We start from the raw sequence: 114,600 nt of genomic DNA, 5'->3' as shown, positions 1-114,600 counted from the left end.
AGCGTCACCACGTGACGCGCGACCTCGGCCAGCGCTTCCTCGGTGTAGTCGACGATGTGGATGCCGCGCAGGAAGGACTGCACGGACAGGCCGGAGGAGTGGCAGGCGCAGCCGCCGGTCGGCAGCACGTGGTTGGAGCCGGCCGCGTAGTCGCCCAGTGACACGGGCGCCCAGGGGCCGATGAAGATCGCGCCGGCGTTGCGCACCCGCTCGGCGACGGCGGCCGCGTCGGCCGTCTGGATCTCCAGGTGCTCGGCGCCGTAGGCGTCGACCACCCGCAGGCCCTCGTCCACGCCGTCGACGAGCACGATCGCGGACTGTCTGCCCTTGAGGGCCGGGACGATCCGGTCGTCGATGTGCTTGGTGGCGGCGACCTGCGGCTCCAGCTCCTTCTCCACCGCGTCCGCCAGCTCGACGGAGTCGGTGACGAGGACCGCGGCGGCCAGCGGGTCGTGCTCGGCCTGGCTGATCAGGTCGGCGGCGACGTGCACCGGGTCGGCCGTGGCGTCCGCGAGGATCGCGATCTCGGTCGGCCCGGCCTCGGCGTCGATGCCGATCCGGCCGGTGAAGTAGCGCTTGGCGGCGGCGACCCAGATGTTGCCGGGGCCGGTGACCATGACGGCGGGCGGGCAGGACTCGGTGCCGTAGGCGAACATCGCGACGGCGGTGGCGCCGCCGGCCGCGTACACCTCGTCGACGCCGAGCAGCGCGCAGGCGGCGAGGATCGTGGGGTGCGGCAGCCCGCCGAAGTCTGCCTGCGCCGGGGAGGCGAGCGCGATCGACTCGACGCCGGCCTCCTGGGCGGGCACGGCGTTCATGATCACGGAGGAGGGGTAGACGGACCGGCCGCCGGGGGCGTAGAGCCCGACGCGCTCGACCGGCACCCACTTCTCGGTCACCGCGCCACCAGGCACGACCTGGGTCGTGTGCGTCGTACGGCGCTGGGCGCGGTGCACGAGCCGGGCGCGCCGGATGGACTCCTCCAGGGCGGCGCGCACGGCCGGGTCGAGCCCCTCCAGCGCGTCGCGGAGGGCCTGGGCGGGGACCCGCACGGACTCCAGGCGTACCCCGTCGAACTTCTCGGCGAAGTCGATCAGCGCCGCGTCGCCCCGATGATGCACGGCCTCGCAGATCGGGCGCACCTTCTCCAGGGCGGCCGAGACGTCGAAGTCGGCTCGGGGCAGCAGGTCGCGCAGGGCGGGTCCCTCGGGGAGGGCGTCGCCGCGCAGATCGATTCGGGAGATCACGCCGTCAATTCTCTCAGACCGGGAATGCGCGCCGTCCGGGCGTATCAATGGCTGATACAGAACGGCGGCCCCGGACGATGGCGCATATCAGCGCAACCCGGAAGATCCCCTTCACGTCCTGCGTTCGGGACGTCACCCAGCGGGCATGAACGGCTGTGCGACGGGGCGAACCCGCGAGTAGCCGGGGAGGGGGTGAAGAACCGTGACCGACGGGGCCGGTGTGCGCGCCGGCGAGCTGCCGGACGATCTGACCGCCGCCGAGGCCGGCATGTGGCAGGCCTTCCGCAACGGCACGGTGTACGACCTGAGCAGCGGGGACACGGTCGTCGACGATCCGCACGGCGCGCATCCCTGGGGGCCCGAGCGGACCGTGCGGGCCCGCATCCTGGCCTGGCTGCTGCTGGACGGGCCGCCCGCGCTGGCCGGGCGGGTGGCGTCGCTGAAGCTGACCGGTGTGCGGATCAGCGGGGTGCTGGACCTGGCGGGCGGCACGGTGGTGCCGTACGTCGAGCTGAAGGGCTGCCGCTTCGAGCGGGAGGTGCTGCTGCCGGAGGCCCGCTTCACGACCGTGCGCCTGGTGGACTGCTCGGTACCGCGCCTGGAGGCGGCCCGGGTGCACACGGAGGGCGACCTGCATCTGCCGCGCTGCCGCTTCCACAACGGGGTGCGGCTGACCGACGCGCACATCGGCACCGACCTGCTGCTCAACCAGGCGATCGTCCACCGGGACCGCACCGGCCGCTCGATCGCCGCCGACGGCATGTCGGTCGGGCAGGATCTCCAGGCCGAGCTCCTGGAGTCGCACGGCGAACTGAGTCTGCGCGGCGCGACGGTGGGCGTCTCGCTGAGCCTGCGCGGGGCGCGGCTGGTCAACCCGTACACGCGGCTGGCCCTGAACGCGCCCCAGCTGACCGTGGGACGCACCCTGTATCTGACCCCGGCGGGCGTCGGCGCCCAGGTGCCGAGCGGCGCGACCCCGCCGCAGGGCACGCTCGTGCGGCGGTTCGAGTGCCGGGGCGGGGTGCGGCTGGACGACGGGCGGTTCGGGGACGCCGTCGACCTGGAGCGGGCCCGGTTCGTCCTCACCGAGGAGCAGTCGCTGTCGCTGCTGCGGGTGCAGACGCCGGAGCTGCGCTTTCTCGGGGAGCGGCCTCAGCGCGGCAAGGTGGTGCTGTCGGGGGCGCGGATCGTCAACCTGGTCGACCGGTCGGCCAGCTGGCCCGGTCCGGGCAGTCTGCACATGGGCGGGTTCGCGTACGAGAACCTCGTGCCGCACGGGCCGTTCCCGCTGACCGAGCGGCTGGGATGGGTGGCCGCGGCGACCGCCGAGTACAACCCGGAGCCGTACGAGCGGCTCGCGGCCGTACTGCGGGCCGGCGGCGAGGACGAGGACGCCCGTGAGGTGCTTCTCGCCAAGCAGCGCCACCGCCGGGAGACGCTGCCGCCCGCCGCCAAGTTCTGGGGGTACGCGCAGGACTGGACGGTCGCCTACGGGTACCGGCCGGGCAGGGCCGCGGTGTGGATGGCGGTGCTGTGGGCGGCGGGAACCCTCGCGTTCGCCCGGGCGGGCCGCCCGCCGGCCAACGGCGACGGGCACCCGGAGTGGGACCCGGCGCTGTTCGCCCTGGATCTGCTGCTGCCGGTCATCGACCTGGGGCAGGCCGGCCAGTGGCGGCTCGACGGAGGCCGGCAGTGGCTGGCCGCGGTGATGATCCTGCTCGGCTGGATCCTGGCGACGACGGTGGCGACGGGGGCCTCACGGATGCTGCGGCGGAGCTAGCGGGCCCACGCCCACGCCCGGCCTTGCGCGCGATGGCCTTACCCGCGGTAGGCGCACAGTCGTTCGACAGGTGAACCGTCATCACGCTTTACCTTTCCTTGACCACACGACGTACAACTTTCCGCAGGTTCCGTGGAGCCACTGGCGCGGCCCCGACCAGCGCGTTTTCAATGGTCGACACCATGGCTCTGCTGCCCCCCTTCATCCGTGCGTCGCGGACGAGATCAGCCGCCCCCCGACCCGCCGCCGCGCCCCACGCCGACGACGAGGTTCTCCTCGACGCGCCCGACGAACGGCTGGGACCCGCGCTGGTCGCCGCCGCGCGGGGCGAGTACGCGCCGGCCGCGCGGCTGCTCGCCGACACCCGTGCGCACGCCGAGTGGGAGGGCCGCGACCGCTACGTACGGCGGCTGGCGTCCTTCGCCCTCGCCCGCGGCGAGTGGTTCGAGAGCTGGCGTGCCGAGGCCCCGCGCGACCCGGACGTGCTGCTGGTCGGCGCCCAGCTGGCCGTGGACCGCTGCTGGGACTCCCCGGCGAGGGCCGAGCTGCTGCGGGCCGTCAGCCCGGCGATCACGGCCGCCGCGCGCAGCGACGACCGGGACCCGGTGCCCTGGCGGCTGGCGCTGGACCACGCGCGCGGCGCCCGCGCCGGGCACCGCTACTTCGAGGAGCTGTGGGAGGCGGCGGTGCGCCGCTCGCCGCACCACCACGGCTGCCATGTGGCGGCCCTGAAGTACCTCGCGGGCTCCTGGCACGGCTCCCACCGCGAGTGTTTCGACTTCGCCGAGCGAGCCGCCCAGGACGCGCCGCCCGGCTCGTTCGTCCAGGCACTGCCGCTGCGGGCGGCCTTCGCCTACCTGACCGACGGCTGCGGGCCCGAGGTGCCGCGCGAGCGGCTGGAGGCCGCCGCCGACCGCGCGCTCGCGCTGTCCGCCCGGCTCCCGGCGACCGACCCCTGGCCTGCGGAGATACGCAATCTCGCGGTCTACGTCCTGGTCCACCTCGAACGCTGGCCGCAGGCCGCGGAACAGCTGCGGCTGACCGGCCCGTACGCCACCTCCTTCCCCTGGGACCGGGTCTCCGACGACCCGCTCGGGCGGTTCCTGGAGGTACGCGACGAAGTCCGGCGGAACCTGGCCGGGGAGGCCGCGTGGCATCCACCAGGTGGGCAGGGCGACCGTGCCCGCTCCGGCGGCCATTAGGCTTCTGCGCCGTGACCACCGTCCGGCTTCCGCTCTTCCCCCTGAACTCGGTGTTGTTCCCCGGGCTCGTCCTGCCGCTCAACATCTTCGAGGAGCGCTATCGCGCCATGATGCGCGAGCTGTTGAAGACCCCCGAGGACGAACCACGCCGGTTCGCCGTCGTGACCATCCGCGACGGCCATGAGGTGGCGCTCAGCGCGCCCGGCATGCCCGATCCGACCGCCGTGCCCGAGCGCGGGGCGACCGCGGGCTTCGGCGCGGAGCCGTCGAAGGCGTTCCACACGGTCGGCTGCATCGCCGACGCGGCGACGATCCGGGAGCGCGCGGACGGCACCTTCGAGGTGCTGGCGACCGGCACGGCCCGGGTGCGGCTGGTGTCGGTGGACGCGTCGGGCCCGTTCCTGACGGCCGAAGTGGAGGAGCTCGAGGAGGAGCCGGGGGACGAGGCCGGGGCGCTGGCCGAGGGCGTGCTGCGGGCCTTCCGGCAGTACCAGAAGCGACTGGCGGGCGCCCGGGAGCGTTCCCTGGCGACGGGGGCGGAACTGCCCGACGAGCCGTCCGTGGTGTCGTACCTGGTGGCCGCCGCGATCATGCTCGACACGCCCACGAAGCAGCGGCTGCTCCAGGCCCCCGACACGGCGTCCCGGCTCCGGGACGAGCTGAAACTCCTTCGCTCCGAGACGGCCATCATCCGTAATCTGCCGTCGTTGCCCGCGTCGGAGCTGACGCGCGGCCCGACGAGTCTCAACTGACGCACGACCCCGAGGAACCGGCCCGCATGGCGAAGAAGGCGAAGAAGCAGCAGCCGGGCGGCACGCCCGCGACGGTGGCGCTGACCGCGGCGGGCGTGGACCACACCGTCCACGCCTACGACCACGACCCCTCCCACCCGTCCTACGGCGAGGAGGCCGCCCAGGCGATGGGCGTCTCCCCCGAGCGCGTCTTCAAGACGCTGGTGGCGGACGTGGACGGCGCGCTGGCCGTGGCGGTGGTCCCGGTGGCGGGCCGGCTCGACCTCAAGGCGCTGGCGACGGCGCTCGGCGGCAAGCGCGCGGCGATGGCGGACCCGGCCCTCGCGGAGCGCACCACGGGCTACGTCCTCGGCGGCATCTCCCCGCTCGGCCAGCGCAAGAAGCTCCGCACCGTCCTGGACGACTCGGCCACCGCCCACACCACGATCTGCGTGTCGGCGGGCCGCCGCGGCCTGGAGGTCGAACTCTCCCCCACCGACCTGACCACCCTGACGCACGCGGTCCTGGCCCCCATCGGCCGCCTGTGAGCCGGTCGGGCTCCACCGTCGCAGCCCGTCCGGCGTTCGAGGACGAGGACGTCCAGGCCTAAGCGGGAGTGCGGGGGCGGCAGCCCCCGGGGACGGGACGGGAAGGGGCGGCGGGGGCGCACACCACCCCGCCGCAGACCACAGCGCCCCGCCGCGGACCACGGCGCCCCGCCCGGCCGTAGGGTCCGCCCCTACGCCTTGGGACCGGGCGCCCCGTACGCGGGTGAATACAGATCCGGATCCCGCGGCCCGAACAGCGCCGTCAGCCCCATGTGCACCACGAGCCCCGCCAGCGGCCACGCCAGCAACGCCCCCTTCGCCCCCAGCTTCAGCGGCGCGGAGAACGTCACCCCCTTGCCCACGGCCTTGGCGTGCGCGATGACGTCCGACGCGGGCCCCAGCCACACCCCGAGCCGCCACGCCAGCAGCGCCCCCAGCAGACCGCCCACGCCCAGCGCCACCACCAGCGGCACACCGCCGCGCCGGCGCCACAGGAACACCCCGAGCGCGCTCACCGCCCCGAAGGCCAGCGCCAGCAGCGTGAACGTTCCGTCCACGCCGATCGCCTGCTCGCCCTCGGAGTCCTTGAGGTAGACGGTCCAGCCGACCTCGGACTCGTCGCCGACCAGCGGCACGTGCGGCGCCAGCCACCACCACAGCACGCCGAGCAGCGCCCCGGTGACCGCGACCACCAGGGTGACGACGACGGCCTCGATCACCTCGGCCCTCATCCCCGGCCCGTCCTGTCCGTACAGGCTCTCGTGCGGCGCGGGGGCCACGCCGGCGTACGCGCCGGGCGGAGGCTGCCACGCGTGCTGCGGGGGCTGTTCGTGCGGCGGCGGAGGGGGAGTCAGCGGTGCGGTCACCCTGACATCGTGCCAGGCCCGGCTGTGCGGCGCGTCACCGGACGGCCGCCCGGCGGTACGCCCAGGTGGCGACGGCCAGCGAAACGACGCCGACGAACGCGCACACGGCCAGGTCACCGAGGACGAAGGCCCAGTCGGGACGCGGCCCGAAGGTCCGCGCGTAGGCCTCCACGCCGTACGTCGACGGCAGCAGATCCCGTGCGAACCGCACGGCCTCCGGCATCCGGTCGGCCGGCAGCACGCCGAGCAGCAGCGCCGCCGACATGCCCAGCTGCCCCAGCACGGTCGCCAGCTCGGGCCGGGGCGCGAGCAGTCCGAGCGCGGCGCCGAGCCCGGCGAGGGCGGCCCCGGCGAGCGGGATCACCGCGGCGAGGATCCAGAGGTTGCCCATGGGCAGCCCGAAGAGCACACAGCCGAACACGGCCGTGACCACGGTCCCCGGCACGGTGAAGGACGCGTACGCGCCCGCCGCGCCGAGCACGACCGCGGCGGGCGGCACCGGAAGGGTCGCGTAGTGGTCGAGGCCGCCGTTGGACCGCAGCTGCCCGAAGTACTGGGCGAGCAGGTTCAGCGCGACGAAGGCGACGACGAGGACGGACGAGCCGGCCACCACCGACTCCGCCTCGCTGCCGCCGTCCACGACCCCGCGCATCATGATCAGGATGCCGATCGACTGGAAGGTCGCCACGAACAGCAGCGGGATCCGCGCCACCCGGGCCCGGGACAGCTGCGCCCGGTACACGGCCGCCAGCGCCGGCCACAGCCGCGCCCGCGGCCCGAGCTCGGCCGCCTCCCGGACGGTCTCCTCCACGGCCAGGACACTGCCCGGCAGAACCTCGGCGGGTACGACACTCACGTCGTGCTGCTCCCCTTCACTCTGGTTCGAGCCGGCGCCCTTCCCGGCGCTCCTCCTGTTGGGTACGGACGCGGCGGTGTGCGCGCTCAAGCCTTCACCAACCCCTGCCGGGCGGCGCCGCCGAGCGCCAGGTACACGTCCTCCAGGCTGGGCGTGGCGAGCGTGAAGTCGTCCAGGGCGGCGAAGGCGGCGCCGCCGGTGACGGTGGCGACGACCGCGCGCGCCTCCTCGGGGGCGAGCCGCAGCGTCCAGCGACGTCCGGACTCCGTGACCCGGTCGCGCAGCGCGGCCACCTCGGGCACGTCCAGCGGCGGACGTTCCCGCCACACCAGCTCGACCCGCACCTCGCCCGCGACCTGCTCCTTCAGCCCGGCCGGGCTGTCGCAGGCGATGACCCGGCCCCGGTCGAGGACGGCGACCCGGTCGAGGACGGTCTCGGCCTCGATGACGTTGTGGGTGACCAGCACGACGGTGGTGCCGCGTTCGGCGCGCCGGCGGTCGACGGCGCCCCACACGGCGCGCCGGGCGACGGGGTCCATGCCGGTGGTCGGCTCGTCGAGCACGAGCAGCGGCCGCTCCCCCACCAGCGCGGACGCGAAACAGGCGAGCCGCCGCTGCCCGCCGGACAGCTTCTTCAGCGGCCGGCCGGCGATCGGCGTGAGCCCCAGTTCGTCGAGTACGGCGTCCCGTTCGGCGCGCGCCCGGCGCACGTCGAGTCCGCGCAGCCGCCCGGTGGTCTCGGCGGCGAGCGACACGGTGAGTTCGTCGAGGGCGGTGGACTCCTGCCCGAGGTAGGCGAGGATCCGCGCGGCGCGCTCCGGGTGGCGCACGATGTCGTGCCCCAGGATCTCGACACTGCCCGTGTCGGGCCGCATCAGCCCGGTGAGCTGCCGTACCAGGGAGGTCTTCCCGGCCCCGTTCGGCCCGAGCAGCCCGAAGATCTCACCGCGCCGCACGTCCAGCCGTACGTCGTCGGTGGCCCGCACCTGCGGGGTCCCGGGGGTCCCGCGCCGGCCGCGTACCGCCGGATAGGTCTTGGTCAGTCCACGCACGGCGCACACGAGCTCACCCTTGTCCCGATATGCCGGTGCCGCGCGCGTACTCACAAGGGACGAGCCTACGGGGTCCGGGACGTCACCCGGCGCTCGGGGCCGCGGCACGACCCCCGTTCACTCCCCGGCCGGGGCGTGCTCCGCGGCCGTACGGACATCGATCTCGCGCCAGAAACCCGCCCGGATGGCGTACCGGTCGTGTTCGTCGATCTGGTCGTCCTTGTGGGCCAGCAGGCCGAACCGGGCCGCGTACCGCAGCAGCTCGCCGTCGATGCGGTGCGGGATCCGCGGATACATCCCCGACAGCTTCTGCCGGTGGCCGCCCTGGTCGCCGAGCCGCTCCATCCACCGGCGCGCGAAGACCTGCCCCACCTCGTAGGGGTCTCCGCCCACGGTGGTGATGTCCTCCTCGCGGTCGGCCCAGCGCTGCTCGGCCGTGGTCAGCTGCGCGAGCGTGGGCATCGAGGCGGCCTCGGGCGGCTCGGTGGCCCCGCCGGGGCGGTCGATCCAGCCCTTGTCGGAGGACCAGCGCAGGGTGGCGGTCGCGGGATGCTGGACGGTCTGGAGGCCGGGGGCCCGCAGCGCGGCCAGGTCCTTGGGGGTGGGTACGCCCTTGGGCGTGGGCACCCGCTCCTCGGCGCCGTTCTGCGCGCCGGCCACCGCGTGCTCCGGTTCCTCGGCGGCCGGCTCGGGCGCCGCCGTGAGTCCGGAGTCGGGCAGCGGCGCGGAGAGGATGGCGGCGATCTCCGGGCGCGGCACGGGCGGCGGCGCGCAGATCCCGCCGAGCTCCTTGGCGCGGACGGCCTTGGTGATCCAGGTCCGGTCCAGCACGCGGCGCTCGTCGGCCTCGGCGACCAGGTCCTCGGACTGGTTGTAGTCGCCGTCGGCGGCCTGCACGGCCCACAGGTGTACGGCGACGCCGTGTTCCTTGGCGGCCATCATGCCCGGCAGCAGGTCACCGTCGCCGGTGACCAGGACGACGTCGGAGCAGGCGCGGTTGCGGGCCAGTTCGGTGAGCTCGGCGTGCATCGCGGCGTCCACGCCCTTCTGAGCCCAGCGTCCGTCGCTGCGCGTCAGCGCGCCCAGCCGGACCGTGACCCGGGGCATCACGCGCAGTCTGCGGTGTTCGGGCTGGGGGACGCGGTCGGGGGCGCCGTCGAACCAGTAGATGCGCAGCAGCGGCCGTTCCGTGTCGGACTCGGCGCGCTCGCGCAGCCCCTGGATGAGGGCGGCGTGGTCGACGGTGATCCGGGATCGCGAGGGTTCCCCGGCGAGGAGACTGGCCGCGGCCCCCAGGAGATACCCGGCGTCCACCAGGACGATGCAGCGATCCACGCGACTCACCCTCTTCCCGGGAGGTTTGCTTCAGGCTTCCTTCGAGTCTGCCCGACCACGCGGAGGTTAACGGCCCGAACTCGATCTTCGGCGTGGCGTTTCGGGAGTTCGTTCGCCGGTGTCGCGCTCCGACCACCCTTGTCACACACGGTAATTATCCGAAATGCGTTCATTGTCAGCCTATGTGAATCTGGTCCCGGCTCTGGCCCTCAGATCCACCTCAGGAGGCAGATCACCATGGCCAAGAACAAGAACCGTGAGCGGAAGCAGCCGCAGGCCGAGCGCAGCCAGCAGGCGGCCCGCCAGTCCTCGATGGAGTCGCACGAGCAGCGCACCACGCAGGCGACCCCCGGTGACATCGCGCGCAAGGGCCGGACCAAGCGCTTCGGCCACAACTGACCTTCGCACAACGGGCCGTCGGGCCCCGCGGGCCGTCGAAGCCCGGGCACACCACGAGGGGCGCATCCGTGAACGGATGCGCCCCTCGTGTCCTTCGGTCGCTCAGCCGGCCAGGCACGCGGGGCCGAGCAGCACCTTCAGGTCGCCGAACAGCGCCGGGTCCGGCTTCACCCGGTGCCGGTCGAGGCGCAGCACCGTGGTCTTGGTCGGCCCCTGGAGCTTGATCCGGACCTCGCTGTCGCCCTTGTGATGGCTGAGGATCTCGCCGAGGCGGCTGATCATCGGCGGGGTGACCCGGGTCGCCGGGATGGTGAGGACGACGGGCGCGTTGGTGCCCGCGTTGGACAGGTCGGGGACCTGGAGCTCCATCGCGACCAGCCGCGGCACGTCCTCCCGCTTGTCGAGCCGGCCCTTGACGAACACGACCGCGTCCTCGACGAGTTGGGTCGAGATGAGCTGGTAGGTGGCCGGGAAGAACATGCACTCGATGGAACCGGCGAGGTCCTCGACCGTGGCGATCGCCCAGGCGTTGCCCTGCTTGGTCATCTTGCGCTGGAGGCCCGAGATGATGCCGCCGATGGTGACGACCGCGCCGTCCGCGTGCTCGCCTCCGGTGAGCTGGGCGATGCCCGCGTCTGCCTTGTCGGACAGCACGTGCTCCAGGCCGAACAGCGGATGGTCGGAGACGTACAGGCCGAGCATCTCCCGCTCCTGGGCGAGCAGATACGTCTTGTCCCACTCGTCGGTGGTGAACTCGACGTCCAGCCCGAAGCCCGGCTCGCTGGTGTCGTCCTCGCCCATCCCGCCGAAGAGGTCGAACTGCCCCTCGGCCTCCTTGCGCTTGACGGCGACCACGTTGTCGATCATCGGCTCGTACTGCGCGGTGAGGCCCTTGCGGGTGTGCCCCATGGTGTCGAACGCGCCCGCCTTGATCAGCGACTCGGTGGTCCGCTTGTTGCACGCGACCGCCTCGACCTTGTCGAGGTAGTCGGGGAAGGAGGCGTACTTCCCCTTCGCCTTGCGGCTCCTGATGATCGACTCGACCACGTTGGTGCCGACGTTGCGCACGGCCTCCAGGCCGAAGAGGATCACGTCGTCGCCCTGGGCGGCGAAGTTGTGCACCGACTCGTTGACGTTCGGCGGGAGCACCTTGATGCCCATACGACGGCACTCGTTGAGGTAGACGGCCGACTTGTCCTTGTCGTCCTTGACCGAGGTGAGCAGCCCGGCCATGTACTCCGCGGGGTGGTTCGCCTTCAGGTAGGCGGTCCAGTACGACACCAGGCCGTACGCGGCGGAGTGCGCCTTGTTGAAGGCGTAGCCGGCGAAGGGCACCAGCACGTCCCACAGGGCCTGGATCGCCTCGTCGCTGTAGCCGTTCTTCTTGGCGCCGGCCTGGAAGATGGTGAAGTTCTTCGCCAGCTCGTCGGGCTTCTTCTTGCCCATCACGCGGCGCAGGATGTCGGCCTCGCCGAGCGAGTACCCGGCGATGATCTGGGCGGCCTTCTGCACCTGCTCCTGGTAGACGATCAGGCCGTAGGTGACGGCCAGGACCTCTTCGAGGGGCTTCTCCAGCTCCTTGTGGATCGGGGTGATCTCCTGGAGCTTGTTCTTGCGCAGCGCGTAGTTGGTGTGCGAGTCCATGCCCATCGGGCCGGGACGGTAGAGCGCGGAGACGGCGGAGATGTCCTCGAAGTTGTCGGGCTTCATCAGGCGCAGCAGCGAGCGCATGGGGCCGCCGTCGAACTGGAAGACGCCGAGGGTCTCGCCGCGCTGGAGCAGTTCGAAGGTCTTCGGGTCGTCGAGCGGCAGGGCCAGCAGGTCGAGGTCGATGCCCTTGTTGGACTTCACCATCTTGACGGCGTCGTCCATGATCGTCAGGTTGCGCAGGCCGAGGAAGTCCATCTTCAGCAGGCCGAGCGACTCGCACTGCGGGTAGTCCCACTGCGTGATGGTCACGCCGTCCGTGTGCCGCACCCAGATCGGGGCGTGGTCGACGATGGGCTCGCTGGACATGATCACGCCGGCCGCGTGCACGCCCATCTGCCGGACCAGGCCCTCGACACCCTTGGCGGTGTCGATGACCTTCTTCACGTCCGGCTCGTTCTCGTACATCGCCCGGATCTCGCCCGCCTCGCTGTAGCGCGGGTGCGAGGGGTCGGTGATGCCGTTGAGGTCGATGCCCTTGCCGAGGACGTCGGCGGGCATCGCCTTGGTGAGGCGGTCGCCCATGGCGTACGGGTAGCCCAGCACGCGCGCGGAGTCCTTGATGGCGTTCTTCGCCTTGATCTTGCCGTAGGTGCCGATCATGGCGACCTTGTCGGAGCCGTACTTCTCGGTCACGTACCTGATCACCTCGACGCGCCTGCGCTCGTCGAAGTCGATGTCGACGTCGGGCATGGAGACGCGCTCGGGGTTGAGGAACCGCTCGAAGATCAGTCCGTGCGGGATCGGGTCGAGGTCGGTGATGCCCATGGCGTACGCGACGATCGAGCCGGCCGCGGAACCACGGCCCGGGCCCACCGCGATGCCCTGCTTCTTGGCCCACATGATGAAGTCCGCGACGACGAGGAAGTACCCCGGGAACCCCATCTGGATGATGACGTCCATCTCGTACTCGGCCTGCTTCTGGCGGTCGTCGGGGACGCCGCCGGGGAAGCGGCGCTCCATGCCGAGCCGGACCTCCTCCTGGAACCACGTGACCTCGGTGAAGCCCTCCGGGATGTCGAACTTCGGCATGAGGTTCTTCTCCGTGAACATGCCGGTCGTGTCGATCTGCTCGGCGACGAGGAGGGTGTTGCGGCATCCCTCCTGCCAGGCGTCCGAGGAGTCGACGGCGTACATCTCGTCCGTGGACTTCAGGTAGTAGCCGGTGCCGTCGAACCTGAAGCGGTCAGGGTCGGAGAGGTTCTTGCCGGTCTGGATGCACAGCAGGGCGTCGTGGGCGGTCGCCTCGTGCGCGTACGTGTAGTGCGAGTCGTTGGTGACCAGCGGCGGGATGGCGAGCTTCTTGCCGATGTCGAGGAGGCCCTCGCGGACCCGGTGCTCGATCTCGATGCCGTGGTCCATCAGCTCCAGGAAGTAGCGGTCCTTGCCGAAGATGTCCTGGTAGTCGGCGGCGGCCTTCAGTGCCTCGTCGAACTGGCCGAGGCGCAACCGGGTCTGGAGCTCGCCCGAGGGGCAGCCGGTGGACGCGATGAGACCCTCGGACCACTGCGAGATGGTCTCCTTGTCCATCCGCGGCCACTTCTGCAGCCAGCCCTCGGCGTAGGCGTCCGAGGAGAGACGGAAGAGGTTGTGCAGGCCGGTCGCGTTCGCCGCCCAGATCGTCTTGTGGGTGTAACCGCCCGAACCGGACACGTCGTCCCGCTTCTGGTGCGGCTGGCCCCACTGGATCTTGCGCTTGTTGCGCCGCGATTCGGGCGCGACGTACGCCTCGATGCCGATGATCGGTGTGACGCCCGCCTTCTTCGCCGTGTGGAAGAAGTCGTACGCCCCGTGCAGGTTGCCGTGGTCCGACATGGCGATGTGGGTCATGCCCATCTCGTTGCACGCGTCGAACATGTCCTTCAGCCGCGCGGCACCGTCCAGCAGCGAGTACTGGGTATGGACGTGCAGGTGCGTGAACGGCGGCTTTGACACGGCTGCGGCCTCCTGGGGAAACGGATGTCGACGAGGGTCCGACCGGCTGCGGACAGTCAGGCGGACAGCGTCGAAGTCTATGCCTCGGCACTGACACGCCGCGGGTTTCCACGCGTACCTTCATGCGGAGGACGCGGGCACTCCCGCGCACCCTCGCACGTTGGTGAGGTCGGACGATCCGTGCGCCACGTGCGATGAGATCCGCCCCACATGTCATGCATCACCTGCACCAGGAGGCACCCAGCGATGTCGGTCCCGCAGCTCAGCGCCGAGCAACGCGGCGAGGAGATCCTCGCCGTCTTCGACACCGCCTTCGGCCAGCTCCTGGCCGCCGACCCGGCCGCGTTCCGCGTGAAGTTCCGGAAGATGGCGGCCTCGGCCTTCGCGTTCTACCGCGGCACGGCGAGCCTCTTCTACCACGACCTGGAGGCCGAGAAGCGGGGCGGCCCGTTCCTGGACGAGCGCACCTCGCGCGTGTGGATCCACGGCGACCTGCACGCCGAGAACTTCGGCACGTACATGGACGCCACCGGCCGCCTGATCTTCAACGTCAACGACTTCGACGAGGCGTACGTCGGCCCCTTCACCTGGGACATCAAGCGTTTCGCCGCCTCCATGGCCCTGATCGGGTACGCGAAGGCGTTCAGCGACGACCAGATCACCGAGCTGGTGGAGGTGTACGCGGGCGCGTACCGCGAGCGCATCCACGCCCTGGCGACCGGCGCCAAGCGCGACGAGGTGCCGCCCTTCAGCCTGGACACCGCCCAGGGGCCGCTGCTGGACGCGCTGCGCGACGCCCGCTCGCTGACCCGCTTCGGGCTGCTGGACTCGATGACCGAGATCCGTGACTTCGAGCGCCGCTTCGCCCCCGGCGGCGGCTCCATCGAGCTGGACGCCGCCACCCGCTACAAGGTGCTCGCGGCCTTCGACGGCTATCTGGAGACGCTGCCGGAGACCTCGCTGGCCCGCCCGGACTCCTACCGGGTCAAGGATGTCGTCGGCCGCCGCGGGATCGGCATCGGCTCGGCCGGCCTGCCGTCGTACAACATCCTCCTGGAGGGCCACAGCGACGCCCTGGAGAACGATGTGGTGATCTACATCAAGCAGGCCCAGACCCCGGCCGTCTCCCGGCACATCACCGACCCGGCGATCCGGGACTACTTCCAGCACGAGGGCCACCGCACGGTGATCTCCCAGCGCGCCCTCCAGGCGCACGCCGACCCGTGGCTGGGCTGGACCGAGCTGGACGGCTCCGGCCAGCTGGTCGCCGAGGTCTCGCCGTACGCGGTCGACCTCGACTGGGGCGACATCGACGACCCGGACGAGATCGCCGCGGTCGTCGCCGACCTGGGCCGCGCGACGGCCACGATGCACGCGGCCGCCGACGACCAGTCCGGCGAGTCCCTGGTGCCGTTCTCCACGGAACGGGCCATCGACGCGGCGATCGCGGCCGACGAGGACGGCTTCGCCGACCTCCTGGTCGACTTCGCGCACGGCTACGGCGCCCGCGCCCGAGCCGACCACCAGATCTTCGTCGACCTCTTCCGCAACGGCCGGATCCCGGGTCTGTGACGGACCGGCCGCGCACAGGAACCCTTTAGGGGTCTTTTACCGGAGCACGTGACACACTCTCCTCCGCTATGGACATATCCGGGACCCACCTCAGAGCCGTACGCGCGGCGCTGTTCACGGCTGTCGTCGTGACGCTCAGCAGCGCGTCCCACGTGCTGCTGTCCCGGGCCCCGCTGCCGGTGAACACGGTGGCCGCCGTCGCGGTCGCCGTGTTCGCCGTCGCCTACGCGCTGGCGGGCCGCGAGCGCGGCTTCGGGCGGATCGCCGCCCTGCTGATCCCGCTGGAGCTGGCCGCCGACACCGTCTTCACCACCGGCCAGCACGTCTGCTACGGCCGCGCGGGCGGCCCCGTCGCCGGACCGCTGCGCTCGGTCGGCTTCGACGTGCTGTGCGGCGGCGCCGACGTCGGCCTCCCGCTGGCCCACGTGACCGGCGCCGGCACCGACCGGGCCGCCGTCCTGCTCGCCCACGCCGACCCGGCCACGGCCTGGCTGCTGCTCGGCACGCACCTCGCCGTCGGCCTTCTCGCGACCGCCTGGCTGCGCCGCGGCGAGCGGGCCCTGGCCCAGCTGCTGGGGGCGGTGACCGCGACCACGTTCCGGCCGCTGCTGCTCGCCTCCCGCGCGGTGACCGTGCGGCGCGCCCCGGCGGCCCGCCGCCCGCCGCGCCCGGTCCGCCGTACGACGGCCGCCCGCGGCCCGCTGCTCGCGCACTCCCTGGGACGGCGTGGACCCCCGTGCTCGGCCGCCTTCGCCTGAGCACATCCACGACCCCACACGTATCCCGCGTACGACACGTGCGCGTCCCACATGGAGATCAGCATGAGCAAGCGCAACAGCCAGGCGTCGAAGACGGCGGCCAGGGAGCGGCTGCGCGTAGAGCGCGAGCGCGAGGCCAAGAAGGCCAAGGCCAAGCGGCAGGTCATCGTCGCCTGCACGGTCGTCGGCGTGCTGGCCGCGGCGGGCGGCATAGGTTACGCCGTCGTCCAGGCCAACAAGCCCGGCCACTGGGAGGCCGTGCTGGACGAGAAGGTCGTCGCGCCGGCCAACACCACGGGCAAGGACGGCACGACCGTGGTCCTCGGCCAGAGCGCCGCCAAGAAGACGCTGAAGCTGTACGAGGACCCGCGCTGCCCGATCTGCGCCTCGTTCGAGCAGACGGTCGGCCCGACGCTCAAGAAGGACTACGACGACGGCAAGTTCAAGATCCAGTACGTCGGCGGCACCTTCCTCGACGGCGACACCGACGGCGACGGCAAGGTCAAGGTCGGCTCCCGCGGCGAGGGCTCCAAGAACGCGATGAGCGCTCTGGGCGCCGCGCTGAACGTGAGCCCCGAGGCCTTCCTGGAGTACAAGACGGCGCTCTACTCGGCGAAGTACCACCCCGAGGAGTCCGACGACAAGTTCAAGAGCGACGACTACCTGATCAAGGTGGCGGACACGGTCTCCGCGCTGAAGAACAACACGACGTTCCAGAACGCCGTGAAGAACGGCACGTACGACGCGTGGGCGCTGGCCATGTCGCAGACGTTCAACACCAACAAGGACGATGTCGACGGTACGCCGAGCCTGGTCATGGACGGCAAGAAGCTGACGGGGTCGGACGGCCAGAACGCGCCCATGACGGTGGCCGACTTCACCACGGCGATCGACGCGGCCCTCAAGGCCTGACCCACCGCACGGAACCGCCCCGCCGCGGGCCGGATTCTACGAGCACGCGAAGAGCGGGCGAACTTTTGCGAGTTCGCCCGCTCTCGTGCGTACCGCTCAGTAACCTGATCGCTCGTGACCAGTCGATACAGATCCTCCGAGAGCGTCAACTCCCTTACGCCCCGCCGCCGTACGGTCGTCAAGGCCGCGGCGGCCACCGCCGTTCTGGCCGGCCCGCTGGCCGCCGCGCTGCCCGCCCGCGCCGCCGCCGAGGCCCCCGCCTTCCTGCACGGCGTCGCCTCCGGCGACCCGCTGCCCGACGGCATCCTGCTGTGGACCCGCGTGACACCCGTCTCCGAGGCGATACCCGGCTCCGGACTCGGTCCGGACACCGAGGTGAGCTGGACCGTCGCCAAGGACAAGGCACTCACGAACGTCGTCGCCCGGGGCTCCCTGACCGCGACGGCCGCCACCGACCACACCGTCAAGGCCGACATCCGCGGCCTGGAACCGGCCACCGACTACTGGTTCCGGTTCTCGGCCGGCGGCACCGGCTCCCCGGTCGCCCGCACCCGCACCACGCCGGCCGCCGGCGCGACGGTCGCCGGCCTGCGCTTCGGCGTGGTCTCCTGCGCGAACTGGGAGGCCGGCTACTTCTCCGCGTACCGCCACCTCGCGGCCCGCGGCGACCTCGACGCCTGGCTGCACCTCGGCGACTACATCTACGAGTACGGCACCGGTGAGTACGGCACGCGCGGGACCGTCGTGCGGCAGACCTCGCCCGCGCACGAGATCCTCAGCCTCGCCGACTACCGCACCCGGCACGGCAAGTACAAGACCGACCCCGACCTCCAGAGCCTGCACCACAAGGCGCCGGTCATCGCGATCTGGGACGACCACGAGTTCGCCAACGACACCTGGTCCGGCGGCGCGGAGAACCACACCGAGGGCGCCGAGGGCAGCTGGACGGCCCGTCAGGCGGCCGCCAAGCAGGCCTACTTCGAGTGGATGCCGGTCCGGCCGGCGATCGCGGGCACGACCTACCGCCGGCTGCGCTTCGGCAAGCTCGCCGACCTCTCCCTGCTCGACCTGCGGTCCTTCCGCTCCCAGCAGGCGTCCACGGCCAGCGGTTCGGTGGACGACCCCGAGCGCACGCTCACCGGCCGCGCCCAGCTCGACTGGCTGAAGGCGGGCCTGAAGTCCTCCGACACCACCTGGCGGCTGGTCGGCAACTCGGTGATGATCTCGCCCTTCGTGGTCGGCTCGCTCGCCGCGGACCTGCTGAAGCCGCTGGCCAAGCTGCTCGGCCTGCCCCAGGAGGGCCTGGCCGTCAACACCGACCAGTGGGACGGCTACACCGACGACCGGCGCGAACTGCTGGCGCACCTGCGCTCGAACGCGATCGGCAACACGGTCTTCCTCACCGGCGACATCCACATGGCGTGGGCGAACGACGTGCCGGTGGACGCCGGCACGTACCCGCTGTCCGCCTCCGCCGCCACGGAGTTCGTCGTCACCTCGGTGACCTCCGACAACCTCGACGACATCGTGAAGGTCCCCGAGGGCACCGTCTCCGCGATCGCCTCGCCGGTCATCCGCGCCGCCAACCGCCACGTCCACTGGGTCGACACCGACCGCCACGGCTACGGCGTCCTGGACATCACCGCCGAGCGCGCGCAGATGGACTACTACGTCCTCTCCGACCGCACCAAGGCGAACGCGACCTCGTCCTGGAGCCGTTCGTACCGCACGCGCACCGGCACCCAGAAGGTCGAGCGCACGTACGACCCGGTCTAGGCCCGGCCGAGGTCGGTTTCGGGCCCGGTCCAGGTTCGGGCTCCGGACCCGGTCCAGGTCTCAAGCCCGGTCCAGGGGCCCGGTTCTAGGCCCGGTCCAGGTCCCGTCGGAGCGAGTCCAGGAAGCCGAGTGCCACCCGCCAGGTGGCCTCGGCGGCCTCCTCGTCGTAGTCCGGCAGACCGGGGTCGGTGTAGAGGTGCCCGGCCCCGGCGTACCGGTAGACCTCGACGTCGGCGCCGGTCCGGTTCATCTGGAGGTACCAGGCGCCGAGCCAGTCGTCCGTCTCGAACGGGTCCGGCTCGGCCACGTGCAGCTGGACCGGCAGCTCGTCCGCCCGGGCGTTGGGCGCGATGTCCGAGGTGCCGTGCAGCAGCAGCAGTCCGCGCGCCTTGTCGTCACCGAGAGCCAGCGTCTGCGCGACGGAGGCGCCGAGCGAGAACCCCGCGTACACGAGCCCGCGCCCGGAGTAGGGAGCGGCGGCCAGGACGGCCCGCCTGAGCAGTTCGTCCTTGCCGAGTTCCGCGCTGAAGGCCGTGCTCTCCTCGACCGCGTCGAACGTGCGTCCGTCGAAGAGATCCGGCGTCCACACCTCGTGCCCGGCCGTGCGCAGCCGGTCCGCCGCCGCACGCACCGCGGGACGCAGTCCGTAGGTCGAGTGAAAGAGCATGATGTTCATGAGGCCATGGTGCCAGCCGGGTACGCCGACACCCGCGCGCACGTACCCGGGAAGACACGGAACTCACATGTTCATGACCGCCCGGGCCCGGTTAGGTTCGAAGGCATGGAGAACATACTCCGCCCGCTGATCGTCATCGGTGGCTCGGTCATCCTCACGCTGGCCCTGGGCTGGGCCACGGACCGGCTGCTGCGCAAGGCCGACGCACGGCACAGCGAGACCCCGCTGTGGGATCTGCTGCGCCGTGCCCGCGTCCCCTACCAGCTCGTGCTCTGCGCCGCCCTGCTCAGAGGCTCGTACGACGCGGCGAAGGTGCTGGAGGAGCACCGGGTCGGGGTCGGCCGGACGCTGACCCTGGTGCTGATCGGGTCCGCCGCCTGGCTGGTGATCCGGATCGCGGCCGCGATCGTCGAGACGTCCTACAGCCGCTACGCCCGCGCCCACCGCGATCCGGCCCGGGTCCGCAGGGTCCGCACCCAGGTGTCGCTGATCGTGCGGGTGGTGTCGGCGATCGTCGGCGTGGTGGCCGCGGCCGCGATGCTGCTGACGTTCCCGGCGATGCGCGCGGCCGGTGCCTCCCTGCTGGCCTCGGCCGGCGTCCTCGGCATCGTCGCCGGTGTCGCCGCCCAGTCGACGCTCAGCAACCTGTTCGCGGGCCTTCAGATCGCCTTCGGCGACATGGTGCGGATCGGCGACACGGTCGTGGTGGACGGCGAGTGGGGCACGGTCGAGGAGATCACCCTGACCTTCCTGACCGTACGGACCTGGGACGAGCGCCGGATCACCATGCCGGTGTCGTACTTCACGTCCAAGCCGTTCGAGAACTGGTCGCGCGGCACCCCGCAGATGACCGGCATCGTCTACTGGCACCTCGACCACTCGGCGCCCGTCGAGGCGATGCGCGAGAAGCTCCGCGACATCCTCCGGGAGTGTCCGGCCTGGGACGGCCGGGACTACGGCGTCGCGGTCACCGACTCGACGCCCAACACCCTCCAGGTACGCGCCCTGGTGACGGCCAAGGACGCCGACGACATCTGGACGGTACGGGTCACCGTCCGCGAGCAGATGATCCGCTGGCTGTCAGCGGAGCACCCGTACGCGCTGCCCCGGGTCAACACGGCGGACGCGGTGCTGCCGCCGAGCCGCCGCTCCCCCGACGGGCCGGCCACCGGCCGCCCGGCCCGCGACGGGGAGTCCCGTGACGGGGCGCTGCCCCGCGTCCACGAGCCGCCGCGGACCGGCCGCGGCTGACCGTCACCGCCCGCGCTCGGCGCCGCCGTTGACCTGGACGACCTGCGAGGTGACATGGCCGGCGCCGGGGGACGCGAGCCAGTGCAGGGTGGCCGCGACGTCCCCGGGCGTGCCGGCCCGCCCGGTGGCGGTCTCCCCGATGAGCCGTTCCCGCCGGGCCGCCTCCATCGCGTCCCCGAAGAACTCGGTGTCCTCGACATAGCCGGGGGCGACGACGTTCACGGTGATCCCGCGCGGCCCGAGATCACGGGCCAGGTCGTGGGCGTACGGGTGCAGCGCGGCCTTGGCGCCGCCGTACGCCCCGCTGCCCGATCCCCGGTAGGCGGCGATGGAACTCACGAACAGCACCCGCCCGCCCGGCTCGGCGAGCCGGTCCCGCAGCGCCTCCGTGAGAAGGACAGCGGTCAGGGTGTTGATCCTGAAGTTGACGCTCCAGTGGTGCGCGACGACGTCGAGCGGATCGTCGCTGTCGCTCCCGGGCTCCAGTTGTCCGTTGCCCCCGGCGCTGTGGACGAGGACGTCCACGGTTCCCCACTCGCGCGCCACGAGGTCGGCGACCCGGCGCGCCTCGCGCGGTTCGCTGAGATCCGCCGCGCAGGTCGACGCCCCCGGCACCCCGGCCCTCGCCAGCACCTCGGGCCGCCGCCCGAGCAGCAGGACCTGGTCCCCGTCGGCGGCGAAGACGCGCGCCGCCGCGAGCCCGATCCCGGTACCGCCACCACTGATCACCACATTGCGAGCCATGATCCGATGGTAGGAGCGGACGGCCGCCGACGGTGGCGATCCCGGCCTCTTTCGGCCTGTCCACCGTGCCGCCGCGCACCGGGGAACGCACGAAAGAACCCCACGGAAGAAGCGCACGAAAGAAGCTCACGGAAGAAGCAGAGCTCAGCGAGCTCACCGAAGGCTGCGCACATCCAAGTGCCGCAGCACCCGGTCCACCACCTCCGGGTCGGCCCCCGGCTCGCTGCGCGCCGCCAGCACCTCGTGCCGCGCGGCGCTCAGCAGCTCCCCCTGGATCCGCCGCAGCCGCTTGACCCTGCGCGCCCGCTGCTCGTGCGCCTCCCGCCGCTCGTCCTCCGCCATGTCCGGGCTGATCCGCACCCCGATGTCGAAGGCCCGCCGCAGCATCTGCTCCAGCAGCTCCTCGGGCAGGTCCTCGACCTCCTCGATCTCCCGCAGCCGCCGCTTCGCCGCCTTCGCCGCCCGGATCGCCAGCTCCCGCTCGAACTCCTTGTCCCGGTCCGGGTCCGCGCGCACCCCGAGCCGCTTGACCAGCCACGGCAGCGTCAGCCCCTGGAGCACCAGCGTCGCCATGATCACCCCGAACGCGATGAACACGATCTCGTCCCGGTCCGGGAACGGCGACCCGTCGTCGGTCTTCAGCGGGACGGCCAGCGCCAGCGCGACCGAGGCCACCCCGCGCATCCCCGCCCACCACATGATGACGGTCTCCCGCCAGCTCACCGGGATCTCCTCGTCGTAGTCCCGCTTGGCGTGCAGCCGCTTGGTCAGCCAGGTGGCGGGCAGCAGCCACGCCAGCCGCACCAGCACCACCACGGCGACGATGATGCCCGCCCACCCGAGCAGCTCGCCCCAGCGCCCCGACGCCGTACGGATCGCGTTGTGCAGTTCGAGCCCGATCAGCCCGAACGCGACGCCCGTGACGAGTGTGTCGACGATGTCCCAGAACGTGTGGCCGGCCAGCCGCCTCGCCACGTCGTCGGCGTCGGTGGCGTACTCGGCGATGAAGAGCGCCGCGGTGAGCACGGCGAGCACCCCGGACCCGTGCAGCTCCTCCGCGAGGACGTACGCGGCGTACGGCACCAGCAGCGTCAGGCTGATCTGGAGGGTGGGGTCGTCCAGCCAGGCGATCAGCCGGTGGGTGCCCCAGCCGAGAGCGAGTCCGACGGCGACCGCGACGACGGCGGACAGCACCAGGTCGAGCCCTGCCTCCCACGGCGAGAACGCCCCGCTGACCACGGCGGCGATCGCCACGTGGTAGAGCACGATCGCCGTGACGTCGTTGAACAGGCCCTCGCCCTCCAGGATCGACACCAGCCGGCGCGGCAGTCCCAGCTGTCCGGCGACGGCGGTCGCGGCCACCGGGTCGGGCGGGGCGACCAGCGCGCCCAGTGCCACGGCGGCCGCGATCGGCAGTCCGGGCACGATCGCGCTCGCGACGGCCGCCACACTCAGCGTGGTCACGAACACCAGCGCCACGGCCAGCAGGAAGATGGGCCGCTTGTTGGCCGCGAACTGCCGCCACGAGGTCCGCCGCACCGCCGCGTACAGCAGCGGAGGCAGCAGCGCGGGCAGGATCAGATCAGGCGGAATATCGACATTCGGCACGAAGTCCGGCACCGCGAGGGCGATACCGAGCAGCGTCATCAGCACCGGCGCCGGCAGTCCGACCCGGTCCCCGACCGGGACACTCACCACGGCCCCGAGCAACAGCACGAACAGCAGGGCCAACTGATCCACGGTCAGCGCTCCGGGAGTCGACGTTCACACAGCAGGCCTCAAGCCTGCCACGCGGCTCCCGCCACCGGCCGTTCGCCGCCCCCGGCTACACAGCGCGCCGCATCGCCCGGTGCGGGATCCCCGCGTCGGGGAACTCCGGGCCGTACGCCACATATCCCAGCCGCTCGTAGAACCCCAGTGCGTGCGTCTGCGCGTGCAGGTCCACCGCCGCCAGTCCACGCGCGCGGGCCGCCTCCTCGATGCCCCGCACCAGCGCGGCCCCGACGCCCAGCCCGCGGGCCGCCCGCGCCACGGCCAGCCGCCCCAGCGACCCGACCGACAGGTCACCGCCGGTCTTCGCCGCGGCCTCCTCGCCGAACAGCAGCCGTCCGGTGCCCAGCGGCACCCCGTCGTCACCGATCGCCAGCACATGCAGCGCCACGGCGTCGTAGGCGTCGTACTCGATGTCCTCGGGCACGCCCTGCTCGACGACGAAGACCTCCTTGCGGACCGTGAAGCAGGCCTCGCGGTCGGCGGACTCCTCCGCGACCCGCACGTCGTACGAGACGACCGACAGCGTCATGCGTAGGTCTCCTCTCGCACCTGGTCCAGGGCCTGGCGAAGGTCCTCGGGGTAGTCGCACTCGAACTCGACCCACTCCCCGTCCCCGGGGTGCTCGAAGCCGAGCCGCACGGCGTGCAGCCACTGGCGGGTCAGCCGCAGCCGCTTGGCGAGCGTCGGGTCGGCGCCGTACGTCAGGTCGCCCACGCAAGGGTGCCGGTGGGCGGCCATGTGGACGCGGATCTGGTGGGTGCGCCCGGTCTCCAGCTTCACGTCGAGCAGGGAGGCCGCGCGGAAGGCCTCGATCAGGTCGTAGTGCGTGACGGACGGCTTGCCCTCGGCCGTCACCGCCCACTTGTAGTCGTGGTTGGGGTGCCGGCCGATGGGCGCGTCGATGGTGCCGCTGGTCGGGTCCGGGTGCCCCTGCACCAGCGCGTGGTAGCGCTTGTCGACCGTGCGCTCCTTGAACTGGCGCTTGAGCGAGGTGTACGCGCGCTCGGACTTGGCGACCGCCATCAGACCGGACGTGCCGACGTCGAGGCGGTGCACGATGCCCTGGCGCTCGGCGGCGCCGGAGGTCGAGATGCGGTACCCGGCGGCCGCGAGGCCGCCGATGACCGTCGGGCCGGTCCAGCCGGGGCTGGGGTGCGCGGCGACACCGACCGGCTTGACGATGACGACCACGTCCTCGTCGTCGTAGACGATCTCCATGCCCTCGACCGGCTCGGCGACGATCTGCACGGGCGCGGGCGCCTGCGGCATCTCCACCTCGAGCCAGGCGCCCCCGTGCACCCGCTCGGACTTCCCGACCACCGAGCCGTCGACCGTGACCTTTCCCGCCGCCGCGAGCTCGGCGGCCTTGGTACGGGAGAAGCCGAACATGCGGGAGATGGCGGCGTCGACACGCTCGCCCTCCAGGCCGTCGGGCACGGGCAGGTTTCGGATCTCGGGAATCGTGCTCACCCGTCGAGTATGCCGGACAGGTCCGACAGTCCCGAACGTGTGCTCAGTCCTTGTGGACGGTTCCGTCCGGATCCAGGCCCCTGAAGGACAGCAGCACGATCAGGATGCCGCCGCACACGATCGCCGAGTCGGCGAGGTTGAAGACGGCGAAGTGCTTGGGCGCGATGAAGTCGACGACCGCCCCCTCGAACACCCCCGGCGAGCGGAAGATCCGGTCGGTGAGGTTGCCGAGCGCGCCGCCGAGCAGCAGGCCGAGCGCGATCGCCCAGGGCAGGCTGTAGAGCTTGCGCGCGAGCCGGGCGATCACCACGATCACCGCCGCCGCGATCACCGTGAAGATGATCGTGAAGGCCTCGCCGAACCCGAAGGCGGCGCCCGCGTTGCGGATGGCCTCGAACTTCAGCCAGTCGCCGACGATCTCGATCGGCGCGTGGTGCTCCAGCTTGGCCACCACGATCATCTTGCTGACCAGGTCGAGGGCGTACGCGAACGCGGCGACCGCGAACAGCACGGCGATCCGCCGCTTCCCCCTGGACGGCTCGGCAGGGGCCTGCGAGGCCCCCGGTCCGGCCGTCGTCCCGTCGGTGCCGGGCCCGCCGGCCGGGGCCGTGGCCCCCTCGGAACCGGAGCGCTCGCCCGACGCCGCGTCGTCGCCGGGCTGTTCCTGCCCGGCCCGTACCGCGTCCGGAGTGCCCGGCGTACCGATGATCCGCTCCGCCTCTGCCACGTGAGTCCCTCAACCTAGGTGCCTGACTGAGCACGAGGGTACGGCACGCCTCCGCCGCGCACCGATCAGGAGCGGCGCTCCTGCTTCTGCTTGCACTCGACGCACAGGGTGGCCCGCGGGAAGGCCTGCATACGGGCCTTCCCGATGGGGTCGCCGCAGTTCTCGCACAGGCCGTATGTGCCCGTGTCCAGCTGCTGCAGGGCGCGCTCCGTCTGGGTGAGCATCTCGCGCGCGTTGGCGGCCAGCGACATCTCGTGCTCCCGCGTGATGTTCTTGGTGCCGGTGTCCGCCTGGTCGTCGCCCGCGCCGTCCCCGGAGTCCCGCATCAGGCCCACGAGCGACTCCTCGGACGAGGTGATCTCGGCCCGCAGCCGCTCCGCCTCGGACAGCAGCTCGGCCCGTGCCTCCTCGACCTCCTCCGGCGTCCAGGGGTCCTCCCCGGGACGTACGGCGAGCTCGCCGGGCCGCGCCGCGGCGAGCCGCGCCTTGGGGACGGCACTGTCCGCCGCCGTGGCCGTGCCAGGAGTCTTCTTCGCAACCACCGTCGTGGCTCCCGTCTGCTCCGCGGCCTGTGCCGCGCCGACCTTCTTGGCCGTGCTCTTCCCGGCCGCGCTCTTCGCGGCGGCGGTGCTCTTGCGGGCCGTGCTGTTCGCGCCGCCCGTGGCCTTGGCGGCGGCCCGGCCTCTCGTGGCGGCCGCGGCTTTCGTGCCGTTCTTCGCGCCGGCGGTCCTCGTCGCCGCCTTCTTCTCGGCCTTGTCGGCCTTCTCTGCCTTGCCGGCCTTCTCGGTCTTCTCGGCCTTCTCGGACAGTTCGGTCGTGTGCGCGGTTGCCGGTTTCTTCGTGACCGGCTTCGTCGTGACCGTCTTCTTCGAAGAAGCCGGTGTCGCGTGCGCGAGCGGCACTTCCGCGGGAGCGGCGTCCGACGGAGTCGTCCTCACGGCTCGCGTACCCCTTCCCGCCTGCGCGCTCTTCTTTCCGCCCACGTCCTTGACCGCGCCGTCGGAGGCCGCAGCGCTCGTGGACCTGCCGGACGCCGACTGCTGTACGGCGGTCTTCTTCGCCACCATGGTCGCGGCCCCTTCACATATTGTGATCTTGCTCGCGAATCGTGCTGGGACGATAAATCGACTTGAGTCCCTCGGCAACGGGGCACGCCGCCCGATCCGCCCGCCTCGCGCGTGCCGCGCGGCCGACATGCAAGCGTTGTGCCCAGCTCCCCGCCGGGTAATCCGTCCGGCCCGCCGTCCCTGAATCCGAACAGGCGTACCTCGCCATTCGGGGCATCCCGGACGCCCCGCGCCCGCGCGCCCCAGGCCCGGAAATCCGGTCGGCCACCGTCCGCGCGGCGCCGTACACTGGGCGAAGCGAAAAGCATGGATGGGGACGAGTAGCGGCGTACGCAGCCCAGAGCGACCCGGGGACGGTGGGAGCCCGGGGGCGAGCGCGACGCGAAGATCACCCCGGAGCCGCCGGAAGAACGCCGCAGCAGGACAGCAGCGGCCAGTAGAACCGGCTCGCGACCCCAATGAGGGGGCTCACCGGCGCACAGGGCGCATCGGAGGGCCAAGGAGGGTGGTACCGCGGGAGCGCGCCGCACACGGCGTAGACAGGCAACAAGGCTCTCGTCCCTCCGACGGAAGGCAGCACGTCCGCCGGAGGAAGATCGATGACGTCGTACCGCCAGGTGCCCGCCCAGGTCGACCTGCCCGCGCTCGAGCACGAGGTGCTCGATTTCTGGCGCGAGCAGAAGATCTTTGCCAAGAGCCTGGACCAGTCCGAGGGCCGCCCCGAATGGGTGTTCTACGAGGGTCCGCCCACCGCGAACGGCATGCCGGGCGCCCACCACATCGAGGCGCGCGTCTTCAAGGACGTCTTCCCCCGCTTCCGCACCATGCGCGGCTACCACGTGGCCCGCAAGGCGGGCTGGGACTGCCACGGCCTCCCGGTGGAGCTGGCGGTCGAGAAGGAACTCGGCTTCAGCGGCAAGCAGGACATCGAGGCGTACGGCATCGCCGCGTTCAACGCCAAGTGCCGCGAGTCCGTGACCCGCCACACCGACGCCTTCGCCGAGCTGACGACCCGCATGGGGTACTGGGTCGACCTGGACGACGCGTACCGGACCATGGACCCGGAGTACGTCGAGTCGGTCTGGTGGTCGCTGAAGGAGATCTTCGACAAGGGGCTGCTGGTCCAGGACCACCGCGTCGCCCCATGGTGCCCGCGCTGCGGCACGGGCCTGTCCGACCACGAGCTGGCCCAGGGCTACGAGACGGTCGTCGACCCGTCCGTGTACGTCCGTTTCCCGCTCACCTCCGGTCCGCTGGCCGGCGAGGCCGCGCTCCTCGTCTGGACGACGACCCCCTGGACGCTGGTCTCCAACACGGCCGTCGCCGCCCACCCCGAGGTGACCTACGTCGTCGCGACGAACGGCGAGGAGAAGCTCGTCGTCGCCGAACCCCTGCTCGCCAAGGCACTCGGCGAGGGCTGGGAGACGACCGGCCAGACCTTCACCGGCGCCGAGATGGAGCGCTGGACGTATCAACGTCCCTTCGAGCTCGTCGAGTTCCCGGAGCCCGCGCACTACGTGGTGAACGCCGAGTACGTCACGACCGAGGACGGCACGGGTCTGGTCCACCAGTCCCCCGCCTTCGGTGAGGACGACCTCAAGGTCTGCCGCGCCTACGGCCTGCCGGTGGTGAACCCGGTCCGCCCGGACGGCACCTTCGAGGACGACGTCCCCCTGGTCGGCGGCGTCTTCTTCAAGAAGGCGGACGAAAGGCTCACGGAGGACCTCAAGGACCGCGGTCTGCTCTTCCGGCACCTGCCGTACGAGCACAGCTACCCGCACTGCTGGCGCTGCCACACCGCGCTCCTCTACTACGCGCAGCCGTCCTGGTACATCCGCACCACGGCCGTCAAGGACCGTCTCCTCCAGGAGAACGAGAAGACCAACTGGTTCCCTGAGACCGTCAAGCACGGCCGCTTCGGCGACTGGCTGAACAACAACATCGACTGGGCGCTGTCCCGCAGCCGTTACTGGGGCACCCCGCTGCCGATCTGGCGCTGCGAGGACGAGCACCTCACCGTCGTCGCCTCCCGCGCCGAGCTCACGCGGCTGACCGGCACCGACCAGTCCGAGCTGGACCCGCACCGCCCGTACATCGACGAGGTCACCTTCGCCTGCCCGCAGTGCGAGAAGACGGCCACGCGCGTGCCGGAGGTCATCGACGCCTGGTACGACTCGGGTTCGATGCCGTTCGCGCAGTGGGGCTACCCGCACAAGAACAAGGACCTCTTCGAGTCCCGCTACCCGGCGCAGTTCATCAGCGAGGCCATCGACCAGACCCGCGGCTGGTTCTACACGCTGATGGCCGTCGGCACGCTGGTCTTCGACAAGTCGTCGTACGAGAACGTCGTGTGCCTCGGCCACATCCTCGCCGAGGACGGCCGCAAGATGTCCAAGCACCTGGGCAACACCCTCCAGCCGATCCCGCTGATGGACCAGCACGGCGCGGACGCCGTGCGCTGGTTCATGGCGGCCGGCGGCTCCCCGTGGGCGGCCCGCCGGGTGGGCCACGGCACCATCCAGGAGGTCGTCCGCAAGACGCTCCTGACGTACTGGAACACGGTCGCCTTCCAGGCCCTGTACGCCCGTACGACCGGCTGGGCGCCGAGCGCGGCGGACCCGGCCCCGGCCGACCGGCCGATCCTCGACCGCTGGCTGCTGTCCGAACTCCACGCGCTCACCGACCAGGTGACGCAGGCTCTGGAGGCCTACGACACCCAGCGCGCCGGCAAGCTCCTGTCGGCGTTCGTCGACGATCTGTCCAACTGGTACGTACGCCGCTCCCGTCGCCGTTTCTGGCAGGGCGACAAGGCGGCGCTGCGCACCCTGCACGAGGTCGTCGAGACCGTCACCAAGCTGATGGCCCCGCTGACCCCGTTCATCGCCGAGCGGGTCTGGCAGGACCTGGTGGTGCCGGTGACCCCGGGCGCCCCGGAGTCGGTGCACCTGGCGTCCTGGCCGGAGGCGGACCTGTCCGCGATCGACCCCGAGCTGTCACGGCAGATGGTCCTGGTCCGCCGACTGGTGGAGCTGGGGCGTGCCACGCGCGCGGAGTCGGGCGTCAAGACGCGCCAACCCCTCTCGCGCGCGCTGGTCGCGGCGACGGGCTTCGAGTCGCTCGACCGTGAACTGCACGCGCAGATCACCGAGGAGCTGAACGTGAGCGCGCTCGCGTCGCTCTCCGAGGTCGGCGGCTCGCTGGTGGACACGACCGCGAAGGCCAACTTCCGCGCGCTGGGCAAGCGGTTCGGCAAGCGCGTCCAGGACGTCGCCAAGGCGGTCGCGGACACCGACGCGGCGGCGCTGTCCCTGGCACTGCGTGAGGGCACGGCGTCGGTGGAGGTCGACGGCGAGACGATCACCCTCGGCCCGGACGAGGTGATCATCACCGAGACCCCGCGCGAGGGCTGGTCGGTGGCCTCCGACTCGGGTGCCACGGTCGCCCTGGACCTGGAGATCACGGAGGAGCTGCGGCAGGCGGGCCTGGCCCGTGACGCGATCCGCCTGATCCAGGAGGCCCGCAAGAACAGCGGCCTCGACGTGGCCGACCGGATCGCGCTGCGCTGGACGTCCACGGACCCGGCGGTCATCGCGGCCCTGGCCGAGCACGCGGCCCTGATCGCCGACGAGGTCCTCGCCACGGACTTCGCCCAGGGCGAGGCGGACGACTCCTACGGCGAGCCGTTCACGGACGAGGGCCTGTCCCTGACGTTCCACCTCCACAAGGTGTAACCAAGCCCACAGAGGGCCCGGTCTCCCCCAGGGGAAACCGGGCCCTCTCCCACGCCACCCCGCCACTCCGGTCCCAGCCCCCGGCAGGCAGCACCGAGAGAGCAACCCCACACCGGCCCGCCCCGGCCCCACCACCGCACCCAGGCCCCACGGAACACACCCCCGCTTCACCGATCGCCCCCGCCCTCGGGCGACCGCCCAGGGCCAGTCCTCTCCCCCTGGACGCAGCCCCCTCCGCCGACCCGGCCGGGCTCGTCTCTCCCGTCCCCCCGTCCCGGGACCAGGCGCCTGAGCCCCTCCGCCCGGATGTAAGGGCCCGGAGCTCGCCGGGGGCGGAGTCGGCCGGGCTCTCGCCCTGCGTGGGGCCGACCCGGCGTGCGGACGGGCCGGGCGGAGCACGCCTGCCGGTGTCGCGGAACACACACGTCCGACGGCGACGCACCGCTCGTGCCCCCAGCGCCGGTACCGGGCGTCCCGGGCGCAGCGGCGGCCCCCGGACCGGCGGTCACCCCCGCGCCCAGCCGGCGCCGGCAGCCTCCGTACCCCATGAACGTGTTCCGCGTCACCGTTGTCAACACGCGTAAAAAGGGCGAGGCCCCGGATAAGAAATCCGGGGCCTCGCCCTGAACGCTGCCGACGCCTGAGGCGTAGCTCTGGCCGTCAGTTGTCGTCCTCGTCGATCAGGAACCCGCGCATCGGCGAGGGCGCCTGACCCATCGGCGACGGGCCCTGCGGCCGCACCGGCGCCATCGGCTGGGTCATGGCCGGCGTCATCTGCTGCTGGCCGCCGTAGGACGGGGGAACGGGGCTCGGCCCGCCACCCATGCCCTGGCTGGTGCCGTACGACGGGGCGCTCGCGCCGGCCGGGGCCATGGAAGGCGCCGGGGACGGCGGCAGAGACGCGGCCGCCGGGGTACGCGGCGGAGCCAGCGAGTCGTCGGCCTGGGTCTCCAGCTGGCGCAGCTGCGACTCCAGGTAGGACTTCAGACGCGTACGGTACTCGCGCTCGAAGCCGCGCAGGTCCTCGACCTTGCGCTCCAGCGTGGCGCGGGCGGACTCCAGGGAGCCCATCGCGACGCGGTGCTTCTCCTGCGCGTCCCGCTCCAGGGCGTCGGCCTTGGCACGGGCGTCACGCTCGAGACCCTCGGCGCGGCTGCGGGCCTCGCCGACGATCTTGTTGGCTTCGGAGCGGGCCTCGGCGATCGCCTGGTCGGCGGTCTGCTGGGCCAGCGAGAGGACACGGGCGGCGCTGTCGCCACCGGGGCCCTGACCGGGGCCGCCCATCGGACCGCCCATGGGGCCGCCCATCGGGCCACCCATCTGCTGCTGCATGGGGGGCTGGCCACCCATCGGTCCCTGGCCCATCGGACCCTGACCCATGGGGCCCTGGCCCATCGGACCCTGACCCATCGGACCCTGACCCATGGGGCCCTGACCCATCGGACCCTGACCCATGGGGCCCTGGCCCATCGGACCCTGGCCCATCGGGCCGGGACCCTGCGGACCACCCTGACCACCGGGACCGGCGGGCAGCTGCGGCGCACCGCTCGGCAGCTGGGGCGGGCCACCCATGGGGCCCCCCATCTGCTGCGGCGGGCCCGATATGCCGGCCGGCACGGGGCCGCCGGGACCGCGCATGCCCTGCTGCGGCATCCCCTGCGGAGGCATGCCTTGCTGCGGCATTCCCTGCTGGGGCATGCCCTGCTGAGGCATGCCCTGCTGCTGGTCCTGTTCCGGGGGCTTGCGCATGTTCTGCTGGTTCTGGGCAGCAGCACGCGTGGCCGCGGCCAGCTTGGCGCGCAGGTCCTCGTTCTCGCGCAGCAAGCGCGTCAGTTCGGCTTCGACCTCGTCGAGGAAGGCATCGACCTCGTCCTCGTCATAGCCTTCTCGGAGGCGGACGGTCGTGAACTGCTTGTTCCGCACGTCCTCGGGGGTCAACGGCATCTCTTCACCTCAACGTTGTCATCGGCAGTCGGCAAGACCGTATCGTCCACTGTCACCTCGCGAGACTTCCCACGACGGAGATCAGGATATAGACGATGATCATCAGTACGAAGAAGGACAGGTCTAGCGCCACGCCCCCGAGACGCAGCGGCGGGATGAACCGCCGCAGAAGCTTCAGCGGTGGATCGGTGACAGTGTAGGTGGCCTCCAGAACGACCACCATCGCCTTGCCGGGTTGCCACGAGCGGGCGAACTGGAAGACGTAGTCCATGACCAGCCGGAAGATCAGAATGATGAGGAAAAGCAGCAGCGCGTAGTAGATCACCTGCGCGAACACGCTCATGACTTGTGCTTCCCTCTCCCCTGTTCCGTACGACGATCCGGTCCTGCGTCTCAGCTCTGGTTGAAGAACCCGCCCTCTGCGATGCGGGCCTTGTCCTCCGCCGTGACATCGACGTTAGCAGGCGACAACAGGAACACCTTCTGCGTCACCCGCTCGATACTGCCGTGAAGACCAAACACCAATCCCGCCGCAAAGTCGACAAGTCGCTTCGCATCTGTGTCATCCATCTCAGTCAGATTCATGATCACCGGGGTGCCCTCGCGGAAGTGTTCCCCGATGGTACGGGCCTCGTTGTAGGTCCGGGGGTGAAGCGTGGTGATCCGGTACGGCTCTCGTTCCGACACGACCTTGGGCATGATCACCGGGGCGTTCTTCTCCAGGCTCTGACGTTCTTGTGTGATGGATGCCACGGGCGCGATCCGCGCCGGACGCCCGGATTCCGCGGCGAGCGAGGCGGCGCGGGGCATCGGGTCACGAGGAGGTGACGGTTGCACCACTCGTACCGGTTCGTCCCTTTGCGCCTGATGTGTCCCGTGCAGTGGGTGCGACGGCTCGTGCCGCCGGTGGTCCCGCTCGGGCTCCGGGTCCAGTTCGGGTTCGAAGTCGTCGTCGGGGTCGAAACCCCGGCCGTCGTACCCATCGTCCTCCACGAGGCCGAGGTAGACCGCCATCTTGCGCATCGCGCCGGCCATGCTCTGAGTCCTCCGCTCTGTGGTGGATCCGCTGACGACTGCCAAGTCCCGCGATCCACGTGGCCCTTGCATCCGCCTTTCGGCGGTAATGACCATATTTTCTGCTGTGGTCCGACTTTCTGGCGACGTTACCCGAGCCTGGGGCGGACTCCGAGTACCGCAGTGCCGACGCGTACATGTGTCGCTCCGGCCGCCACGGCCTCCTCGAGATCCGCACTCATCCCTGCCGAGACCATGTTCGCAGCCGGATGGGCTCGGCGCAGGTCGGTCGACAAATCCATCAACCGCCCGAACGCCGCCTGTTGGCGCCCCGCGTACTCCCCGGTGAGCGGGGCCACCGTCATCAGTCCGTCGAGCCGCAGCCCCGGAGCCCCGGCGACCAGATCCGCCAACTCCGCGATTCCGCCGGGTGCGACGCCGCCCCGCTCGCCCCGCGCGCTCTCCCCCGCGTCCAGGGCGACCTGGAGGAGACACCCCAGTTCGCGCCCGGCGCGCACGGCCTCCTTCGACAGGGCGGTCACCAGCCTGGAACGGTCGACGGACTGCACGACATTCGCGTAACCCGCCACCGATCGCACCTTGTTGGTCTGCAATTGACCGACAAAGTGCCAAGTAAGGGGCAGATCGGAACATTCAGCAGCCTTGGGCGCCGCGTCCTGGTCCCGGTTCTCGGCCACGTGACGAACGCCGAGTTCCGACAGGATCCGCACATCGCTCGCGGGATAGGTCTTGGTGACCACGATCAGGGTCACCTCCTCGCGCTCGCGGCCCGAGGCCGCACACGCGGCGGCGATGCGCTGCTCCACTTTCGCCAGGTTTGCGGCGAGTTCGTCCTTACGGTCCGTCATGCCCCATCAGTCCAGCCAGACGTAGCCGGCGAGCCGCCCGGTGGTGCGGTCGCGCCGGTACGAGAAGTGGTCGCCGGACTCGAGCGTGCACACCGGCGACTGCTCCCGGTCGTACACCCCGAGCCGTTCGAGCTGCGCGTGCACTCCGGCGGCCACGTCGACCGCGGGCGTGCCCCAGCTCGTCTCGGCGTGCGCCGCCGGCTCGACGGCGGCCACCTCGGAACGCATCGCTTCCGGCACCTCGTAGCACCGGCCGCAGACGGCGGGACCGGTGCGGGCGACGATCCGGGCGGGGTCGGCGCCGAGCGCCCGCATCGCGTCGACGGCGGCGGGGACGACCCCGGCGATCATGCCGGGCCGGCCGGCGTGCGCCGCGGCGACCACTCCGGCCACCGGATCGGCCAGCAGGACCGGGACGCAGTCGGCGGTGAGCACCGCGAGGGCGAGCCCCCTGGTGGCGGTCACCAGAGCGTCGACCGGCGGGACGGGCCCGGTGGTCCACGGTCCGTCGACCTCGGCGACGTCGTTGCCGTGCACCTGGTTCATCCAGACCACCCGGGCCGGGTCGAGCCCCAGCGACTTCGCCGCGAGCTCGCGGTTGGTGCGTACGGCGTCGGGGTCGTCGCCGACCGCGCCGCCGAGGTTGAGCTCCTCGTACGGAACGGCGCTCACCCCGCCCCACCTGTCGGTGAAGGCGAAGTGCGCGCCGTTCACAGTGCCCGTTGCGGAGCGCTGTCCTATCACTTCAGGAAGTCCGGTACGTCGAGTTCCTCGGCCGCGCTGTCCGAGTAGCTGCGCGACGGCGGGACCGGCGGGCCGACCGGGAGGTCCTGCACCGGCTCCGGGGCGGGCGCCGGCTCCTCCTTCGGCGTGACGCTGCCGAGCGAGCCGAAGGACGGACGGCTCTCCTGCTGCCGCGCGGGGGTGGGCTCGTCGCGCCGGGCCGAGGACGACCCGAGGACGTTGTCCCGGCGGGCCGGGGGCTGGCCGCCGTCGAAGCCGGCCGCGATCACGGTGACCCGCACCTCGTCGCCGAGGGCGTCGTCGATGACCGCGCCGAAGATGATGTTGGCCTCGGGGTGGGCCGCCTCGCTGACCAGCTGAGCCGCCTCGTTGATCTCGAACAGGCCGAGGTCGGAGCCGCCGGAGATGGAGAGCAGGACGCCCCGGGCGCCGTCGATGGAGGCCTCGAGGAGCGGCGAGGAGATCGCCATCTCGGCCGCGGCCACCGCGCGGTCGTCGCCACGGGCCGAACCGATGCCCATGAGGGCCGAGCCGGCCTCGGACATGACCGACTTCACGTCGGCGAAGTCGAGGTTGATCAGGCCGGGGGTGGTGATCAGGTCGGTGATGCCCTGGACGCCGGAGAGCAGGACCTGGTCCGCCGACTTGAACGCGTCGAGCACCGAGACCTGGCGGTCCGAGATGGACAGCAGCCGGTCGTTCGGGATGACGATGAGGGTGTCGACCTCTTCGCGGAGTTCCGCGATGCCGTCCTCGGCCTGGTTCGCGCGGCGCCGTCCCTCGAAGGTGAACGGGCGCGTGACCACGCCGATGGTGAGCGCGCCGAGCGAGCGGGCGATGTTGGCCACGACGGGCGCGCCGCCGGTGCCGGTGCCGCCGCCCTCGCCGGCCGTCACGAAGACCATGTCGGCCCCCTTGAGGACCTCCTCGATCTCCTCGCGGTGGTCCTCCGCCGCCTTGCGGCCGACGGCCGGGTTGGCGCCGGCGCCGAGTCCACGGGTGAGTTCGCGGCCGACGTCGAGCTTGACGTCGGCGTCGCTCATCAACAGCGCCTGCGCGTCCGTGTTGATGGCGATGAACTCGACGCCCTTGAGACCGACCTCGATCATCCGGTTGATGGCATTGACACCACCGCCGCCGACACCGATGACTTTGATGACTGCGAGGTAGTTCTGCGGTGCTGCCACGTCGAAGGCCTCTCGCCTCGAGTTACGTGTCGCCGCCTCGCCGTGTTGCGATCCGACGACTGATGCCGAAATGGGACGGTCCGTAACGCCGACCCGAACCCTAACCCTGAAGTTTAGGGTTACCAGTGTGTCTGTTCCGTGGAGTCTTCTGAACAGGACACTAAGTCGACAAGTGGCGCACGTTCAACGAACACGCCGAACCTCCCGTTTTTCTTTTCACCCTATGTGATCAGGCGTAGCGCTGCCCAACCAGGGTGCTGGCCTGCGCAGATGTGCGTCAACTCACCGCTGACGCGGGGGCGGTGGGGGTGCTGACATCGAAGTACCGCGCGTCGGAAGCCGCTTTCATCAGGGCGGTCAGAGTACGGGCCTTCAGCGCACCCTGCTCACCACTGCCCCACACGACGGTCCGGCCGGCGGTCAACTCCAGCGAGATGTCGTCGTAGGAACGCACCTTGACGGCCCGGGTCGCGCGGGCGACGGCGGACGGGATGTCCCGGGCGACCCGGACGGCCTCCAGAACCAGCCGGTCCTCGTCGAAGCGCCGCAGGCTCGCGGCGGCCGAACCCGTCCGCGAAACCGACAATTCCAGCGCGGGAATGCCTTTCGGGGCTTCAGAAACCGTGGCGAAACGGACGCCCTCGTCGTCCACTTCGACGAAGGCGGCCCCGTTGCGCACCAGCAGCACCGGTGCACGCTCGGTCACTTTCAGGCCGATTCCGTGAGGCCAGGAACGGACCACATCAACCGCGTCAATTCGGGGCAATTTCCTGCGCAGTCGTGCCTCGATCTCATCGGTGTCGACCGAAACGAGCGGCGCTCCGACCGGTACGTCGGCGGCTTCGCGCACCTGCTCGGGGGTCAGCACGCCGGTGCCCGAGACCGACACCCGCTGCACGCGCAGCCACTGCGAGCCGTACAACGCCCAGACTCCGCCCGCGCCGAGGAGGACGCCGGCGAACGCGAGAATGATGATCACACGAAGCCGGCGCCGCCCGAACCTGCGGACGAGGGGCGGGCCGGACGACGACTCCTGCCGGCGTTCACCGCGCTCGGCGATGGTGGGTCCGGCCACGCGCACTCCCTTCGTGGCTCGCTCACGTCCGGGACGCCCGGACCGGTGTCGAGAGTCCGACCGCGCTCGGCCCTTCGGGCCTGCGCGCGCTCATCGCCTCGACACCGCCGTGCCCCTTCGGCTCACGCGCCGATGCGTTACTGGTGACGGCGCGAGGCGATCGCCTCGTAGACCATGGCGACGAGCAGGTCGTCGGCGTCCCTGCGGCCGAACTCGCTGGCGGCGCGGGACATCTCGTAGAGCCGGTGCGGGTCCGCCAGCACGGGCAGGACGGTCTCCCGCACCCACTCGGGCGTGAGTTCCGCGTCGTCGACGAGGAGACCGCCGCCGGCCTTGACCACCGGCTGGGCGTTCAGCCGCTGTTCGCCGTTGCCGATGGGCAGCGGGACGTAGGCGGCCGGCAGTCCGACGGCGGAGAGTTCGGCGACGGTCATCGCGCCCGCGCGGCAGAGCATCATGTCGGCCGCGGCGTACGCGAGGTCCATCCGGTCCACGTACGGTACCGGGATGTACGGGGGCATCCCGGGCATCTGGTACACCTGCGGCAGTTCGTTCTTGGGGCCGACCGCGTGCAGGATCTGGATGCCTGCCTGCTGGAGCCACGGCGCGACCTGCTGGACCACCTCGTTGAGGCGGCGGGCGCCCTGCGAGCCGCCGGAGACGAGCAGCGTCGGCAGGTTGGGGTCGAGCCCGAACGCCGCGCGGGCCTCCGGGCGTACGGCGGCCCGGTCGAGGGTGGCGATGGAGCGGCGCAGCGGGATGCCGATGTAGCGGGCGTCACGCAGCTTGCTGTCCGGGGTGGAGACGGCGACCCGGGCCGCGTACCGCGAGCCGATCTTGTTGGCCAGGCCCGGGCGGGCGTTGGCCTCGTGGATCACGATCGGCACGCCGAGGCGTTTGGCGGCGAGGTAGCCGGGCAGGGCGACATAGCCGCCGAAGCCGACGACGGCGTCCGCCTTGGTGCGCTCCAGGATCTGCTCGGCCGCCTTGATCGTGCCGCGCAGCCGGCCCGGGACGGTGATCAGCTCGGGAGTGGGCTTGCGCGGCAGCGGCACGGCGGGGATCAGCGCGAGGTCATAGCCCCTCTCCGGTACGAGCCGGGTCTCCAGGCCGCGTTCCGTGCCCAGGGCCGTGATCCCCACCGTGGGGTCCTGCCTGCGCAGGGCGTCCGCGAGGGCGAGCGCGGGCTCGATGTGGCCGGCGGTCCCCCCACCAGCGAGTACGACATGCACCGAAATTCACCGCTCTCCGGACGAGCGCGCCGCCGAGGCACGCCGTCGCATCGTGTTCCATCTCCGAGGCCCCCGATCGGGCGCGGGGCCTCCAGACCGCTTTCTACCAAAGCGGGTCTGCCGCATCGCAAGCGCCGCCCGCGCAGCGGGTTCGTCGCGCGCGAAGGCGATCAGCAACCCGATGGCGAACATGGTCGGCAGCAGGGCGGACCCCCCGTAGGAGAACAGCGGAAGGGGAACTCCGGCGATCGGCAGCAGGCCGAGCACCGCACCGATGTTGATCACCGCCTGAGCGACGATCCAGGTGGTCACGCCTCCCGCGGCATACCTGACGAAGGGGTCCTCCGTGCGTCCGGCCACGCGGATACCCGCATAGCCTAGAGCCGCGAACAGGGCGAGCACCGACAGCGTCCCCGCCAGACCCAGTTCCTCGCCGGTGACGGCGAAGATGAAGTCGGTGTGCGCTTCGGGGAGTTGGCCCCATTTCTCCACACTCGCACCGAGCCCTGAACCAAAGATTCCGCCCGAGGCCAGGGCGTAGATGCCGTGCACGGCCTGCCAGCAGTCGACCGGGCCGCTGTGCGGCTCGGTGGCGCCGATGCAGGAGAGCCGGGCCATCCGGTTCTGGCTGGTCTTGATGAGGATCACGCCGATGGTGGCCGCGATCGCCAGCACGCCGACGAACAGCCGGGTCGGCGCGCCCGCCAGCCACAGCAGCCCGAACAGGATCGCCGTGAGGATGATCGCGGTGCCCATGTCGCCGCCGAGCATGATCAGCCCGAGCAGCAGGAAGGCCACCGGCACGAGCGGCACCAGCATGTGCTTCCACTGGGCCAGCAGTTTCTTGTCCTGTTTGCGCGCGATCAGGTCCGCACCCCACAGCACCAGCGCGAGCTTGCCGAACTCGCTGGGCTGGATCTGGAAGGAGCCGCCGAGGGAGATCCAGTTCTGGTTGCCGTTGACCGCGACTCCTATGCCCGGCACCTGCACCAGAGCCATCATGAAGACCGCGCCGGCCAGGATCGGATAGGCCAGCGCGCGGTGCAGTGTCACCGGCATCCGGGAGGCGAGCAGCAGCAGTCCGCCGCCGATGGAGGCGGCCAGGAACTGTTTGCGAAAGAAGAACGACCCCGGCAGCGCCATCTGCAACGCCGTGATCTGGGAGGCCGAGTAGACCATCACCAGACCGAGCACGGTGATCAGCAGACTGCCGCCGAGGATCAGGTAGTACGCAGTCAGCGGCCGGTCCCACGCTCTGCGGGCCCGCAGGTAGAGGACGCGCAGCGGATTGGCGCGCGCGGGGCGGGCGCCGGACGGGCGCCGGGCCGCACGCTGTACGGGCGGACGCCCGGTACGGCTACCGGGCATCGGCGTCTTCGCTGTACGTCGGCCTCGACGGTCCCACGCGTCCCTCCCAGAGTCGCCCGGCAGGCGGCCGGGTCAGCGGAGATGTCCGACGGCCATCAGACACCCCCGGCGCCGAGTTCGCGCACCGCCTCCGCGAACGCGTCACCGCGCTTGTTGTAGTTGGCGAACATGTCCATGGACGCGCAGGCCGGGGCCAGCAGTACGGTGTCGCCGGCGGAGGCGAGCCGCCGCGCCTGGCGGACCGCCGCGGACATCGCCCCAGTGTCGGTCCGGTCGAGGTCGACGACGGGTACTTCCGGCGCGTGTCGCGCCAGGGCTTCACGGATCAGGGCCCGGTCCGCGCCGATGAGGACGACCCCGCGAAGCCGCTTCGCGGACCTGGCGACGAGTTCGTCGAAGGCCGCGCCCTTGGCCAGTCCGCCCGCGATCCAGACGATCGACTCGTAGGCCGCCAAAGAGGCCTCCGCCGCGTGCGTGTTGGTCGCCTTGGAGTCGTCGACGTACGCGACGCCGTCCACGTCGGCCACGTGCGCGATGCGGTGGGCGTCCGGCGTGAAGGCCCGCAGCCCGTCCCGTACGGCCGTGGCGGGCACCCCGAAGGCGCGCGCGAGGGCCGCCGCCGCAAGGGCGTTGGCGATGTTGTGCGGGGCGGCCGGCACGACGTCCGACACCTCCGCGAGCTCCTGGGCGTTCTTCTGCCGGTTCTCCACGAAGGCGCGGTCGACCAGGATGCCGTCCACCACGCCGAGTTGGGACGGCCCCGGCGTGCCGAGGGTGAACCCGACGGCCCGGCAGCCCTCCTCGACGTCCGCCGCGCGCACCAGGTCCTCGGTGGCCTTGTCGGCGACGTTGTAGACGCAGGCGACGCGATTGCCCTCGTAGATACGACCCTTGTCGGCGGCGTACGCCTCCATGGAGCCGTGCCAGTCGAGGTGGTCGGGGGCGAGGTTCAGGACGGCGGCGGACTGGGCGCGCAGGGAGGGCGCCCAGTGCAGCTGGTAGCTCGACAGTTCGACCGCGAGCACGTCGTAGCGCTCCTCGCCGAGGACCGCGTCCAGCAGCGAGACGCCGATGTTGCCGACGGCGGCCGTGCGCAGGCCCGCCGCCTTCAGGATGGCGGCGAGCATCTGGACGGTCGTGGTCTTGCCGTTGGTGCCGGTGACGGCCAGCCAGGGCGCCGCGTCGGGGCCCCTGAGCCGCCAGGCGAGTTCGACGTCGCCCCAGACGGCGACGCCGGCCTCGGCGGCGGCGGCGAACAGCAGCTTGTCCGGCTTCCAGCCGGGCGCGGTGACGACGAGTTCGGTGCCTTCGGGCAGGGTGTCCCCGTCACCGAGGCGCACGGTGACGCCCAGCGCCTCCAGTTCGGCGGCCTGGGTCCGCGCCCGGTCGTCGTCGCCGTCGTTGACGACGGTGACCCTCGCGCCGAGCCCGTGCAGCACCTTGGCCGCCGGGACGCCGGAGACGCCGAGCCCGGCGACGGTGACGTTCTTCCCCTGCCAGTCGGTCACTTGTCCGCTGCCCATCCCGCGTAGAAGAGGCCCAGCCCGACGATCACACAGATGCCCTGGATGATCCAGAAACGGACCACCACAAGGACCTCGGACCAGCCCTTGAGTTCGAAGTGGTGCTGGAGTGGCGCCATACGGAAGACCCGCTTGCCGGTGAGCCGGAAGGAGCCGACCTGGATGACGACCGACATGGTGATGAGGACGAACAGACCGCCGAGGATGGCGATCAGCAGCTCGGTGCGGGAGCAGATGGCGAGGCCCGCGAGGACACCGCCGAGCGCCAGCGAACCGGTGTCGCCCATGAAGATCTTGGCGGGCGAGGTGTTCCACCACAGGAAGCCGAGACAGGAACCCATCAGCGCCGAGGCGATGACCGCGAGGTCGAGCGGATCGCGCACCTCGTAGCAGGCGTTCGGGTTCGTCAGGGTCATCGAGTTGGCGCAGGACTCCTGGAACTGCCAGACGCCGATGAAGGTGTAGGCACCGAAGACGAGGACGGAGGCACCGGTGGCCAGGCCGTCCAGACCGTCGGTCAGGTTCACGCCGTTGGACATCGCCAGGATCATGAACAGCGCCCAGACGACGAACAGCACCGGGCCGATCGTCCAGCCGAAGTCCGTGATGAACGACAGCTTCGTGGAGGCCGGGGTCTGGTTGCGGCCGTCCGCGAACTGGAGCGAGAGCACCGCGAAGGCGATACCGACGGTCAGCTGGCCGGCCATCTTCGCCTTGGCCCGCAGACCGAGCGAGCGCCTCTTGACGATCTTGATGTAGTCGTCCAGGAAGCCGACCAGGCCCATGCCCGTCATCAGGCCCAGCACCAACAGGCCCGAGTACGTGGGCGTGTAGCCGGTGATGACCTTGGACAGGAAGTAGGCCGCGATCGTCGCGAAGATGAAGGCGATGCCACCCATGGTCGGCGTACCACGCTTGCTGGCGTGCTCGCGCGGACCGTCGTCGCGGATGTACTGACCGTAGCCCTTGCGTGCGAGGAGCTTGATCAGCAGTGGTGTGCCGATCAGGGTCAGGAACAGACCAATGACTCCTGAGAACAGGATCTGCTTCATCATCGGGCGGAAACCTCACCCTCGGCACCGCTCTCGAGCAGCGCCTGCGCCACGCTCTCGAGACCGACCGAACGGGACGCCTTCACGAGCACGACGTCACCCGGGCGCAACTCGCTGCGCAACAGGTCGACCGCCGCCTGTGCGTCGGACACGTGCACCGACTCCTCACCCCACGAACCCTCGTTATATGCGCCCAGTTGCAGCCAGGCGGCTTCCCTGCCCCCGACCGCGACGAGCTTGCCGACATTGAGCCGGACGGCGAGCCGTCCGACCGCGTCGTGCTCGGCGAGAGCCTCGTCCCCGAGCTCGGCCATCTTGCCGAGCACCGCCCACGTACGACCCCCGTTCGCCTGTGCGGCTTTGCCCATTGCCGCGAGCGCGCGCAAGGCGGCTCGCATGGACTCGGGGTTCGCGTTGTAGGCGTCGTTGACGACCGTCACGCCGTCCGGGCGCTCGGTGACCTCCATCCGCCAGCGGGAGAGGGAGCCCGCCTGGGAAAGCGCGGTGGCGATCTCTTCCGCGGACATGCCCAGCTCATGGGCGACGGCGGCCGCGGCGAGCGCGTTCGACACGTGATGCTCACCGTACAGGCGCATGGTCACATCACTGCACCCGGAGGGTGTGCGAAGACTGAAGGCGGGCTGTCCACTGTCCATGAGTCGCACGTTCTCGGCGCGAACGTCCGCTTCGTCGGACTCTCCGAAAAAGACCACCTTCGCCTTCGTACGGGAGGCCATGGCCCGTACCAACGGGTCGTCGGCGTTGAGGACGGCGACACCGCCCTCCCCGGCCTCGGGAAGTGCCTCCACGAGTTCGCCCTTCGCCTGGGCGATCTGCTCGCGGCCGCCGAACTCGCCGATGTGGGCGGTGCCGACGTTGAGCACGAGGCCGATCCTCGGCGGGGTCAGGTCGGTCAGGTAGCGGATGTGGCCGATACCGCGGGCGCCCATCTCCAGTACCAGGAACCGGGTCTCCTCGGTGGCGGTGAGCGCGGTCAGCGGCAGCCCGATCTCGTTGTTGAGCGAGCCGGGGGTCCACACCGTGGGGCCCTTGCGCTGGAGCACCTGCGCGATCAGGTCCTTGGTGCTGGTCTTGCCCGCCGAGCCGGTGAGGGCGACGAGGGTGGTGCCGAGCGCGCGCACGACGTGCCGGGCGAGGGCGCCGAGGGCGCTCTGGACGTCCTCGACGACGATCGCGGGGACGCCGACGGGCCGCGACGCCAGCACGGCGACGGCGCCCGCGTCGACGACCGCCCGCGCGAAGTCGTGGCCGTCCACGCGTTCACCGACGAAGGCGACGAACAGGCCGCCCGGCACCACCTCTCGGGAGTCCCGGACGACCGGCCCGGTGACCTGGACGGACGGATCCGGTATGTCGTGCGTCTGCCCGCCGACGACTGCTGCGATCTCGGCGAGGGAGAGGGCGATCACAAGTTCATCCCTGAGTCTTCTGGATAGCTGCGCGAAGCACCTGGCGGTCGTCGAAGGGACGGACCACTCCGGCGATGTCCTGGCCCTGCTCATGGCCCTTGCCCGCGACCAGCACGGTGTCCCCCGCCCGGGCACGGGCGACGGCGGCGCCGATCGCGGCGGCCCGGTCCTCGAAGAGGAGCACCTCGCCGCGCTCGTGCGCGGGTACGGAGGCAGCGCCTTCGAGCATGCTCGCCAGGATCGCCAGGGGATCCTCGGAGCGGGGGTTGTCGGAGGTCAGTACGGCCGTGTCGGCGAGCCGGGCGGCCGCGGCGCCCATCGGCCGGCGCTTGGTCCGGTCCCGGTCCCCGCCGCAGCCGAGCACGATGTGCACCCGGCCCTTGGTGACCTTGCGCAGGGCGCGCAGCACCGACTCGACGGCGTCGGTCTTGTGCGCGTAGTCGACGACCGCGAGGTACGGCTGCCCGGCGTCGACCCGCTCCAGGCGGCCCGGCACCCCGGGCACCGCCGAGACGCCGTCGGCGGCGGTCTGCGGATCGAGGCCCGCGACGGCGAGGGCGACGATCGCGGCGAGGGTGTTGGCCACGTTGAAGGGACCCGGCAGCGGAGATCTGGCGGCGATCCGCTGCCCGTCGGGGCCGGCCACGACGAACGTCGAGTCCATCGGGCCGACCTGGACCTCCTCGGCGCGCCAGTCGGCGTCCGGGTGGCCCTCGGCGGAGAAGGTGACGACCGGGACGGTGGCCTCGCCGACCAGCCTGCGGCCGTACTCGTCGTCGAAGTTGACGACGCCGAGCCTGCTGCGTCGCGGGGTGAACAACTGCGCCTTGGCCTGGAAGTAGTCCTCCATGCCGGAGTGGAACTCCATGTGTTCCGGGCTGAGGTTGTTGAAGACGGCGATGTCGAAGACGCAGCCGTCGACCCGGCCGAGGACCAGGGCGTGGCTGGAGACCTCCATGGCGACCGCCTCGACACCGCGCTCGCGCATCACCGCGAACAGGGCCTGGAGGTCGGTGGCCTCGGGGGTGGTCCGCTCGGACTTGATGCGCTCGTCGCCGATCCGCATCTCGACGGTGCCGATCAGTCCGGTGGCGCGGTCCGCCTTCAGGCCGCCCTCGACCAGGTAGGCGGTCGTGGTCTTGCCGGAGGTGCCGGTGATGCCGATCTGGAGCAGGTCGCGGCCGGGGTGGCCGTAGATGGTGGCCGCCAGCTCGCCCATCCGGCCGCGCGGGTCCTCGACGACCAGGACCGGCAGGCCGGTGGCGGCGGCGCGTTCGGCGCCGGCCGGATCGGTCAGGACGGCGACCGCGCCGAGCCCGGCCGCCTGCACGACGAAGTCGGCGCCGTGCGCGCGGGCGCCGGGCAGGGCGGCGTAGAGGTCGCCGGGGCGGACGGCGCGCGAGTCATGGGTGATGCCCGTGACGTCGGCGGCGTGTTCCGGAATGGTGGCGCCCAGCTGATCGGCGAGCTCCGCAAGGGGGGTTACGGAGACCTGGACCGGCCGGGGCGGGCCCGGGTATGTCACGGGAACGCCCTTCTGGGTGATTTGGGACTGATCAGCGTGTGGCACGGCGGTGAGCGTACCGGGCACACCGGGCTGCGAGCGAAGCGAGGGGCTTGGCGCGCCCCGGTTCCCGGGCTGGGGAGTGATCATGGTCACGGGCTGGTTTCCTGGCTGGTTCGGTGCTGAGCGGTGCTGTGTTCCGGGCCGGTCAGGGCTTGAAGGAGACGGGGAGGCTGGCGGCCTTCGCCCCGGTGGGCGGGACCTGGAGGGTCTTCAGCGCGAACTCCATGACCTGCTTGTAGATGGGGCCGCAGATCTGACCGCCGAAGTAGCTGCCCTCGGTGGCGTTCTGGATCGCGCAGTAGACGGTGACGCGCGGGTTGTCCGCGGGGGCGAATCCGGCGAACGACGACGTGTATCCCTTGTACTTGCCGGTGGCCGGATCCACGCGGTTGGCCGTACCGGTCTTGCCCGCGACACGGTAGCCCGGGATGCGCGCCTTGGTGCCGGTGCCCTCCTGGTCGTCCACGACCGACTCCAGCATCTGGGCGAGGCTCTTGGCCGTCTTCGCACTGATGACCCGGCTCTTCTTGGGCTGCGCGGCCGGGGTGAACCGCTCGTCCGCTCCCTTCGTGCCGCGAACGAGGGTGGGCTCGACGCGGACGCCGCCGTTGGCGATCGTCGAGTAGACGGACGCCGCCTGCATGGCGTTGATGGACACGCCCTGGCCGAAAGGGATCGTGTACTGCTGGGACGTGGACCAGGAGTCCGGCGCCGCGAGGATGCCCCTCGTCTCGCCGGGGAAGTCGAGTCCGGTGTAGCCGCCGATGCCGAACTTGCGCAGGTAGGAGGAGAGGACCCGGTTGGCCTCGGACTGCGTCCTGCCGAGCTGCCCGGTGGCGAGGATCGTGCCGATGTTGCTGGACTTGGCCAGGACGCCGTTGAGCGTCAGGTACCAGGTCGCGTGGTCGATGTCGTCCTTGAAGAGCCGGTCGCCGCGGTGCAGCCGGTTGGGCACGGTGACGTGCGTCAGCGGCGTGGCGGCGTTCTCCTCCAGTACGGCGGCCATCGACATGACCTTGGCGGTGGAACCGGGCTCGTAGGCGTCCTGGAGGGCCGCGTTGCCGAGGGCCGAGGGGCTGGCCTCGGACAGGTCGTTGGGGTCGAAGCCGGGCGAGTTGGCCATGGCCAGGATCTCGCCGGTCCGGGTGTCCTGCACGATGACGTAGCCGCGGTCCGCTCTGGACTTCTTCACCTGCTCGGTGATGGCGTTCTGCGCGGCCCACTGGATGTCGCGGTCGATGGTGAGCTCGACATCGCTGCCGGGCACGGCGGGCGTCTCGGTGGAGCCCACGGTCGGCACCTGACGGCCGCCCGACTGCGCGTAGCGGATCTTGCCGTCCTCGCCGGTCAGCAGCTTGTTCAGCTGCTGTTCGACGCCGCCGCCGCCCTTGCCGTCGGCGTTGACCCAGCCCAGTATCCCGGCGGCGAGGTCGCCGTTGGGGTACACGCGCCTGCTGGTGGGGTCGGCGAAGACGCCGGCGAGGGCGTTGACGGTGGTGTCGTCCGTCTGCGCCTTCTTGGCGAGGGCGGCCTTCAGGTCCTTGATCTGCGCCCAGACCTGCGGGGTCTGGCGCCCGGCGAGCCTGACGTACTGGAGCCGCTTGTCGCCGGGCCTGAGCTTCTTGACGAGCACCGCCTGGTCCAGACCGAGGATGGGGGCGAGCAGCGCCGCCGCCTGCTCGGGCCCGTCGTCGACCTTCAGCTGCTTGCGCGTGAACATCGTGGGGTCGGCGGTGATGTCGTACGCGTCGACGCTGGCCGCCAGCGCCACGCCGTTGCGGTCGGTGATCCCGCCGCGCTCGGCGGCCAGGGTGTGCACGACGTAGCGGTTCTGCTCGGCCTTGGCGGCGTACGCGCCGGCGTCGACGGCCTGCACCTGGAGCAGGCGCACGACGAACGCGATCAGCACCAGGGTCAGCGCGAGGCTGACCATCCGCAGCCGGGGACGAGGGCTGCCCAGCCGCAGGACCTGGGGCGCCGCCGGCCGGGACGGGACGGGACGACGGACCGGACGGGCGCCGGGGCCGGGCCGCCGCCGGGCCGTGCCCGGCCGAACGGGCCGGGCCGGGCCGGGCACACGGCGGCGTGGCGGTTCCCTGTCGGACACTTCCGTCACCTGCCGGGGGTCGTGGTCGGGGTGGGCGGCACGCTGGGCAGGGGTGAGGAACTGAGCGCCTCCGGTGGGCGCGGCGCGGCCGGGAACTGCGCCGCGGACCGCCGGGCGGCCGCCGAGGGAACGCCCTTGACGGTGCCGTCCGGGTCGAGGAACGCGGGGTCTCCGCCGGGGACCATGCCCAGTTCGCGGGCGCGGCGCTGGAGGGCGTCGGGGGCGGAGTAGGAGTCCACGTCGCGCTGGAGGGCCTGCTCCTCGTCGGTGAGGTTCTTGGTGTCGGTCTGGAGGTCGTCCAGCTGGAACGAGCCTTCGCTGAGGGCCGAGTTCAGTACGAGGAGACCGATGAGGCCGCCGCCGAGGAGGAGGACGACGAGGAAGACGAACGGCGTCCGGGCCGCCCGGCCCGGACCTGACGGGAAGAGCCGCGCGAGACGGGCGGCCCTGCCCTTCAGTTCGGGTTTCCTACTCACTCGCCCTCCACTGAGCGGAATTCCGAGACCCGGGTCCGGGTGTCGTGTCGGCGCGCCCGTCCTGCGCCTGCCTCACTCGACGTCCTCCCGGACGCGCTCCGCCCCCCGCAGCCGGGCCGGGGCGGCCCGCCGGTTCTCGGCGACCTCTTCCTCGGTGGGAAGTTCGGCGCCGCGGGTGAGCAGCTTGAGCCGGGGCTGGTAGCGCTCGGGGACGACCGGCAGGCCGGGCGGCGCGGTGTTGGCGGCACCGGCCGCGAACACCTGCTTGACCAGCCGGTCCTCGAGCGAGTGGTACGACAGGACGGCGATCCGGCCGCTCACGTCGAGCGCCTTCACCGCCGCCGGGATCGCCCGCTCCAGGACCGAGAGTTCGCCGTTGACCTCGATGCGCAGGGCCTGGAAGGTGCGCTTGGCCGGGTTGCCGCCGGTGCGCTTGGCGGCCTGCGGCAGCGCGTCCCGGATCAGCTCCACCAGCCGCGCGCTGTTGGTGAACGGCTCCTGCTCGCGCACACGCACGACGGCGCCGACGATCCGCTTGGCCTGCTTCTCCTCGCCGTAGGCCCGCAGGATCCGCACGAGTTCGCCGGGCGGGTAGGTGTTGAGGACCTCGGCGGCGCTCATGCCGGTCGTCTGGTCCATGCGCATGTCGAGCGGGGCGTCCTGGGCGTAGGCGAAGCCGCGGTCGGCCTCGTCGAGCTGCATGGAGGAGACGCCGAGGTCGAACAGGACGCCCTGGACGCGCGGGATGCCGAGGCGGTCGAGGACCTCGGGGAGCTCGTCGTAGACCGCGTGCACCAGGGTGGCGCGGTCACCGAAGGGGGCGAGCCGCTCACCGGACAGGCGCAGGGCCTCCTTGTCGCGGTCGAGGGCGACGAGCCGGACCTCCGGGAAGCGCGTCAGCAGGGCCTCGCTGTGACCGCCGAGCCCGAGGGTGCAGTCGACGACCACGGCACCCGGTCGGCCGAGGGCGGGGGCCAACAGGTCCAGGCACCGCTGGAGCATCACCGGGACGTGTCGACTCTGGCTCAAGGGGCCCTCTCAGGTCCGGCGCGGTATACGCACCGCCGGGTCCCCGCCCGCTCGTGAAGGGGTGGCCTGCCGGCGCCGAAAGCGTCAGCCGGCCGGGAGCGGGAGGAGGCCGAGCCGTACGTACGCGCCGCGCACGTGGGGAGATCTCCGGACAGCGGACCGGGGTCTCCGGGGGAATTCGTCCAGCAGGGAGAGCCTCGCCTCCCGCTTCGCGTCACTTTAGTCCACCGTGTGGCGGGGTCAACCAACCGGCCTGCGCGTCGCGCGCCGGTGTGAGTGCGAAGCGGCGAACCGGGGAAAATCACCCCCGCGGAGGCACCGCGACCACCTGTGTGGGTTAGCTCACAAGAGGACGGGATGACACTCTTTCCCCCTTCTCACATCGCGACTGGATCGACCGTGACCAGTACGGTCGTAGCTATGACGACTTCCGCATCGGTTCCCACCGGCTCCGAGGCCGCCATATCCGGCGGCACGGTCACCGACCGTCTGGTCGACGCGAACGAGCGGTACGCCGCCGCGTTCACCGACCCCGGAATGGACGCCCGGCCCGTCCTGCGCGTGGCCATCGTGGCCTGCATGGACGCCCGTCTCGACCTGCACGCCGCGCTCGGTCTGCAACTCGGCGACTGCCACACCATCCGCAACGCGGGCGGCGTCGTGACCGACGACGTGATCCGCTCCCTCACCATCAGCCAGCGGGCGCTCGGCACCCGCAGCGTCGCCCTCATCCACCACACCGGCTGCGGTCTGGAGAGCCTCACCGAGGAGTTCCGCCACGACCTGGAGATGGAGGTGGGCCAGCGCCCCGCGTGGGCGGTGGAGGCGTTCCGGGACGTCGAACAGGACGTACGGCAGTCGATGCAGCGCGTGCGCACCTCGCCCTTCCTGGTGCACACCGACGACGTGCGTGGCTTCGTCTTCGATGTGAAGACCGGCCTGTTGCATGAGATAGACCCGGCCTAGCTGCGTATCAACCGTCGTAAGACCCGACATATCGCGGCCAGTTGTCCACAGGCGAGTGACACGAATCGGTAACGGCGGCAAGAATGCGGGTGTGGCATCGCGCGGAACCCTTCGCGCGGTGTCCGAGTTTCGGGGTGGGCCGGTCCGCATCTCAGCGCGTCGGCCCGGGATGAACGGGCCGAGGAGGGCCGGGTGACGACCTATGACGATCGAGCGAGCCTCACTGATCTGACCGCCACTGTGGAGCGTGTCCGCAGTTCGGTGGAAGGGGTGATCGAGGGCAAGCCCGAGGTCGTACGGCTTTCGCTGACCGTGCTGCTCGCCGAGGGACATCTTCTGATCGAGGATGTCCCCGGCGTGGGCAAGACAATGCTGGCGAAGGCTCTGGCGCGGTCCATCGACTGTTCGGTGCGGCGCATTCAGTTCACGCCCGACCTGCTGCCGTCGGACATCACCGGCGTGTCCATCTGGGACCAGCAGCAGCGGGACTTCGAGTTCAAGCCCGGGGCGATCTTCGCGCAGATCGTGATCGGCGACGAGATCAACCGCGCCTCGCCCAAGACCCAGTCCGCGCTGCTGGAGTCGATGGAGGAGCGCCAGGTCACCATCGACGGGCAGACGTACGAGCTGCCCAGCCCCTTCATGGTGGTGGCCACCCAGAACCCGGTGGAGATGGAGGGCACCTATCCGCTGCCGGAGGCGCAGCGCGACCGTTTCATGGCCCGCGTCTCCATCGGCTACCCCAGCGCCGAGGCCGAGTTGCAGATGCTCGACATCCACGGCGGGGTGAACCCGCTGGACGACCTCCAGCCCGTGGCGCACGCGCACGACATCGTGAAGCTGGTGGAGGCCGTCCGGGGCGTCCATGTCGCCGAGGCGGTCCGCAGGTACGCGGTGGAGCTGGTCTCGGCCACGCGCACCCACCCCGACCTCAGACTCGGCGCCTCGCCGCGCGCGACGCTGCATCTGCTGCGCGCGGCGAAGGCGTCCGCGGCTCTCAGCGGCCGGGACTACGCGCTGCCGGACGACGTGCAGGCACTCGCCGTCGCCGTCCTCGCCCACCGACTGCTGCCCACCGCGCAGGCCCAGCTCAACCGCCGCAGCGCGGAGCAGGTCGTCCAGGAGATCCTCCAGCGCACGCCGGTGCCCGCGGCGCCCCAGCAGCAGGGCGGGTACGACCTGGGCCACGGCACCCCGGCCTATCCGCAGCGGCCGCCGCGGAGGCTGTGATGACCTCCGGGGGGACGGGGCAGGCGGAGGCCGACCGGGGCAGGACGAGCGGCGTCCGCACGGCCCTGACCGGGCTGACCACCCGGGGCCGCTCGTTCCTGGCGGCCGGGATCGCGGCCGCCGTCTGCGCCTACGTCCTGGGCCAGGCGGATCTGCTCCGGGTCGGACTGCTCCTCGCGGTGCTGCCGCTGGTCTGCGCGGCCGTGCTGCACCGCACGCGGTACCGGGTGGCCGGCAGCCGCCGGCTCTCCCCGGGGCGCGTGCCCGCCGGCAGCGAGGCCCGGGTCCATCTGCGGATGGACAATGTCTCGCGGCTGCCCACCGGCCTGCTGATGCTCCAGGACCGGGTGCCCTATGTGCTCGGTCCGCGCCCGCGCTTCGTCCTGGACCGGGTGGAGGCGGGCGGCCGCCGCGAGGTGTCCTACCGGGTCCGCTCCGACCTGCGCGGCCGCTATCCGCTGGGCCCGCTGCAACTGCGCCTGACCGACCCGTTCGGGATGTGCGAGCTGACCCGGTCGTTCTCGACGTACGACACCCTGACCGTCATCCCGCGCGTGGAATCTCTGCCGCCGGTCCGGCTGAACGGTGAGGCGAAGGGGTACGGCGACGGGCGGCAGCGCTCGCTGGCGCTGGCCGGCGAGGACGACGTGATCCCGCGGGGCTACCGCCACGGCGACGACCTGCGCCGGGTCCACTGGCGCTCCACCGCCCGCTACGGCGAGCTGATGGTCCGCCGTGAGGAGCAGCCGCAGCGCGCCCGCTGCACGGTGCTCCTGGACACCCGGGGCCCGGCCTTCCGCGGTGCGGGTCCGGACTCGGCCTTCGAGTGGGCCGTCGCGGGCACCGCGTCCGTCCTGGTCCACATGTTCGAACGGGGTTTCTCCGTGCGGCTGCTCACGGACACCGGCACCTCGGTGCCCGGCGAGGGCGCCGACGGCTTCGCGGGCGCCAGCCAGGAGTCGGCGGACGCGGCCGGGATGATGATGGACACGCTCGCGGTGATCGACCACTCGGACGGCACGGATCTGTCCCGGGCCTACGACCTGCTGCGCGGCGGGAACGAGGGACTGCTGGTCGCCTTCTTCGGCGATCTCGACGAGGAACAGGCCGCGGTGGCCGCCAGGATGCGTCAGCGCAGCGGGGGCGCGCTCGCGTTCGTGCTGGACGGCGACGCGTGGGGGCGGGAACCGCACGACGCGTTCCGCCCGGTGAACAGGCTGGAGGAGCGGCTGCGGATGCTGCGTGAGGCGGGCTGGACGGCCCTGGGCGTGCCACGTGGCGCCGTCCTGGAGGACCTGTGGCGTCAGGCCGACCGGGACCGCGTCGGCTTCGCGGCGACGGGCGCGACGACGGGCGCGACGGGTGCGGCGAACACGACCGGCGGGACGGGCGCGGGCGTGACGAGCGGTGGGGAGAGCGGCTCATGAGCGGGCAGGCACGGATGACGCTGTGCGCCTGGGCGGCCACGCTGCTGACGGCGACCGCGCTGCTGCCGCTGGTCGTGTCGATCAACTGGCTGTTCGAGGCGGCCCTGCTGCTGTCGATCCAGGCGGGCGTGGGCGCGGCGGCCCGGCGGGCACCCCTGCCCCGGTCCCTGACCGTGCTGGCGCAGGTCCTGGTCACGCTGGTGCTGCTGACCCTGGCCTTCGCCCGGCAGCAGGCCCTCGCCGGGCTGATGCCCGGCCCGGACGTCTTCCGTCAGCTCGGCGACCTGTTGCAGGCGGGCACGGACGACGTGGGACGGTACGCGATCCCCGCACCGCTGTCCGACGGCATCCGGCTGATGCTCGTCGGCGGGGTGCTGGTCATCGGGCTGCTGGTCGACACCCTCGCGGTGACCTTCCGCAGCGCGGCCCCGGCCGGGCTGCCGCTGCTCGCGCTGTACTCGGTGGCGGCCGGACTCTCGGACAGCTCCCTCGACTGGTTCTTCTTCCTGCTCGCGGCGATCGGCTATCTGCTGCTGCTGTTGTCCGAGGGGCGCGACCGGCTCGCGCAGTGGGGCCGGGTGTTCGGCGGGGCGCCCCGCGCACCGGGCGGCGCGGCCGGCCCGTCGGCGCCGTCGCGCTTCGGCCGCCGCATCGGCGCGGTCTCGCTCGGCGTCGCCGTGATGGTGCCGCTGCTGCCGCTGTTCGACATACAGGGCGGGCTGCTGGACACCGCGCGGACCGGGGTGGGCGTGGGCACCGGGGGCGGCGGCACGATCTCGGCGGTGAACCCGCTGGTGTCGCTGCGCGACAGCCTGAACGTGGACGAGGACCGCACGGTCCTCGTCCTGCGCACCAACAGCGGCGACCTCTCGGACATGTATCTGCGGATCGTGTCCCTGGACGACTTCGACGGCACGACGTGGAAGCCGTCCAAGCGGCGCATCGTCACGGTGCCGGACCGGTTTCCCACCCCGACCGGGCTGGGCGCCGACGTCAAGCGCGCGGAGATCACGACCCGGATCGCGGCCGCCGACTGGTACGCCCAGGACTGGCTGCCGATGCCGTACCCGCCGAGCGACGTGAGCGTCAGGGGCAACTGGCGCTACGAACCCGAGGGCATGACGCTCGTCGGCGATCACGGCCAGACCACACGCGGCGCGACCTACGAGGTCAAGAGCCTCCACGTGCAGCCGACGGCGGAGCAGCTCGACACGGCGCCCGAGGCGCCCGACCCGCTGCGGGGCCAGTACACGGCGGTGCCGAGCTCACTGCCGGCGGTGGTGGCCAGGACCGCGCGCGAGATCACCCAGGGCGCGACGACCGACTACGACATGGCGGTCAAGCTCCAGGACTACTTCGCCGTCGACGGCGGCTTCCAGTACGACACCGACGTGGAGGTCGGCACCGGCCGCGATGCCATCGCCCGGTTCCTGCGGGACAAACGGGGCTTCTGCGTCCACTTCTCCTTCACGATGGCGGCGATGGCCCGCACGCTGGGCATTCCGGCGCGGGTCGCGGTGGGCTTCGCACCGGGTTCCCCGCAGGCGGACGGCTCGGTGTCGGTGGGCCTGAAGGACGCGCACGCCTGGCCCGAGCTGTACTTCGAGGGCGTGGGCTGGACCCGCTTCGAGCCGACCCCCGACCGGGGCACGACTCCGCCGTACACGCAGACCGAGTCGCCGGGGAGCTCGGTTCCCGATCTGCCGCAGACGAGCCGTTCGGCGGGCGCGGCCCCGACCGACGCGCCCTCGGCGAGCACGAGCTGCTCGGCGGCGGACCGGAAGCTGGCGGCCTGTGCGGGCGCGGCGCTCGGGGATCCGCTGGACAAGGACGGCGGCGGCCCTCCCTGGTACGAGATCGTCGGGTGGATCCTGCTGGGGGCCGCCGCGCTGGCGCTGCCGTTGTCGCCCATGCTGTGGCGGCTCCGGCGCCGCTCGGTGCGGCTGGCGTCGGCGCAGCACGCCCCGTCCGCGGCGAGGTCGGGCCGCCGGGACCGGGCCGGTGAGCGGTTCACGGACGACATCGACGTGGCGGTGCTGTCGCCCGGCGAGGTGACGTCCCAGCAGGCGACCCGGGTGGCCGTCGGGCATGTGCTGGCCCTCTGGCGCGAGCTCACGGACACGGCCTGGGACTACGGCATCACGCCGGACGACGCGCTCACCCCCCGCAAGGCGGCCGCGCGGATCGTGCGGCTCGGACACCTGGACGAGCCCACGTCCGCCTCGGTGCACCGGGTGGCGTCGGCCGTGGAGCAGGTGCTGTTCGCGCCTCGGCCGCAGGCCGCCGCGGGGCTGGCCGACGACGTGCAGGGGCTGCGCAAGGCGCTGCGGTCGCGGGCGGGCTGGACCACCAGGCTGCGCGCGGTCGTCGCGCCCCGCTCCGCGGTCCGCGCGGTGTGGGACCTCAGCGACCGGTGGACGGCGCTGCGGGCCGACTGGTACACGCGACGGACGGACCTGGTGCGGCGCCTGCGGCCGTCCGGGCAGCAGAGCGGCTGAGGGCCACCGACGGTCGGGGCGAGTTCCCGACCGTCGTGGCGCACGACTGAGGGGGTGACCACCGGACGGTGGTCACCCCCTCAGCTGTGTCCTGGGAACTGTCGGGGAGTCAGTGGCCCTGTTCGTCACGGCGCCGCTGCCAGCGCTGCTCGATGCGGTCCATCATGGACCGCTTGGTTCGTCCCTGACGGCGGGCCTGCTGCGGGGTTCCGGCCGGCTGCTCGCCGGGCTTGGGTGCCTTGCGCCATCCGGTCACGGCGAGGACCGCGCACCCCAGCATGACGAGGAAGCCCACCACGCTGAGCCAGACCTGCTTGGCGACCATTCCGGCCATGAGGAGCGCAATACCCACGAGGAAGCCAGCGACCGCCTGGTAGACCCGCCGCCGGGTGTACGTACGCAGCCCGCTTCCCTCGAGCGCCGACGCGAACTTGGGATCTTCGGCGTACAGCGCTCGCTCCATCTGCTCGAGCATGCGCTGCTCGTGCTCCGAGAGCGGCACGGAGTCCTCCTCATTCGTGCAGTCGCCGGGGCGACCCGGGGGGTCCCTTCAGGATAGGCAGGGAATCGCCCCCGTGAAACCCGCCCCTCTGCGCCAATTGGCCAACCGACATCCGCCATGGACGTCCGGCTCGCTGAAACTTCCATTCCCCAGCGGCCGCCCCGTCATGCCGGGTGGTCTCCCTCGATCATACGGCGGACAACGCCCGAACGGAGGCCCTGTGGCGTACTCCATCTGCGGCCAAGCCCCTGATCAGCGGCGCACCGCTCAGGCCCCGGTGACCCCTCGCGTCTCACCGAGCACATGAAGTTGCGTGGCCACGGAGTGGAAGGCGGGGAGCTCGGCCGCGGCCTCCTCCAGCTTCAGCAGGGCTTCCAGCGCTCCGGGCTCGGTGTCGACCAGCACACCGGGGACGAGGTCGGCGAAGATCCGCACGCCGTGCACGGCGGCGACGCCGAGGCCCGCGCCCTCGACCAGCTCGGTGAGCTGCTCGGCGGTGAAGCGGTGCGGCACGGGGTCACCCGCGCCCCAGCGGCCGTCCGGATCGCCCAGGGCCTGCCGGGCCTCCTTGAAGTGGCCGGCGAGGGCACGCGCGAGCACGGCACCGCCGAGCCCGGCCGCGAGCAGACTGAGGACCCCCTCGGGGCGCAGTGCCGCGACCGCGTTGCGGACGCCCTCGGCGGGATCGTCCACGTACTCCAGGACGCCGTGGCACAGTACGGCGTCGTACCCGCCGCGCTCGACGACGTCGAACAGACCGTGGACATCGCCCTGGACGCCGCGCACCCGGTCGGCTACGCCCGCCTCGGCGGTCCGACGCTCCAGCGCGAACAGCGCGTTGGGGCTGGGGTCGACGACGGTGACCCGGTGGCCGAGGCGGGCGACCGGGACCGCGAAGTTGCCGCTGCCGCCCCCGGTGTCGAGGACGTCCAGCGACTCCCGTCCCACGGCCTTGACCCGGCGGTCCAGGGCGTCCTGGAGGACCTCCCAGACCACGGCGGTACGGAGAGAAGCGCGGGGGCGCATCGGGTCCGACACGGCAGTTGACTCCTCGGCGCGGCACCGCCTCTTGCGCGGCGGAGCGAACGGGGGCGCCTTCCCGGCCCGTGCGGGCGGCGGGAAGGCTCAGGCGTCCACCACCCTATTGCCTCCGGCCCCTCGCCCGGTCACCACGGTCCCGGGCGGGCGGCGCCGGTCCAGGGCGGTCGACGCCGCTCACCCCGCGTCCGGCATGGTGTCGCGCGGTGCGCCGGGCCGCGGGCCGTCCGAGCGCTCCGGGCCGCCCGCGCCGCCCGGGTCCTGGCGGGGTTGCGGAAGCACCGGCTGGAGCACCAGCATCCGCTCGACGAGGCGGACGAACATCACCACGTCGCGTATCAGGTCGTCGGCGTCGCGGCGGGTGGCCGCGCCCTGGATGCCCGCCTCGGCCCGTGCGCGGCGCCGGGCTCCGGCGGCGAACAGCGCGCTCCACTCGGCGAGTTCGGGTGCTATCTCGGGGAGCACCTCCCAGGCGCTGCGGATCCTGGCGCGGCGTCGGGACGTGGGTTCGGGGCGGCCGCGCGCGGCGAGCACGGCGGCGGCGGTGCGCAGGGCGGCGAGGTGGGCGGTCGCGTAGCGCTCGTTGGGGGTTTCCAGGACGGCTGCCTCGTCGAGTCCGGCACGGGCCTGTGCCAGCAGGTCGAGGGCGGCGGGCGGCGCCGTGGTCCGGCGGAGCACGGGGTGCACGTCGCTCGCCGGGCCGTTCAGTGAGGGGGCAGGGCCGGTGGCGCGGCGCCGGTGGGCGGCGGCCGCGTGTGAGCTGGCCATGACGAACCTCCTGTCGTCTGGGTGACGGCACTGTGGCCGTATGTGCCCATCGTGCGGTATGCCACTGACAATCCGTTCTGACCTGGGCTTTTGCATCGATCGAAGGTTCGGGCTAGTTTTTGCACTGACCAGTCAGTTCAAATTATCGGCAGTTCGGGACTCCAGGGGATGGACGCGATGGACATGGGGGGAACCGGGGGCGGCACCGCCGTCACGGCCCGGGACTTCGGGCTCGAGGGCCCTCGGGGGTGGGCCTTCCGCGGGGTCCGCGTCGAGGCGGAGCCGGGCGCGCTGATCGCGATCGAGGGACCGTCCGGATCGGGGCGCACCTGCCTGCTGCTCGCGCTCACCGGGCGGATGAAGGCCACGCGGGGCACGGCGACCGTGGGCGGCACCCGGCTGCCGAAGCGGCCGGCGGCCGTGCGCCGGATCAGCGCCGTGGCCAACGTCGCCGGGGTCACCGACCTCGACCCGGCCCTGACCGTCGGGGAGCACCTGCACGAACGGGCGCTGCTCCAGCGGCGGTTCGGCGGTTCCGTACGCGGGCTGCTGCGCCCCCGGGCGGAGCGCGTGAGCGAGGAGGAGCGGCTCGTCGGCACCGCGCTGGCCGCCGCCGGACTCGACCCGCGGACCCTGCCCAAGGGCGACCGCACCGCCGTACGCGACCTGGAGCGGCTGGAGGCACTGCGCCTGTCGATCGCCCTCGCGCTCGTCGGGCGGCCGCTGCTGCTCGGCGTCGACGACGCCGACCTGAAGCTCTCGGCGACCGAACGGGCCGAGGTGTGGGCGCTGTTGACGTCCCTCACCGAGGCCGGGACGACGGTCGTCGCGGTGTGCAGCGAGGCCCCCGAGGGCGCGACCGCCGTGACGGCCCGGCCCAGCCCCGAGACGGACACGGACACGACGGCCGACGCCGGGACCGACACGAACACCGACGACGAAGCCGGATCCGACGCCGACGCCGAGACAGACGCCAAGACGGACACGAACACCGACGCGCACACCGACGACGAAGCGAAGGAGGCGGCCGATGCGCTCGCCGAAACTGGCCACGCTTGAGCTGCGCCGCTTCGGCCGGGGCCGACTCCCCCGTGCCGCGCTGGTCGCGCTCCTGCTGCTGCCGCTGCTGTACGGCGCGCTGTACCTCTGGTCGTTCTGGGACCCGTACAGCCGTCTCGACCGCATCCCCGTGGCACTGGTGAACGAGGACAAGGGGGCGACCGCCGACGGGAAGAGGATCACGGCGGGCGACGACATCACCGAGGGGCTGCGCGACAGCGGGACGTTCGAGTGGCACGAGGTGAGTGCCGCCGAGGCACGCGCGGGTGTGGAGGACGGCACGTACTACCTGTCCCTGACCATGCCCGCCGACCTCAGCCGGCGCGTCGCCTCCAGCGCGGGCGGCTCCCCCGAGACCGGCGCCCTCCAGGTGCGCACGAACGACGCGAACAACTACATCGTCGGGCAGATCTCCCGGACGGTGTTCGGCGAGGTGCGCACGGCCGCCTCGACCAACGCGTCGCGGTCCTTCCTGGACCGGATCTTCGTCTCGTTCTCCGACATCCACGGACAGACGGCGAAGGCCGCCGACGGTGCCGACCGGCTCAAGAACGGCATCGGGAAGGCCGAGCGGGGCTCACAGGATCTCGCGGACGGGCTGAAGGACGCCCGGGACGGCAGCACCGAGCTGTCGAAGGGCCTGAAGAAGCTCGACACGGGCGCGGGCGACCTGGCGGACGGCTCACGGCAGGTCGCCGAGGGCACCCGGGCGCTCGCCGACCGGGTCGACGGCGTCGCGGACACGGTGGGCCCGTTCGTGGCGGACAACGAGAAGACCATCGGGGACACCGCCCGCCTGGTCGCCGACTCGGCGGCGGCGATCCGCCGCAACCTCGACACCCTGGTGAAGGCCGCCCCGGTCGCCGCCAGGGGGGCGCACGCGGCCTCGGACGCCCTCGGCGACGTCTACGAGCGGCGCTGCGAGACCCCGGTGCTGCCCGACACCGCCTGCGCCGACCTGAAGAAGGCCCGGCAGGCCGCCGCCGACGTGGCGGCGATCGCCGACGACCTCGACACCCTCGTCGCCGACCAGGACGGTGACCTGAAGAAGCTCGACGGTGAGCTGGGCACGCTCCAGAAGCAGGCCCGGGCACTGGCCGACCGCGCGCCGCACCTCTCCGAGGATCTCGACGACGCCGTCGCCAAGATCGACAAGCTGAACGCGGGCGCCGCGAAGGTCGCCGCCGGGGCGCGGCGGCTGCACACCGGACTCGGCACCGCCCGGACCGGTGTGAGCGACCTCGACCAGGGCATCGGCAGGCTCGGTTCGGGCGCCGAGGACCTGAACGGCGGCATGTACAAGCTCGTCGACGGCTCCGGCACCCTCGCCGGCGGTTTGCACGACGGCGCCGAGCGGATCCCCGACTACGACACCCGGGACCGCGACCGGCGCACCGAGGTGATGTCCGACCCGGTCAAGCTGGCCTCCAGGGACCTGCACAAGGCCCCCAACTACGGCACCGGTTTCGCCCCGTACTTCATCCCGCTGTCCCTGTGGGTGGGCGCGATGGTGGCGTACATGCTGATCCCGCCGATGAACCGGCGCGCGCTCGCCGCGGGCGCCTCGGCCTGGCGGATCGCGCTGGCCGGCTGGCTGCCGGTGGTCGCGGTCGGCGTGCTCCAGACGTCGGCCCTGATGGCCGTGCTGCACTGGGCGATCGGCCTGGAGATGGCGCGGGCGGCCGGCACGGTCGGCTTCCTGTTCCTGGTGACCGCGTGTTTCGCGGCGCTCGTGCAGTGGCTGAACGCCCGCTTCGGAGCGGCGGGCCGGATCCTCGTCCTGGCGCTGCTGATGCTCCAGCTGACGTCCGCGGGCGGCACGTACCCCGTACAGACCAGTCCCCGCTTCTTCAACGCGATGCATCCCTACCTGCCGATGAGTTACGTCATCGAGGCCCTCAGAAGGCTCATCACGGGCGGCGGGCTCGGCCCGGTGTGGCAAGCGTGCGCCGTACTCACGGCGTTCACCGCGGGCGCCCTCGCGCTCACCGCGCTGTCCGCGCGACGCCGCCAGGTGTGGACCCTCGACCGGCTGCACCCGGAGCTGAGCCTGTGATCCCCCGGGGGACGGACGCGGACACGGTTGCTGTGAGAATCAGGGCCATGGAAAGCAGCAGCGCCAGGCCGGGCGGCAGCACGCGCCGCGAGGCCACCCGGCAGAAGCTCTACGAGGCGGCCGTCACGCTCATCGCCGAGCAGGGGTTCTCCGCCACCACGGTGGACGAGATCGCCGAGCGTGCCGGGGTCGCGAAGGGCACGGTCTACTACAACTTCGCGAGCAAGTCCGTTCTCTTCGAGGAGCTGCTGCGGCACGGCGTGGGACTCCTCACCGCCTCCCTGCGGGAGGCGGCCACGCGGACCGAGCGGGAGGGCGGCTCCAAGGTGGACGCCCTGGACGCGATGATCCGCGCCGGGCTCGTCTTCATCGACCGCTACCCGGCCTTCACCCAGTTGTACGTGGCCGAGCTGTGGCGCACCAACCGGGCCTGGCAGTCGACGCTCATGGTGGTCCGGCAGCAGGCGGTGGCCGTCGTCGAGGGCGTGCTGCGCGAGGGCATCGAGGGCGGCGAGTTCAGCGAGGAGATCGACGTGCCGCTGACCGCGGCCGCGCTGGTCGGCATGGTGCTGGTGGCGGCCCTGGACTGGCAGGCGTTCCAGCCGCAGCGGTCGCTGGACGACGTGCACTCGGCGCTGTCCCGGCTGCTCCAGGGCCGGGTCAGCGGCGGCCGCTGAGCACTCCGCCGAGGGCGCGGTGACGAGCCCGCGGGCCGTCCCGCGCCGCGCCCGCCGCGCCCGCCGCGTCACGACGCGCGAAAGCGCCGGTCCGTGGCGGCCGCGTCCCCCGCGGGCCGTCCCGAACCGGCGCTTCCCCGTGCTTCCCCCGTACTCCCCCGTCCGGGCCCGTCCGTTCGTGCCCCGGGCCCCGGGTCCGCGTGCCTCACTCCCGCCGACCGGGCCGGCGGAAGGAGCGGTCGAGGGCCGGGCCGTTCCGCCGCCCCGTGTCGGCGGTGCCGGCGCCGTGCCCCTTCCCGTGCCTCCACTCTCCCGTGCCCGCGGGCGGCGCCCCATCCGCGCGGGTACTCATCTTCCTCACTGGGTACGCCTACTCAGCCCTGCGCACGCGAGCCCAGGACGCGGGGCCGCCCAGTGGTTACGATCGCGGACGTGTCCGTACTCCCTCTGGTGTTCACCAGCGGCTGGGCCAGCGGCATCAACGCCTACGCGCTGGTGCTGCTGCTCGGCGTCTTCGGCGCGACCGGGGTGAGCGACGACGTCCCCGCCACCCTCCAGCGTCCCGAGGTGCTCGCCGTGGCCGGCGCGCTGTTCCTGTGCGAGGCGGTGGCCGACAAGATCCCGTACGTGGACTCGGCCTGGGACGCGGCGCACACGGTGGTGCGGCCGCTCGCCGGTGCCTGGGTCGGGGCACTGCTCGCCGGGCAGAGCGGTTCGCTCTCCGACGTGGCCGCGGCACTCATCGGCGGTTCGACCGCGCTGGCCAGCCACACGGTCAAGGCCGGGACGCGGATGGCGGTGAACACCTCGCCGGAGCCGTTCAGCAACGTGATCGTGAGCCTGGCCGAGGATCTGGGGGTCGGCGGGGTCGTCACCTTCGCGATGTTCCACCCGCTGCCGGCGGCGATCATCGCGGGCACCCTGCTGCTGGCCGGTCTGCTGGTGCTGTTCTTCCTCGTCGCGCGGATCCGGCGGTTCCTGCGCCGCAGGGCCCAGCGGCGCGAGGAACGGCGGCTGGCCGCGCATCCGGGACGGCCACCGGACTGACCGCCCGCGGCCCGGACCGTCGGCGCCGGTCGATAGAGTCGCGGACATGGCACGGATTGCGGTGATCGGCGCCGGGATGGGCGCGATGGCGGCCGCTGCCCGGCTGGCCGTCGCGGGCCACCGGGTGGCGGTGTACGAGCGTACGGGGACGTACGGCGGCGCGGTGGGCCGCTTCGAGCGGGACGGCTTCGCCTTCGACACCGGCCCCGGGCTGCTCCCGGTGCCCGCGGTCTACCGCGACCTGTTCGTCAAGACCGGCAGGGAGCCGCTGGAGGAGTGCGTCGAGCTGGTCCAGGTCGACCCGTCCTCGCGGCACGTCTTCGCGGACGGCACGCAGGTGTCGCTGCCCAACGCGTCCCGCGCGGGTGTCGTCTCCGCCCTGGACCGGGCGCTCGGGGCGGACGCCGGTCAGCGCTGGGGCGACTTCCTGGTGCGGGCCCGCGAGGCCTGGGACCGCACCCGCCGGCCGCTGCTCGAAGAGCCCTTGTGGTCCGACTGGCCGGTGCTGGCCGAGCGCGAGCCCTATCCGGCGGTCCCGCACAAGCGGCTGCTGCGCACCCGGCGGGCCGGCACGCTCGCCGAGGTCGGCGCGTGGGAGCTGCGCGACCCCCGGCTCGCCGCGCTCCTGGAGAGCCACGCCCTCGCGTTCGCCCTGGACCCGCGCAGGACCCCGGCGAGCGCGGCCGTCCTGCCCTACATGGAGCACGCCTTCGGCACCTGGTACGTCCGCGGCGGCCTGCGGGAGCTGGCGCGCGCGGTGTACGAGCGGTGCGTGGCGCGCCGGGTCGAGTTCGTGTTCGGTGCCGAGGTGCGCACGGTCGTGGAGAAGGACGGCCGGGCGGCGGGGGTGGAGCTGGCCGACGGATCGGTGGCGGAGGCGGACCACGTGGTGGCGGGGGTCGCCCCCGACGTGCTGGACCGGATGACCGGGCATCAGCTGTACGGCGACGAAGACCTGCGCCCCGATCCGCTGGACCGGCACCGCGCCGGGCGGTTCACCGTGCTGTTGGCGCTGCGGGGAGCGCCCGAGCCCGGCGCGGTCCACCGAACCGTCGTGCACACTCCCGACCGCACGGCGGAACTGGACTTCCTCAGCCAGGTCACGGACGATCCCGTGCGTCCCACGGTGACCGTGCTGCGGCCGGACGACCCGGCCCTGCGCCCCGACGACGACCACGAGTGCGTGGTCCTGTCGGCCGCGGTCCCGGGCTCCGCGGGCGATCGTGACGGTGGCGGGGAAGTCCTCGCGGACCTCCTCGTCGAAGCCGCCGAGCGCGCGGTGCCCGGCCTGCGCGAACGCCTCCTGTGGCGCGAGGCGCACCCGCCCGGGCAGGGCGAGGACGAGACGGGTGCCTCGTTCGCAGGTTTCTCCGCCCCCGCCCTCGCCGCCGGTCGCGGCCGCTTCCTGCACCCGGCCAACGTCACCGCGCTGCCGGGGCTGTACCGGGTGGGGGGCTGGTCGCACCCCGGCGGGGGTCTCCCGCACGCCGGGATGTCGGGTGCGCTGGTCGCCGGGCTGATCGTGGAGGGGCCGGACTTCCGGGGCTCGCGGTGACGGGCCGCCCGGCCGGGGCCGTCCGGTGCCGGCCGGCGGCCCGGTGGCGTCAGAAGCGGTACTGCTCGTCGAAGCCGTTGCCGCCGCCGTTGCCCTGCTGCTGTCCGTCGCCCTGGTACGGGTACTGCTGCTCGGGCGGGAGTTCGCCGCCGTAGGAGTCGTCGCTGCGCTGCTGCGGCACCCACACCCCGCCGGCCGGGGTCTCGCCGCCGTACGTGGCGTTGCCGTACTGGTCCTGGCCGTAGCCCTGCTGGGTGTACTGGCCGTCGTAACCGGCGTCGTACGAGCCGCCGCCGTAGGTCTGGGTGCCGATGTACGGGTCGGAGTAGGCCGCGTACTGCTGCTGTCCGGTCGTGTCGTAGCCGTACTGCTGCTGGTAGCCGGAGTAGCCGTCGTACCCGTAGGTCTGGTCGGCGCCCTGGGCGGCGGTCGCGTACTGGTCCTGGGGCTGGCCCGTGGCGGCGTAGGACGGGTCGGCGGTTCCGGCGGCGAAGGAGTTGTCGCCGTACACGCCGTAGGAGCCGGTGTCGTCGGGCAGCGGCTGCGGCTCGTACACCGAGGTGGTCTCGGCGGCCGCGGGGTCCCCCTGGTGTCCCGGGGTGAACACGTCGTCCCGGTCGTACTCCTCGTCCTGCCGGTAGGCGGGCCGGTCCTCGGCGTACCTGCCCTCGTCCCTGTCCTCGTCGGCGTAGCCGCCCTCCGCGGGCTCGAGGTCGGAGACCTCCAGGGCCGGGTCGTGACGGTCCGCCCGGCCGCGGCGGCGCTTGTTGCCCGCGCCCTCGGCGTCGGCGTCGGGGCGGCTGACCGCCCAGCCGGCCGCGAAGCCGCGCCGGAACGACAGGGTGACGTAGGTCTGGCCGACCGCGAAGGCGGCGGCGCCCAGTCCGATGACGATCACGGACGGGATGAGCACACCGACGACGACGAGAAGAAAGCCGCCGAAGGCGAGCAGGCGCCAGCGGAGCCGCGCCTTGTACTGCAACAGCACCTCGCCGAGCAGCCACAGTGCGACGATGCCGAACGCGATGTAGAGGACCGTCCAGCCCATGTACGCCCCTCTCCCAGTGGCCGCTACGCAGTGTGTCGTATCCCGGTGCGGCCGGTCTAGGCCTGCGGTGGCTGGTGCAGACCCAGATTCTCGTAGATTTCCAACGTGGCCGTGGAGTTGTTGAGCGTGATGAAGTGCAGACCGGGCACTCCCTCGGCCAGCAGCCGTGCGCAGAACTCCGTGGCACAGTCGATGCCAATGGAGCGTACAGCGGCCGGATCGTCTTTGGCTGTGAGGATCCGCTCTTTCAGACCCGCGGGGAGGGTGGCGTTGCTGAGCTGGGGCAGCCGCTCCAGCATCTTCACGCTGGTGACGGGCATGACCTCGGGGATGATCGGGGTCTCGCAGCCGGCCGCGGCGACCCGGTCGCGCAGGCGCAGGTACGACTGCGGCTCGAAGAACATCTGCGTGATGGCGTAGTCGGCGCCCGCCCGGCACTTGTCCACGAAGTGGACGACGTCGGTGTCCCAGTCGGCGGAGCGCGGGTGCATCTCCGGGAAGGCGGCGACACCCACGCAGAAGTCGCCCGACTCCTTGATGAGCCGGACGAGTTCGGCGGCGTAGGCCAGACCCTGCGGATGCGGCACCCAGTCGGCCATGGGGTCGCCGGGCGGGTCGCCGCGCACGGCGAGCATGTTGCGGATCCCGGCGTCGGCGTACTGGCCGATGATGTTGCGCAGTTCGGCGACGGAGTGGTCGACCGCGGTGAGATGGGCGACCGGGGTGAGCGTGGTGTCGGCGGCGATCTGCTCGGTCGCCCGCACGGTGCCCGCGCGGGTGGACCCGCCCGCGCCGTACGTCACGGAGACGAAGTCGGGGGCGACCGCCTCGACCCTGCGCAGCGCGTTCCAGAGGTTGCGCTCGCCCTTCTCCGTCTTGGGGGCCCAGAACTCGAAGGAGTAGACCGTCTTGCCGGTGGCGAGCATGTCACGCACCGTGCGCGCGTGGTCCGTCCTGGTGGATGCGGTTCCGAGGGCCATACCCGCAGGTTAGCCAGGCGAAGGCGGCCACCCAACCGAATGCGGGAAAATTGCCCGGATTGTCGACTTGCTGTCCACCCTTTGGACACCGCGGCCGACCCGGCGGCGGGGCGTTACGCCTGCCGCAGCCGCTTGGCGAACTCCGTCGCCGCCGCGCCCGGGTCGTCCGCCTCGGTGATCGCCCGGACGACGACGACCCTGCGGGCGCCCGCGTCGAGCACCTCGTCGAGGTTGTCGAGGTCGACGCCGCCGATGGCGAACCAGGGGCGGTCGGTGCCCAGGGCGGCGGTGTGGCGGACCAGGCCGAGGCCGGGGGCGGGCCGGCCGGGCTTGGTGGGTGTCGGCCAGCAGGGGCCGGTGCAGAAGTAGTCCACGCCGTCCTGGACGGCGGCGGCCGACGCCTCGGCCTCGGCGTGCGTGGAGCGGCCGACGAGGACGTCGGCGCCGAGGATCGCGCGGGCCGCGGGGACCGGCAGGTCCCCCTGGCCGAGGTGGAGCACCTGGGCTCCGGCGGCGTGGGCCACGTCGGCACGGTCGTTGACCGCGAGCAGCTTGCCGTGGCGGGCGCAGGCCTCGGCGAGGACCGCCAGGTGGCGCAGCTCCTCGGCCGCCTCCATGCCCTTGTCGCGCAGCTGAACGATGTCGACACCACCGGCGAGGACGGCGTCCGCGAACTCGGCGAGGTCGCCCTGCCGGGTGCGGGCGTCCGTGCAGAGGTAGAGCCGGGCGTCGTCGAGCGCGGCACGTGCGGTGGCAGCGGTGTCGGACATGCGGAGGTCCCCCCCGGGGCCCCCGGGGGGACCGGTCGATCGGTGGCGTGCGGCCGCGGCGCGCCAGGGGCGGAGCCGCGGCCCTGTGTCGGACGGGTTGTTCGGATCAGCAGGTCAGACGGCGAGCGCCTGGGCGCGCCGCTTCACCTCCGTGCCACGATTCTCACTGAGCGCCTGCGCGGGGGTGCCGGGCAGGCTCGCGTCGGGGGTGAACAGCCACTCCAGCATCTCGTCGTCGGAGAAGCCGTCGTCCCGCAGGAGCGTCAGGGTGCCGTGCAGGCCCTTGACGACCTTGTCCTCGTCGATGAAGGCGGCGGGGACATGCAGCGCCTTGTTCTCTCCCCGGCGTACGGCGATGAGCTGGCCCTCCTTGACCAGCTGCCGCACTCGGGTCACCTCGACGTCGAGCATCTCGGCGATGTCCGGGAGGGTGAGCCAGGCGGGGACGAGAGCATCAATCTTTGCGTCAATCTCGGTCACGCCTTCAAGACTGCCATCCCGGACTGACAGTGGGTAGCCGGGGTGCCCCCGGCGGGCTACACGGTCGCCGCCTTCAGCGGCAACGAGGGGTCCTCGAGCAGCCCCGCGTCCATCGCCGTACCGGCCTCGATCAGCCTTCTGCCCTGGGCCAGGTCCCGGGGCCGCCCCACGGCGAGCAGGGCGACCAGACGGCCCTCGCGCAGCCAGCACACGCTCCACGCGGGGCCGGCCGGGTCACCGCGCCGGACGACGGTGTCGGCGGCGGCGTGGTGGCCGGCGTACTGCACGAAGCGGCCGAACTGCTCGGACCAGAAGTACGGCACCGGGTCGTAGACCACGGGGGGCTCGTCGGTGGCGTCGCCGATGATGTTCGCCGCGACCGTGCGCGGGCCCTGGAGGGCGTTGTCCCAGTGGTGCACCAGCAGGCGCTCGCCGTACCGCCCCGACGGGAAGGAGGCGCAGTCGCCGACCGCGTACACGTCGGGGACGGAGGTGCGCAGATGGGCGTCGGCGAGCACCTCGCCGTGCTCGCCGAGGGCGATGCCGGAGCCGTCCAGCCAGCGGGTGGCGGGGCGGGCGCCGATGCCGACCACGACCGCGCCCGCGGCCAGCCGCGTGCCGTCGTCGAGCACCACCGCGCCGGGCTCGACGCGCGCCACGCGTGCGTGCGTACGCAGCCGGGCCCCGCTGTCGGCGTACCAGGCGGCCATCGGGGCGGCCACGTCGGCGGGCAGCGCGCCGGCCAGCGGGCGGTCGGCGGCCTCGACCACCGTGACCGCGCAGCCCGCCTCGCGCGCGGCCGTGGCGAACTCCGCGCCGATCCAGCCCGCGCCGACGACCACCACGTCGTGCTGCCGGGCGAGCACGGGCCGCAGCCGCTCGGCGTCGTCGAGGGTGCGCAGCAGGTGCACGCCGGGCACACCCTCCGTGCCCGGCAGCCGGATCGGTTCGGCGCCGGTGGCGAGGACGAGGACGTCGTACGGCACGGGTCCCTCGTCGGTGTCCAGCTCGCGATCGTCCGGCCGGGCGCCCAGCACCTCGCGGCCGAGCCGCAGCTCGATGCCGAGCGCCTCGAAGTCGACGTCGAAGGCCGAGCCCTCGGCCTTGCCCAGCAGGACGGCCTTGGACAGCGGGGGCCGGTCGTAGGGCTGATGGGGCTCCGCGCCGAGCACGGTGACCGTGCCGGTGAAGCCCTGTTCCCGCAGGGCGACCGCGGTCTGCACCCCGGCCATCCCCGCCCCGACGACGACCACCCGTCGCTCCGCCGCCGACGTGCCTCGTTGCTGCGTCTGCTCGATCACCTGATCACCATAGACAACTGACAATTAGTCAGTCAGGGGGCGTGCTGGGTGACCTGCTCCACAACCGGTCCGGTCAGCTGTTCGACCACGCTCGTCCCGCCGCCCGGCTGTGACTCCCACTCCCAGGTCTCCTCCAGGCGCAGCCGGCCGTCGGGGAGCTCGACGACCGTCGACACACAGCGCCCGGACGAGGTGCTCCCGTCGTGCTTGAGCTGCACGTACCGGAAGTCCAGCCGGTCACCTGACCGAGTGCCGACCAGCCGTCCGCGCACGACGTCGCCGCCCGTGTACTCGGCCCAGATCCCGCCGTCCTTCTCGTGGTACGTGAACCGGGTACGCGTACCCACCTGACCTGGGGCCTGGTCCGCCACCGGGGCGAGGACGAGTCCGTCGAGCGAGCGGGCCATGGACGCGGGCTCCCTTACTGAGACTTACGGCAGCGGGCTAGGGTGGAAAACGTAAAGCACTCGCGGGAGCCCGGACGCACCGGGCTGAGAGGGAGGCTGGCGGCCTCCGACCGTACGAACCTGATCCGGGTCATGCCGGCGAAGGGAGGGGCTGGACGCCCATGTCGCCTACGCGTACGTCAGACGTCCTCGTCGTGGGGGGCGGGATCATCGGGCTCGTGACGGCGTGGCGGGCCGCGCAGCGCGGGTTCGCCACGGCCGTCGTCGATCCCGAGCCCGGCGGCGGGGCCGCGCGGGTGGCGGCCGGGATGCTGGCCGCCGTCACGGAGCTGCACTTCGGCGAGCAGACCCTGCTCGCCCTGAACCTCGCCTCGGCCCGCCGTTACCCGGACTTCGCGGCGGAGCTCACCGAGCTCACCGGCCAGGACCTCGGCTACCGCCGGTGCGGCACGCTCGCCGTGGCGCTGGACGCCGACGACCGCGCGCATCTGCGCGAACTGCACGACCTGCAACGGCAGTCGGGGCTGGACTCCGAGTGGCTGTCCGGGCGGGAGTGCCGGCGCCTGGAGCCGATGCTCGCGCCGGGCGTGCGCGGCGGGCTCCGGGTCGACGGCGACCACCAGATCGACCCCCGGCGGCTGGCCGCCGCCCTGGTGGCCGCGTGCGGACGGACCGGCGTGGTCTTCCACCGGGAGTGGGCCGAGCGGCTGACGGTCACGCGGGAACGGGCGACGGGGATCGTCACCCGCGAGGGCACGACGCTGGACGCGCGCCAGGTGGTGCTCGCGGCCGGCAGCCTCAGCGGGCGGCTCGCGGGCGTCCCGCCGGACGTACGGCCGCCCGTGCGGCCCGTGAAGGGGCAGGTGGTCCGGCTGGCCGTGCCCCGGCGGTACGCGCCCTTCCTGAGCCGGACGGTACGGGCCGTGGTGCGCGGCGGCCAGGTCTACCTGGTGCCGCGGGAGAACGGCGAGCTGGTCCTCGGCGCGACGAGCGAGGAACTGGGCTGGGACACCACGGTGACGGCGGGGGGCGTGTACGAGCTGCTGCGCGACGCGCACGAGCTGATGCCGGGCATCACGGAGCTGCCCCTCACCGAGACCCGGGCCGGGCTGCGCCCCGCCTCCCCCGACAACGCGCCCCTGCTCGGCCCGACCGCGCTGGACGGGCTGCTGCTGGCCACCGGGCACCACCGCAACGGCGTGCTGCTCACGCCGGTCACCGGTGAGGTGCTGGCGCACGCGCTGGCCACCGGCTCGCTGCCGGCCGAGGCACGTCCCTTCACTCCCGGGCGGTTCACCGCCGCCGTACTCACGGAGCAGCCCGCATGAACACCTCCCTCACCATTTCCGTCAACGGCGAGCCCCGGGAGATCACGCCCGGCACGGCTCTCGACACCCTCGTCCGGACCCTCACCGCGGCGCCGTCCGGCGTGGCCGCCGCGCTCAACGAGACCGTCGTCCCGCGCGGGCAGTGGCCGGCCACGGCCCTGTCCGAGGGGGACCGGGTCGAGGTCCTCACCGCCGTCCAGGGAGGCTGAGCCATGGCCGACGATCCCTTCGTCATCGGCGGTACGTCCTTCTCGTCCCGGCTGATCATGGGGACGGGCGGTGCGCCCAGCCTCGACGTGCTGGAACGGGCGCTGGTCGCCTCCGGCACGGAACTGACGACGGTCGCGATGCGCCGGGTGGACCCGTCCGTGCACGGCTCCGTGCTGTCGGTGCTGGAGCGGCTCGGGATCCGGGTGCTGCCGAACACGGCCGGCTGCTTCACCGCGGGCGAGGCCGTGCTGACGGCACGGCTGGCGCGGGAGGCGCTCGGTACCGACCTGGTCAAGCTGGAGGTCATCGCGGACGAGCGGACGCTGCTGCCGGACCCGATCGAGCTGCTGGACGCGGCGGAGACGCTGGTGGACGACGGGTTCACGGTGCTGCCGTACACGAACGACGATCCCGTGCTGGCCCGGAAGCTGGAGGACGTGGGGTGCGCGGCGGTCATGCCGCTGGGGTCGCCGATCGGGTCGGGGCTCGGGATCAGGAACCCGCACAACTTCCAGCTGATCGTCGAGCGGGCGCGGGTGCCGGTGATTCTCGACGCGGGAGCCGGTACGGCCTCGGACGTGGCGCTGGCGATGGAGCTGGGATGCGCGGGTGTGATGCTCGCCTCGGCGGTGACGCGGGCGCGGGAGCCGGTGCTGATGGCCGCCGCCATGCGCTGCGGGGTGGAGGCGGGGAGGCTGGCCCGGCGGGCCGGGCGGATTCCGCCGCGGCACTTCGCGCAGGCGTCGTCGCCGGTGTCGGGACTGGCCACGCTGGATCCGGAACGCCCTGCCTTCTAGGCCTGTCCCCCACCCGCGCGCCGTCCTGTTCCACGCTCTGGGGCCGGCCGGAGAGGGTGGGCGCGGGGGTGGGCCGGGGCCGCCGGACGGGCGTGGAAAGCGTCACAGGTCGGCTGCAGTACCGGGCCGATATCGGCTGAGGCGGGTGGTCCGTCCGTGGCGGCTCGTAGACTCGCCGGGTGGATACGACCCTTAAGGACCCCCTCGTCGGGCAGCTGCTCGACGGCCGGTATCGCGTCGACGCGCGGATCGCCGTCGGCGGGATGGCCACGGTCTACCGGGCCGTGGACACCCGCCTGGACCGCGTCCTCGCGCTCAAGGTGATGCACCCGACGCTCGCGGTCGACGGTTCGTTCGTCGAGCGGTTCATCCGCGAGGCCAAGTCCGTCGCCCGGCTCGCGCACCCCAACGTCGTTCAGGTGTTCGATCAGGGCAACGACGGATCGTACGTGTACCTCGCCATGGAGTACGTCGCCGGCTGCACCCTGCGCGACGTGCTGCGCGAGCGCGGGGCGTTGCAGCCGCGCGCCGCCCTGGACATCCTGGAGCCGGTGCTGGCCGCGCTGGGCGCCGCCCACCGCGCCGGGTTCGTGCACCGCGACATGAAGCCCGAGAACGTCCTGATAGGGGACGACGGACGGGTCAAGGTCGCCGACTTCGGCCTGGTGCGGGCCGTGGACACGGTCACCAACACCACCGGGACCGTGCTGGGCACCGTCTCCTACCTCGCCCCCGAGCAGGTGGAGCGGGGCGCCGCCGATCCACGGGTCGACGTCTACGCGTGCGGTGTCGTGCTGTACGAGATGCTGACCGGCGACCGGCCGCACGAGGGGGACTCCCCCGCGGTCGTGCTCTACAAGCACCTGCACGAGGACGTGCCGCCGCCCTCGGCCGTCGTGCCGGGGCTGCCGCAGACGCTGGACGCGCTGGTCGCGGCGGCCACCGCGCGCAACCCGGACGTCCGGCCGTACGACGCCGTGGAACTGCTGTCCCTGGTCCGCCGGACGCGTGACGCGCTGAGCCCGGCCCAGCTGGACACGGTGCCGCCGCAGGCGGCCGCCCCGGCGCACGACATCGCCGAGGACCGTACGAGCGTCATCCCGCGCGGCCTGAGCGTGCCGCGGCCGCTGCCCGTCAACGAGGCCGAGGGGCGCGAGGCCGAGTTCCACCGCACCAGCGTCCTGGAGAGCCCGGCGCCGCTCCCGCCGCCCCGGCGGTCCGCCAGGTCCCGGCGGCGGCTGGCCACGGTCGTCGCCGCCGTGCTGCTGGTGTTCGGTGTCGGCGCGGGCGTCTGGTACATCAACGCGGGCCAGTTCACCAGGGTCCCGCCGCTGCTGGCGAAGACCGAGGACCAGGCGAGGTCCCGGCTGGAGGAGGCCGGGCTGAAGGTCGGCACCGTCCGGCAGGCCTACAGCGACACCGTCAAGCGCGGCACGGTCATCGGCACGGACCCGGCGCCGGGCGAGCGGATCCGCGACCACGACGCCGTGACGCTCACCCTGTCCAAGGGCCCGGAGACCGTGCGGGTGCCGGACCTGTCGGGCCGCCGGCTCGACAAGGCGCGAGCCGCGCTGAAGGCCGCCGGACTGGAGCCGGGCCTCGTGACCCGGGAGTTCAGCGACGACGTGCCCCGGGGCTTCGTGGTCGCCACGTCCCCGGAGTCGGGCACGACCCGGCACGCGGGTTCGGTGATCGCCCTCACCGTCAGCAAGGGCAGTCCGGTGGACGTGCCGGACGTCACCGGGGAGGACGTGGAGGACGCCAGGGCCGACCTGGCGGAGGCGGGCCTGAAGGTGAAGATCGCCGCCGAGCGGGTCACCTCCGAGTACGACGCCGGGCAGGTCGCGCGGCAGAGCCTGGAGGCGGACAGCGAGGCCGCCGAGGGCGACACGGTGACGCTGACCGTGTCCAAGGGACCCGAGATGGTCGAGGTCCCGGACGTGGTCGGCGCCGGGGTGGACGAGGCCAAGCAGTCGCTGGAGTCCGCCGGCTTCACGGTCGAGGAGGACCGGGGCCTGCTCGGCCTGTTCGGCGACACCGTCAGGCGGCAGTCGGTGGACGGCGGCGACACGGCGCCCAAGGGCTCGACGATCACGATCACCATCCGCTGACCGGGAGCGGCGGGACGGACCGCCGGACCTCCGGTGCCGGGGCGCGCCGGACCGCATGACACCCTGGACGGGTGAAGAACGAGCAGCCCGGCCCCTCCCGCAACCCCGTCGGCGGTCACGTCCCCGTGGCCGGCGGTCTGAACTCGGTGGGGCTGTCGTACGCCCGCGACCTGGAGGCGGAGACCGTGCAGGTCTTCGTCGCCAACCCGCGCGGCTGGGCCACGCCCGCCGGCGACCCGCGCCAGGACGAGGAGTTCCGCGCGGCGTGCGCGGCGGAGTCGATCCCGGCGTACGTGCACGCCCCCTATCTGATCAACTTCGGCTCGCACACCGAGGCGACCGTGCGCAACTCGGTGGAGTCGCTGCGGCACTCGCTGCGGCGCGGGCGGGAGATCGGCGCCCTCGGCGTGGTCGTGCACACCGGGAGCGCGACCGGCGGCCGGGAGCGGTCCGTGGCCCTCGGGCAGGTGCGCGAGCACCTGCTGCCGTTGCTCGACGAGCTCACCCACGACGACGACCCGTACCTGCTGCTGGAGTCCACCGCCGGTCAGGGTGCCTCGCTCTGCTCCCGGACCTGGGACTTCGGGCCGTACTTCGAGGCGCTGGACGCCCACCCGAAACTGGGCGTGTGCCTGGACACCTGCCACATCTTCGCGGCGGGCCACGATCTGACCGGCCCGAGCGGCATGCACCAGACCCTCGATCTGCTGGTGGACACGGTCGGCGAGGGCCGGCTGCGGCTGATCCACGCCAACGACTCCAAGGACGTGGCCGGCGCGCACAAGGACCGGCACGAGAACATCGGCGCCGGCCACATCGGCGAGGACCCGTTCCGGGCACTGATGACGCACCCCGCGACGGCGGGCGTCCCGCTGATCATCGAGACGCCGGGCGGCAAGGAGGGGCACGCGGCGGACGTGGCCCGGCTGAAGAAACTCCGTGCTTCCTGACCTGCTGACGGAATACCCCTAGGGGGTATACGGTTCCTACTTCGACGCAGGAACCGCTCACCGGCATGGGGGCACGCATGCGGCACGAGGCACACGCTCACGCTCACGTTCAGCACGGGACGGCCGACGGGGCGGCAGGGGCCACCTGGTCCACGGCCGTCCAGGCCACCCTGCACTGTCTGACCGGGTGCGCCATCGGCGAGGTCCTCGGCATGGTGATCGGCACCGCGCTGGGCTGGGGGAACGTGCCGACCACGGCCCTGGCGATCGTGCTGGCGTTCGCCTTCGGCTACTCGCTGACCCTGCGTGGCGTGCTGAAGGCAGGCGTCGGTCTCCGGACCGCCTTCCGGGTGGCGCTCGCCGCGGACACCCTGTCGATCGCCGTGATGGAGCTGATCGACAACGGCGTGATCGCGCTGTGGCCGGCGGCGATGGACGCGGAACTGGGCGACCTGCTCTTCTGGGGCTCCCTGGCGATCTCCCTGGTGATCGCCTTCGTCGCCACGACACCCGTCAACAAGTGGATGATCGGCCGCGGCAAAGGACACGCGGTGGTGCACCGCTACCACCGGCACTGACCCGGCACCGACCGCTCAGAGCTCGGGGCCGTCCCCGGGCTTCTCCTGGTACGAGTAGCGCTGCTCGCGCCAGGGGTCGCCGACGTTGTGATAGCCGCGCTCCTCCCAGAAGCCGCGGCGGTCGGCGGTCATGTACTCCACGCCGCGCACCCACTTGGGGCCCTTCCAGGCGTACAGGTGGGGGACGACCAGGCGCAGCGGGAAACCGTGTTCCGCCGTGAGCAGTTCGCCGTCCTTGTGGGTGGCGAAGATGGTGCGCTCGTCGGCGAAGTCCGCCAGCCGGAGGTTGGAGCTGAAGCCGTACTCCGCCCACACCATCACATGGGTGACGGCCGGTGCGGGCGGGACGATCTCCAGGATGGTGCGCGCGGGGACGCCACCCCACTCGGCGCCGATCATGCTGAACTTCGTGACGCAGTGCAGATCGGCCACGACGGTGGCGTACGGCAGGGCCGTCAGCTCCTCGTGGTTCCAGCAGCGCTTGTCGCCGTCGGCGGTGGCTCCGAAGACCCTGAACTCCCAGCGCTCGGGCCGGAACTTGGGTACCGGGCCGTAGTGCGTGACCGGCCAGCCACGCTGAAGCCGCTGTCCCGGCGGAAGCTCGGTCCGTACCGCTGCTCCAGATTCCCGCTCCACCGGCTGACCCATGCCTCCATCCTGACAGACCCCGGGCAGTGCGCCGGACCAGCGAGCCCCGAAACGGGCAACTGGTACTAAGCATGCACTTACTTACTAAGTACGCACTTACTGGACGATCTTCGACGCCGGTGAAATCATGCGCCCGCAACCTCCCCCGTTCCCCACCGTGGAAGGAGCCTCTGCGATGCAGGGCGACCCCGAGGTCATCGAGTTCCTGAACGAACAGCTCACCGGCGAGCTCACCGCGATCAACCAGTACTTCCTGCACGCCAAGATGCAGGAGAACTTCGGCTGGACGAAGCTCGCGAAGTACACGCGGCACGAGTCGTTCGACGAGATGAAGCACGCGGAGGTGCTGACCGACCGGATTCTGTTCCTGGAGGGTCTGCCGAACTACCAGCGGCTGTTCCACGTGCGGGTGGGACAGACCGTCAAGGAGATGTTCGAGGCCGACCGGCAGGTGGAGGTCGAGGCGATCGACCGTCTCAAGCGCGGGATCAAGGTGATGCGCGAGAAGGGCGACATCACGTCCGCGAACATCTTCGAGGACATCCTCGCCGACGAGGAGCACCACATCGACTACCTGGACACCCAGCTGGAACTGGTGGAGAAGCTCGGTGAGGCGCTCTACCTCGCGCAGCTGATCGAACAGCCGGAGAGCTAGGGCCGGACAGGCCGCTAGGCCGCCTCTTCGAGGCCCGGCGCCGCGGACGGCTCGGACAGTTCGGCGAGCACCGGCATGCCCTCGTCCGCCAGCTCACGCCGGGGGCACGCGCCCCGGCCGAGGAGAGCCTGGATCCGCCGGACGCACGACCCGCAGTCCGTGCCCGCCTTGCAGGCGGAGGCTATCTGGCGGGGGGTACAGGCACCGTCCTCGGCATGCTTCCTGACCTGCGCCTCGGTCACACCGAAGCAGCTGCACACGAACACGCGGACGTCACCTCCCGACAGGGTCACTGGTCCTGGGGCCAAAGGTCTTGCCGAACCGAAAGACCGAAGCCCGATGATCGGTGAGGCTAACCTAACCTTACCCGCCGCACAGGAACCGTAAAAGTCGAGTGGGGCGCGGATCGCATGTGATCCACGCCCCACTTCACACTCCGGTGACCAGCCGGAACGTCACTGTGACCGGTACATCTCCGCGACCAGGAACGCCAGGTCGAGCGACTGGCTGCGGTTCAGCCGCGGGTCGCAGGCCGTCTCGTAGCGCTGGTGCAGGTCGTCGACGAAGATCTCGTCGCCGCCGCCCACGCACTCGGTGACATCGTCACCGGTGAGCTCGACGTGGATGCCGCCCGGGTGGGTGCCCAGGCCCTTGTGGACCTCGAAGAAGCCCTTGACCTCGTCGAGCACGTCGTCGAAGCGGCGGGTCTTGTGGCCGGAGGCCGCCTCGTAGGTGTTGCCGTGCATCGGGTCGGTGATCCAGGCGACGGACGCGCCGGACGCGGTGACCTTCTCGACCAGCTCGGGCAGCTTGTCGCGGACCTTGTCCGCGCCCATCCGCACGATGAAGGTGAGGCGGCCCGGCTCACGGTCCGGGTCGAGGCGCTCGATGTACTGCAACGCCTCCTCGGCCGTGGTGGTCGGGCCGAGCTTGACGCCGATCGGGTTGCGGATCCGCGACGCGAACTCGATGTGCGCGTGGTCCAGCTGCCGGGTGCGCTCGCCGACCCACACCATGTGCGCCGAGACGTCGTACAACTGCCCGGTGCGCGAGTCGACCCGGGTGAGGGCGGACTCGTAGTCGAGCAGCAGCGCCTCGTGCGAGGAGAAGAACTCGACGGTCTTGAACTCCTCCGGGTCCGTGCCGCAGGCCCGCATGAAGTTCAGCGCGTTGTCGATCTCGCGCGCCAGCTGCTCGTAGCGCTGCCCGGACGGGGACGACTTCACGAAGTCCTGGTTCCAGGCGTGCACCTGCCGCAGGTCGGCGTAGCCGCCGGTGGCGAAGGCGCGCACCAGGTTGAGCGTGGAGGCGGAGGCGTTGTACATCCGCTTCAGCCGCTCGGGGTCCGGGATCCGGGCCTCTTCGGTGAACTCGAAGCCGTTGACGGAGTCGCCCCGGTAGGTGGGCAGCGTCACGCCGTCGCGGGTCTCGGTGCCCTTGGAGCGCGGCTTGGAGTACTGGCCGGCGATGCGGCCCACCTTCACCACCGGCACCGAGGCGGCGTACGTCAGCACGGCGCCCATCTGGAGCAGGGTCTTGAGCTTGTTGCGGATGTGGTCGGCCGACACCGCGTCGAAGGCCTCGGCGCAGTCGCCGCCCTGGAGGAGGAACGCCTCTCCCTTGGCGACGGCCGCCATCCGGGCGCGCAGCTGGTCGCACTCGCCCGCGAAGACGAGCGGCGGATACGACTCGAGTTCCGCGATCACTGCGCGCAGAGCCTCGGTGTCGGGGTACTCGGGCTGCTGCGCCGCGGGCAGGTCTCGCCAGGTGTTGCCAGCGCCGGCGCTGGTCTTAGCGTTCACTGTCACACCCCCAACTTTACGGGGTCGTGTCGAGTCGTTTTCGTCCGGCTCGACAGGTGAGACGCCGTCTCGCGGGTCGGTCGGCCCCCGAGAGCGCCATGGGGTAAGGTGCCTGGCATGCTCGCGCTTTCTCCCGGGATCCCGACCCGGAACTGGTGGTGGACCGCTCATCCGGCGGCCCACTGACTGCGCGTACGCACGACTTCGCGAAGGCCGCCCGAGGGCGGCCTTCGGCGTTTTCCACCCGAGCCGGGCCGTTCCTCCCACCACGAAGGACACGGACCCATGCGTCTGCTCGACCTGCTCGACGATCCCCGCCCGTTCGCCCTGCTGCGCCGCCGCGCCCCCGGCCATGACGACGCGGTCGTGGAGGTGCTGCTCGGCCCGGTCGGCACCTACGACCGGCTCGCCGACCTCCCCGCGGAGGGCCTCGCCCTCATCCCCTTCCGCCAGATCCGCGAGCGCGGCTTCGACGTGCGCGACGACGGCACGCCGCTGGCGTTCCTCACCCCCGAGGAGACGTACACCGTCCCGCTCGCCGACGCCCTGGACCAGCTGCCCGGGCACGAGGTACGGGTCGAGGGCGGGGGCTTCGACGTCGAGGACGAGGAGTACGCGCGGATCGTCGGGCGGGTGCTGCGCGACGAGATCGGGCGGGGCGAGGGCGCGAACTTCGTGATCCGGCGGACCTACACCGGCGAGATCCCCGGGTTCGGCCGCGCGGACGCCCTGGCGCTGTTCCGCCGGCTGCTGGCGGGCGAGCGGGGCGCGTACTGGACCTTCGTGGTGCACACCGGGGAACGCACGCTGGTCGGCGCCAGCCCCGAGGTCCACGTCCGGATGTCCGGCGGCACGGTGGTGATGAACCCGATCAGCGGAACGTACCGCTACCCGGACGGGGGACCGACGCCGGAGCACCTGCTGGACTTCCTCGCCGACGGCAAGGAGATCGAGGAGCTGTCGATGGTGGTCGACGAGGAGCTCAAGATGATGTGCACCGTCGGCGACCGGGGCGGGGTCGTCGTCGGCCCGCGGCTGAAGGAGATGGCGCACCTCGCGCACACCGAGTACGAACTGCGCGGCCGCTCCTCGCTGGACGTGCGGGAGGTCCTCAAGGAGACCATGTTCGCGGCCACCGTCACCGGCTCCCCCGTGCAGAACGCCTGCCGGGTCATCGAGCGGTACGAGCCGCTCGGCCCGGACGGTGTCGCGCGCGGCTACTACGCGGGCGCCCTGGCCCTGCTCGGCCGGGACGCCGGCGGGGCCCAGACCCTCGACTCCCCCATCCTCATCCGCACGGCCGACATCGACGCGGCCGGACGGCTGCGGGTGCCGGTCGGCGCCACGCTCGTGCGCGGCTCGGACCCGGCGGGCGAGGTCGCGGAGACCCACGCCAAAGCGGCGGGCGTGCTGGCGGCGCTGGGGGTACGCCCGTCCCGGCCGCGCGGGGAGCGGGCACGGCCCCGGCTGGCGGACGACCCCCGGGTGCGGGCCGCGCTGGACGGGCGGCGGGCCTCGCTGGCGCCGTTCTGGCTGCGGATGCAGGAGCGCACGGCGGAGCTGGACGGGCACGCCCTGGTCGTCGACGCGGAGGACACCTTCACGGCGATGCTCGCGCACCTGCTGCGGTCGGGCGGACTGGACGTGACCGTCCGGCGCTACGACGAGCCGGGGCTGCGGGAGGCGGTGCTCGCGCACGAGGGGCCGGTCGTCCTCGGGCCCGGCCCCGGCGACCCCTCGGACCTCACCGACCCCAAGATGCGGTTCCTGCGGGAGCTGACCGCGCGGGTGCTGCGGGAGCACCGGCACGGCGTCCTCGGGGTCTGCCTCGGGCACGAGCTGATCGCGGCCGACCTGGGGCTGGAGATCGTCCGCAAGGAGGTGCCGTACCAGGGGGCGCAGACGCAGATCGACCTGTTCGGGCGGATCGAGACCGTGGGCTTCTACAACAGCTTCGTGGCGCGCTGCGACGACGACGCGCTCGCGGGGCTGGCGGCGCGCGGCGTGGCGGTCAGCCGGGGCGTGACCGGCGAGGTGCACGCCCTGCGCGGTCCCGGCCGTGGCGCGGACGCGCCCCTGAACGCGTTCGCCGGGGTCCAGTTCCACCCGGAGTCGGTGCTGACCCTGAACGGCCCCGCGGTCGTCCGGGAGCTGGTCGGTCAGCTGCGCGGCGCGAGCACGGTCGCCGAGCGGCGGCCGGCCGTGTAGTCGAGGACGTCGCGCACGGTGGCGTCGACGATCTGGCCGACGGCGTCCACGGGGTGGCAGACCTGGTGGGAGGTGACCAGGACGGTTGTGCGACGGGAGCTCCGCTCCCGTTTCGCGCGCAGCAGGGTTATGGGCCGCCGTGTGCGCGGCCCATAACCCGGTGTCGCCGGTTCATCCGGTGGGTTCGGGTTGTCCGGTCCGGCCGGTTCAGCCGAAGAACACGCCGACTTCCTCGTACAGCTTGGGGTCCACCGTCTTCAGCTTGGCCGTGGCCTCCGCGATCGGGACGCGGACGATGTCCGTGCCGCGCAGGGCGACCATCTTGCCGAAGTCGCCGTCATGGACGGCCTCGATGGCGTGCAGTCCGAAGCGGGTGGCGAGCCAGCGGTCGAAGGCGCTCGGGGTGCCCCCGCGCTGGACGTGCCCCAGCACGGTCGTACGGGCCTCCTTGCCGGTGCGCTTCTCGATCTCCTTGGCGAGCCACTCGCCGACGCCGGACAGCCGGACGTGTCCGAAGGAGTCCAGCGACTGGTCCTTGAGGACCATGTCGCCGTCCTTCGGCATGGCGCCCTCCGCCACGACCACGATCGGCGCGTACGACGCCTTGAAGCGGGAGGTGACCCAGGCGCACACCTGGTCGACGTCGAAGCGCTGTTCCGGGATGAGGATGACGTTGGCGCCGCCGGCCAGACCGGAGTGCACGGCGATCCAGCCCGCGTGACGGCCCATCACCTCACACACGAGGACGCGCATGTGCGACTCGGCGGTGGTGTGCAGGCGGTCGATCGCCTCGGTCGCGATACCCACGGCGGTGTCGAAGCCGAAGGTGTAGTCGGTCGCGGACAGGTCGTTGTCGATGGTCTTCGGCACGCCGACGCACGGCACGCCGTACTCGTCGGACAGCCGGGCGGCGACACCGAGGGTGTCCTCGCCGCCGATCGCGACGAGCGCCCCCACCTCGTGCTTGGCGAGGTTCTCCTTGATACGGCGGATACCGTCCTCCACCTTCAGAGGGTTGGTCCGCGAGGAGCCGAGGATGGTGCCGCCGCGCGGCAGGATGCCACGCACCGCGGGGATGTCGAGGCGGACGGTGTCCCCTTCGAGGGGCCCCCGCCAGCCGTCCTTGAAGCCGACGAACGCATAGTCGTACTCCTGTACGCCCTTGCGCACGATGCCCCGGATGACGGCGTTGAGCCCGGGGCAGTCACCGCCTCCGGTCAGTACTCCGACCCGCATGGAAATGTCCCTTCACCGGTTGCCTGATGAGGGTCACGGTAATAGTGATCCAGGTCACTTCGGCCTGGGCGGGAAAGGCAATTCCGGTGAATTGTCGGGCGGTTTGTTTACGTGTGGGGTCCTCTCATCGGCTTTACGCGTCGGCCGCGGCCGTCCTGACCCGGCGGCGGACCCGACGGGGCCTCGCCGTCAGGGCGATGGCCACCCGTCGGCGGACCCGCGGCTACTCGTCGTCGAGCCCGCGCTCTATCGCGTACCGCACCAGTTCCACCCGGTTGTGCAACTGGAGCTTGCCCAGGGTGTTCTGCACGTGGTTCTGGACCGTGCGGTGGGAGATGACCAGGCGCTCGGCGATCTGCTTGTAGCTCAGGCCCTTGGCGACCAGCCGCAGCACCTCGGTCTCACGGTCGGTGAGCCGGGGCGCGTCGGGCCGGTCCGCGTCCGCCGCGGGCGCGGGCTCGGCGGCGAGGCGGCGGTACTCGCCGAGGACCAGACCCGCCAGGCCGGGGGTGAAGACCGGGTCGCCGACGGCCGTCCGGCGCACGGCGTCCTGCAGTTCCTCCGTCGACGCCGACTTCAGCAGATAGCCCGTCGCGCCGGACTTCACCGCCTCCAGCACGTCGGCGTGCTCGCCGCTCGCGGACAGCACCAGCACCCGCAGCGCGGGATCGGCGGCGACGACCTCCTTGCAGACCTGGACGCCGGGCTTCGCGGGCAGGTTCAGGTCGAGGACCAGGACGTCGGGCACGGCCGCCTTCGCCCGGCGCACCGCCTGCTCGCCGTCGCCCGCGGTGGCGACCACCTCGAAGCCGGCCTCGGCCAGGTCGCGGGCGACGGCGTCGCGCCACATGGGGTGGTCGTCGACGACCATGACCCTGATCGGTCCCTGCTGTTCAGTCATCGCTGCTGCTCCGCCTTCCCCCGCGTCCGCATGACGTCATCACGTCGTCGCGTCGTTCGTCGTGTTCTTGTTCCCGGCGCCCTTGGCGCCGGTCGTCCTCTTCGCACCGGTCGCCTTCTTCGCGCCGGTCGAGTCCGTATCGCCGGTCGTGTCCGTCTCGCCGGCCGGGTGCTTCGGCACCGTCAGCTCCACCTCGGTGCCCTGTCCCGGTGGGGAGCACAGTTCGGCGCTGCCGCCCAGGTCGCGCAGTCGTCCCCGGATCGACAGGGCCACCCCGAGCCGGCCCTCGCCCTCGGCCTGCGCGAGCCGGCCCTCGGGGATGCCCGGCCCGTCGTCACGGACGGTCACGACGACCGAGCCGGGCTCGTCCTCGACCAGGATCCAGGCCCGCGCGTCCGGGCCGGCGTGCGCGCGCACGTTGTCCAGGGCCGCCCCGACGGCCGCGGCCAGCTCCCTCGCGGCGACCGGGGCCAGCAGCACCGGGGCACCGGGCTCGGCGAGGCTGACCCGGGCGGCGGCGTAGCGGGCGAGCAGGCCGCGCAGATCCACCGGGCCCTCGTCCTCGGGTTCGTCGACCGCGTGGACCAGCGCCCCGTCGGCGGTGTCCCGCGACACCCGGGACACCGGGACCATTCCGCCGGAGACCAGGGTGCGCAGCGCCACCTCCTGCTCCCCCGCCATCCGGCCCAGCTCGGCCGCCTCGCCGCCGATGACCGCGCCCCGGCGCTGGACCATCGCCAGCACCTGGAGCACGCCGTCGTGGATGTCGCGGGCGAGCCGCTCCCGTTCCCTGGTCGCGGCCTCGATCTCCAGCGCGCGGGCGAGGGTGCGCTCGGAGGCGCGGGCGACCTCGACGACGTAGCCGATGGCGATGGAGGCGACCCAGACGAGGATCACGTTGTGGACGGTGTCGCGGGCCGGAGCACCGCGCTCGACCAGGTTCACGGCGGCCACCAGGGTGGAGGCGAGGGCCGCCCAGCGCCAGCCGCCCTTGATGGCGAAGGCCAGGACGGAGCCCGCGGTCCATATCGACGGCAGGGTCGGGCCCCCGTCCAGGATCCGCGCGGGCGAGTCGGCGACCGGCGTGAGCAGGATGCCGGTGAGCGCGATCGTGAGGTCCAGCGCGAGGAATCGTTTCGTGCAGCTCGCCGCGTTCGCGACCTTCGGCAGGGTGGCCAGGGTCCACGCGAACAGGACAGCGTAGTAGGCGATGGCCACCCAGGGACGGACGAAGCCGTCGTAGGCGGTGGCGAATAAACCGACCGCGTACAGCATGGTCAGCACCCGGTAGGCGGTGAGCGCGCGCCACAGCGGCTGCTCGACGGACATCCTCATGACTCTGACGCGCTTGGCCAATCCCCCCACGCCCCACCCCCGGACCGTCGTGTCCCGGGCTCTAGGTCTGCGACTTGTGCTCCGGCCTGTGCTCCGACCTGTCCTTCTCGGCCTGGTCCCGGACGGCCTGCGCGAGCGCGGCCCTGGCCGCCTTCTCCGCCGCCTTCTCCGCTTCCTTCTCCGCCTTCGCCGCGTCCGTGATCTGCCGCTTGGCGGCCGTCGCGTAGACGTCGACGTACTCCTGGCCGGACAGCCGCATGATCTCGTACATGACCTCGTCGGTCACCGCGCGGAGCACGAAGCGGTCGTGCTCCATGCCCTGGTAGCGGCTGAAGTCCAGCGGCTTGCCGATCCGGATGCCGGGCCGCATCACCTTCGGCATGACCTTCCCGGGCGGCTGGATCTTCTCCGTGTCGATCATGGCCACCGGGATGACGGGCGCGCCGGTGGCGAGCGCCACGCGCGCGAGGCCGCCGGGCTTGCCGCGGTAGAGGCGGCCGTCGGGCGAACGCGTGCCCTCCGGGTAGATGCCGAACAGCTCACCGCTCTCCAGCACCTCTATGCCGCTCTTGATGGCGGCCTCGCCTGCGCCGCGCGCGCCGGAGCGGTCCACCGGGAGCTGGCCGACGCCCTTGAAGAAGGCGGCCGTCAGCCGGCCCTTCACGCCGGGCGTGGTGAAGTACTCGGCCTTCGCGATGAAGGTCACCTTGCGGTCGAGGACGGCGGGCAGGAAGAACGAGTCCGAGAAGGACAGGTGATTGCTCGCAAGGATCGCCGGGCCCTCGGCGGGTACGTTCTCCAGGCCTTCCACCCAGGGCCTGAAGATCATCTTCAGCGGCCCCCCGATGGAAACCTTCATCGCGCCGTACAACAACCGACTGCCTCCTGTTTGTGTCGCTCAGACCTTAACCCGGAGTGCCGTCAATGAGCCCGACGGCCCTGGTCGGTGTCAGTGCGGTCGCGTACGGTGAACCACACCCGGAAGAGTTCACGACCCTGACATGAACAGGAGACCGAAGGTGCCGGTCCTTCCTGGAGCCGAGCCGTACCGCCATGAGGGCGGGGAGGTGGGTGTCCTCCTCTGCCACGGTTTCACCGGTTCCCCGCAGTCGCTGCGCCCCTGGGCCCACTACCTCGCCGAGCGCGCGCTGACCGTGTCGCTGCCCCTGCTGCCGGGGCACGGCACCCGCTGGGAGGATCTCCAGCTCACCGGCTGGCAGGACTGGTACGCGGAGGTCGACCGGGACCTGCGCGCCCTGCGTGACCGCTGCGCCCGGGTGTTCGTGGCCGGCCTGTCCATGGGCGGGGCGCTGGCCCTGCGGCTCGCCGCCCGGCACGGGGACGGCGTCGCCGGCGTCATCCTCGTCAACCCCGCGAACAAGGTCCACGGCCTGTCCGCGTACGCCCTCCCGGTCGCCCGCCACCTCGTCAGGACGACCAGGGGGATCGCCGACGACATCGCGAAGGACGGCGCCGCGGAGATCGGCTACGACCGGGTGCCGCTGCACGCGGCCCACTCCCTGCGGACCTTCCTCGGGCTGGTCGACGGCGAGCTGCCCCAGGTCACCCAGCCGCTGCTGCTCCTGCGCAGTCCGCGGGACCACGTCGTACCCCCGGCCGACTCGGCCCGCGTGCTGAGTCGGGTGTCCTCGACGGACGTAACGGAGGTCATGCTGGAACAGAGCTACCACGTGGCGACGTTGGATTACGACGCGGACCGTGTCTTCGAGGAGAGCTACGCATTCATCGGCCGGCTCGCACCCAGTGTCGGTAAGGAAGGGACGGCCGCAGGTGGCTGAGCACGACTCGGAGCGCGAGGACCGCGAGGAGCGGGAGGACCGCGGGGGCCGCGACGTGCCCGTGGAGCACGAGCCGGAGGACGCGGGCGTCGCCTTCGACGAGGAGGCCGCGTGGGCGGCGATCGTCGCGGGATACGGCGCCGAGCCGCCGGACCCGCCGGGCGCCAAGCCCTTCAAGACGGTGGAGGACCTGGCCTTGCTCGAGGCCGAGCCGAACGACGAGCAGCCGGAGCAGAAGCAGCCCGCCAAGCCGCTGGGCAGCTCGGTCTCCTACGCGCCCGGCATAGGGCCGCGCGACTACACCGCGCCGGAGGCGGCCGAGGAGGACCTCGGGGAGGACGACGAGGGTCACTTCGTGCCGCCCGAGCCGCCGCCGCTGCCCACCACGGACACGACCTCCCGGTTCGCGTGGCTGGGAGTGATCGGCGGCCCGATCCTGCTCCTGGTGGCGGTCCTGCTCGGCTGGGACATGACGTGGTGGCTGACGACGCTCGGCATCGGCGGCTTCCTGGGCGGCTTCGCCACGCTCGTGGTGCGGATGAAGACGGACGACGAGGACGAGGGCGACCCGGGCCGGGGCGCGGTGGTCTGAGCGGGCCGGGCTGTCCGAGCCCCGGCCGGCCGCCCCGGGCTCAGCTCGCGGGCACGTGCAGGGCGGCCAGCACCGGCAGGTGATCGGTGGCCGCCCGCAGGTCGGCCCCGGTCAAGCCGGGCTGCCCCAGCGGCACCCCGCAGCCCAGCACCCGCACGCCCTTCGTCGCGAACAGCGCGTCGATGCGCTGGTGCGGGTCTGTCGGTGTGGAGGTGTACTCGGCGCCCCAGGGCGCGGTGGCCCAGCAGTCCTGGAGGCCTTCGGACAGCAGCCGGAAGGTGCGGCCCCCGGGGCGTTCGTTGAGGTCGCCGCCCGCGACCGCGTGCTCCACGCCCAGCCCGGTGAGCCGGTCGAGGAGCAGTCCGCCCTGGTCGTAGCGCTCGTCCCGCTGGAGGCTGAGGTGACAGCTCAGCACGCCGAGCCGGGCGCCGCCGAACCGTACGACGGCCGTCGCGAAGCCCCGTCGGTGCAGTCCGGGGGTGAGCGGCAGCAGCACGTCCTCGGTCCGCTCGACCGTCGCGCGCAGCGAGCAGAGGATCGCGGGCCCCGCGGCCGTGCCGCCGCCGGAGAGGATCACCAGTCCGGACGCGGTGGCGAGGCGGGCCAGTTTCTTGCGCCAGCGGAAGAACCGCGGCGCCTCCTGGACGAGGACCAGGTCGGGTGCGCAGGCGGCGATCACCCGGGCCAGCGCGCCGGTGTCGTCGCGCATCGAGCGGATGTTGTAGGAGAGGACCCGGACGACGGCCGAACCGTCCGGCTCGGTACGGGAGTTGGGCAGCAGCGCAGAGGTCGCCATGCCGATCAAGATACGCCGTGGCGTCCCGTACGTCCGGGTAGGGCGGCGCCCGGTACGACGACGGCCCGGCAGGCCGCGCACGACGGCTCCCGGTACGGCGGCGCCCGCGGTGCGGGACGGCCGACGCCCTCCGTGCGGGGCGGCCGGTGCCCGCGCCGGCCGGTACGACAGCGCCCGCCGTCCCGGGCGCGGGATCGGCGGGCGCTGTCGCGCGGAGCGGGGATCACATGATCGGGTCGGGCTCCCGGGCCAGGTCGGCCGCGCCCACCAGGCCGGCCTTGTTGCCGAGCTGGGCCGCGATCACGTCGGCGACCGGACGCCAGTTGCCGCCGACCAGCCAGCGCTTGTACGACTTGCGGATCGGGTCGAGGACCAGCTCGCCCTCGTCCGAGAGACCACCGCCGACGATGAACGCGGAGGGGTCGAAGAGCGAGGCCAGGTCGGCGAGGCCCGCGCCGGCCCAGCGGGCCAGCTCACGGTAGGAGTCGACGGCGACCAGGTCGCCCTGCCGGGCGGCCATGGAGATGTGCTTGCCCTCGATGCCGTCGGGGGTGCCGTCGCCCAGGGACAGCAGCAGCTCGGCGTGCTCGGGGGTGGCGTTGGCGCGCTGCTTGGCGTACCTCACCAGGGCGCGGCCGGACGCGTACTGCTCCCAGCAGCCCTGCGAGCCGCAGCCGCACAGCAGGCCGTCCGGCACCATGCGGATGTGGCCGAACTCGGCGGCCACGCCGAAGTGCCCGCGGCGCAGCTTGTTGCCGATGATGATGCCGCCGCCGAGGCCGGTGCCGAGGGTGATGCAGATGACGTTGCGGTGGCCCTTGCCGGCGCCGAACTTGTACTCGCCCCAGGCCGCGGCGTTCGCGTCGTTCTCCACGACGACCGGGAGGCCGACGCGGGCCTCGACCTCGGCCTTCAGCGGCTCCTGGCGCCAGTCGATGTTCGGCGCGAAGTAGACCGTCGAGCGCTGACGGTTGACATAGCCGGCGGCACCGATGCCCACGCCGACGATCTCGTGCCCCACGCGTGCGCCTTCGACGGCGGCGGCGATCGCGTCCACGATGCCCTCGGGCGTGCCCGGGGTCGGCACCTGGTGGGTCGAGAGGATGTTGCCTTCCTCGTCGACCACACCGGCCGCGATCTTCGTGCCGCCGATGTCGACGCCGATGGTGAGTCCCATGAATCCCTCAGTTTCGGTCGAGCCCCGCTACGGCCAACCGTACCCGAGGGGTCTTCAGTCCAAGTCGATGCGTTCCCCGGGGCCGCCCTCGTCACCGCGGTCCCGGCGGTCACGGAGGTCCTTGAGGTCGTCGTCGAGGTCCGCGGACCGGGCCGTCCAGCGCTGTTCCTGGGCCTGGATGGCGGAGCGGTAGGCGGCGAGCAGTTCGCCGCCGGCCGCGGCGAGGTGGTCGAAGACGTCCGGATTGCGCTCGATCACGGGCTCGACGGCGGCCTTGGCCTGCTGGACGACCTGGCGCACCACCTGCTGCGCGGCCGGCCCGGCGACCGCGCCGAACAACGGGGACTGGAGGCCGGACAGCTTGTCGGCGACCGCGTCGACGAGCTTGCGCAGCTCCTCGGCGGCCGAGCCCTGGGGCCGCCCGTAGTCGGTGCGACGGCGGGCCCGCTCGGCCTCCAGATCCTCGGCGCAGGCCTTGGCCCAGGCGTCGTCGTCGGTCGCCCGGACCCGCGAGTTCTCGGCTTCGCTCATGACGGACTCCTGACTACGGTTCGTCCCTACGACGTTACCCGAACGGCGGTACCTCGTTCACCTGGCCCGCGGCCACAGCTCGGGGTCCGGGGCGAACCGGACCCGCAGCTCCCCGTCGCGCAGGGCGGCGCCGTCGACGGTGCACCGGCGCAGGGCCGAGGGCAGGGCGACGATCCGGCGGAACTGTCCGGCCGTGACGACGAGTTCGTCACCGCGCCGGACGAGGTCGAGCTCGTCCCGTATCGCGCCGGGCAGCGGGAGGTGCCAGACCAGCACCCCGTCCGCGGCGAGCCGGTCGATGACGGGCCACTCGACCGGGGCGAGCACCGGGTTGACGCCGGGGGCGGCGAGGGCGGCCAGGTCGTCGGCGCCGTGCGGGTCGCGGCCCAGGTGGGCGACCGGGTGCACGACGTGCGACTCCTGCCAGTCGGCGAGCGCCTTGCCCTGCTGGGCGGCGAGTCCGGCGAGCCAGGGGTCCTCGACGGTCTCGGGCAGGACCCGGTTGGCGACGAGGCACTCGACGGCCAGGCCGCGCAGGGCGAGACCGAGTTCGGCGGCGCGCACGGCCTCGGCGCCGGCCGGTCCGGGCTCGGCGACCAGGCGTACGGCGGTGTCCCGGTGCGCGAGGACGGCCTCCACCGCGGCGAGTTCCACGTCCCACCGGGAGGCCGTCTCGTACAGCGCCTCCGTGGGCATGGGGACGCCCGCGAGCCGCCCCAGGACCGGGCGCAGGGCGCGGGCGGCCTGCCGTTCGGGCGGGAGCAGGCGGCGCAGATAGCGGCGCAGTTCCTCGGGCAGCGCGAGCAGGGCGAGGGTCTGCGGGGTGGCGGGCAGGTCGACGACGAGCAGGTCGTGGGTCTGCGAGAGCGACGCGTCGCGCAGCGCGCGGAGCAGGTTCAGCTCCTCCGTGCCGGGCAACGGGGTGAGCTCCTCGGCGTCGAGCCGGGAGGCGCCGAGGAGGTCGAGGACGGAGGAGGCGCGGTCCTGGAAGGCGGCGAGGTCGTCACGGAACCCGGCGACGGGGTCGGGACGCCAGACGGTGAGCCGGGGGTCGACCCGCACCGGGGTGCCGCCGGTCGCCGTGCCCAGCGCCGTGCCGAGGGTGTCGGTGCGGTCGGCGCCGAGCAGCAGGGTCCTGGTGCCCTCGTGTGCCGCGCGCAGGGCGGTGGCGGCGGCGACGGTCGTACGACCGGAACCGCCCGGACCCGTGATCAGGATGGTGCGCATGGAGGTGAACGGTACCTCCGCGCGCCGGCCGCGCGTCCCGCTACTTCCCGCCCGACTCGACCCGCTTCTTCAGTCCCGCCAGCGCCCGGTCGATGATGACCTTCTCCGCCTTGCGCTTGATCATGCCGAGCATCGGGATCTTGACGTCGACCGTGAGCAGGTAGGTCACCTCGGTCGCGCCGTCGCCCGCCGGCTTCAGCACGTAGGAGCCGTCGAGCGAGCGCAGCATCTGGGACTTGACCAGGGTCCAGGAGACCTCGTTCGCGCCGGTCCAGGTGTACGCCAGCGTCTGGTCGTCCTTGATCGCTCCGGCGTCCATGACGAGACGGACCTGCTCGGCGCGGCCCTGGCCGTCGGACTTGAGGACCTCCGCCTCCTTCACCTCGCCGGTCCAGTCCGGGTAGCGGGCGAAGTCGGCGATCACCCCCATCACGTCGGCCGGTGCCGCCGCGATCGTGATGCTCGAGCTGGTGTGTTCCGCCATCGCCGTGGCTCCTCCAGATGCGGGCCGGTAGGACGTCGTGGTGCGTGGTGCTGCGCGGGTGTGTGCAGCGTGAAGGCTACCGCGCACAAGTCGGGCCGATGTCACCCCACCTGGGCCGTCTCACCATTCGAGGGCCCATGGCCGCCCGGACCCGGCGAAGTGCCCGACATTCACGCACTCCGTCGCCCCGATCCGCATCCGCCGGGCCAGTGGCTGGTGGACATGGCCGAACAGCGAATAGCGGGGGCGGGTGCGGCGGATCGCGTCCAGCAGGGCGCGGCTGCCGCGCTCGAAGCGGCGGGCGACGGTGTCGTAGACCAGTTCGGGCACCTCGGGCGGGATGTGGGTGCACAGCACGTCCACCTCGCCCACCGCCTCGATCTTCGCCGCGTACTCCTCGTCGCTGATCTCGTAGGGGGTCCGCATCGGTGTCCTGAGTCCGCCGCCGACGAAGCCGAAGACCCGGCCGCCGATCTCCACCCGCTGGGCGTCCAGGACGGTCGTACCCGGTCCGGCGTACTCCTGCCAGAGGGACGGCATGTCGACATTGCCGTAGGTGGCGTACGTCGGCGTCGGGAACGCGGCGAACATCTCGGCGTACTGCTTGCGTACCGCGGTCTCGATCACGGCCGCCCGGTCGGAGCCGACCCCCGCCCACAGCCGGGCGCCGAGTTCCCGCGCCTCCTCGAAGCGGCGGGCGGTGCGCAGTTCGACGAGGCGGTCGGCGTTCTCGACGCCGAACAGATCGGGGAAGATGCCGCGCGCGTGGTCGGCGTAGTCGAGGAAGAGGACCAGGTCGCCGAGGCAGATCAACGCGTCGGCGCCGTCACCCGCCCGGGCCAGGTCACGGGCGTTGCCATGCACGTCGCTGACCACATGGACGCGGGTCCTCCGGTTGCCGGCTGATGTGGGTGCCATGTCGATCAAGGGTAGGCGTGTGCGGCATATGTGAACAGTGGCGGCGGGACCTGCGGTTACTGGCTAGTCAGTTAGCGCGTGGACTACTGTGCGGCAAGGAACAACCCATCTGTGTGACGCAGCGAACATCTCGCCGGGACCCCCTGTCGAAGAAGCCATACCGGCGGGTAACGTCCGGGCAGTCCAGTCGTACTCAGGAATTCAACCAGTGGGCCCCCACCCCACCGGCGGCACCCGGGTACCTGCCCGAGCCTTGGACCGCACCGTCGCATCACACAACGTCGTGGCGCCGGCGCCCTATGAGGAGCAGCAGTCTTGCGCGAGTTCAGCCTTCCGGCTTTGTACGAGGTCCCTGCGGACGGCAATCTCACCGACATCGTCCGGAGAAACGCCGCGCAGCATCCTGACGTCGCCGTCATCGCCCGCAAGGTCGGCGGCAGCTGGCAGGACGTCTCGGCCACCGTCTTCCAGGCCGAGGTGCGCGCCGCGGCCAAGGGCCTCATCGCCTCCGGTGTGCAGCCGGGCGACCGGGTCGCCCTGATGTCCCGCACCCGCTACGAGTGGACGCTGCTCGACTTCGCGATCTGGAGCGCCGGCGCGGTCACCGTGCCGGTGTACGAGACCAGCTCGCCGGAGCAGGTGCAGTGGATCCTGTCCGACTCGGGCGCCACCGCCTGCGTGGTGGAGCTCGACAGTCACGCGGCGGCGGTCGAGTCGGTGCGCGACCGGCTGCCCGGGCTGAAGCACATCTGGCAGATCGAGGCCGACGGGGTGGCGGAGCTCGGACGGGCCGGGCAGGACGTCTCCGACGCGACCGTCGACGAGCGCAGCTCGCACGCCCGGGCCGACGACCCGGCGACCATCGTCTACACCTCCGGCACGACGGGCCGGCCCAAGGGTTGCGTGCTGACCCACCGCAGCTTCTTCGCCGAGTGCGGCAACATCGTGGAGCGGCTGCGCCCGCTGTTCCGCACCGGTGAGTGCTCGGTGCTGCTCTTCCTGCCGCTCGCGCACGTCTTCGGACGGCTCGTCGAGATCGCGCCGATGATGGCGCCGATCAAGCTGGGCTGCGTCCCGGACATCAAGAACCTCACCGACGAGCTGGCCGCCTTCCGTCCGACGCTGATCCTCGGCGTCCCGCGGGTCTTCGAGAAGGTCTACAACTCGGCGCGCGCCAAGGCGCAGGCGGACGGCAAGGGCAAGATCTTCGACAAGGCGGCGGACACCGCGATCGCGTACAGCAGGGCGCTGGACACGCCGTCCGGCCCGTCGCTCGGCCTGAAGATCAAGTACAAGACCTTCGACAAGCTCGTCTACAGCAAGCTGCGCGCGGTCCTCGGCGGCCGGGGCGAGTACGCGATCTCCGGCGGCGCCCCGCTGGGCGAGCGGCTGGGTCACTTCTTCCGCGGTATCGGCTTCTCGGTCCTGGAGGGCTACGGCCTGACCGAGTCCTGTGCCGCCACCGCGTTCAACCCCTGGGACCGGCAGAAGATCGGCACGGTCGGCCAGCCGCTGCCCGGCTCGGTGGTGCGGATCGCGGACGACGGCGAGGTGCTGCTGCACGGCGAGCACCTGTTCAAGGGCTACTGGAACAACGAGGCCGCGACCGCGGAGGCGCTGGCCGACGGCTGGTTCCACACCGGTGACATCGGCACCCTGGACGAGGACGGCTACCTCAGGATCACCGGCCGCAAGAAGGAGATCATCGTCACCGCGGGCGGCAAGAACGTCGCCCCGGCCGTGATCGAGGACCGGATCCGCGCGCACGCGCTGGTCGCGGAGTGCATGGTGGTGGGCGACGGGCGCCCGTTCGTGGGCGCGCTGGTCACCATCGACGACGAGTTCCTGGACCGCTGGGCGGCCGACCACGGCAAGCCGGCGGGCTCCACCGCGGCGTCACTGCGCGACGACCCGGACCTGCTCGCGGCGGTCCAGTCGGCGGTCGACGACGGCAACGCCGCGGTGTCGAAGGCGGAATCGGTGCGGAAGTTCCGCATTCTGGCCTCCCAGTTCTCGGAGGAGTCGGGCCACCTCACGCCGTCCCTGAAGCTCAAGCGCAATGTGGTGGCGAAGGACTACGCGGACGAGATCGAGGCGATCTACGCGAAGTAAGCGATCTACGCGAAGTAGCCGCCGTCCGCCGGGGCGTTCCGGCCGGGCGTCATGGCGCGGTGTCCTCGGCGAGGACCCGCGCCATCGTGCGTTCGGCGAGCGCGGTGATGGTGACGAACGGGTTCACCCCGATCGAACCGGGCACGAGCGAGCCGTCGGTGATGTAGAGCCGGGAGTACCCCTTGACCCGGCCGTAGCCGTCGGTCGCCTTCCCCAGGACGCAGCCGCCCAGCGGGTGGTAGGTGAAGTCGTCCGCGAAGACCTTGCTGCCCGAGCCGAACAGGTCGTAGCGGTAGATCGTGAGATTGGCCGCGTTGATCCGGTCGAAGAGCTTCTTGGCCATCGCGACCGACACGGCGCTCTGGGCGGCGCTCCAGCCGAGTTTCACCGCGCCGGACGTGGAGTCGTACGAGAACGACGCCCGTTCGGGGTTCTTGGTGATCGCCAGGTACAGGCTGATCCAGTGCTCGAACCCCATGGGCAGCGGGGCGATCTCGGCGAAGACCGGGTTGGCGGTGTTGGCCCAGTCGTCGATGCCCATGACGGGCATGGTCGACTGGTTGGCGCCGACGGTGTCCCAGATGTGGTTGGCGCGCCCGACCATGGTGTTGCCGTTGGTGCCCCAGCCCGCGCCCACCCCGGAGGTCAGCTCGGGCAGGGTGCCGGTGTCCCGGGCGCGCACGAGGAGTTCGGTGGTGCCGATGCTGCCGCCGCCCAGGAAGAGGTACGTGCAGCTGTACTGCTTGGTCTCCACGACCCTGCCGGCGAGGTCGATGCGGTCGGCGGTCAGGACGTACGACCCGTCGCTCGCGCGGGTCACCGACCGGACCTTCTCCAGGGTGTGGACGGTGACGTTGCCGGTGCCGAGGGCGGCGGCCAGGTAGGTCTTGTCGAGGCTGCGCTTGCCCTGGTTGTTGCCGTAGATGACCTCGCCGGCCAGCGCGGACTTCGGGGCCGTGCCCGCGGCCTCGCGCTGCATGTGGCCGAAGTCGTAGACGTTCGGCACGAAGGTGGTCCTCAGGCCGGCGTTGGCGGCGGCCTTGCGGGAGGTGCGGGTGAACTTGTACCACTCGGTGCCCTCGAACCAGGCGGGGTCGACGGTGTTGACGCCGAGCATGGAGCGGGCGCGCGGGAAGTAGGTGCCGTACATCTCGTCCGCGTCCACGGTCGGGAACTGCTCGGCGAAGTAGGACCTCAGCGGGGTCACCGCCATCCCGCCGTTGACCAGGGAGCCGCCGCCGACGCCCCGGCCGACGTACACGGACATGTTGTCGTAGTGGACGCGGTCGAGGACTCCGGGGTAGGCGCTGATGTCCTTGTTGACGAGGTCGAGCCACAGGAAGGTGGCGAGCGGGGCCTCGGTGCGGGTGCGGAACCACATCGAGCGCTGGTCGGGGGCGCTGGTGGAGCAGAACACCTTGCCGTCGCCGCCGGCGGTGTTCCAGAGGCGTCCCATCTCCAGGACGAGGGTGCGGATACCGGCCTGGCCGAGGCGCAGGGCCGCGACGGCCCCGCCGTAGCCGGAACCGACGACGATGGCGGGGGCGTTGTCCACGGCGGCCGGTTCGGCGGCCCGCGCGGACTGCAGACCGATACGGGTGAGACCGGCCGCGGCGGCGGTCTGGAGGGCCATCATGCCCAGGATGTGACGTCTCGTCAGCTGACGCTGCATCAGTTTTGCTGTCATGGACGCAGCATCGGCGGATTATTTCCCTCCGCCTAGGGCTTCCGCTACAGCAACGCCCGCAGCTTCTCCGCCAGCAGGTCCCAGCGCCACTTCTCCTCGACCCACCGCCGGCCCCGCTCCCCCATCCGGCGGCGCAGTGCGGCGTCCCCGAGCAGCGTGACGATCCGGTCGGCGGCCTCGTCCGCGAAGCCGCCCCGCACGACCCAGCCCGTCTCACCGTCGAGCACGGCGTCGGGCGCGCCGCCCGAGTCCCCGGCCACCACGGGCAGCCCGGTCGCGGACGCCTCCAGGTAGACGATGCCGAGGCCCTCCACGTCCAGCCCGCCCCGCCGGGTCCGGCACGGCATGGCGAAGACGTCCCCGGCGCCGTAGTGCGCGGGCAGCTCCGCCCAGGGCACGGCGCCCGTGAAGCGCACGGAGCCGGACACCCCGGTCTCCCGGGCGAGCCGGCGCAGATCCTTCTCGTACGGCCCGCCCCCGACGATCAGCAGCACCGCGTCCGGCTCGGCCGCCAGGATCCGGGGCATGGCCAGGATGAGCGTGTCCTGCCCCTTGCGCGGCACCAGCCGGGACACGCACACGACCACCGGGCGGTCCGAGAGCCCGAGCCGGGCCCGCACCTCGGCACCGCCCGACCCGGGGTGGAAGGTCTTCTCGTCGACGCCCGGCGGCAGCTGCGCCATCCGCCCCGCCGCCTGCGCCCCGAGCGCGGGCGCGATCCGCGCGCGCGTGTACTCGCCGAGGTAGGTGACGGTGTCCGTGGACTCCCCGATCCGGCGCAGCAGCTGCCGGGCGGCGGGCAGCTGGGCCCAGCCGGCCTCGTGGCCGTGGGTGGTCGCCACCAGCCGCTCGGCGCCCGCCCGGCGCAGCGCCGGCGCCATCAGCCCGAGCGGCGCCGCCGCGCCGAACCACACCGACGTGCACCCGTGCTCACGCAGCAGCCCGACCGCCCGCCGGGTCGCCCCCGGCGTCGGCAGCAGCATCGTCGTACGGTCCCGTACGACCGTGAAGGGCTGCTCGGCGTCGAAGGCGGCCGTCGCCCCGACGCCCTCCGCGCTCCGCTTCCAGGTGGAGGCGTAGACGACCACCCGCTCGGGGTCGAGCCGCAGCGCCATGTTGTGCAGGAACGCCTGGATGCCGCCGGGGCGGGGCGGGAAGTCGTTCGTCACGATGAGGGTCTTGTCCATCGACGCCGACCCTACCCAACGCGTCCGCGCGCCCGTCCGCGGCCGTCCACGGCCGTCCACGGCCATGCTTCATGGCCCCCGCACAGCGCGCCGGGTCATCATGGGCTCTCGGCACGGCGGACGGACAGGGGCTCAGGTGGAGACTGCGGGCGCGGGACGGTCCCCGGCGTGGCTGCCGGGCGCGGGACGGTCCCCGGCGTTGCTGTTCGGCACGTGGGCGGCGACCAGGCTGCCGCTCCTGCTGTGCGTGCTGAAGGTGTTCGTCTTCCCCGGCCCCGACGTCACCAGCGACGTGTCGGTGATCTACCAGGGCTGGTACGAGGTGCTGCGCCACGGCTCCTTCCCGCTCGACGACGTCACCTGGCAGTACCCGCCCGCCGCGGCGCTGGCCGTCCTCTCCCCGGCCCTCCTGCCCTTCCTCGACTACGCGACCGCGTTCTTCGTCCTCGCCTTCCTGGCCGACCTGGCCGTCCTGCTGTTGCTCCGGTACGCCGGTCCACGCCCCGGCGGGTCCGTGCGCGGCGCCTGGACCTGGGTGGCGGGCGCGGCGCTGCTCGGGCCGACGCTCTACGCCCGCTACGACGTGATGGTCACCGCGGTGGCGGTGGCCGCGCTGCTCGCGGGCGCCCGGCATCCACGGGCGATGGGAGCCCTCGCCGGCTTCGGGGCGCTGCTGAAGGTGTGGCCCGCGCTGCTGCTGGTGGGGGCCGTGCGCCGCCGGGCGTGGGGCACGGCGGCGATGACCGTGGGCGTGGTGGCCGCGCTGTTCGCCCTGGCGACTCCGGGCGCCTTCGCGTTCCTGACCGCCCAGCGCGACCGCGGTACCGAGGTGGAGTCGCTGGGCGCGCTGGTCTTCCATGTGGCCCGGCGCTTCGGCTGGCGGGGCGAGGTGCTGCTCAACTACGGCTCGGTGGAGTTCCTCGGCCCGTACGTGGACGTCGTCAGCACCGCCGCCCTGGCCCTGACCGGCGCAGCCTTCGGCTGGCTGCTGCTGTGGCGCCTGACGGCCACCCGTTTCCCGCCCCACACACTCGCCGACGCGGCCTTCGTGGCGGTGCTGATGTTCACCGTCACCAGCCGGGTGATCAGCCCGCAGTACCTCGTGTGGCTCGTCGGGACCGCGGCGGTCTGCCTGTGCCACCGCGGCAGCCGGATGGGGGCGCCCGCCGCGCTGGTGGTCGCGGCGGCGTTCGCGACGGTGCTGGAGTTCCCCGTCTGGTTCGGGCACGTCGTCGCCAGTGACCCGCTGGGCGTCACCCTGCTCGTCGTCCGCGACGGCCTCCTGGTGGCCGCCACGCTCACCGCGGCCGTGCGGCTGTGGCGCTCGACGGTGCCCCGCGGCCCCGCGACGGTCTTCCCGACCCAGCCGGCCCGCGCCGAGCAGGCCCCGGTCTCCTCCTGAGACCGCAGGGCGTCCGCGCCATCAGCACCGCCGCGCTGCACGGCCATGGCGGGGACCGGCGCCAGGCAGTTGCCGGACAGGCCGAGGCCGGGCAGGCAGAGCACCAGACAGGCAGTTGCCGGACAGGCAGAGGCCAGCCAGGCAGAGGCCGGACAGCCCGGCGGCCGGCGCGAGCTGTACGACGTGCCGAGCACGGTCACCCGGAGCAGCACCGGCGCTCCCCTTCCGCCCTGGAAGACCCCGCCGCCGAGCACGATGAAGCAGGCCATCAGCGGCGGACAGAGCCCGACGCGGCCGGGAACGGCGCGCCAGCGTGGCCGATCGCGGCCCCGGCACCGAGGACGGCCCCGATCCAGGACGCGGCGAGCCCGAGCGGGCCCGCCGCCGCGAAGCCCCCCGTCCCGGAAGACGCGCACGGCCCACCAGACGATGGCCCACCCCCGGGCGGTACCGGCGCTCCCCCGCCGCCCTGGAAGACCCCGCCGAGCCCGACCGCCGCCGCGAAGCCCCCCGTCCCGCAGACGAGCACGGCCCGCCGGGCAGAGGCCCGCCCCCGGCGCCTGGAGTTCCTGCGGACACCCGCGCGCTGCTTCCGTCGCGACGGCGGGCCCGTCCGGGCGGAGCAGGCGGCGGGCCTGTTCCGGGAGGGCGTGCCGCGGGTGCCGGGCGACGGGCGCGGCGGAGCCCGTCCGGCTCGCGGAGGCCGTCGCCCATCTGGCGGGGCTCAGCCGAACTGCGCCCGCAGTGAGTCCCGCCACTGGGCGGTGAACCGCTCCGGCGTCGTCCCGAGCACTTTCTTCATCGCGTCCTCGACCGCTCCGTCCCGCGTCCGGTGCGTGCCCACGGCCCGGTAGAACTCGCCCAGCCGGACCTCGCCCCAGTGGTCGGCGATCAGCCGGCAGGCCAGCCAGCCGCCCTCGTAGGCCCGCGCCAGCCGGGTCGAGTCCCCGGTGAAGCCGAAGTCCTTGTCGGCCGGCAGCGCCGCCGGGACCCGCCCGTCGGCGACGGCTCCCGCGAGCTCCGGCGCGACCTCGGACGCGCCGCGCCCGCTGCCGCGGTAGCCGACCCAGTCGGCATACCCCTCGGACAGCCACAGCGGGGTGGCCGCGTCGGTGTGGGCACGGGTGGCGACATGCGTGGTCTCGTGGGTCAGCACGACCTGCCGGCCGAGCGAGCCCAGCGTGGCGTACGCGTCGGGATTCACGATGATCCGGTCCGCGGGCGCCCGGGCCGATCCGCCGGTCTCGCCCGTGGTGACCGCCGCGATCCCGCGGTAGGAGGAGGCGGGTGAGGCCAGCAGCCCGGCCATCCCCTCCAGCGACTTCGGTACGAGCACCACGACGTGCCCGCTCCAGTCCGCGCCCCACGCCTGCGAGACCTCCGGCACGGCGCGGTCGGCCAGCTCCGCGAACGAGCGCAGCCGGTCGCCGGACTGGCCGGTCCCCAGCACCAGACTGTGCGTGCCCCGGACGACGCTCACCGCGCCCTGGTCCCACAGCTGCTGCCCGGCCTTCTTCGCGGGCCGCTCGGACGTCACCCGCCACCGCCCCTCGGCGTCGAGGGCGAGCCCCAGGACGCGCGCGGCCGTGACGGGCGCCCGGTCGTACCCGCGGACGCCGTAGCGCAGCTCGGCGTCCGCGGAGGCCGTGCCGCCGCTCGTGTGGACCGCGGTGACCCGGTAGGACCAGGCCGAGAACGGGACCGCCTTCAGGTCCGCGAACCCGGCCGGGGTGCCCGTCGCGCGGTAGGCCGGCTCGTCGTGGCCGAGGACCGCGGCGGCCCGCGCGTCCAGCAGCCGCTGCACCTCGGCCCGCGCGCCGTCGGTCGTGGGCCGCCCGCCGCAGCCCACCAGGGAGACGAGCAGCAGACACAGCACCGCGACCGCGGATCTCGATCCCCGCCTTCGACCAGCCATCTTCCCGATCGTACGGCGCCGCCCGGGCGTCAGACCCGGGTGACCGACGAGATCGGCATCATGCCCACCGGGTCGTACCGCACGGGTGCCCCCGGATAGGGGGCGTGGATCACCTGGCCGTTGCCCACGTACATGCCGACATGGCTGGCGTCGGACCGGTAGACGACCAGGTCCCCGGGCCGGGCCTGGGAGAGCGGGACCTGGTGGCCGGCGAACCGCTGGGCCTGCGAGGTGCGCGGCAGCTGCACCCCGGCCCGCGCGTACGACCACTGCATCAGGCCGGAACAGTCGAAGCCGCCGGGTCCGTTCGCGCCCCAGACGTAGGGACGGCCGAGGGCGGAGCGGGCGGCGGCGACGGCCGACGCGGCTCGCCCGGTGGCCGCGAGGCCGCCGGGTCCGGGCAGGTCCGCGCGGCCGGAGCGGGAGGCCCGGTCGAAGGCGAGGCGCTCCCCGAAGGGCAGCGAGTTGAGCAGCCGCCGCGCCCTGGCGAGCTTGTGCTCCACGGTCCGCTTGTGGCTCGCGACGGCCTTGCGGCTCTGTTCCAGCTCGGTCAGCTTCAGCGTCGCGTCCGCGCGCTCCTGGGAGAGCTCGCGCATCGCCGACTGGAGCTCCCTCAGCTCCCCGGCCTGGTGGGTGGTGATGCGGTCCAGGACGGAGGCCCGGTCGAGGTAGTCGGCCGGGTCGTCGGAGAACAGCAGCGCCAGGGAGGGGTCGAGGCCGCCCGAGCGGTACTGGGCGCCGGCCAGCGAACCGAGCTTCTCCCGCAGGGCGTTGATGCTCTGCTGCTGCCGGGCGATCCGGTCCTGGGCGTCGCCCACCTGGCGGCGCAGGAGATCGGCGCGTTCGTCGGCCAGGTTGAAGGCCTCGGTGGCCTTCTCGGCCTCCTCGTAGAGGCGGTCCACCTCGGCCCGGGTGTCGTCGTGCGGTGCGGCCGTCGCCGGTACGGCTCCGAGCGCGGCGGCGGCGACGGACAGGACACTGAGGGCTGCGCAGGCACCCCGGTCGAACCCGGACGGTGCAAGGCGGCGATGGGACCCCACGGGAAACCGCACTCCTTCCGCTGGCGGACACTGACCGCTCCCCCGGCACGGGGCGCGGACGCCACGGCGGTGTGGGGAAACGCGGCAGACAGTAGCCCCGCCACGGGGCGGCATCCAAAGAGGTCGGTGAGCACACAACGTGACGCCCCGCCGCTGACGCAGGTCATCGGCGGGGCGTGGGGTCAGTTGGCGGTGTCGTAATTCGCCCGATCGGGCGGCGGCCCGACGGCCCGGCCCGACATCGCGGACCAGGAACGGTCCGGGATCGGCTCGGGCCCGACGCGGGTCAGATACGGACGCCGAACTGGAACGGCATGTTGCCGATCGACTCGTAGCGCACGACGGTGCCGGTGCGCGGGGCGTGCAGCACCTGGCCGCCGCCCGCGTACAGGCCGACGTGGTGCTGGTCGCCGTAGAAGATGACCAGGTCGCCGACGCGCAGGTCGCTCTGCGAGTAGATCCGCGTGCCGGCGCTGGCCTGGGCCTGCGAGGTGCGCGGGATGGTGACGCCGGCCTGGGCGTAGGCCCAGGAGGTCAGGCCCGAGCAGTCGTAGGAGGCGGTGCCGGTGGCGCCGTAGACGTACGGCTTGTTGAGCTGGCTCTGCGCGGCCGCGAAGGCGGCGGAGGCGCGGCCGGAGGCGGCGGGGGTGTCGCCCAGGTCCGCGCGCGAGCTGGCGGAGCGGCTGGCGCGGGCGTCGGCGTCCGCGAGGGCCGCCTTCTCCTTGGCCGTCAGCGTGTTGAGGAGCTTCTGCGCCTCGGCCAGCTTGGCCTGGACTTCCTTCTTCTTCTTGCCGAGCTCGGTACGGGTGGAGGCGAGGTCCTTGAGCTTGTCGGAGGCCTCGGTGCGCTCCTGGGCGAGCTCGCGCTGCTTCTCCTGGATCTTCTTCAGCGCCTCGACCTGCTGACCGCTCAGCTGGTCGAGCGTGGAGGCCTTGTCCAGGTAGTCGTCCGGGTCGGCCGACAGGAAGAGCTGGAGGGAGGAGTCGATGGAGCCGGTGCGGTACTGCGCGGCGGCGGCCAGGCCCATGCTGTCGCGCAGGCCGTTGAGGTCCTCCTGGCCGCGGGCGACGCTGTCCTGGATGGTGGAGATCTCCTTCTGGAGCTTCTCCTGCTTCTCCTTGGCCCCGTTGTACTTCTCGGTGGCCTGCTCCGCCTCTTCGTAGAGCTTGTCGACCTTGGACTTGACCTCGTCCTTGTTCAGCTTCTCGCTCGGCGCGGCGTTCGCGGCCTGGGCGCTGAGTACGACGGCGGCTGCGGCTGCGGTGGTCAGCACGGTCACGCGTGCACGACTCGGCTGCTTCGGTCGACGGTGGGACGCCACGGAGACGAGCTCCTTCTTGTGAGTGATCACCCGTACGGAGATTCGAAGGCTGACCCTAGTGATGTTTCTGTGATCAGTTCAAATCCTCCGGCGAAAAATCCCGGTTACGCACCGCATTCTTTACACTCAACTCACATGCAGTGATGCCCGATTGACGCTACGTTGCGTGACGGTTCCGTCAATTCGGGCATTAGGTCAGGATCTTGACCTTCAGGACAGGCGCTTGAGAAGGACCGCGGACGCCACCGGCCGCGCGCCCGCGCGGGCCACTCCGTCGGCCACCTCACGGTCGGTGGAGGCGACGATGACCGGACGGCCGGGCGGCTCGGCGCGCACCAGCTGCCGGATGAGCTCGTCGGCCGTCACACCCGGCTTGGAGAACAGCACCCGCACCCCGCGCGGCGGTGCCAGCAGCACCGGCGCGGCCAGTTCGGCGCCGTCGAAGACACAGGTGACCTCCGCGCCGGTCTGCGCGGCGAGCTGCGAGAGCTGTCCGAGCAGCCGCAGCCGCTGCTTCTCCAGCGGCATCTGCGGATAGCCGGTCTTGGTGACGTTGTAGCCGTCGACCACCAGATGCGCCTGCGGCAGCGCGAGCAACTGGTCGAGGATCGCCGGATCGTCCTCGGACAGCGCGCGGTTGGCGATGTCCTTCGGGGTCATCCGGCCGGGCTCGACCGCGTCCACGGTCTCCGCGGGCCGTACGGACACGGGCGGCAGCGCCAGTTCCCGGCGCAGCCCCTGGGCCGCGTCGAGCACGGTGTCCAGCAGCAGCCGCAGCCGCATGTCCTCGACGCTGCGCCCCTCCCGGGCCGCCCTGCGGCTCGCCTCCAGGGCCGCCTCCACCTCGCCCAGGCGCCCCTTCAGGCGCCGCGACTCGCTCTCGGCGGAGGACACCTGCGCCTGCGTCTCGGCGCGCACGGCCTCGATCTCGGCCTGCACCTTGCGCAGCGCCGCCTCGCCGCGCTTGACGTCGCTGAAGGCCGCGCGCAGCTTGCGGTGAAGCGATTCCGCTTCCCGCTTCGAGGCGTCCAGTTCGGTCCGCAGCCGCTCGGTCTCGGCCCGGGTCTGCTCACGGGAGCGGTCGAGCTCCTCGCGCAGCCGCTCCAGCTCGGCGCGGCTCTCCTCGTCGGCCCGCTCGGCGTCCGCGCGCAGCGCCTCCTCGCCGGCCGCGGTCACCAGCTTCACCCAGCCGGTGGGCCGCAGCACATAGGCCGCGGCCGCCACGTCCAGCGGGTCCGCGGCCGGGGGCGGCGAGCCCGAGTCGAGCGCGCCGCAGAGTTCCGGCTGCGCCTCTCTGAACTTCTCGCCGATCCGCTGCCGGAAGAGGGTGTCCGCCTCCAGCGCCGCGGCCATGGCGTTGCCCGCGAACTTGACCCGACGATTCGGGGCGAAGCGGGCGTACTGCCGTAGCTGGGCGGGCAGTTCCCCGAGGGTCAGCCCGCCGAAGCCGTCCGAGACGATCTGCACGACCCGGCGCCGCACGCCGTCGGGCAGGGGACGGTCGAGCACCTCGGCGGCGCCGTCGCCCGGCCCCCCGCCTGCGCTCTCCACCATCCGTCACACCCCAATACCTGTGCGGGGCCGCTCCCTCTCAGGAGCCGGCGCCCGGCCTGTCCACGAGCTCCACCTGATCCACCGCGTTGCACCAGCGGCAGCGCACCGACTCGATGGTCTCACTGACCACCTCGCGCTCCTCGACGTTCGGCGCACCGGCCAGGTCGAGGTGGACGTACTCCACCACCTTCGACGAACGGGTCACGTCGAAACGCGTGAGGTTGCCGCAGAGGGTGCAGCGCCACCGCGTCGAGGCGGTCGGCAGGGGAACCGTCATCGGGGCTGTTCGCCTTCCTTCTATTGTCCGTGATGCACCGTGCTCTCCCCGGCGCATGTGGCTCGTAACCCTACGGCCTGGCGGGTACTCATCGCCCGTCCCTCCACGGCGGCGAGGCGGTCTGTCTGAGTGCGTCCCGGTACGTCATGCTCTGTAGCCATGATCAGCAACTGGAACGGAACCGCGGTCAGAGCGTTCCGGAAACCGTCGGCGCCCGTGACGTACGGGCTGATCGCCCTGTGCTGCCTGGTCTTCCTGATCGGCCCGGCGTCGGGCTTCAACCCGGGATACGGCACCGGTGACGGGCTGGCGGCTGCCCAGCGAACGTATTTCCGGCACTGGGGCGTGGTCCCGGCCGACCTGTTCCAGAACGCCGCCGGACAGGCCCTGACACCCGTCACGGCCCTGTTCGTGCACGGCAGCTGGGTCCACCTGCTCGGCAACATGCTCTTTCTCTACGTCTTCGGCGCGATGACCGAGGAGCGGATGGGCCGGGTCGAGTTCACCTTGTTCTACGTCGGCTGCGGCTACCTCGCGCTGCTGGGGTACGCGGTGGCCAACGCCGGCTCCGAGCAGTCGCTGGTCGGCGCGTCCGGGGCGATCTCCGCGGTGCTCGGCGCGTTCCTGTTCCTGTTTCCCCGGGCCCGGGTGACCAGTCTCCTGCCGTTCCTGTTCTTCCTGCCGCTGCGCTTCCCGGCGTGGATCGTGCTGCCCTTCTGGGCCGCCCTGCAATGGGTGGCGGCGGGCCGGGCGACCGAGGGGCCCGGCGTGGCCTATCTGGCGCACCTGGTGGGCTTCGGCGCGGGCTTCCTCTACGCGTGGGTGCGATTCGGCCGTACGACTAGAGTGAGGGCCGCCCCAGCCCCGGCCCCCGAGGGAGAGACCCAGCCGTGATCACCGCGATCGTCCTGATCAAGACCAGCGTGGACCGGATCCCCGAGATCGCGGAGTCGATCGCCGCGCTGGAGTCCGTGAGCGAGGTCTTCTCGGTCACCGGCACCTACGACCTGATCGCGATGGTGCGGGTGCGCCAGCACGAGGATCTGGCGGAGGTCATCCCGGGCCGGATCAGCAAGATCCCCGGCGTGGAGGGCACGGACACGCACGTGGCCTTCCGGACGTACTCCCAGCACGACCTGGAGGCGGCGTTCGCGATCGGTCTCGACTCCTGACCACCGCCTCCCGGGACCGCGCGGTCAGGCCGCCGGGACGCAGCGGCCGTCCTCGGTCCGGTACCGCCACTTCGCGCCGTCCCTGACCAGCTCCCGCACCGCGGTCACGAACCGCTCCACGTGCTCGTCCGGCGTCCCCGCGCCGAAGCTCACCCGGATCGCGTTGAGGGACTTCTCGCCCGGCGCGGCCTCGGGGGCACCGCACTCGCCCTGGTCGCCGGGGTCGCCGCCCAGCAGGGTGCGCACCAGCGGGTGGGCGCAGAACAGACCGTCGCGGACGCCGATGCCGTACTCGGCGGAGAGCGCGGCGGCGAAGTGGGAGCTGTTCCAGCCCTCCACGACGAAGGAGATCACGCCCACACGCGGGGCGTCGTCGCCGAAGAGCGACAGGATCCGCACCTCCGGGACCTCGGCGAGGCCCGCCCGGACCGTGTCGATGAGGTGCCGCTCGCGGGCCACGAGGGTGTCGAAGCCGGCCTCGGTGAGGGCCTTGCAGGCGGAGGCGATCGCGTAGGCGCCGATCACGTTGGGCGAGCCCGCCTCGTGCCGGGCGGCGCCCTCGTGCCACTCCACGTCCACTGCCCCGTCCGCGCGCCGGGTCACCCGGCGGCTGGCGCCGCCACCCGCGAGGTACGGCTCGGCCGCGCGCAGCCAGTCGGCACGGCCGGCCAGGACGCCGGAGCCGAACGGGGCGTACAGCTTGTGGCCGGAGAAGGCGACCCAGTCGACGTCGAGGTCACGGACGGACACCGGGTGGTGCGGGGCGAGCTGGGCGGCGTCCAGGACGATGCGGGCGCCGTGCGCGTGGGCCACGGCCGCCAGTTCGCGCACGGGCCACAGCTCCCCGGTGACGTTCGAGGCGCCGGTGACACAGACCAGGGCCGGTCCGTGCGGGTCGCGGCCGGCGAGGGCGCGCTCCAGGCCCGCCACCGCCTGACCCGGGGTGCGGGGGGCGTCGAGGCAGGTGACCCGGGCGTTCTTCCAGGGCAGCAGCGAGGCGTGGTGCTCGGTCTCGAAGACGAAGACCTGGCAGTCGGCGGGCAGCGCGGCCGCCAGCAGGTTCAGGGAGTCGGTGGTCGACCGGGTGAAGACCACCTGGTCGTCGGTCCGGCAGCCGAGGAACTCCGCGACGGTCGCGCGGGCGTTCTCGAAGAGGTCCGTGGAGAGCTGGGAGAGGTAGCCGGCGCCGCGGTGGACGCTGCCGTAGTACGGCGCGTACGCCGCCACGTCGTCCCAGACGCGCTGGAGGGCGGGGGCGCTGGCCGCGTAGTCGAGCGCCGCGTAGGTGACTTCGCCGCCCGTGACCAGCGGGACGGTGACATCCCGCCCCAGAACGGGCATCTGGTGACAAATGGTCTGGTCGGCGGCAGCGGTGGGGACGGACATGGGTACTCCCGTGAGAAGCAAGGCGGAACCACCACGCGAGCCGCGCCGGGCGCGAGCGTGGGGAGGGTGAAAGGGGTACGCGGAGGCGGGGCTCTACGCCCTATCGCATTCGCTTGCTCACGGAAGGCTCCCTCGAGGACCAGGACCCCTGGTGCCGCGCTCGCTCAGGAGCGTTCGAGGGGTCCGCGCTTGCCGTGGACCTCGCTGCCCACGACCTGGTCTTCACCCGGGGCACCCCGCCACGGACGGAGGGTTGCCGGACAGTCGGCCGGGGCCTCATGACTGTCACTCATGACCTGGTTCACCATCCTGCCACACGGTCATCGACGCGCAAGGCGCGGTCCGAATCCTGGACCGCGCCTCGCGTCGCACCGGCCGGGGGTCAGGCGTTGCCGACCGATCGGGGGGTCAGGCGTTGCCGACCGATCGGGGGGTCAGGCGTTGCTGACGGCCACCCAGCGCTCCAGCGTCCGCTTGGCCGCGCCCGAGTCGATCGACTCGGCCGCGGCGGCCATGCCGGCCCGGATCTGCTCGGCCAGCGTCCCGGTGCCGGGCTCCAGCGCCACCAGCGCCGCCGCGGAGTTCAGCAGCACCGCGTCCCGCACCGGGCCCCTCTCGCCGTTCAGCAGCCGGCGCGCCACGTCCGCGTTGAACGACGCGTCGGCACCGCGCAGCGCCTCCACCGGCACCAGCTCGACACCGACATCGCGCGGGTCGAAAGTCTCCTCGGTCACCTTGCCGTCCCGGACGATCCACACCCGGGAGGTGGCCGTCGTGGTGAGCTCGTCGAGACCGTCGTCGCCGCGGAAGACCAGCGAGGAGTTGCCGCGCTCGGCGAAGACGCCGGCGATGATCGGCGCCACCCGCGGATCGGCCACCCCGACCGCCTGGGCCCGTACCTTCGCCGGGTTGGTCAGCGGACCGAGGAAGTTGAACACCGTCCGGATGCCCAACTGCCCGCGCGCCGCCGCCACATGACGCAACGCCGGATGGAACTTCACCGCGAAGCAGAAGGTGATCCCGGCCTCCTCGGCGACCTCCGCCACCCGCTTCGGCGTCAGTTCGAGATTGACCCCGAGCTTCTCCAGCACGTCCGAGGCACCCGACGCCGACGACGCCGCCCGGTTGCCGTGCTTGACGACCTTGGCGCCGGTGCCGGCGATGACGATGGAGGACATCGTGGAGATGTTCACCGTCTTCGCGCCGTCGCCGCCCGTGCCGACGATGTCGACGGTGGCGCCCGGCACGTGGATGACGTTCGCGTGTTCGTACATCGCCTGGACCAGGCCCGTGATCTCCTGGACGGTCTCGCCCTTGGCCCGCAGCGCCACCACGAACCCGGCGATCTGGGCGTCGGTCGCCTCGCCGCGCATGATCCGGTCCATGGCCCAGGCGGTGCTCTCCGCGCTCTGGTCACGGCCCTCCAGCAGACCGTTCAGTACCGCGGGCCAGGAACGGCCCGCCGCGATGTCGCCTCCAGCGGGGGTCACAGCGCTCATCAGCCGCTCCTGGTTCGTAGACGGTTCGCGGACGGTTCGCGGACCCGAAAAAGCTGGTTACACCCTATCCAGCGCCGGGCACCGCGAAGGGCCCCGCCCGGAGACCGGACGGGGCCCTTCTGTGCGCGTGGCGAGCGCAGCGATCAGTGGTGGCCGTGGCCGCTCGTGATCTCCTTGTACTCGTCGACGGTCGGCTTCGGGATCTGGCTGTCCTCGTCGAAGTACGCCTTGCTGAGCTTGGCGCGCAGCTTCTCGGAGCCCGTCACCTTGCGCTCGACACCGTTCTCGTCGACCGCGGGGCCGATCGCGAGCGGCTGGTACTGGTCGTGCGCGGTGATGGTGTGCAGCTGCTCCTGGCTGAGCGGCTCGTGCACCTCGATGAACTCGCCGTGCGGCAGGCGCTTGATGGTGCCGGTCTCGCGACCGTGCAGCACCTTGTCCCGGTCCCGGCGCTGGAGGCCGAGGCAGATCCGCTTGGTGAGGAGGAACGCGATGACCGGTCCGACGAAGAAGAAGATCCGGACGAACCAGGTGATCGAGTTGATCGACAGGTGGAGGTGGGTGGCCCAGAGGTCGTTGCCACCGCCGACCAGCGTGACCATGTAGATCGTGACCCAGGCGACGCCCAGCGCCGTACGGGTCGGCGCGTTGCGCGGGCGGTCCAGGATGTGGTGCTCACGCTTGTCGCCGGTGACCCAGGCCTCGATGAACGGGTAGACCGCCAGCGCGGCGAGCACGACACCGAAGAGGACCAGCGGGACGAACACGCCCAGGACGAGCGTGTGACCCCAGAAGTTGACCTCCCAGCCCGGCATGAAGCGGATGAGACCCTCGGCGAAGCCCATGTACCAGTCGGGCTGGGCGCCGGTGGACACCTGGTCCGGCCGGTAGGGGCCGATGGCCCAGATCGGGTTGATCTGCGCGATGGCCGCGATGACCGCGATGACACCGAAGACCAGGAAGAAGAAGCCTCCGGCCTTGGCCGTGTAGACCGGCAGCAGCGGCATGCCGACGACGTTCTTGTTGCTCTTGCCGGGGCCCGCGAACTGCGTGTGCTTGTGGTAGAAGACCAGGATCAGGTGGCCCACGACCAGGCCGAGCATGATGCCCGGCAGCAGCAGGATGTGGATCGAGTAGAACCGCCCCACGAAGTCGTGGCCCGGGAACTCACCGCCGAAGAGGAAGTACGAGATGTACGTGCCGACGATCGGCGTGGCCAGGATCGCGCCCTCGGTGAAGCGGACACCGGTGCCGGAGAGCAGGTCGTCCGGGAGCGAGTAGCCGGTGAAACCGGTGAACATGCCCAGGACGAACAGCAGGAAGCCGAACAGCCAGTTGATCTCACGCGGCTTGCGGAACGCGCCCGTGAAGAACACGCGCATCATGTGCACGAACATGCCGGCGAGGAAGATCAGCGCCGCCCAGTGGTGGATCTGCCGGATGAGCAGACCACCGCGCACGTCGAAGGAGATGTGCAGGGTGGAGTTGAACGCCTCCGACATCAGCTGTCCCTGGAGCGGGACGTAGCTGCCGTGGTACACCACCTCGTTCATCGACGGGTGGAAGAACAGCGTCAGGTACACACCCGTGAGGATGATGATGATGAAGCTGTAGAGGCAGACCTCACCCAACATGAACGACCAGTGGTCGGGGAAGATCTTGCGCATGTTGGACTTGGCCAGGGAGTAGATCCCGAGCCTGCCGTCGGCCCAGTCGGCGACACGCTCGCCGGCCGGCGCCTTCCCGCGCGAGCGGTCCGACGGGTTCGTGGTGCTGGTCGTAGTGCTCATCCGCGCTCCCAGAATGCAGGACCGACGGGCTCTTCGAAGTCGCCGAGCGCCTCGAGGTAGCCCTCGTCGTTCACGCCGATGCGGAGCTGCGGCAGGGCGTGACCGGCGGGGCCGAAGATCACCCGGGCGCCGTCGGAGAGGTCGAAGGTGGACTGGTGACAGGGGCACAGCACGTGGTGCGTCTGCTGCTCGTACAGCGAGATCGGGCAGCCCACGTGGGTGCAGATCTTGGAGTACGCCACGATGCCCTCGTACGACCACTCGAGCTCGCGCTTGTCCTTGATGTTCTCCGGCTGGAGCCGGACGATCATCAGGGCCGCCTTGGCGATCTCGTTCTGGAACTCCTCGTCGTGCTCCTCCAGGCCCTCGGGCTTGGCGAAGGTGAGCGAGCCCACGGCCACGTCCGAGGCGCGCAGCGGCTCGTTCGTGTTCATGTTGACGAGCAGCTTGCCCTTGGACCACAGGGTGTGGCGGAGCGAGGTCCCGGGCAGCGGGCCGAGGTCGCGCAGCAGCATGACGCCGGAGAGCGGGAACAGGGCCAGCGCGCCGAACATCGTGTTGCGGATCAGCTTGCGACGGCCGAGCGCGGACTCCTGGGCGCCCTGCTTGAAGTCGGCCATGACCTTGGCCCTGACCTCCGGCGGCGCCGCGATCGCGTGCCGCTCGTCGGTGATCTCGACATCGGACATCAGGGTGCGGGCCCAGTGGACCGCACCCGCGCCGATGCTGAACAGCGCCGTGCCCAGGGTCAGGCCGAGGGCGAAGTTCAGCGCGCTGAGGTGGCCGATCGGGAACACGAAGATCGACTTGTCGGACGGGATCGTCACGTACGAGGCGATGAAGCCGGCGGTGGCCAGCATCGACAGCGTGAACAGGAAGGCGACCGCACGCTCGGACCGCTTGGCGGCCCGCTCGTCGATGTCCTGGATCCGGTGCTCGTGGGGCGGCAGCCCCGGGTCGGCGAACGGGTTCTGCTCGTCCGCGACGTCTACGGCACCGTGCGCGTGGTCCTGCACAGCGGGCAGGTTCTCTTCTGGAGTGTCTTGGCTACTCATGACTTCTTGGCCTTTGCGGTCCGAGCGGCGACCCAGACGGCGACCGCGATCAGGGCACCGAGACCGAAGATCCACGCGAACAGACCCTCGCTGACCGGCCCGAGGCCGCCCAGTTCGAGACCGCCGGGGTTATTCGTCTCATCGCTGTTGACCGCGTTCAGGTACGCGATGACGTCCTTCTTGTTCTGCTCCGACATGGTGGTGTCGGGGAACGAAGGCATGTTCTGCGGGCCGGTCTGCATGGCCTCGTAGATGTGCTTGGGGTCCACACCTTCAAGGTCCGGCGCGAACTTGCCCTTGGTCAGGGCACCGCCCTTACCGGTGAAGTTGTGGCACTGCGCGCAGTTGGTGCGGAAGAGTTCGCCACCCTTGGCGATGTCCGCGCCGTCGGGGCCGTACTGCGCCGAGGTGGGGACGTTCGGGCCGGCGCCCAGCGAGGCGATGTACGCCGCGAGCTGGTCGATGTCGGCCTGGCTGTAGATGTTCTTCTTCTTCACCACCTGGGGACCTTCGGAGGTCGCCGCCGGCATACGCCCGGTCGCGACCTGGAAGTCCACGGCCGCTGCGCCCACGCCGACCAGGCTCGGTCCGTCGGAGCTGCCCTGACCGCCGGTGCCGTGGCAGCTGGCGCAGCCGACGGCGTAGAGCTTCTTGCCCTCGTCGATGGCGAGGGACTGGGAGGTTTCATCGGCCTGCGCCTGGCTCGCGGGCGCGAACGCGGCGTACAGCCCCCCAGTGGCCGCCAGCGCGAGGAGTAGGACGACGACCGCCGCCAGCGGATGGCGTCGTCGTGCGGAGAGCTTTTTCACGGATTACCCCGGTGTCAGGATCTTCTGCGTCGATGCTTCTGGAAGGTGCGCGGGACGGGCCCGGCTACTTGATCATGTAGATCGTGGCGAAGAGGCCGATCCAGACGACATCGACGAAGTGCCAGTAGTAGGACACGACGATGGCCGCGGTCGCCTGCTCATGGGTGAACCTCTTGGCCGCGTACGTCCTGCCGAGGACGAACAGGAACGCGATCAGGCCGCCCGTCACGTGCATGCCGTGGAAGCCGGTGGTCAGGTAGAACACCGAGCCGTACGGGTCCGAGGAGAGCGAGAGCCCGTCCTTCTTCACCAGCTCGGTGTACTCGTAGATCTGACCGCCGATGAAGATCGCACCCATGATGAAGGTGATGATGAACCAGCCTCGGAGCTTCTTCACGTCACCGCGCTCGGCGGCGAAGACGCCGAGCTGGCAGGTGAGGGAGGAGAGCACCAGGATCGTGGTGTTCGTCGCCGAGAACGGGAAGTTCAGGGCGGACGCCATTTCCTTCCAGTGGTCGGGACCCGTCACCGATCGCAGGGTGAAGTACATCGCGAAGAGGGCCGCGAAGAACATCAGCTCGGAACTCAACCAGATGATGGTTCCGACGCTGGTGAGGTTCGGTCGGTTGACCGACGGGTGCGCGTGCCCGGTGTCTACTGTCGTTGCTGTCGCCACGACCGACATTATGTCGGTCCCTTATCCCGCCCTCACTCCGGGGGGTGCCGTTCGGAGTGTTCCCAGCGTGTGTAGTGCCCGTATGGCCCATCGAAGCGGTGTTCCAACAGGTGTTGACGGCCTGTTCAAGGGAGTAGCATCCGGCATCGGTTCAGTCCGTACGACGCTGACGTCTCGGAGGAAGCATGCAGCCGACCGCCACGGTGCTGGTCTACAGCGACGATTCCAACACCCGCGAACAGGTGCGGCTCGCGACCGGACGCCGGCCCGCTCCTGACGTACCCCCGGTCGAGTTCCTGGAGTGCGCGACCCAGGCCGCGGTGGAGCGTGAGTTGGCGCAGGGCGGGATCGACGTCTGTGTCCTGGACGGCGAGGCCGTGCCGATGGGCGGCATGGGCCTGTGCCGGCAGCTCAAGGACGAGGTGTTCGCCTGCCCGCCCGTGCTGCTGCTCATCGGGCGGCCGCAGGACGCCTGGCTGGCCACCTGGAGCCGGGCCGACGCGGCGGTGACGCTGCCGGTCGACCCGGTGGAGTTCGCGGGGGCGTTGGCCGCTCTGCTGCGGCAGAAGAGGCTCCTCAGCGCGTGACGGCGCGGGGGCGCGGGCGGCACGTCCGGGTCCGGACGGCCGCCACGCGCCCCCGCGCTGTCAGACCGACGTCGGCCGCAGTCGCGCCGCGTCCGCCGGGCTGGGGCGGTCCGGGGTGCCGCTCATCAGCGCGCTGCCCGTACGCCACTTCGCCCAGGCGAGGTTCCAGTCGCCGAAGCCGTTGCCGAACGTCTCCATCTCGTGGCCGTTCGAGTTGACGACCTGGACTACGTCGCCCTCGTGGACGGTGTTGTAGAACCACTGGGCGTTGCTGGTGCTCATGCCGGTACAGCCGTGACTGACGTTCGCGTAGCCCTGGGAGCCCACGGACCAGGGGGCGGCGTGGACGTACTCGCCGCTCCAGGTGACGCGCGTGGCGTAGTAGACCGGCAGGTCGTAGTTGTCCGAGGAGCCCTCCGCGATCCCGACCGTGGTCCCGCGCATGCGTACGAAGTACTCCTTGCCCAGGACGACCTTGACGCCGTTGCGGGTCTCGAAGCCGGCCTTTCCGGTGGTGACGGGGATCTGGTTGATCTGCGCGCCGTTCTTGTAGACCTTCATCGAGTGGGCCGCGGCGTCCGTGACGGCGATGATGCTGTCGCCCGTGGTGAGCTTCAGGGGCGCGGCCTTGCCGCCCCACAGCCGGTCGGCGACCCTCATGCCCTCCAGGTTGCTGTGCACCTGGACGGTGGCGTGGGCGGGCCAGTAGTCCTTGGGCCGGAAGTGGAGTTCCTTGTCGTTCACCCAGTGCCAGGCGCCCTCCACGGCGGGCGTGGAGTCCACGCGGAGAGCCTGCTCGACGACGGACCGCTGGGCCTTGTCCTTGACCGCCACGCTGAGCTGGGCGGTGACGGGCTGGCCGACGCCGTACTGGCCCGCCTTGGGGCCGAAGGTGACGTCCAGGTTCTTCCTGGCGGCGGGCTGGCCGGTCTCGAAGGTGAGGGTCTTGCGGCCGGGCGCTCCGCCGGAGTCCTCGGTGCTCACCCGCACCGTGTAGCGGGCGTTCGCGGCGAGCGGCTCGGTGCTGTGCCAGCGGCTGCCGTCGGCGGACAGCTCGCCGGCCACGTAGCGACCCGCCGCGTCGACCGCCGTGACGTCCGTCAGACGCCCGTCCGAGCCCTCGGCGGTGATCTCCAGGGGCTTGTCCGGGTCGGCCTTCTTCCGGACGTCGGAGGGGCCGTTGAAGGCGATCTCCTCGGCCGCGTCGTAGGGCCGGGCGGAGAGCGGGTTTCCGTCCGAGCCGCAGGCGGTGACGCCCGCGCAGAGGGCGATCACCAGCAGCGTGCAGCTGACGACGGTGCGGGGGCGGGGTGCGTGGCTCATGGGTCAACGCTAGGAAGCTTCGTCAGCACCGGCTCGTTGGGTAACCCGGAAGAGGGACACGACATGCGGCAAACACAGGAGCCCGGATCCTCCTGACGGAGTATCCGGGCTCCCGGTCGTGCGATGCGCGGTGCTACTGGGTGCGGTTCTCACCGCGGTAGTACTCGAAGACCCAGCCCCACAGGCCCACCAGGATCAGCGGGACGGAGAAGTACAGCAGCCACCAGCCGATCGCAACCCCCAGGAAGGCCAGGGCGCCACCGACGGCGAGCGACAGCGGCTGCCAGCTGTGCGGGCTGAAGAAGCCCAGCTCGCCGGCGTCGTCCGCGACGTCCGCCTCCTTGTTGTCCTGCGCGCCGGCGTCGACCCGACGGGCGGTGAAGCCCAGGTAGAAGCCGATCATGATGCACAGGCCGAAGGCCAGGAAGAGGGCCGTGGTACCGGCCGGCTCCTTCGACCACACGCCATAGACGACCGCCATGGCGAGGACGAAGAAGCTCAGCCACATGAACATCTTGCCCTGGATCTTCACTTGCCGGCCTCCTTGCCGCCCGCGATGGCGCTCGCACCGTGGCCGGCGTGCTCCAGCTCAAGAGCCGCGATCTCAGGGTGGTGCAGGTCGAACGCCGGGGATTCGCTGCGGATCCGCGGCAGGGTGAGGAAGTTGTGCCGCGGCGGCGGGCAGGACGTCGCCCATTCGAGCGAACGGCCGTAGCCCCACGGGTCGTCGACGCCGACCGGCTTGCCGTACTTGGCCGTCTTCCAGACGTTGTAGAAGAACGGCAAGATCGACAGGCCGAGCACGAACGAGCTGATCGTCGAGACCGTGTTCAGGGCGGTGAAGCCGTCGGCCGCCAGGTAGTCGGCGTAACGACGCGGCATGCCCTCGGCGCCCAGCCAGTGCTGGACCAGGAAGGTGCCGTGGAAGCCGATGAACAGCGTCCAGAAGGTGATCTTGCCGAGGCGCTCGTCGAGCATCTTGCC

The 114,600-nt window shown here is 71.8% G+C and carries 103 protein-coding genes, 1 pseudogene and 2 riboswitches (1 of these 106 only partly in view); of the genes and pseudogenes, 36 read left to right on the top strand and 68 right to left on the bottom strand.

All coding sequences use genetic code 11. From position 1 onward, the window contains the following. Positions 1-1,247: the 5' portion of a histidinol dehydrogenase gene (gene hisD, locus ACWCQK_RS12515; protein WP_451154832.1), read on the bottom strand. The gene continues 79 nt to the left of window position 1, outside the view; 1,247 of the gene's 1,326 nt are visible here — the first part of the coding sequence; the start codon lies at positions 1,245-1,247; its stop codon lies off the left edge, out of view. A gap of 202 nt (positions 1,248-1,449) precedes the next feature. On the opposite strand from hisD, the gene ACWCQK_RS12510 reads away from it, so the two are divergent. The 4 genes from ACWCQK_RS12510 to ybaK all read left to right on the top strand — a co-directional run bounded on the left by ACWCQK_RS12510 (position 1,450) and on the right by ybaK (position 5,508). Beyond that, on the top strand, positions 1,450-3,027 hold the full coding sequence (locus ACWCQK_RS12510; RefSeq protein WP_451154830.1) for an oxidoreductase: 1,578 nt from the start codon (positions 1,450-1,452) through the stop codon (positions 3,025-3,027). Between the two features lie 170 nt (positions 3,028-3,197). Further along, positions 3,198-4,229, top strand: a complete 1,032-nt coding sequence (locus ACWCQK_RS12505; RefSeq protein WP_451154828.1) for a hypothetical protein — start codon at positions 3,198-3,200, stop codon at positions 4,227-4,229. An 11-nt stretch (positions 4,230-4,240) separates the two neighbouring features. After that, entirely contained in the window at positions 4,241-4,981 is a 741-nt protein-coding gene (locus ACWCQK_RS12500) for an LON peptidase substrate-binding domain-containing protein (protein WP_451154826.1), read from the top strand. A 26-nt stretch (positions 4,982-5,007) separates the two neighbouring features. Further along, entirely contained in the window at positions 5,008-5,508 is a 501-nt protein-coding gene (gene ybaK, locus ACWCQK_RS12495; RefSeq protein ID WP_451154824.1) for a Cys-tRNA(Pro) deacylase, read from the top strand. 191 nt (positions 5,509-5,699) lie between these two features. Here ybaK and ACWCQK_RS12490 read toward each other — a convergent pair whose 3' ends face one another. From ACWCQK_RS12490 to ACWCQK_RS12475, 4 genes are all read right to left on the bottom strand, one after another. Continuing rightward, positions 5,700-6,374, bottom strand: coding sequence for an AAA family ATPase (locus ACWCQK_RS12490; RefSeq protein WP_451154822.1), 675 nt, complete (start codon positions 6,372-6,374; stop codon positions 5,700-5,702). Between the two features lie 34 nt (positions 6,375-6,408). Then, positions 6,409-7,230: an ABC transporter permease gene (locus tag ACWCQK_RS12485; RefSeq protein WP_451154820.1), complete on the bottom strand. Its 822-nt coding sequence runs from the start codon at positions 7,228-7,230 to the stop codon at positions 6,409-6,411. 86 nt (positions 7,231-7,316) lie between these two features. Beyond that, complete coding sequence (locus tag ACWCQK_RS12480) at positions 7,317-8,291, bottom strand: ABC transporter ATP-binding protein (RefSeq protein WP_451154818.1); 975 nt, start codon at positions 8,289-8,291, stop codon at positions 7,317-7,319. A 108-nt stretch (positions 8,292-8,399) separates the two neighbouring features. Then, positions 8,400-9,617, bottom strand: a complete 1,218-nt coding sequence (locus ACWCQK_RS12475) for an NYN domain-containing protein (protein WP_451154816.1) — start codon at positions 9,615-9,617, stop codon at positions 8,400-8,402. 237 nt (positions 9,618-9,854) lie between these two features. Between ACWCQK_RS12475 and ACWCQK_RS12470 the strand changes: the two genes are divergently transcribed. Continuing rightward, on the top strand, positions 9,855-10,016 hold the full coding sequence (locus ACWCQK_RS12470) for a hypothetical protein (RefSeq protein ID WP_451154814.1): 162 nt from the start codon (positions 9,855-9,857) through the stop codon (positions 10,014-10,016). 102 nt (positions 10,017-10,118) lie between these two features. On the opposite strand, the gene dnaE is transcribed toward ACWCQK_RS12470, so the two are convergent. Further along, positions 10,119-13,658: a DNA polymerase III subunit alpha gene (gene dnaE / locus ACWCQK_RS12465; protein WP_451154812.1), complete on the bottom strand. Its 3,540-nt coding sequence runs from the start codon at positions 13,656-13,658 to the stop codon at positions 10,119-10,121. 246 nt (positions 13,659-13,904) lie between these two features. Here dnaE and ACWCQK_RS12460 point away from each other — a divergent pair, with 246 nt between their 5' ends. From ACWCQK_RS12460 to ACWCQK_RS12445, 4 genes are all read left to right on the top strand, one after another. Continuing rightward, the gene (locus ACWCQK_RS12460) at positions 13,905-15,230 is read left to right on the top strand and encodes a DUF2252 domain-containing protein (protein WP_451154810.1); all 1,326 of its coding nucleotides are present in this window, start codon (positions 13,905-13,907) and stop codon (positions 15,228-15,230) included. Between the two features lie 68 nt (positions 15,231-15,298). Then, on the top strand, positions 15,299-15,988 hold the full coding sequence (locus tag ACWCQK_RS12455) for a hypothetical protein (protein ID WP_451154808.1): 690 nt from the start codon (positions 15,299-15,301) through the stop codon (positions 15,986-15,988). 63 nt (positions 15,989-16,051) lie between these two features. Further along, positions 16,052-16,900 carry a thioredoxin domain-containing protein gene (locus ACWCQK_RS12450; protein WP_451154806.1) on the top strand — a complete coding sequence of 283 codons (849 nt, stop codon included), beginning with the start codon at positions 16,052-16,054 and terminating at the stop codon, positions 16,898-16,900. Between the two features lie 114 nt (positions 16,901-17,014). Continuing rightward, positions 17,015-18,676: an alkaline phosphatase D family protein gene (locus ACWCQK_RS12445; RefSeq protein WP_451154804.1), complete on the top strand. Its 1,662-nt coding sequence runs from the start codon at positions 17,015-17,017 to the stop codon at positions 18,674-18,676. An 85-nt stretch (positions 18,677-18,761) separates the two neighbouring features. Here ACWCQK_RS12445 and ACWCQK_RS12440 read toward each other — a convergent pair whose 3' ends face one another. Beyond that, the gene (locus tag ACWCQK_RS12440; protein ID WP_451154802.1) at positions 18,762-19,352 is read right to left on the bottom strand and encodes a dienelactone hydrolase family protein; all 591 of its coding nucleotides are present in this window, start codon (positions 19,350-19,352) and stop codon (positions 18,762-18,764) included. Between the two features lie 105 nt (positions 19,353-19,457). Here ACWCQK_RS12440 and ACWCQK_RS12435 point away from each other — a divergent pair, with 105 nt between their 5' ends. Further along, complete coding sequence (locus tag ACWCQK_RS12435) at positions 19,458-20,603, top strand: mechanosensitive ion channel family protein (RefSeq protein WP_451154800.1); 1,146 nt, start codon at positions 19,458-19,460, stop codon at positions 20,601-20,603. A gap of 3 nt (positions 20,604-20,606) precedes the next feature. Here ACWCQK_RS12435 and ACWCQK_RS12430 read toward each other — a convergent pair whose 3' ends face one another. The 6 genes from ACWCQK_RS12430 to ACWCQK_RS12405 form a co-directional block, all read right to left on the bottom strand. Beyond that, positions 20,607-21,347 carry an SDR family NAD(P)-dependent oxidoreductase gene (locus ACWCQK_RS12430; protein ID WP_451154798.1) on the bottom strand — a complete coding sequence of 247 codons (741 nt, stop codon included), beginning with the start codon at positions 21,345-21,347 and terminating at the stop codon, positions 20,607-20,609. A 153-nt stretch (positions 21,348-21,500) separates the two neighbouring features. Continuing rightward, positions 21,501-23,087 (bottom strand): Na+/H+ antiporter, encoded by a 1,587-nt coding sequence (locus ACWCQK_RS12425; protein WP_451154796.1) that lies wholly within the window; start codon positions 23,085-23,087, stop codon positions 21,501-21,503. 85 nt (positions 23,088-23,172) lie between these two features. Beyond that, positions 23,173-23,649 carry a GNAT family N-acetyltransferase gene (locus ACWCQK_RS12420; RefSeq protein WP_451154794.1) on the bottom strand — a complete coding sequence of 159 codons (477 nt, stop codon included), beginning with the start codon at positions 23,647-23,649 and terminating at the stop codon, positions 23,173-23,175. Then, positions 23,646-24,590 carry an RluA family pseudouridine synthase gene (locus ACWCQK_RS12415; RefSeq protein ID WP_451154792.1) on the bottom strand — a complete coding sequence of 315 codons (945 nt, stop codon included), beginning with the start codon at positions 24,588-24,590 and terminating at the stop codon, positions 23,646-23,648. The genes ACWCQK_RS12420 and ACWCQK_RS12415 overlap by 4 nt, the downstream gene beginning before the upstream one ends. 43 nt (positions 24,591-24,633) lie before the next feature. Further along, positions 24,634-25,317, bottom strand: coding sequence for a signal peptidase II (gene lspA, locus ACWCQK_RS12410; protein ID WP_451154790.1), 684 nt, complete (start codon positions 25,315-25,317; stop codon positions 24,634-24,636). Positions 25,318-25,382: 65 nt separating this feature from the next. Beyond that, a complete protein-coding gene (locus ACWCQK_RS12405) occupies positions 25,383-26,384 on the bottom strand; it encodes a TraR/DksA family transcriptional regulator (protein WP_451154788.1) in 1,002 nt (333 codons plus the stop codon). A gap of 599 nt (positions 26,385-26,983) precedes the next feature. Here ACWCQK_RS12405 and ileS point away from each other — a divergent pair. Then, positions 26,984-30,115, top strand: a complete 3,132-nt coding sequence (gene ileS, locus ACWCQK_RS12400; RefSeq protein ID WP_451154786.1) for an isoleucine--tRNA ligase — start codon at positions 26,984-26,986, stop codon at positions 30,113-30,115. A gap of 660 nt (positions 30,116-30,775) precedes the next feature. Here ileS and ACWCQK_RS12395 read toward each other — a convergent pair. From ACWCQK_RS12395 to rsmH, 16 genes are all read right to left on the bottom strand, one after another. Continuing rightward, the gene (locus ACWCQK_RS12395; protein WP_451154784.1) at positions 30,776-32,059 is read right to left on the bottom strand and encodes a DivIVA domain-containing protein; all 1,284 of its coding nucleotides are present in this window, start codon (positions 32,057-32,059) and stop codon (positions 30,776-30,778) included. A 52-nt stretch (positions 32,060-32,111) separates the two neighbouring features. Beyond that, entirely contained in the window at positions 32,112-32,402 is a 291-nt protein-coding gene (locus ACWCQK_RS12390; protein ID WP_385787238.1) for a YggT family protein, read from the bottom strand. Positions 32,403-32,452: 50 nt separating this feature from the next. Beyond that, positions 32,453-33,094, bottom strand: coding sequence for a cell division protein SepF (gene sepF, locus ACWCQK_RS12385; protein ID WP_451154782.1), 642 nt, complete (start codon positions 33,092-33,094; stop codon positions 32,453-32,455). A 128-nt stretch (positions 33,095-33,222) separates the two neighbouring features. Further along, entirely contained in the window at positions 33,223-33,942 is a 720-nt protein-coding gene (locus ACWCQK_RS12380; RefSeq protein ID WP_451154780.1) for a YggS family pyridoxal phosphate-dependent enzyme, read from the bottom strand. Between the two features lie 6 nt (positions 33,943-33,948). Continuing rightward, a complete protein-coding gene (pgeF, locus tag ACWCQK_RS12375; RefSeq protein ID WP_451154778.1) occupies positions 33,949-34,686 on the bottom strand; it encodes a peptidoglycan editing factor PgeF in 738 nt (245 codons plus the stop codon). After that, positions 34,683-35,873 (bottom strand): cell division protein FtsZ, encoded by a 1,191-nt coding sequence (gene ftsZ / locus ACWCQK_RS12370; RefSeq protein WP_451154776.1) that lies wholly within the window; start codon positions 35,871-35,873, stop codon positions 34,683-34,685. The genes pgeF and ftsZ overlap by 4 nt, the downstream gene beginning before the upstream one ends. A 277-nt stretch (positions 35,874-36,150) precedes the next feature. Further along, positions 36,151-36,948, bottom strand: a complete 798-nt coding sequence (locus ACWCQK_RS12365) for a cell division protein FtsQ/DivIB (RefSeq protein WP_451154774.1) — start codon at positions 36,946-36,948, stop codon at positions 36,151-36,153. 137 nt (positions 36,949-37,085) lie between these two features. After that, positions 37,086-38,180, bottom strand: coding sequence for an undecaprenyldiphospho-muramoylpentapeptide beta-N-acetylglucosaminyltransferase (gene murG, locus ACWCQK_RS12360; RefSeq protein WP_451154772.1), 1,095 nt, complete (start codon positions 38,178-38,180; stop codon positions 37,086-37,088). 6 nt (positions 38,181-38,186) lie between these two features. Next, complete coding sequence (ftsW, locus tag ACWCQK_RS12355; protein ID WP_451154770.1) at positions 38,187-39,548, bottom strand: putative lipid II flippase FtsW; 1,362 nt, start codon at positions 39,546-39,548, stop codon at positions 38,187-38,189. Positions 39,549-39,643: 95 nt separating this feature from the next. Continuing rightward, positions 39,644-41,071 (bottom strand): UDP-N-acetylmuramoyl-L-alanine--D-glutamate ligase, encoded by a 1,428-nt coding sequence (murD, locus tag ACWCQK_RS12350; RefSeq protein WP_451154768.1) that lies wholly within the window; start codon positions 41,069-41,071, stop codon positions 39,644-39,646. Next, positions 41,053-42,123, bottom strand: coding sequence for a phospho-N-acetylmuramoyl-pentapeptide-transferase (gene mraY / locus ACWCQK_RS12345; RefSeq protein ID WP_385787396.1), 1,071 nt, complete (start codon positions 42,121-42,123; stop codon positions 41,053-41,055). The genes murD and mraY overlap by 19 nt, the downstream gene beginning before the upstream one ends. Beyond that, a complete protein-coding gene (locus ACWCQK_RS12340; protein ID WP_451154766.1) occupies positions 42,123-43,553 on the bottom strand; it encodes a UDP-N-acetylmuramoyl-tripeptide--D-alanyl-D-alanine ligase in 1,431 nt (476 codons plus the stop codon). The genes mraY and ACWCQK_RS12340 overlap by 1 nt, the downstream gene beginning before the upstream one ends. Before the next feature lie 4 nt (positions 43,554-43,557). Then, positions 43,558-45,213 carry a UDP-N-acetylmuramoyl-L-alanyl-D-glutamate--2,6-diaminopimelate ligase gene (locus ACWCQK_RS12335; protein WP_451154764.1) on the bottom strand — a complete coding sequence of 552 codons (1,656 nt, stop codon included), beginning with the start codon at positions 45,211-45,213 and terminating at the stop codon, positions 43,558-43,560. A 52-nt stretch (positions 45,214-45,265) separates the two neighbouring features. Further along, the gene (locus ACWCQK_RS12330; protein WP_451154762.1) at positions 45,266-47,227 is read right to left on the bottom strand and encodes a peptidoglycan D,D-transpeptidase FtsI family protein; all 1,962 of its coding nucleotides are present in this window, start codon (positions 47,225-47,227) and stop codon (positions 45,266-45,268) included. A gap of 5 nt (positions 47,228-47,232) precedes the next feature. Then, the gene (locus ACWCQK_RS12325; RefSeq protein WP_451154760.1) at positions 47,233-47,703 is read right to left on the bottom strand and encodes a septum formation initiator family protein; all 471 of its coding nucleotides are present in this window, start codon (positions 47,701-47,703) and stop codon (positions 47,233-47,235) included. A gap of 72 nt (positions 47,704-47,775) precedes the next feature. Then, a complete protein-coding gene (gene rsmH / locus ACWCQK_RS12320) occupies positions 47,776-48,732 on the bottom strand; it encodes a 16S rRNA (cytosine(1402)-N(4))-methyltransferase RsmH (protein ID WP_451154758.1) in 957 nt (318 codons plus the stop codon). 420 nt (positions 48,733-49,152) lie between these two features. Between rsmH and ACWCQK_RS12315 the strand changes: the two genes are divergently transcribed. The 4 genes from ACWCQK_RS12315 to ACWCQK_RS12300 all read left to right on the top strand — a co-directional run bounded on the left by ACWCQK_RS12315 (position 49,153) and on the right by ACWCQK_RS12300 (position 54,853). Next, complete coding sequence (locus ACWCQK_RS12315; RefSeq protein WP_451154756.1) at positions 49,153-49,698, top strand: beta-class carbonic anhydrase; 546 nt, start codon at positions 49,153-49,155, stop codon at positions 49,696-49,698. 192 nt (positions 49,699-49,890) lie between these two features. Beyond that, positions 49,891-50,928 carry an AAA family ATPase gene (locus ACWCQK_RS12310; protein WP_451154754.1) on the top strand — a complete coding sequence of 346 codons (1,038 nt, stop codon included), beginning with the start codon at positions 49,891-49,893 and terminating at the stop codon, positions 50,926-50,928. Beyond that, complete coding sequence (locus tag ACWCQK_RS12305; protein ID WP_451154752.1) at positions 50,928-52,355, top strand: DUF58 domain-containing protein; 1,428 nt, start codon at positions 50,928-50,930, stop codon at positions 52,353-52,355. The genes ACWCQK_RS12310 and ACWCQK_RS12305 overlap by 1 nt, the downstream gene beginning before the upstream one ends. Further along, positions 52,352-54,853 carry a transglutaminase TgpA family protein gene (locus tag ACWCQK_RS12300; RefSeq protein ID WP_451154750.1) on the top strand — a complete coding sequence of 834 codons (2,502 nt, stop codon included), beginning with the start codon at positions 52,352-52,354 and terminating at the stop codon, positions 54,851-54,853. The genes ACWCQK_RS12305 and ACWCQK_RS12300 overlap by 4 nt, the downstream gene beginning before the upstream one ends. 109 nt (positions 54,854-54,962) lie before the next feature. Here ACWCQK_RS12300 and ACWCQK_RS12295 read toward each other — a convergent pair whose 3' ends face one another. The 3 genes from ACWCQK_RS12295 to ACWCQK_RS12285 all read right to left on the bottom strand — a co-directional run bounded on the left by ACWCQK_RS12295 (position 54,963) and on the right by ACWCQK_RS12285 (position 57,161). Then, positions 54,963-55,355: a DUF3040 domain-containing protein gene (locus ACWCQK_RS12295; RefSeq protein ID WP_451154748.1), complete on the bottom strand. Its 393-nt coding sequence runs from the start codon at positions 55,353-55,355 to the stop codon at positions 54,963-54,965. Positions 55,356-55,622: 267 nt separating this feature from the next. Beyond that, positions 55,623-56,393, bottom strand: a complete 771-nt coding sequence (locus ACWCQK_RS12290) for a class I SAM-dependent methyltransferase (protein WP_451154746.1) — start codon at positions 56,391-56,393, stop codon at positions 55,623-55,625. A 177-nt stretch (positions 56,394-56,570) separates the two neighbouring features. Then, complete coding sequence (locus ACWCQK_RS12285) at positions 56,571-57,161, bottom strand: SAV_6107 family HEPN domain-containing protein (RefSeq protein WP_451154744.1); 591 nt, start codon at positions 57,159-57,161, stop codon at positions 56,571-56,573. A 183-nt stretch (positions 57,162-57,344) separates the two neighbouring features. Between ACWCQK_RS12285 and ACWCQK_RS12280 the strand changes: the two genes are divergently transcribed. The 5 genes from ACWCQK_RS12280 to ACWCQK_RS12260 all read left to right on the top strand — a co-directional run bounded on the left by ACWCQK_RS12280 (position 57,345) and on the right by ACWCQK_RS12260 (position 63,555). Beyond that, positions 57,345-58,220, top strand: coding sequence for an ATP-binding cassette domain-containing protein (locus ACWCQK_RS12280; protein WP_451154742.1), 876 nt, complete (start codon positions 57,345-57,347; stop codon positions 58,218-58,220). After that, a complete protein-coding gene (locus ACWCQK_RS12275) occupies positions 58,192-60,276 on the top strand; it encodes a YhgE/Pip family protein (protein WP_451154740.1) in 2,085 nt (694 codons plus the stop codon). Before ACWCQK_RS12280 ends, ACWCQK_RS12275 begins: the two co-directional genes overlap by 29 nt. Before the next feature lie 47 nt (positions 60,277-60,323). Next, positions 60,324-60,953, top strand: a complete 630-nt coding sequence (locus ACWCQK_RS12270; protein ID WP_451154738.1) for a TetR/AcrR family transcriptional regulator — start codon at positions 60,324-60,326, stop codon at positions 60,951-60,953. A gap of 432 nt (positions 60,954-61,385) precedes the next feature. Then, on the top strand, positions 61,386-62,000 hold the full coding sequence (locus ACWCQK_RS12265) for a DUF4126 domain-containing protein (RefSeq protein WP_451154736.1): 615 nt from the start codon (positions 61,386-61,388) through the stop codon (positions 61,998-62,000). Positions 62,001-62,046: 46 nt separating this feature from the next. Continuing rightward, positions 62,047-63,555 carry a phytoene desaturase family protein gene (locus ACWCQK_RS12260; protein WP_451154734.1) on the top strand — a complete coding sequence of 503 codons (1,509 nt, stop codon included), beginning with the start codon at positions 62,047-62,049 and terminating at the stop codon, positions 63,553-63,555. A gap of 49 nt (positions 63,556-63,604) precedes the next feature. Here ACWCQK_RS12260 and ACWCQK_RS12255 read toward each other — a convergent pair whose 3' ends face one another. From ACWCQK_RS12255 to ACWCQK_RS12230, 6 genes are all read right to left on the bottom strand, one after another. Continuing rightward, the gene (locus tag ACWCQK_RS12255) at positions 63,605-64,603 is read right to left on the bottom strand and encodes an SCO2102 family sporulation regulator (RefSeq protein ID WP_451154732.1); all 999 of its coding nucleotides are present in this window, start codon (positions 64,601-64,603) and stop codon (positions 63,605-63,607) included. Between the two features lie 56 nt (positions 64,604-64,659). Continuing rightward, positions 64,660-65,583 (bottom strand): methylenetetrahydrofolate reductase [NAD(P)H], encoded by a 924-nt coding sequence (metF, locus tag ACWCQK_RS12250; protein ID WP_451154730.1) that lies wholly within the window; start codon positions 65,581-65,583, stop codon positions 64,660-64,662. A 113-nt stretch (positions 65,584-65,696) separates the two neighbouring features. Continuing rightward, the gene (gene thiE, locus ACWCQK_RS12245) at positions 65,697-66,353 is read right to left on the bottom strand and encodes a thiamine phosphate synthase (protein WP_451154728.1); all 657 of its coding nucleotides are present in this window, start codon (positions 66,351-66,353) and stop codon (positions 65,697-65,699) included. Between the two features lie 114 nt (positions 66,354-66,467). Then, a complete protein-coding gene (locus tag ACWCQK_RS12240) occupies positions 66,468-66,833 on the bottom strand; it encodes an Rv2175c family DNA-binding protein (RefSeq protein WP_451154726.1) in 366 nt (121 codons plus the stop codon). 56 nt (positions 66,834-66,889) lie between these two features. Beyond that, positions 66,890-68,134, bottom strand: coding sequence for an NAD(P)/FAD-dependent oxidoreductase (locus tag ACWCQK_RS12235; RefSeq protein ID WP_451154724.1), 1,245 nt, complete (start codon positions 68,132-68,134; stop codon positions 66,890-66,892). A gap of 32 nt (positions 68,135-68,166) precedes the next feature. After that, positions 68,167-68,541, bottom strand: a complete 375-nt coding sequence (locus tag ACWCQK_RS12230) for a hypothetical protein (RefSeq protein WP_451154722.1) — start codon at positions 68,539-68,541, stop codon at positions 68,167-68,169. Between the two features lie 52 nt (positions 68,542-68,593). Continuing rightward, positions 68,594-68,705: riboswitch (TPP riboswitch) on the top strand. On the opposite strand from ACWCQK_RS12230, the gene thiO reads away from it, so the two are divergent. The 6 genes from thiO to ACWCQK_RS12200 all read left to right on the top strand — a co-directional run bounded on the left by thiO (position 68,703) and on the right by ACWCQK_RS12200 (position 74,515). Continuing rightward, on the top strand, positions 68,703-69,869 hold the full coding sequence (gene thiO, locus ACWCQK_RS12225; RefSeq protein WP_451154720.1) for a glycine oxidase ThiO: 1,167 nt from the start codon (positions 68,703-68,705) through the stop codon (positions 69,867-69,869). (Overlaps the previous riboswitch by 3 nt.) Next, positions 69,866-70,078, top strand: coding sequence for a sulfur carrier protein ThiS (gene thiS, locus ACWCQK_RS12220; protein WP_385787339.1), 213 nt, complete (start codon positions 69,866-69,868; stop codon positions 70,076-70,078). Before thiO ends, thiS begins: the two co-directional genes overlap by 4 nt. Before the next feature lie 3 nt (positions 70,079-70,081). Beyond that, the gene (locus tag ACWCQK_RS12215) at positions 70,082-70,876 is read left to right on the top strand and encodes a thiazole synthase (RefSeq protein WP_451154718.1); all 795 of its coding nucleotides are present in this window, start codon (positions 70,082-70,084) and stop codon (positions 70,874-70,876) included. 179 nt (positions 70,877-71,055) lie between these two features. After that, a complete protein-coding gene (gene pknB / locus ACWCQK_RS12210; protein ID WP_451154716.1) occupies positions 71,056-72,987 on the top strand; it encodes a Stk1 family PASTA domain-containing Ser/Thr kinase in 1,932 nt (643 codons plus the stop codon). A 71-nt stretch (positions 72,988-73,058) separates the two neighbouring features. Then, on the top strand, positions 73,059-73,937 hold the full coding sequence (locus ACWCQK_RS12205; protein ID WP_451154714.1) for a deoxyribonuclease IV: 879 nt from the start codon (positions 73,059-73,061) through the stop codon (positions 73,935-73,937). A gap of 77 nt (positions 73,938-74,014) precedes the next feature. Then, positions 74,015-74,515: a DUF4396 domain-containing protein gene (locus ACWCQK_RS12200; RefSeq protein WP_451154712.1), complete on the top strand. Its 501-nt coding sequence runs from the start codon at positions 74,015-74,017 to the stop codon at positions 74,513-74,515. 15 nt (positions 74,516-74,530) lie between these two features. Here ACWCQK_RS12200 and ACWCQK_RS12195 read toward each other — a convergent pair whose 3' ends face one another. Beyond that, the gene (locus tag ACWCQK_RS12195; protein WP_451154710.1) at positions 74,531-75,163 is read right to left on the bottom strand and encodes a sulfite oxidase-like oxidoreductase; all 633 of its coding nucleotides are present in this window, start codon (positions 75,161-75,163) and stop codon (positions 74,531-74,533) included. Positions 75,164-75,338: 175 nt separating this feature from the next. Here ACWCQK_RS12195 and bfr point away from each other — a divergent pair, with 175 nt between their 5' ends. Continuing rightward, positions 75,339-75,818 (top strand): bacterioferritin, encoded by a 480-nt coding sequence (gene bfr / locus ACWCQK_RS12190; RefSeq protein ID WP_066992767.1) that lies wholly within the window; start codon positions 75,339-75,341, stop codon positions 75,816-75,818. Between the two features lie 14 nt (positions 75,819-75,832). Here the strand turns inward: bfr and ACWCQK_RS12185 are convergent, their stop codons facing one another. Next, positions 75,833-76,084, bottom strand: coding sequence for a (2Fe-2S)-binding protein (locus ACWCQK_RS12185; RefSeq protein WP_451154708.1), 252 nt, complete (start codon positions 76,082-76,084; stop codon positions 75,833-75,835). Positions 76,085-76,273: 189 nt separating this feature from the next. After that, the gene (locus tag ACWCQK_RS12180) at positions 76,274-77,626 is read right to left on the bottom strand and encodes a class II 3-deoxy-7-phosphoheptulonate synthase (protein ID WP_451154706.1); all 1,353 of its coding nucleotides are present in this window, start codon (positions 77,624-77,626) and stop codon (positions 76,274-76,276) included. A 111-nt stretch (positions 77,627-77,737) separates the two neighbouring features. On the opposite strand from ACWCQK_RS12180, the gene ACWCQK_RS12175 reads away from it, so the two are divergent. Both ACWCQK_RS12175 and ACWCQK_RS12170 read left to right on the top strand, forming a co-directional pair. After that, positions 77,738-77,806 (top strand): trp operon leader peptide, encoded by a 69-nt coding sequence (locus ACWCQK_RS12175; RefSeq protein ID WP_451155347.1) that lies wholly within the window; start codon positions 77,738-77,740, stop codon positions 77,804-77,806. A 99-nt stretch (positions 77,807-77,905) separates the two neighbouring features. Beyond that, positions 77,906-79,828: an anthranilate synthase family protein gene (locus tag ACWCQK_RS12170; RefSeq protein WP_451154704.1), complete on the top strand. Its 1,923-nt coding sequence runs from the start codon at positions 77,906-77,908 to the stop codon at positions 79,826-79,828. Here ACWCQK_RS12170 and ACWCQK_RS12165 read toward each other — a convergent pair. The 5 genes and pseudogenes from ACWCQK_RS12165 to ACWCQK_RS12145 all read right to left on the bottom strand — a co-directional run. Next, positions 79,780-79,911 (bottom strand): annotated as a pseudogene (locus tag ACWCQK_RS12165) (2-hydroxyacid dehydrogenase); the annotation flags it as partial. The gene ACWCQK_RS12170 and the pseudogene ACWCQK_RS12165 sit on opposite strands and share 49 nt — an antisense overlap. A 124-nt stretch (positions 79,912-80,035) precedes the next feature. Next, complete coding sequence (locus ACWCQK_RS12160; RefSeq protein WP_451154702.1) at positions 80,036-81,064, bottom strand: 6-phosphofructokinase; 1,029 nt, start codon at positions 81,062-81,064, stop codon at positions 80,036-80,038. A gap of 223 nt (positions 81,065-81,287) precedes the next feature. After that, the gene (locus ACWCQK_RS12155; RefSeq protein WP_451154700.1) at positions 81,288-81,965 is read right to left on the bottom strand and encodes a response regulator; all 678 of its coding nucleotides are present in this window, start codon (positions 81,963-81,965) and stop codon (positions 81,288-81,290) included. 39 nt (positions 81,966-82,004) lie between these two features. Next, positions 82,005-83,321 carry a MacS family sensor histidine kinase gene (macS, locus tag ACWCQK_RS12150; protein ID WP_451155346.1) on the bottom strand — a complete coding sequence of 439 codons (1,317 nt, stop codon included), beginning with the start codon at positions 83,319-83,321 and terminating at the stop codon, positions 82,005-82,007. 40 nt (positions 83,322-83,361) lie between these two features. Next, a complete protein-coding gene (locus ACWCQK_RS12145) occupies positions 83,362-84,159 on the bottom strand; it encodes a lysophospholipid acyltransferase family protein (RefSeq protein WP_451154698.1) in 798 nt (265 codons plus the stop codon). A gap of 160 nt (positions 84,160-84,319) precedes the next feature. On the opposite strand from ACWCQK_RS12145, the gene ACWCQK_RS12140 reads away from it, so the two are divergent. Together ACWCQK_RS12140 and ACWCQK_RS12135 are read left to right on the top strand one after the other, a co-directional pair. Further along, positions 84,320-85,099 (top strand): alpha/beta hydrolase, encoded by a 780-nt coding sequence (locus ACWCQK_RS12140; RefSeq protein ID WP_451155345.1) that lies wholly within the window; start codon positions 84,320-84,322, stop codon positions 85,097-85,099. After that, a complete protein-coding gene (locus ACWCQK_RS12135; protein WP_451154696.1) occupies positions 85,092-85,691 on the top strand; it encodes a hypothetical protein in 600 nt (199 codons plus the stop codon). The genes ACWCQK_RS12140 and ACWCQK_RS12135 overlap by 8 nt, the downstream gene beginning before the upstream one ends. 40 nt (positions 85,692-85,731) lie before the next feature. On the opposite strand, the gene ACWCQK_RS12130 is transcribed toward ACWCQK_RS12135, so the two are convergent. The 6 genes from ACWCQK_RS12130 to ACWCQK_RS12105 form a co-directional block, all read right to left on the bottom strand. Beyond that, positions 85,732-86,487 carry an endonuclease/exonuclease/phosphatase family protein gene (locus tag ACWCQK_RS12130; RefSeq protein ID WP_451154694.1) on the bottom strand — a complete coding sequence of 252 codons (756 nt, stop codon included), beginning with the start codon at positions 86,485-86,487 and terminating at the stop codon, positions 85,732-85,734. A gap of 223 nt (positions 86,488-86,710) precedes the next feature. Further along, positions 86,711-87,664, bottom strand: coding sequence for an ROK family glucokinase (locus tag ACWCQK_RS12125; RefSeq protein WP_451154692.1), 954 nt, complete (start codon positions 87,662-87,664; stop codon positions 86,711-86,713). Between the two features lie 54 nt (positions 87,665-87,718). Next, the gene (locus tag ACWCQK_RS12120; RefSeq protein ID WP_451154690.1) at positions 87,719-88,195 is read right to left on the bottom strand and encodes a DUF5304 domain-containing protein; all 477 of its coding nucleotides are present in this window, start codon (positions 88,193-88,195) and stop codon (positions 87,719-87,721) included. A 57-nt stretch (positions 88,196-88,252) separates the two neighbouring features. Continuing rightward, positions 88,253-89,422, bottom strand: coding sequence for an ArsA family ATPase (locus tag ACWCQK_RS12115; protein ID WP_451154688.1), 1,170 nt, complete (start codon positions 89,420-89,422; stop codon positions 88,253-88,255). A 40-nt stretch (positions 89,423-89,462) separates the two neighbouring features. Beyond that, positions 89,463-89,906 carry an SRPBCC family protein gene (locus tag ACWCQK_RS12110; RefSeq protein WP_451154686.1) on the bottom strand — a complete coding sequence of 148 codons (444 nt, stop codon included), beginning with the start codon at positions 89,904-89,906 and terminating at the stop codon, positions 89,463-89,465. Between the two features lie 120 nt (positions 89,907-90,026). Next, entirely contained in the window at positions 90,027-90,824 is a 798-nt protein-coding gene (locus ACWCQK_RS12105) for a metallophosphoesterase family protein (protein WP_451154684.1), read from the bottom strand. 315 nt (positions 90,825-91,139) lie between these two features. Between ACWCQK_RS12105 and ACWCQK_RS12100 the strand changes: the two genes are divergently transcribed. Further along, on the top strand, positions 91,140-92,936 hold the full coding sequence (locus ACWCQK_RS12100) for an AMP-dependent synthetase/ligase (protein WP_451154682.1): 1,797 nt from the start codon (positions 91,140-91,142) through the stop codon (positions 92,934-92,936). Positions 92,937-92,985: 49 nt separating this feature from the next. On the opposite strand, the gene ACWCQK_RS12095 is transcribed toward ACWCQK_RS12100, so the two are convergent. Both ACWCQK_RS12095 and ACWCQK_RS12090 read right to left on the bottom strand, forming a co-directional pair. Next, positions 92,986-94,623, bottom strand: a complete 1,638-nt coding sequence (locus ACWCQK_RS12095; RefSeq protein WP_451154680.1) for a GMC oxidoreductase — start codon at positions 94,621-94,623, stop codon at positions 92,986-92,988. A gap of 44 nt (positions 94,624-94,667) precedes the next feature. Next, positions 94,668-95,810 (bottom strand): glycosyltransferase family 4 protein, encoded by a 1,143-nt coding sequence (locus ACWCQK_RS12090; RefSeq protein ID WP_451154678.1) that lies wholly within the window; start codon positions 95,808-95,810, stop codon positions 94,668-94,670. 136 nt (positions 95,811-95,946) lie between these two features. On the opposite strand from ACWCQK_RS12090, the gene ACWCQK_RS12085 reads away from it, so the two are divergent. After that, a complete protein-coding gene (locus ACWCQK_RS12085) occupies positions 95,947-97,212 on the top strand; it encodes a glycosyltransferase 87 family protein (RefSeq protein ID WP_451154676.1) in 1,266 nt (421 codons plus the stop codon). A gap of 724 nt (positions 97,213-97,936) precedes the next feature. Here ACWCQK_RS12085 and ACWCQK_RS12080 read toward each other — a convergent pair. The 5 genes from ACWCQK_RS12080 to ACWCQK_RS12060 form a co-directional block, all read right to left on the bottom strand. Further along, positions 97,937-99,127: a hypothetical protein gene (locus ACWCQK_RS12080; protein ID WP_451154674.1), complete on the bottom strand. Its 1,191-nt coding sequence runs from the start codon at positions 99,125-99,127 to the stop codon at positions 97,937-97,939. 29 nt (positions 99,128-99,156) lie between these two features. Next, the gene (locus ACWCQK_RS12075) at positions 99,157-100,167 is read right to left on the bottom strand and encodes an NlpC/P60 family protein (RefSeq protein WP_451154672.1); all 1,011 of its coding nucleotides are present in this window, start codon (positions 100,165-100,167) and stop codon (positions 99,157-99,159) included. 286 nt (positions 100,168-100,453) lie between these two features. After that, a complete protein-coding gene (locus tag ACWCQK_RS12070) occupies positions 100,454-101,488 on the bottom strand; it encodes an NlpC/P60 family protein (protein WP_451154670.1) in 1,035 nt (344 codons plus the stop codon). Between the two features lie 210 nt (positions 101,489-101,698). Then, a complete protein-coding gene (locus tag ACWCQK_RS12065; RefSeq protein ID WP_451154668.1) occupies positions 101,699-103,042 on the bottom strand; it encodes an NYN domain-containing protein in 1,344 nt (447 codons plus the stop codon). A gap of 37 nt (positions 103,043-103,079) precedes the next feature. Beyond that, positions 103,080-103,319 (bottom strand): hypothetical protein, encoded by a 240-nt coding sequence (locus tag ACWCQK_RS12060; RefSeq protein WP_353696287.1) that lies wholly within the window; start codon positions 103,317-103,319, stop codon positions 103,080-103,082. A 159-nt stretch (positions 103,320-103,478) separates the two neighbouring features. Between ACWCQK_RS12060 and ACWCQK_RS12055 the strand changes: the two genes are divergently transcribed. Both ACWCQK_RS12055 and ACWCQK_RS12050 read left to right on the top strand, forming a co-directional pair. Next, positions 103,479-104,213, top strand: coding sequence for a rhomboid family intramembrane serine protease (locus tag ACWCQK_RS12055; protein WP_451154666.1), 735 nt, complete (start codon positions 103,479-103,481; stop codon positions 104,211-104,213). Then, positions 104,210-104,491, top strand: coding sequence for an Lrp/AsnC family transcriptional regulator (locus ACWCQK_RS12050; RefSeq protein WP_019062383.1), 282 nt, complete (start codon positions 104,210-104,212; stop codon positions 104,489-104,491). The genes ACWCQK_RS12055 and ACWCQK_RS12050 overlap by 4 nt, the downstream gene beginning before the upstream one ends. A gap of 24 nt (positions 104,492-104,515) precedes the next feature. On the opposite strand, the gene ACWCQK_RS12045 is transcribed toward ACWCQK_RS12050, so the two are convergent. The 6 genes from ACWCQK_RS12045 to ctaE all read right to left on the bottom strand — a co-directional run bounded on the left by ACWCQK_RS12045 (position 104,516) and on the right by ctaE (position 111,715). Beyond that, positions 104,516-105,877, bottom strand: coding sequence for an aminotransferase class V-fold PLP-dependent enzyme (locus tag ACWCQK_RS12045; protein WP_451154663.1), 1,362 nt, complete (start codon positions 105,875-105,877; stop codon positions 104,516-104,518). A gap of 180 nt (positions 105,878-106,057) precedes the next feature. Continuing rightward, a riboswitch (SAM riboswitch) is annotated at positions 106,058-106,174 on the bottom strand. A 137-nt stretch (positions 106,175-106,311) separates the two neighbouring features. Then, on the bottom strand, positions 106,312-107,376 hold the full coding sequence (gene trpD / locus ACWCQK_RS12040) for an anthranilate phosphoribosyltransferase (RefSeq protein ID WP_451154661.1): 1,065 nt from the start codon (positions 107,374-107,376) through the stop codon (positions 106,312-106,314). A 143-nt stretch (positions 107,377-107,519) separates the two neighbouring features. Next, entirely contained in the window at positions 107,520-109,166 is a 1,647-nt protein-coding gene (gene qcrB / locus ACWCQK_RS12035; RefSeq protein ID WP_451154659.1) for a cytochrome bc1 complex cytochrome b subunit, read from the bottom strand. Beyond that, positions 109,163-110,221 (bottom strand): cytochrome bc1 complex Rieske iron-sulfur subunit, encoded by a 1,059-nt coding sequence (gene qcrA / locus ACWCQK_RS12030; protein ID WP_451154657.1) that lies wholly within the window; start codon positions 110,219-110,221, stop codon positions 109,163-109,165. The genes qcrB and qcrA overlap by 4 nt, the downstream gene beginning before the upstream one ends. Continuing rightward, complete coding sequence (gene qcrC / locus ACWCQK_RS12025; protein WP_451154655.1) at positions 110,218-111,030, bottom strand: cytochrome bc1 complex diheme cytochrome c subunit; 813 nt, start codon at positions 111,028-111,030, stop codon at positions 110,218-110,220. Before qcrC ends, qcrA begins: the two co-directional genes overlap by 4 nt. Positions 111,031-111,094: 64 nt before the next feature. Beyond that, on the bottom strand, positions 111,095-111,715 hold the full coding sequence (ctaE, locus tag ACWCQK_RS12020; protein WP_385790470.1) for an aa3-type cytochrome oxidase subunit III: 621 nt from the start codon (positions 111,713-111,715) through the stop codon (positions 111,095-111,097). A 176-nt stretch (positions 111,716-111,891) separates the two neighbouring features. Between ctaE and ACWCQK_RS12015 the strand changes: the two genes are divergently transcribed. After that, positions 111,892-112,293 carry a hypothetical protein gene (locus ACWCQK_RS12015; protein WP_451154653.1) on the top strand — a complete coding sequence of 134 codons (402 nt, stop codon included), beginning with the start codon at positions 111,892-111,894 and terminating at the stop codon, positions 112,291-112,293. Between the two features lie 60 nt (positions 112,294-112,353). Here ACWCQK_RS12015 and ACWCQK_RS12010 read toward each other — a convergent pair whose 3' ends face one another. The 3 genes from ACWCQK_RS12010 to ACWCQK_RS12000 all read right to left on the bottom strand — a co-directional run. Next, a complete protein-coding gene (locus ACWCQK_RS12010) occupies positions 112,354-113,616 on the bottom strand; it encodes an Ig-like domain-containing protein (protein WP_451154651.1) in 1,263 nt (420 codons plus the stop codon). Positions 113,617-113,749: 133 nt separating this feature from the next. Continuing rightward, positions 113,750-114,148 carry a cytochrome c oxidase subunit 4 gene (locus ACWCQK_RS12005; RefSeq protein ID WP_451154649.1) on the bottom strand — a complete coding sequence of 133 codons (399 nt, stop codon included), beginning with the start codon at positions 114,146-114,148 and terminating at the stop codon, positions 113,750-113,752. Further along, positions 114,145-114,600 (bottom strand): cbb3-type cytochrome c oxidase subunit I (locus tag ACWCQK_RS12000; RefSeq protein WP_385790841.1); only part of this gene is annotated, 456 nt, incomplete at its 5' end. The genes ACWCQK_RS12000 and ACWCQK_RS12005, both read right to left, overlap by 4 nt.

The organism is Streptomyces sp. NPDC002306 (genome assembly GCF_053593435.1).
This window is presented reverse-complemented; position numbering and strand designations above follow the sequence as displayed.

Excerpts from the sequence above, each read along its gene's own strand:
- mraY (WP_385787396.1), bottom strand. The coding sequence starts at position 42,123 with ATGAAGCAGATCCTGTTCTCAGGAGTCATTGGTCTGTTCCTGACCCTG.
- ACWCQK_RS12120 (WP_451154690.1), bottom strand. The coding sequence starts at position 88,195 with ATGAGCGAAGCCGAGAACTCGCGGGTCCGGGCGACCGACGACGACGCC.
- murD (WP_451154768.1), bottom strand. The coding sequence starts at position 41,071 with ATGGGCAGCGGACAAGTGACCGACTGGCAGGGGAAGAACGTCACCGTC.
- ACWCQK_RS12470 (WP_451154814.1), top strand. The coding sequence starts at position 9,855 with ATGGCCAAGAACAAGAACCGTGAGCGGAAGCAGCCGCAGGCCGAGCGC.
- thiE (WP_451154728.1), bottom strand. The coding sequence starts at position 66,353 with ATGTCCGACACCGCTGCCACCGCACGTGCCGCGCTCGACGACGCCCGG.
- thiS (WP_385787339.1), top strand. The coding sequence starts at position 69,866 with ATGAACACCTCCCTCACCATTTCCGTCAACGGCGAGCCCCGGGAGATC.
- ACWCQK_RS12115 (WP_451154688.1), bottom strand. The coding sequence starts at position 89,422 with ATGCGCACCATCCTGATCACGGGTCCGGGCGGTTCCGGTCGTACGACC.
- ACWCQK_RS12125 (WP_451154692.1), bottom strand. The coding sequence starts at position 87,664 with ATGGGACTCACCATCGGCGTCGACATCGGCGGCACGAAGATCGCGGCC.
- ACWCQK_RS12215 (WP_451154718.1), top strand. The coding sequence starts at position 70,082 with ATGGCCGACGATCCCTTCGTCATCGGCGGTACGTCCTTCTCGTCCCGG.
- ileS (WP_451154786.1), top strand. The coding sequence starts at position 26,984 with ATGACGTCGTACCGCCAGGTGCCCGCCCAGGTCGACCTGCCCGCGCTC.
- ACWCQK_RS12010 (WP_451154651.1), bottom strand. The coding sequence starts at position 113,616 with ATGAGCCACGCACCCCGCCCCCGCACCGTCGTCAGCTGCACGCTGCTG.
- ctaE (WP_385790470.1), bottom strand. The coding sequence starts at position 111,715 with ATGTCGGTCGTGGCGACAGCAACGACAGTAGACACCGGGCACGCGCAC.
- ACWCQK_RS12065 (WP_451154668.1), bottom strand. The coding sequence starts at position 103,042 with ATGGTGGAGAGCGCAGGCGGGGGGCCGGGCGACGGCGCCGCCGAGGTG.
- qcrA (WP_451154657.1), bottom strand. The coding sequence starts at position 110,221 with ATGAGTAGCCAAGACACTCCAGAAGAGAACCTGCCCGCTGTGCAGGAC.
- ACWCQK_RS12270 (WP_451154738.1), top strand. The coding sequence starts at position 60,324 with ATGGAAAGCAGCAGCGCCAGGCCGGGCGGCAGCACGCGCCGCGAGGCC.
- ACWCQK_RS12200 (WP_451154712.1), top strand. The coding sequence starts at position 74,015 with ATGCGGCACGAGGCACACGCTCACGCTCACGTTCAGCACGGGACGGCC.
- qcrB (WP_451154659.1), bottom strand. The coding sequence starts at position 109,166 with ATGAGCACTACGACCAGCACCACGAACCCGTCGGACCGCTCGCGCGGG.
- ACWCQK_RS12405 (WP_451154788.1), bottom strand. The coding sequence starts at position 26,384 with ATGGTGGCGAAGAAGACCGCCGTACAGCAGTCGGCGTCCGGCAGGTCC.
- ACWCQK_RS12305 (WP_451154752.1), top strand. The coding sequence starts at position 50,928 with ATGACCTCCGGGGGGACGGGGCAGGCGGAGGCCGACCGGGGCAGGACG.
- ACWCQK_RS12255 (WP_451154732.1), bottom strand. The coding sequence starts at position 64,603 with ATGGGCTGGACGGTCCTCTACATCGCGTTCGGCATCGTCGCACTGTGG.
- ACWCQK_RS12090 (WP_451154678.1), bottom strand. The coding sequence starts at position 95,810 with ATGGACAAGACCCTCATCGTGACGAACGACTTCCCGCCCCGCCCCGGC.
- ACWCQK_RS12260 (WP_451154734.1), top strand. The coding sequence starts at position 62,047 with ATGGCACGGATTGCGGTGATCGGCGCCGGGATGGGCGCGATGGCGGCC.
- ACWCQK_RS12315 (WP_451154756.1), top strand. The coding sequence starts at position 49,153 with ATGACGACTTCCGCATCGGTTCCCACCGGCTCCGAGGCCGCCATATCC.
- ACWCQK_RS12160 (WP_451154702.1), bottom strand. The coding sequence starts at position 81,064 with ATGCGGGTCGGAGTACTGACCGGAGGCGGTGACTGCCCCGGGCTCAAC.
- ACWCQK_RS12130 (WP_451154694.1), bottom strand. The coding sequence starts at position 86,487 with ATGGCGACCTCTGCGCTGCTGCCCAACTCCCGTACCGAGCCGGACGGT.
- ACWCQK_RS12145 (WP_451154698.1), bottom strand. The coding sequence starts at position 84,159 with ATGAAGGTTTCCATCGGGGGGCCGCTGAAGATGATCTTCAGGCCCTGG.
- ACWCQK_RS12060 (WP_353696287.1), bottom strand. The coding sequence starts at position 103,319 with ATGACGGTTCCCCTGCCGACCGCCTCGACGCGGTGGCGCTGCACCCTC.
- sepF (WP_451154782.1), bottom strand. The coding sequence starts at position 33,094 with ATGGCCGGCGCGATGCGCAAGATGGCGGTCTACCTCGGCCTCGTGGAG.
- ACWCQK_RS12095 (WP_451154680.1), bottom strand. The coding sequence starts at position 94,623 with ATGACAGCAAAACTGATGCAGCGTCAGCTGACGAGACGTCACATCCTG.
- ACWCQK_RS12420 (WP_451154794.1), bottom strand. The coding sequence starts at position 23,649 with ATGACGCTGTCGGTCGTCTCGTACGACGTGCGGGTCGCGGAGGAGTCC.
- ybaK (WP_451154824.1), top strand. The coding sequence starts at position 5,008 with ATGGCGAAGAAGGCGAAGAAGCAGCAGCCGGGCGGCACGCCCGCGACG.
- ACWCQK_RS12430 (WP_451154798.1), bottom strand. The coding sequence starts at position 21,347 with ATGGCTCGCAATGTGGTGATCAGTGGTGGCGGTACCGGGATCGGGCTC.
- ACWCQK_RS12195 (WP_451154710.1), bottom strand. The coding sequence starts at position 75,163 with ATGGGTCAGCCGGTGGAGCGGGAATCTGGAGCAGCGGTACGGACCGAG.
- ftsW (WP_451154770.1), bottom strand. The coding sequence starts at position 39,548 with ATGCCCGGTAGCCGTACCGGGCGTCCGCCCGTACAGCGTGCGGCCCGG.
- bfr (WP_066992767.1), top strand. The coding sequence starts at position 75,339 with ATGCAGGGCGACCCCGAGGTCATCGAGTTCCTGAACGAACAGCTCACC.
- trpD (WP_451154661.1), bottom strand. The coding sequence starts at position 107,376 with ATGAGCGCTGTGACCCCCGCTGGAGGCGACATCGCGGCGGGCCGTTCC.
- ACWCQK_RS12280 (WP_451154742.1), top strand. The coding sequence starts at position 57,345 with ATGGGGGGAACCGGGGGCGGCACCGCCGTCACGGCCCGGGACTTCGGG.
- ACWCQK_RS12055 (WP_451154666.1), top strand. The coding sequence starts at position 103,479 with ATGATCAGCAACTGGAACGGAACCGCGGTCAGAGCGTTCCGGAAACCG.
- ACWCQK_RS12285 (WP_451154744.1), bottom strand. The coding sequence starts at position 57,161 with ATGGCCAGCTCACACGCGGCCGCCGCCCACCGGCGCCGCGCCACCGGC.
- ACWCQK_RS12395 (WP_451154784.1), bottom strand. The coding sequence starts at position 32,059 with ATGCCGTTGACCCCCGAGGACGTGCGGAACAAGCAGTTCACGACCGTC.
- thiO (WP_451154720.1), top strand. The coding sequence starts at position 68,703 with ATGTCGCCTACGCGTACGTCAGACGTCCTCGTCGTGGGGGGCGGGATC.
- ACWCQK_RS12435 (WP_451154800.1), top strand. The coding sequence starts at position 19,458 with ATGGAGAACATACTCCGCCCGCTGATCGTCATCGGTGGCTCGGTCATC.
- ACWCQK_RS12110 (WP_451154686.1), bottom strand. The coding sequence starts at position 89,906 with ATGGCGGAACACACCAGCTCGAGCATCACGATCGCGGCGGCACCGGCC.
- ACWCQK_RS12080 (WP_451154674.1), bottom strand. The coding sequence starts at position 99,127 with ATGGCTGGTCGAAGGCGGGGATCGAGATCCGCGGTCGCGGTGCTGTGT.
- ACWCQK_RS12015 (WP_451154653.1), top strand. The coding sequence starts at position 111,892 with ATGCAGCCGACCGCCACGGTGCTGGTCTACAGCGACGATTCCAACACC.
- ACWCQK_RS12440 (WP_451154802.1), bottom strand. The coding sequence starts at position 19,352 with ATGAACATCATGCTCTTTCACTCGACCTACGGACTGCGTCCCGCGGTG.
- ACWCQK_RS12300 (WP_451154750.1), top strand. The coding sequence starts at position 52,352 with ATGAGCGGGCAGGCACGGATGACGCTGTGCGCCTGGGCGGCCACGCTG.
- ACWCQK_RS12380 (WP_451154780.1), bottom strand. The coding sequence starts at position 33,942 with ATGACGGACCGTAAGGACGAACTCGCCGCAAACCTGGCGAAAGTGGAG.
- ACWCQK_RS12105 (WP_451154684.1), bottom strand. The coding sequence starts at position 90,824 with ATGGCACCCACATCAGCCGGCAACCGGAGGACCCGCGTCCATGTGGTC.
- ACWCQK_RS12230 (WP_451154722.1), bottom strand. The coding sequence starts at position 68,541 with ATGGCCCGCTCGCTCGACGGACTCGTCCTCGCCCCGGTGGCGGACCAG.
- metF (WP_451154730.1), bottom strand. The coding sequence starts at position 65,583 with ATGGCCCTCGGAACCGCATCCACCAGGACGGACCACGCGCGCACGGTG.
- ACWCQK_RS12505 (WP_451154828.1), top strand. The coding sequence starts at position 3,198 with ATGGTCGACACCATGGCTCTGCTGCCCCCCTTCATCCGTGCGTCGCGG.
- ACWCQK_RS12155 (WP_451154700.1), bottom strand. The coding sequence starts at position 81,965 with ATGACTGAACAGCAGGGACCGATCAGGGTCATGGTCGTCGACGACCAC.
- ACWCQK_RS12455 (WP_451154808.1), top strand. The coding sequence starts at position 15,299 with ATGGACATATCCGGGACCCACCTCAGAGCCGTACGCGCGGCGCTGTTC.
- ACWCQK_RS12045 (WP_451154663.1), bottom strand. The coding sequence starts at position 105,877 with ATGTCCGTCCCCACCGCTGCCGCCGACCAGACCATTTGTCACCAGATG.
- ACWCQK_RS12170 (WP_451154704.1), top strand. The coding sequence starts at position 77,906 with ATGCGTCTGCTCGACCTGCTCGACGATCCCCGCCCGTTCGCCCTGCTG.
- ACWCQK_RS12275 (WP_451154740.1), top strand. The coding sequence starts at position 58,192 with ATGCGCTCGCCGAAACTGGCCACGCTTGAGCTGCGCCGCTTCGGCCGG.
- ACWCQK_RS12460 (WP_451154810.1), top strand. The coding sequence starts at position 13,905 with ATGTCGGTCCCGCAGCTCAGCGCCGAGCAACGCGGCGAGGAGATCCTC.
- ACWCQK_RS12450 (WP_451154806.1), top strand. The coding sequence starts at position 16,052 with ATGAGCAAGCGCAACAGCCAGGCGTCGAAGACGGCGGCCAGGGAGCGG.
- ACWCQK_RS12390 (WP_385787238.1), bottom strand. The coding sequence starts at position 32,402 with ATGAGCGTGTTCGCGCAGGTGATCTACTACGCGCTGCTGCTTTTCCTC.